The organism is Pseudoxanthomonas dokdonensis, from assembly GCF_001431405.1.
GTDB lineage: Bacteria > Pseudomonadota > Gammaproteobacteria > Xanthomonadales > Xanthomonadaceae > Pseudoxanthomonas_A > Pseudoxanthomonas_A dokdonensis.
Genome location: NZ_LDJL01000004.1, coordinates 1 through 115,343 on the forward strand (window position 1 = coordinate 1; position 115,343 = coordinate 115,343).

General features: G+C 65.3%; 101 protein-coding genes, 3 tRNA genes, 1 other RNA gene and 2 pseudogenes (1 of these 107 running past the window's edge). 71 read left to right on the forward strand and 36 right to left on the reverse strand.

Annotation, left to right across the window (positions count from 1 at the left end; all coding sequences use genetic code 11):
* Window positions 1–13: 13 nt before the first annotated feature.
* Together ffs and ABB29_RS03070 are read right to left on the reverse strand one after the other, a co-directional pair.
* Window positions 14–110: signal recognition particle sRNA small type (gene ffs, locus ABB29_RS16020), an RNA gene on the reverse strand.
* A 412-nt stretch (window positions 111–522) separates the two neighbouring features.
* A tRNA-Ser gene (locus ABB29_RS03070) sits at window positions 523–615 on the reverse strand.
* Between the two features lie 182 nt (window positions 616–797).
* Between ABB29_RS03070 and dnaX the strand changes: the two genes are divergently transcribed.
* Genes dnaX through ABB29_RS03095 form a run of 5 tightly spaced genes read left to right on the forward strand, consistent with a single transcriptional unit; the run spans window position 798 to window position 4,542 of the window.
* Window positions 798–2,657: a DNA polymerase III subunit gamma/tau gene (gene dnaX, locus ABB29_RS03075; RefSeq protein WP_057657161.1), complete on the forward strand. Its 1,860-nt coding sequence runs from the start codon at window positions 798–800 to the stop codon at window positions 2,655–2,657.
* Window positions 2,658–2,676: 19 nt separating this feature from the next.
* Entirely contained in the window at window positions 2,677–2,997 is a 321-nt protein-coding gene (locus ABB29_RS03080; protein ID WP_057657162.1) for a YbaB/EbfC family nucleoid-associated protein, read from the forward strand.
* Between the two features lie 40 nt (window positions 2,998–3,037).
* Entirely contained in the window at window positions 3,038–3,631 is a 594-nt protein-coding gene (gene recR / locus ABB29_RS03085; RefSeq protein WP_057657163.1) for a recombination mediator RecR, read from the forward strand.
* Window positions 3,632–4,186 carry a M23 family metallopeptidase gene (locus tag ABB29_RS03090; protein WP_083487422.1) on the forward strand — a complete coding sequence of 185 codons (555 nt, stop codon included), beginning with the start codon at window positions 3,632–3,634 and terminating at the stop codon, window positions 4,184–4,186. It begins immediately after the preceding gene.
* A complete protein-coding gene (locus ABB29_RS03095; protein ID WP_057657164.1) occupies window positions 4,183–4,542 on the forward strand; it encodes a histidine triad nucleotide-binding protein in 360 nt (119 codons plus the stop codon). The genes ABB29_RS03090 and ABB29_RS03095 overlap by 4 nt, the downstream gene beginning before the upstream one ends.
* A 92-nt stretch (window positions 4,543–4,634) precedes the next feature.
* Here ABB29_RS03095 and ABB29_RS03100 read toward each other — a convergent pair whose 3' ends face one another.
* The 4 genes from ABB29_RS03100 to ABB29_RS03115 are packed head-to-tail and all read right to left on the reverse strand — an operon-like array spanning window position 4,635 to window position 9,025.
* A complete protein-coding gene (locus tag ABB29_RS03100) occupies window positions 4,635–5,171 on the reverse strand; it encodes a Slp family lipoprotein (protein ID WP_057657165.1) in 537 nt (178 codons plus the stop codon).
* Entirely contained in the window at window positions 5,168–7,138 is a 1,971-nt protein-coding gene (locus tag ABB29_RS03105; protein WP_057657166.1) for a transglutaminase TgpA family protein, read from the reverse strand. The genes ABB29_RS03100 and ABB29_RS03105 overlap by 4 nt, the downstream gene beginning before the upstream one ends.
* Window positions 7,131–8,093 carry a DUF58 domain-containing protein gene (locus ABB29_RS03110; protein WP_057657520.1) on the reverse strand — a complete coding sequence of 321 codons (963 nt, stop codon included), beginning with the start codon at window positions 8,091–8,093 and terminating at the stop codon, window positions 7,131–7,133. Before ABB29_RS03110 ends, ABB29_RS03105 begins: the two co-directional genes overlap by 8 nt.
* Before the next feature lie 5 nt (window positions 8,094–8,098).
* A complete protein-coding gene (locus tag ABB29_RS03115) occupies window positions 8,099–9,025 on the reverse strand; it encodes an AAA family ATPase (RefSeq protein ID WP_157062475.1) in 927 nt (308 codons plus the stop codon).
* Window positions 9,026–9,093: 68 nt separating this feature from the next.
* Between ABB29_RS03115 and ABB29_RS03120 the strand changes: the two genes are divergently transcribed.
* Window positions 9,094–10,962, forward strand: coding sequence for an ArnT family glycosyltransferase (locus ABB29_RS03120; RefSeq protein WP_057657168.1), 1,869 nt, complete (start codon window positions 9,094–9,096; stop codon window positions 10,960–10,962).
* Between the two features lie 43 nt (window positions 10,963–11,005).
* Here the strand turns inward: ABB29_RS03120 and ABB29_RS03125 are convergent, their stop codons facing one another.
* Window positions 11,006–11,575 carry a Maf family protein gene (locus ABB29_RS03125; protein WP_057657169.1) on the reverse strand — a complete coding sequence of 190 codons (570 nt, stop codon included), beginning with the start codon at window positions 11,573–11,575 and terminating at the stop codon, window positions 11,006–11,008.
* A 125-nt stretch (window positions 11,576–11,700) separates the two neighbouring features.
* On the opposite strand from ABB29_RS03125, the gene ABB29_RS03130 reads away from it, so the two are divergent.
* From ABB29_RS03130 to ABB29_RS03190, 13 genes are all read left to right on the forward strand, one after another.
* Window positions 11,701–12,207, forward strand: a complete 507-nt coding sequence (locus ABB29_RS03130) for a YceD family protein (protein WP_057657170.1) — start codon at window positions 11,701–11,703, stop codon at window positions 12,205–12,207.
* A 65-nt stretch (window positions 12,208–12,272) separates the two neighbouring features.
* The gene (rpmF, locus tag ABB29_RS03135; protein ID WP_057657171.1) at window positions 12,273–12,467 is read left to right on the forward strand and encodes a 50S ribosomal protein L32; all 195 of its coding nucleotides are present in this window, start codon (window positions 12,273–12,275) and stop codon (window positions 12,465–12,467) included.
* 87 nt (window positions 12,468–12,554) lie between these two features.
* Entirely contained in the window at window positions 12,555–13,550 is a 996-nt protein-coding gene (locus tag ABB29_RS03140) for a beta-ketoacyl-ACP synthase III (RefSeq protein WP_057657172.1), read from the forward strand.
* A gap of 215 nt (window positions 13,551–13,765) precedes the next feature.
* Complete coding sequence (locus tag ABB29_RS03145) at window positions 13,766–14,542, forward strand: outer membrane beta-barrel protein (RefSeq protein ID WP_057657173.1); 777 nt, start codon at window positions 13,766–13,768, stop codon at window positions 14,540–14,542.
* Between the two features lie 151 nt (window positions 14,543–14,693).
* Window positions 14,694–15,644, forward strand: coding sequence for an ACP S-malonyltransferase (gene fabD / locus ABB29_RS03150; protein ID WP_057657174.1), 951 nt, complete (start codon window positions 14,694–14,696; stop codon window positions 15,642–15,644).
* Window positions 15,645–15,723: 79 nt separating this feature from the next.
* Window positions 15,724–16,467, forward strand: coding sequence for a 3-oxoacyl-ACP reductase FabG (gene fabG / locus ABB29_RS03155; protein ID WP_057657175.1), 744 nt, complete (start codon window positions 15,724–15,726; stop codon window positions 16,465–16,467).
* Between the two features lie 114 nt (window positions 16,468–16,581).
* On the forward strand, window positions 16,582–16,821 hold the full coding sequence (gene acpP, locus ABB29_RS03160) for an acyl carrier protein (RefSeq protein ID WP_057657176.1): 240 nt from the start codon (window positions 16,582–16,584) through the stop codon (window positions 16,819–16,821).
* Between the two features lie 103 nt (window positions 16,822–16,924).
* Entirely contained in the window at window positions 16,925–18,163 is a 1,239-nt protein-coding gene (gene fabF / locus ABB29_RS03165) for a beta-ketoacyl-ACP synthase II (RefSeq protein ID WP_083487424.1), read from the forward strand.
* 178 nt (window positions 18,164–18,341) lie between these two features.
* Window positions 18,342–19,709, forward strand: coding sequence for an aminodeoxychorismate synthase component I (locus ABB29_RS03170; RefSeq protein WP_057657178.1), 1,368 nt, complete (start codon window positions 18,342–18,344; stop codon window positions 19,707–19,709).
* 108 nt (window positions 19,710–19,817) lie between these two features.
* The gene (mltG, locus tag ABB29_RS03175; RefSeq protein ID WP_057657179.1) at window positions 19,818–20,939 is read left to right on the forward strand and encodes an endolytic transglycosylase MltG; all 1,122 of its coding nucleotides are present in this window, start codon (window positions 19,818–19,820) and stop codon (window positions 20,937–20,939) included.
* Window positions 20,936–21,583 carry a dTMP kinase gene (gene tmk, locus ABB29_RS03180; RefSeq protein ID WP_057657180.1) on the forward strand — a complete coding sequence of 216 codons (648 nt, stop codon included), beginning with the start codon at window positions 20,936–20,938 and terminating at the stop codon, window positions 21,581–21,583. The genes mltG and tmk overlap by 4 nt, the downstream gene beginning before the upstream one ends.
* Window positions 21,580–22,548 (forward strand): DNA polymerase III subunit delta', encoded by a 969-nt coding sequence (locus ABB29_RS03185; protein WP_057657181.1) that lies wholly within the window; start codon window positions 21,580–21,582, stop codon window positions 22,546–22,548. The genes tmk and ABB29_RS03185 overlap by 4 nt, the downstream gene beginning before the upstream one ends.
* A 5-nt stretch (window positions 22,549–22,553) precedes the next feature.
* Window positions 22,554–22,907: a PilZ domain-containing protein gene (locus tag ABB29_RS03190; protein WP_057657182.1), complete on the forward strand. Its 354-nt coding sequence runs from the start codon at window positions 22,554–22,556 to the stop codon at window positions 22,905–22,907.
* 101 nt (window positions 22,908–23,008) lie between these two features.
* Here ABB29_RS03190 and ABB29_RS03195 read toward each other — a convergent pair whose 3' ends face one another.
* A complete protein-coding gene (locus ABB29_RS03195; RefSeq protein ID WP_057657183.1) occupies window positions 23,009–25,060 on the reverse strand; it encodes a 3-hydroxyacyl-CoA dehydrogenase NAD-binding domain-containing protein in 2,052 nt (683 codons plus the stop codon).
* 224 nt (window positions 25,061–25,284) lie between these two features.
* Here ABB29_RS03195 and rpoE point away from each other — a divergent pair, with 224 nt between their 5' ends.
* From rpoE to recO, 9 genes are all read left to right on the forward strand, one after another.
* Complete coding sequence (rpoE, locus tag ABB29_RS03200; protein ID WP_057657184.1) at window positions 25,285–25,920, forward strand: RNA polymerase sigma factor RpoE; 636 nt, start codon at window positions 25,285–25,287, stop codon at window positions 25,918–25,920.
* Window positions 25,917–26,864 (forward strand): sigma-E factor negative regulatory protein, encoded by a 948-nt coding sequence (locus ABB29_RS03205; RefSeq protein ID WP_057657185.1) that lies wholly within the window; start codon window positions 25,917–25,919, stop codon window positions 26,862–26,864. The genes rpoE and ABB29_RS03205 overlap by 4 nt, the downstream gene beginning before the upstream one ends.
* Before the next feature lie 85 nt (window positions 26,865–26,949).
* Complete coding sequence (locus ABB29_RS03210; protein ID WP_057657521.1) at window positions 26,950–28,494, forward strand: DegQ family serine endoprotease; 1,545 nt, start codon at window positions 26,950–26,952, stop codon at window positions 28,492–28,494.
* Between the two features lie 156 nt (window positions 28,495–28,650).
* Entirely contained in the window at window positions 28,651–30,444 is a 1,794-nt protein-coding gene (gene lepA / locus ABB29_RS03215; RefSeq protein ID WP_057657186.1) for a translation elongation factor 4, read from the forward strand.
* A 131-nt stretch (window positions 30,445–30,575) separates the two neighbouring features.
* Window positions 30,576–31,370, forward strand: coding sequence for a signal peptidase I (gene lepB / locus ABB29_RS03220; RefSeq protein ID WP_057657187.1), 795 nt, complete (start codon window positions 30,576–30,578; stop codon window positions 31,368–31,370).
* Between the two features lie 70 nt (window positions 31,371–31,440).
* Window positions 31,441–31,824: a DUF4845 domain-containing protein gene (locus ABB29_RS03225; RefSeq protein WP_057657188.1), complete on the forward strand. Its 384-nt coding sequence runs from the start codon at window positions 31,441–31,443 to the stop codon at window positions 31,822–31,824.
* Window positions 31,825–31,826: 2 nt separating this feature from the next.
* On the forward strand, window positions 31,827–32,495 hold the full coding sequence (gene rnc / locus ABB29_RS03230; protein ID WP_425414722.1) for a ribonuclease III: 669 nt from the start codon (window positions 31,827–31,829) through the stop codon (window positions 32,493–32,495).
* 18 nt (window positions 32,496–32,513) lie between these two features.
* Window positions 32,514–33,422: a GTPase Era gene (gene era / locus ABB29_RS03235; protein WP_057657190.1), complete on the forward strand. Its 909-nt coding sequence runs from the start codon at window positions 32,514–32,516 to the stop codon at window positions 33,420–33,422.
* A gap of 84 nt (window positions 33,423–33,506) precedes the next feature.
* On the forward strand, window positions 33,507–34,253 hold the full coding sequence (gene recO, locus ABB29_RS03240; protein ID WP_057657191.1) for a DNA repair protein RecO: 747 nt from the start codon (window positions 33,507–33,509) through the stop codon (window positions 34,251–34,253).
* A gap of 22 nt (window positions 34,254–34,275) precedes the next feature.
* Here the strand turns inward: recO and ABB29_RS03245 are convergent, their stop codons facing one another.
* Window positions 34,276–35,091, reverse strand: coding sequence for a response regulator (locus tag ABB29_RS03245; protein WP_157062478.1), 816 nt, complete (start codon window positions 35,089–35,091; stop codon window positions 34,276–34,278).
* 130 nt (window positions 35,092–35,221) lie between these two features.
* Between ABB29_RS03245 and rlmD the strand changes: the two genes are divergently transcribed.
* From rlmD to ABB29_RS03285, 8 genes are all read left to right on the forward strand, one after another.
* Window positions 35,222–36,571, forward strand: coding sequence for a 23S rRNA (uracil(1939)-C(5))-methyltransferase RlmD (rlmD, locus tag ABB29_RS03250; protein ID WP_057657193.1), 1,350 nt, complete (start codon window positions 35,222–35,224; stop codon window positions 36,569–36,571).
* Window positions 36,571–37,071 carry a CYTH domain-containing protein gene (locus ABB29_RS03255; protein ID WP_057657194.1) on the forward strand — a complete coding sequence of 167 codons (501 nt, stop codon included), beginning with the start codon at window positions 36,571–36,573 and terminating at the stop codon, window positions 37,069–37,071. The genes rlmD and ABB29_RS03255 overlap by 1 nt, the downstream gene beginning before the upstream one ends.
* A 79-nt stretch (window positions 37,072–37,150) precedes the next feature.
* The gene (nagZ, locus tag ABB29_RS03260) at window positions 37,151–38,158 is read left to right on the forward strand and encodes a beta-N-acetylhexosaminidase (RefSeq protein ID WP_057657195.1); all 1,008 of its coding nucleotides are present in this window, start codon (window positions 37,151–37,153) and stop codon (window positions 38,156–38,158) included.
* Window positions 38,158–38,727, forward strand: coding sequence for a hypoxanthine-guanine phosphoribosyltransferase (locus ABB29_RS03265; protein ID WP_057657196.1), 570 nt, complete (start codon window positions 38,158–38,160; stop codon window positions 38,725–38,727). Before nagZ ends, ABB29_RS03265 begins: the two co-directional genes overlap by 1 nt.
* Complete coding sequence (locus tag ABB29_RS03270) at window positions 38,724–39,491, forward strand: S-methyl-5'-thioinosine phosphorylase (protein ID WP_211260678.1); 768 nt, start codon at window positions 38,724–38,726, stop codon at window positions 39,489–39,491. Before ABB29_RS03265 ends, ABB29_RS03270 begins: the two co-directional genes overlap by 4 nt.
* Window positions 39,492–39,580: 89 nt before the next feature.
* Window positions 39,581–39,787 carry a cold-shock protein gene (locus ABB29_RS03275; RefSeq protein ID WP_057657198.1) on the forward strand — a complete coding sequence of 69 codons (207 nt, stop codon included), beginning with the start codon at window positions 39,581–39,583 and terminating at the stop codon, window positions 39,785–39,787.
* Window positions 39,788–39,890: 103 nt separating this feature from the next.
* The gene (locus ABB29_RS03280; protein WP_057657199.1) at window positions 39,891–41,123 is read left to right on the forward strand and encodes an FAD-dependent oxidoreductase; all 1,233 of its coding nucleotides are present in this window, start codon (window positions 39,891–39,893) and stop codon (window positions 41,121–41,123) included.
* A gap of 73 nt (window positions 41,124–41,196) precedes the next feature.
* Window positions 41,197–42,846 carry an acyl-CoA dehydrogenase family protein gene (locus ABB29_RS03285; protein ID WP_057657200.1) on the forward strand — a complete coding sequence of 550 codons (1,650 nt, stop codon included), beginning with the start codon at window positions 41,197–41,199 and terminating at the stop codon, window positions 42,844–42,846.
* Between the two features lie 394 nt (window positions 42,847–43,240).
* Here the strand turns inward: ABB29_RS03285 and fabR are convergent, their stop codons facing one another.
* Window positions 43,241–43,927 carry an HTH-type transcriptional repressor FabR gene (fabR, locus tag ABB29_RS03290; protein WP_057657201.1) on the reverse strand — a complete coding sequence of 229 codons (687 nt, stop codon included), beginning with the start codon at window positions 43,925–43,927 and terminating at the stop codon, window positions 43,241–43,243.
* A gap of 97 nt (window positions 43,928–44,024) precedes the next feature.
* Here fabR and ABB29_RS03295 point away from each other — a divergent pair, with 97 nt between their 5' ends.
* The 3 genes from ABB29_RS03295 (at window position 44,025) to ABB29_RS03305 (ending at window position 46,690) form a co-directional block, all read left to right on the forward strand.
* Window positions 44,025–45,131, forward strand: a complete 1,107-nt coding sequence (locus tag ABB29_RS03295) for a ferredoxin reductase (protein WP_057657202.1) — start codon at window positions 44,025–44,027, stop codon at window positions 45,129–45,131.
* Window positions 45,131–46,300, forward strand: coding sequence for a fatty acid desaturase family protein (locus ABB29_RS03300; protein WP_057657203.1), 1,170 nt, complete (start codon window positions 45,131–45,133; stop codon window positions 46,298–46,300). The genes ABB29_RS03295 and ABB29_RS03300 overlap by 1 nt, the downstream gene beginning before the upstream one ends.
* A 72-nt stretch (window positions 46,301–46,372) precedes the next feature.
* A complete protein-coding gene (locus ABB29_RS03305; RefSeq protein WP_057657204.1) occupies window positions 46,373–46,690 on the forward strand; it encodes a hypothetical protein in 318 nt (105 codons plus the stop codon).
* 109 nt (window positions 46,691–46,799) lie between these two features.
* Here the strand turns inward: ABB29_RS03305 and ABB29_RS03310 are convergent, their stop codons facing one another.
* From ABB29_RS03310 to ABB29_RS03325, 4 genes and pseudogenes are all read right to left on the reverse strand, one after another.
* Window positions 46,800–48,644, reverse strand: a complete 1,845-nt coding sequence (locus tag ABB29_RS03310; RefSeq protein WP_083487433.1) for an ABC transporter transmembrane domain-containing protein — start codon at window positions 48,642–48,644, stop codon at window positions 46,800–46,802.
* Window positions 48,637–49,233, reverse strand: a pseudogene (locus ABB29_RS03315) (IMPACT family protein). Before ABB29_RS03315 ends, ABB29_RS03310 begins: the two are co-directional and overlap by 8 nt.
* Window positions 49,230–50,333, reverse strand: coding sequence for a hypothetical protein (locus tag ABB29_RS03320; protein ID WP_057657205.1), 1,104 nt, complete (start codon window positions 50,331–50,333; stop codon window positions 49,230–49,232). The pseudogene ABB29_RS03315 and the gene ABB29_RS03320 overlap by 4 nt, the downstream one beginning before the upstream one ends.
* Complete coding sequence (locus ABB29_RS03325) at window positions 50,330–50,884, reverse strand: RNA polymerase sigma factor (RefSeq protein WP_057657206.1); 555 nt, start codon at window positions 50,882–50,884, stop codon at window positions 50,330–50,332. The genes ABB29_RS03320 and ABB29_RS03325 overlap by 4 nt, the downstream gene beginning before the upstream one ends.
* 265 nt (window positions 50,885–51,149) lie before the next feature.
* Here ABB29_RS03325 and ABB29_RS03330 point away from each other — a divergent pair, with 265 nt between their 5' ends.
* Complete coding sequence (locus ABB29_RS03330) at window positions 51,150–54,011, forward strand: bifunctional diguanylate cyclase/phosphodiesterase (RefSeq protein ID WP_157062479.1); 2,862 nt, start codon at window positions 51,150–51,152, stop codon at window positions 54,009–54,011.
* A 96-nt stretch (window positions 54,012–54,107) separates the two neighbouring features.
* On the opposite strand, the gene ABB29_RS03335 is transcribed toward ABB29_RS03330, so the two are convergent.
* Together ABB29_RS03335 and xseA are read right to left on the reverse strand one after the other, a co-directional pair.
* Entirely contained in the window at window positions 54,108–55,817 is a 1,710-nt protein-coding gene (locus ABB29_RS03335) for a vWA domain-containing protein (protein WP_057657208.1), read from the reverse strand.
* Between the two features lie 83 nt (window positions 55,818–55,900).
* Window positions 55,901–57,229, reverse strand: coding sequence for an exodeoxyribonuclease VII large subunit (xseA, locus tag ABB29_RS03340; protein WP_057657523.1), 1,329 nt, complete (start codon window positions 57,227–57,229; stop codon window positions 55,901–55,903).
* Between the two features lie 98 nt (window positions 57,230–57,327).
* Here xseA and ABB29_RS03345 point away from each other — a divergent pair, with 98 nt between their 5' ends.
* Complete coding sequence (locus ABB29_RS03345; protein WP_057657209.1) at window positions 57,328–58,641, forward strand: sialidase family protein; 1,314 nt, start codon at window positions 57,328–57,330, stop codon at window positions 58,639–58,641.
* Window positions 58,642–58,830: 189 nt separating this feature from the next.
* Complete coding sequence (locus tag ABB29_RS03350; RefSeq protein ID WP_170185840.1) at window positions 58,831–61,041, forward strand: TonB-dependent receptor; 2,211 nt, start codon at window positions 58,831–58,833, stop codon at window positions 61,039–61,041.
* Window positions 61,042–61,067: 26 nt separating this feature from the next.
* On the opposite strand, the gene ABB29_RS03355 is transcribed toward ABB29_RS03350, so the two are convergent.
* Both ABB29_RS03355 and ABB29_RS03360 read right to left on the reverse strand, forming a co-directional pair.
* Window positions 61,068–61,673 carry a response regulator transcription factor gene (locus ABB29_RS03355; RefSeq protein ID WP_057657211.1) on the reverse strand — a complete coding sequence of 202 codons (606 nt, stop codon included), beginning with the start codon at window positions 61,671–61,673 and terminating at the stop codon, window positions 61,068–61,070.
* A gap of 10 nt (window positions 61,674–61,683) precedes the next feature.
* Window positions 61,684–62,907 carry an ATP-binding protein gene (locus tag ABB29_RS03360; RefSeq protein ID WP_057657212.1) on the reverse strand — a complete coding sequence of 408 codons (1,224 nt, stop codon included), beginning with the start codon at window positions 62,905–62,907 and terminating at the stop codon, window positions 61,684–61,686.
* 112 nt (window positions 62,908–63,019) lie between these two features.
* Between ABB29_RS03360 and ispG the strand changes: the two genes are divergently transcribed.
* The gene (gene ispG / locus ABB29_RS03365; RefSeq protein WP_057657213.1) at window positions 63,020–64,285 is read left to right on the forward strand and encodes a flavodoxin-dependent (E)-4-hydroxy-3-methylbut-2-enyl-diphosphate synthase; all 1,266 of its coding nucleotides are present in this window, start codon (window positions 63,020–63,022) and stop codon (window positions 64,283–64,285) included.
* Window positions 64,286–64,289: 4 nt separating this feature from the next.
* Window positions 64,290–64,961, forward strand: coding sequence for a phosphatase PAP2 family protein (locus ABB29_RS03370; protein WP_057657524.1), 672 nt, complete (start codon window positions 64,290–64,292; stop codon window positions 64,959–64,961).
* Between the two features lie 494 nt (window positions 64,962–65,455).
* Here ABB29_RS03370 and ABB29_RS03375 read toward each other — a convergent pair whose 3' ends face one another.
* From ABB29_RS03375 to ABB29_RS03400, 6 genes and pseudogenes are all read right to left on the reverse strand, one after another.
* On the reverse strand, window positions 65,456–66,343 hold the full coding sequence (locus ABB29_RS03375; RefSeq protein ID WP_057657525.1) for a DMT family transporter: 888 nt from the start codon (window positions 66,341–66,343) through the stop codon (window positions 65,456–65,458).
* A gap of 23 nt (window positions 66,344–66,366) precedes the next feature.
* Window positions 66,367–67,410, reverse strand: coding sequence for a UDP-N-acetylmuramate dehydrogenase (murB, locus tag ABB29_RS03380; RefSeq protein ID WP_057657214.1), 1,044 nt, complete (start codon window positions 67,408–67,410; stop codon window positions 66,367–66,369).
* Complete coding sequence (locus ABB29_RS03385) at window positions 67,407–68,462, reverse strand: quinone-dependent dihydroorotate dehydrogenase (RefSeq protein ID WP_057657215.1); 1,056 nt, start codon at window positions 68,460–68,462, stop codon at window positions 67,407–67,409. Before ABB29_RS03385 ends, murB begins: the two co-directional genes overlap by 4 nt.
* Window position 68,463: 1 nt before the next feature.
* A pseudogene (locus ABB29_RS03390) lies at window positions 68,464–69,235 on the reverse strand (class I SAM-dependent methyltransferase).
* Between the two features lie 158 nt (window positions 69,236–69,393).
* On the reverse strand, window positions 69,394–70,926 hold the full coding sequence (gene amaB, locus ABB29_RS03395; protein WP_057657216.1) for an L-piperidine-6-carboxylate dehydrogenase: 1,533 nt from the start codon (window positions 70,924–70,926) through the stop codon (window positions 69,394–69,396).
* Between the two features lie 222 nt (window positions 70,927–71,148).
* A tRNA-Arg gene (locus ABB29_RS03400) sits at window positions 71,149–71,225 on the reverse strand.
* A 303-nt stretch (window positions 71,226–71,528) separates the two neighbouring features.
* Here ABB29_RS03400 and ABB29_RS03405 point away from each other — a divergent pair.
* The 11 genes from ABB29_RS03405 (at window position 71,529) to ABB29_RS03460 (ending at window position 84,662) form a co-directional block, all read left to right on the forward strand.
* Window positions 71,529–72,452, forward strand: coding sequence for an alpha/beta hydrolase (locus ABB29_RS03405; protein ID WP_057657217.1), 924 nt, complete (start codon window positions 71,529–71,531; stop codon window positions 72,450–72,452).
* Between the two features lie 62 nt (window positions 72,453–72,514).
* Window positions 72,515–73,150, forward strand: coding sequence for a hypothetical protein (locus ABB29_RS03410; protein WP_057657218.1), 636 nt, complete (start codon window positions 72,515–72,517; stop codon window positions 73,148–73,150).
* Between the two features lie 644 nt (window positions 73,151–73,794).
* On the forward strand, window positions 73,795–76,287 hold the full coding sequence (gene thrA / locus ABB29_RS03420; RefSeq protein ID WP_057657220.1) for a bifunctional aspartate kinase/homoserine dehydrogenase I: 2,493 nt from the start codon (window positions 73,795–73,797) through the stop codon (window positions 76,285–76,287).
* A gap of 5 nt (window positions 76,288–76,292) precedes the next feature.
* Window positions 76,293–77,222 (forward strand): homoserine kinase, encoded by a 930-nt coding sequence (locus tag ABB29_RS03425; protein WP_057657526.1) that lies wholly within the window; start codon window positions 76,293–76,295, stop codon window positions 77,220–77,222.
* Complete coding sequence (gene thrC / locus ABB29_RS03430) at window positions 77,222–78,511, forward strand: threonine synthase (protein WP_057657221.1); 1,290 nt, start codon at window positions 77,222–77,224, stop codon at window positions 78,509–78,511. The genes ABB29_RS03425 and thrC overlap by 1 nt, the downstream gene beginning before the upstream one ends.
* Window positions 78,512–78,589: 78 nt before the next feature.
* Window positions 78,590–79,057 carry an OsmC family protein gene (locus ABB29_RS03435; protein ID WP_057657222.1) on the forward strand — a complete coding sequence of 156 codons (468 nt, stop codon included), beginning with the start codon at window positions 78,590–78,592 and terminating at the stop codon, window positions 79,055–79,057.
* A gap of 103 nt (window positions 79,058–79,160) precedes the next feature.
* Window positions 79,161–80,195 (forward strand): LacI family DNA-binding transcriptional regulator, encoded by a 1,035-nt coding sequence (locus tag ABB29_RS03440; RefSeq protein ID WP_245622532.1) that lies wholly within the window; start codon window positions 79,161–79,163, stop codon window positions 80,193–80,195.
* A gap of 173 nt (window positions 80,196–80,368) precedes the next feature.
* The gene (locus ABB29_RS03445) at window positions 80,369–82,522 is read left to right on the forward strand and encodes a TonB-dependent siderophore receptor (RefSeq protein ID WP_057657223.1); all 2,154 of its coding nucleotides are present in this window, start codon (window positions 80,369–80,371) and stop codon (window positions 82,520–82,522) included.
* Window positions 82,523–82,535: 13 nt separating this feature from the next.
* On the forward strand, window positions 82,536–82,817 hold the full coding sequence (locus tag ABB29_RS03450) for a hypothetical protein (RefSeq protein ID WP_057657224.1): 282 nt from the start codon (window positions 82,536–82,538) through the stop codon (window positions 82,815–82,817).
* Window positions 82,817–83,080, forward strand: a complete 264-nt coding sequence (locus tag ABB29_RS03455; protein WP_057657225.1) for a hypothetical protein — start codon at window positions 82,817–82,819, stop codon at window positions 83,078–83,080. The genes ABB29_RS03450 and ABB29_RS03455 overlap by 1 nt, the downstream gene beginning before the upstream one ends.
* Window positions 83,081–83,087: 7 nt before the next feature.
* Complete coding sequence (locus ABB29_RS03460) at window positions 83,088–84,662, forward strand: PepSY-associated TM helix domain-containing protein (protein ID WP_057657226.1); 1,575 nt, start codon at window positions 83,088–83,090, stop codon at window positions 84,660–84,662.
* Between the two features lie 171 nt (window positions 84,663–84,833).
* Here the strand turns inward: ABB29_RS03460 and ABB29_RS03465 are convergent, their stop codons facing one another.
* The gene (locus ABB29_RS03465; RefSeq protein ID WP_057657227.1) at window positions 84,834–86,507 is read right to left on the reverse strand and encodes an alpha-amylase family glycosyl hydrolase; all 1,674 of its coding nucleotides are present in this window, start codon (window positions 86,505–86,507) and stop codon (window positions 84,834–84,836) included.
* 11 nt (window positions 86,508–86,518) lie between these two features.
* Entirely contained in the window at window positions 86,519–87,883 is a 1,365-nt protein-coding gene (locus ABB29_RS03470; RefSeq protein ID WP_057657528.1) for an MFS transporter, read from the reverse strand.
* 360 nt (window positions 87,884–88,243) lie between these two features.
* On the opposite strand from ABB29_RS03470, the gene ABB29_RS03475 reads away from it, so the two are divergent.
* The 4 genes from ABB29_RS03475 to ABB29_RS03485 all read left to right on the forward strand — a co-directional run bounded on the left by ABB29_RS03475 (window position 88,244) and on the right by ABB29_RS03485 (window position 94,606).
* A complete protein-coding gene (locus ABB29_RS03475; RefSeq protein WP_057657228.1) occupies window positions 88,244–89,863 on the forward strand; it encodes an alpha-glucosidase family protein in 1,620 nt (539 codons plus the stop codon).
* 15 nt (window positions 89,864–89,878) lie between these two features.
* On the forward strand, window positions 89,879–90,106 hold the full coding sequence (locus ABB29_RS16260; RefSeq protein WP_157062480.1) for a hypothetical protein: 228 nt from the start codon (window positions 89,879–89,881) through the stop codon (window positions 90,104–90,106).
* Between the two features lie 134 nt (window positions 90,107–90,240).
* A complete protein-coding gene (locus ABB29_RS03480; protein WP_057657229.1) occupies window positions 90,241–93,015 on the forward strand; it encodes a TonB-dependent receptor in 2,775 nt (924 codons plus the stop codon).
* Between the two features lie 340 nt (window positions 93,016–93,355).
* Window positions 93,356–94,606, forward strand: a complete 1,251-nt coding sequence (locus tag ABB29_RS03485; RefSeq protein ID WP_083487443.1) for a S1 family peptidase — start codon at window positions 93,356–93,358, stop codon at window positions 94,604–94,606.
* A 128-nt stretch (window positions 94,607–94,734) separates the two neighbouring features.
* Here ABB29_RS03485 and ABB29_RS03490 read toward each other — a convergent pair.
* Together ABB29_RS03490 and rnd are read right to left on the reverse strand one after the other, a co-directional pair.
* Window positions 94,735–94,810, reverse strand: a tRNA-Ala gene (locus ABB29_RS03490).
* 63 nt (window positions 94,811–94,873) lie between these two features.
* Entirely contained in the window at window positions 94,874–95,971 is a 1,098-nt protein-coding gene (gene rnd / locus ABB29_RS03495; RefSeq protein WP_057657231.1) for a ribonuclease D, read from the reverse strand.
* A 143-nt stretch (window positions 95,972–96,114) separates the two neighbouring features.
* On the opposite strand from rnd, the gene ABB29_RS03500 reads away from it, so the two are divergent.
* Both ABB29_RS03500 and ABB29_RS03505 read left to right on the forward strand, forming a co-directional pair.
* Window positions 96,115–98,019: a formylglycine-generating enzyme family protein gene (locus tag ABB29_RS03500; protein WP_425414723.1), complete on the forward strand. Its 1,905-nt coding sequence runs from the start codon at window positions 96,115–96,117 to the stop codon at window positions 98,017–98,019.
* Between the two features lie 98 nt (window positions 98,020–98,117).
* On the forward strand, window positions 98,118–99,038 hold the full coding sequence (locus ABB29_RS03505; RefSeq protein WP_057657233.1) for a M48 family metallopeptidase: 921 nt from the start codon (window positions 98,118–98,120) through the stop codon (window positions 99,036–99,038).
* A gap of 19 nt (window positions 99,039–99,057) precedes the next feature.
* Here ABB29_RS03505 and ABB29_RS16265 read toward each other — a convergent pair whose 3' ends face one another.
* The 5 genes from ABB29_RS16265 to gluQRS form a co-directional block, all read right to left on the reverse strand.
* On the reverse strand, window positions 99,058–99,228 hold the full coding sequence (locus ABB29_RS16265; protein ID WP_157062481.1) for a hypothetical protein: 171 nt from the start codon (window positions 99,226–99,228) through the stop codon (window positions 99,058–99,060).
* A 166-nt stretch (window positions 99,229–99,394) separates the two neighbouring features.
* Window positions 99,395–99,520, reverse strand: a complete 126-nt coding sequence (locus ABB29_RS16735) for a hypothetical protein (RefSeq protein WP_281177424.1) — start codon at window positions 99,518–99,520, stop codon at window positions 99,395–99,397.
* A gap of 9 nt (window positions 99,521–99,529) precedes the next feature.
* The gene (phaR, locus tag ABB29_RS03510) at window positions 99,530–100,051 is read right to left on the reverse strand and encodes a polyhydroxyalkanoate synthesis repressor PhaR (protein WP_057657234.1); all 522 of its coding nucleotides are present in this window, start codon (window positions 100,049–100,051) and stop codon (window positions 99,530–99,532) included.
* 207 nt (window positions 100,052–100,258) lie between these two features.
* Window positions 100,259–100,999: an acetoacetyl-CoA reductase gene (phbB, locus tag ABB29_RS03515; protein ID WP_057657235.1), complete on the reverse strand. Its 741-nt coding sequence runs from the start codon at window positions 100,997–100,999 to the stop codon at window positions 100,259–100,261.
* A gap of 46 nt (window positions 101,000–101,045) precedes the next feature.
* Complete coding sequence (gene gluQRS / locus ABB29_RS03520; protein ID WP_057657529.1) at window positions 101,046–101,969, reverse strand: tRNA glutamyl-Q(34) synthetase GluQRS; 924 nt, start codon at window positions 101,967–101,969, stop codon at window positions 101,046–101,048.
* A gap of 92 nt (window positions 101,970–102,061) precedes the next feature.
* Here gluQRS and htpX point away from each other — a divergent pair, with 92 nt between their 5' ends.
* Window positions 102,062–102,943 (forward strand): protease HtpX, encoded by an 882-nt coding sequence (htpX, locus tag ABB29_RS03525; protein ID WP_057657530.1) that lies wholly within the window; start codon window positions 102,062–102,064, stop codon window positions 102,941–102,943.
* A gap of 100 nt (window positions 102,944–103,043) precedes the next feature.
* Here the strand turns inward: htpX and ABB29_RS03530 are convergent, their stop codons facing one another.
* Both ABB29_RS03530 and epmB read right to left on the reverse strand, forming a co-directional pair.
* The gene (locus tag ABB29_RS03530) at window positions 103,044–105,119 is read right to left on the reverse strand and encodes an EAL domain-containing response regulator (protein WP_057657236.1); all 2,076 of its coding nucleotides are present in this window, start codon (window positions 105,117–105,119) and stop codon (window positions 103,044–103,046) included.
* A 141-nt stretch (window positions 105,120–105,260) separates the two neighbouring features.
* A complete protein-coding gene (gene epmB, locus ABB29_RS03535) occupies window positions 105,261–106,280 on the reverse strand; it encodes an EF-P beta-lysylation protein EpmB (RefSeq protein WP_057657237.1) in 1,020 nt (339 codons plus the stop codon).
* A 102-nt stretch (window positions 106,281–106,382) separates the two neighbouring features.
* Here epmB and efp point away from each other — a divergent pair, with 102 nt between their 5' ends.
* From efp to ABB29_RS03575, 9 genes are all read left to right on the forward strand, one after another.
* Window positions 106,383–106,949: an elongation factor P gene (efp, locus tag ABB29_RS03540; RefSeq protein ID WP_057657238.1), complete on the forward strand. Its 567-nt coding sequence runs from the start codon at window positions 106,383–106,385 to the stop codon at window positions 106,947–106,949.
* Window positions 106,950–107,049: 100 nt separating this feature from the next.
* On the forward strand, window positions 107,050–107,493 hold the full coding sequence (locus ABB29_RS16270) for a hypothetical protein (RefSeq protein ID WP_157062482.1): 444 nt from the start codon (window positions 107,050–107,052) through the stop codon (window positions 107,491–107,493).
* The gene (locus ABB29_RS03545) at window positions 107,483–108,829 is read left to right on the forward strand and encodes a TRZ/ATZ family hydrolase (protein WP_057657239.1); all 1,347 of its coding nucleotides are present in this window, start codon (window positions 107,483–107,485) and stop codon (window positions 108,827–108,829) included. The genes ABB29_RS16270 and ABB29_RS03545 overlap by 11 nt, the downstream gene beginning before the upstream one ends.
* Window positions 108,830–108,863: 34 nt before the next feature.
* Window positions 108,864–109,613 carry a bifunctional 2-polyprenyl-6-hydroxyphenol methylase/3-demethylubiquinol 3-O-methyltransferase UbiG gene (gene ubiG, locus ABB29_RS03550; protein WP_057657240.1) on the forward strand — a complete coding sequence of 250 codons (750 nt, stop codon included), beginning with the start codon at window positions 108,864–108,866 and terminating at the stop codon, window positions 109,611–109,613.
* Window positions 109,600–110,334, forward strand: a complete 735-nt coding sequence (locus ABB29_RS03555; protein ID WP_057657241.1) for a phosphoglycolate phosphatase — start codon at window positions 109,600–109,602, stop codon at window positions 110,332–110,334. Before ubiG ends, ABB29_RS03555 begins: the two co-directional genes overlap by 14 nt.
* Window positions 110,327–111,013, forward strand: coding sequence for a hypothetical protein (locus tag ABB29_RS03560; RefSeq protein ID WP_057657531.1), 687 nt, complete (start codon window positions 110,327–110,329; stop codon window positions 111,011–111,013). Before ABB29_RS03555 ends, ABB29_RS03560 begins: the two co-directional genes overlap by 8 nt.
* 109 nt (window positions 111,014–111,122) lie before the next feature.
* The gene (folE2, locus tag ABB29_RS03565; protein WP_057657242.1) at window positions 111,123–112,040 is read left to right on the forward strand and encodes a GTP cyclohydrolase FolE2; all 918 of its coding nucleotides are present in this window, start codon (window positions 111,123–111,125) and stop codon (window positions 112,038–112,040) included.
* A 137-nt stretch (window positions 112,041–112,177) separates the two neighbouring features.
* The gene (locus ABB29_RS03570) at window positions 112,178–113,857 is read left to right on the forward strand and encodes a GGDEF domain-containing protein (RefSeq protein ID WP_057657243.1); all 1,680 of its coding nucleotides are present in this window, start codon (window positions 112,178–112,180) and stop codon (window positions 113,855–113,857) included.
* Window positions 113,854–114,813, forward strand: a complete 960-nt coding sequence (locus ABB29_RS03575) for a hypothetical protein (RefSeq protein WP_245622526.1) — start codon at window positions 113,854–113,856, stop codon at window positions 114,811–114,813. The genes ABB29_RS03570 and ABB29_RS03575 overlap by 4 nt, the downstream gene beginning before the upstream one ends.
* A 51-nt stretch (window positions 114,814–114,864) precedes the next feature.
* On the opposite strand, the gene ABB29_RS03580 is transcribed toward ABB29_RS03575, so the two are convergent.
* A protein-coding gene (locus ABB29_RS03580) for a M23 family metallopeptidase (protein WP_057657244.1) crosses the window boundary here: on the reverse strand, window positions 114,865–115,343 show its 3' portion. It continues 370 nt past the right edge of the window; only the last 479 of its 849 coding nucleotides appear in the window; its start codon lies off the right edge, out of view — the gene reads right to left on this strand; its stop codon occupies window positions 114,865–114,867.

The window sequence follows — 115,343 nt, forward strand, 5'->3', positions numbered from 1 at the left end:
GGAAAAGGTGGCGGCCCCGCCAACTTGCCTCGGCGCCCGCGTCAGTCAATACCGTTGCTGCCTTCCGGCCCTGGCGGAGTTTTCAACCTAGCGTCGCGAGGGGCCGACGGGGCCACCATAGACACAGGCCGCGCAAGGCGCGGCCTTTTGATTCCGGCGAAGCGGTGCGGACAAAGCCGAACCCATCGCAGGGGCGCTATTGTCGGTCACGCCGAGGATTCCGGCAAGCGCGTTCATTGATGATGTGCGGTCGATGACTCTGGCAGTCCTGCCGTCTTGTTCTCTCGAGGTCCATCCCTCTCCGCCAGATACGCAAAAGCCCGCTTGCGCGGGGTTGCGTGTTTCAGAATTGGCTTCAGCGCCGGCGGGGATTCACTCGGGCCATCCGTGGCCCTCGCCCTGCGGGCAGCCTGCGGCTGTGCAGAACGGCAATCCTGCCGTTCTGTCGAACCGGGGTTCTCTCGAGGTCCATCCCTCTCCGCCAGATACGCAAAAGCCCGCTTGCGCGGGCTCATGCGTATCTGGCGGAGAGAGGGGGATTCGAACCCCCGAAGCGCGGTTTAGACGCTTACACACTTTCCAGGCGTGCTCCTTCAACCACTCGGACACCTCTCCGTGACCTGGACCGGCGCGGAGCCGGTGCGGGGCCGCAGATTCTAGCGGTCGCGGGCGCTGAATGCGAGTGTTTTGTGTGAACGCGCCGCCAGCGCCGGTCCGCGGGCAGGGCCGTCCGGGACGGTTGGATGATGACGGCTGCGGCATGCGGGGGACTTGACCAGCCGTGGCACAATGTCGGCATGTCCTATCTCGTCCTTGCCCGTAAGTGGCGCCCCCGGCGGTTTTCCGAGCTGGTGGGGCAGGAGCACGTGGTCCGTGCGCTCAGCAATGCGCTGGATACCGGTCGCGTGCACCATGCGTTCCTGTTCACCGGCACCCGCGGGGTCGGCAAGACCACCATCGCCCGCATCTTTGCCAAGTCGCTCAACTGCGAGCAGGGCACCAGCGCCGACCCGTGCGGGCAGTGCGCGGCCTGCCTGGACATTGATGCCGGCCGCTATATCGACCTGCTGGAAATCGACGCCGCCTCCAATACCGGTGTCGACGATGTGCGCGAAGTCATCGAGAACGCCCAGTACATGCCATCGCGTGGCAAGTTCAAGGTCTATCTGATCGACGAAGTGCACATGCTGTCGAAGGCGGCGTTCAATGCGCTGCTGAAGACCCTGGAAGAGCCGCCGGAGCACGTCAAGTTCCTGTTGGCGACCACCGACCCGCAGAAACTGCCGGTCACCGTGTTGTCGCGCTGCCTGCAGTTCAACCTCAAGCGCCTGGATGAAGACCAGATTGCCGGCCAGGTCGGCAAGATCCTGCAGGCCGAACAGATCGAAACCGAACCCGGCGCGATCCGGATGATCGCCAAGGCCGCCGACGGCAGCCTGCGTGATGGCCTGTCGCTGCTCGACCAGGCCATCGCCTACGCTGGCGGCGCGCTCAAGGATGACGGCGTGCGCAACATGCTTGGCACGGTTGACCGCGCCCAGGTCGCGGCCATGCTGGCGGCGCTGGCTGACGGCGATGGCGATCGTCTGCTGCAGGTAGTCAGCGGGCTGGCCGAATTCTCGCCGGACTGGAGCGGGGTGCTGGATGCGCTGGCCGAAGCGCTGCACCGGATCCAGGTCCGCCAGCTGGTGCCCAGCGCCGCGATCGACAGTGATGCCTTGGATACCCAGCCGTTTGCCGACCAGCTGCGCCCGGAAGTGGTGCAGCTGTGGTATCAGATGGCGATCAACGGTCGCCGCGATCTGCATCTGGCGCCGAGCCCGCGCGCCGGCTTCGAAATGAGCCTATTGCGGATGCTGGCATTCCGGCCGGCGAGCGCCGATGAGGCGCCGGCGGCTGGTAGTGCCGGTAGTTGCTCCAGCCGCCAGACCGGTCAAGGCAAGCCGTCCACGGCAAATGCCGCGACCACCCCCGCGGAAGCCAGTGCGGGACGGGATGCAAGCGCAACTGGCGCTGCCGCGGTGGCTGCACCGATGGCACCGTCAACTGCCACTGAGGCTGATGCCGTCATCTCCACGCCAGCGCCGAGCCCTGCTGACACCCGACTCGCCAACGCTGATCCCGCGACTGACAGCGCGCCGCCCTGGGACGAGCCGGAGCCGCCGGTCGTCCGCGCCACGCCACCAGCTCAGGTAACCGTAGCCGCGCCGGCACCGGCCAGGCCGCTGACGCCGATACAACGGGAGGCAACGTCATCCGATATCGGCATCACCAACGCCGACGTCTGGCTGCATTTCGCCAGCCATAGCGACATCAAGGGTGCGACCCGGCAACTGATCGAGAATGCCGCGTTCTGCGCCTACGCCGACGGCACCCTGACCCTGACCCTGGACCCGGGCTTCGACTACCTGCGCTCGGATCGCTCGATTGCCGAACTCGGCAAGGCCATCGCCGACCGTTATGGCAGCGCGCCGCGGATTGTTTTCCAGGCCGCCGCCCCCAGCTCTGAGACGTTGCAGCAGCGCAATCATCGCCAGCGCAACGAACAGCAGAGCGCCGCCGAGCAGGCGTTCATGCAGCATCCCGATGTACAGCGGTTGATCGAACAACACGGCGCGACCGTGGTGCCCGATTCCATCCGACCTTTCGAAGACTAGACAACACGAGTAACCGAACATGCGTGGAAATATCGCCCAACTCATGCAACAGGCGCAGAAGATGCAGGAAAACCTGCAGAAGGCGCAGGCTGAACTGGCCCAGCTCGAAGTCACCGGCAGCGCCGGTGGCGGCATGGTCAGCGTGACCCTGACCGGCAACAAGGAATGCCGCAAGGTGCGCATCGATCCTTCGATCCTGTCGGATCAGGAAATGGCTGAGGATCTGATTGCCGCTGCCTTCAACGACGCTTCCAACAAGGTCGATGCCGAGTCGAAGGAGCGGATGGGTTCGGCCACCGCCGGCATGCCGATGCCGCCCGGCATGAAGCTGCCGTTCTGATCACGCTTTCGTGCACGCAAGACGCCGGTGACCCGCGCGGATGAGCGTTTCGCTGCTTGAACAATTGATTGAAGCCCTGCGGGTGCTGCCAGGCGTCGGCCAGAAGTCGGCGCAGCGGATGGCCTACCACCTGCTGGAGCGCGAGCGCAGCGGTGGCAAGCGGCTGGGCCAGGCCCTGGCCGAGGCGATGGAAGGCATTGGCCATTGCGGGCAATGCCGCGATTTCACCGAAGGCGAAATCTGCGCGACCTGCGCCAGTGGCAGCCGCGACCGGCAGCTGTTGTGCGCGGTGGAATCGCCGGCGGATCGGTTGGCGATAGAACAGGCTACCGGCTATCGCGGGGTGTACTTCGTGTTGCAGGGGCGGTTGTCGCCGCTGGATGGCATTGGTCCGCACGAGCTTGGCCTGGACCAGCTGGGGCAACGCCTTGCACAGGGCGAAGTCAGCGAACTGATCATCGCCACCAACCCCACCGTTGAAGGCGAGGCCACCGCGCATTACCTGGCCCAGCTGGCGCGCCAGCATGGCGTGCGTCCCAGCCGGCTGGCCCATGGCGTTCCATTGGGCGGTGAGCTGGAATACGTCGATCGCGGCACCCTGTCGCACGCCTTCGGCTCGCGTCTGGACATGTAGATGCGGATCCTGCGCGGATTGCTGTGGATCGCGATCCTGGCCGCGCTGCTGCTGTGGCTGATGAGCGCAGTGCCGGCATTGCAGCGGCCCGGCCTGCTGTGGGAACTGTGGCGCTCGGCGCCCCCGCAAACCGTGCTGGTGCCGGTCGACAACGTGCGCGCACAGGATATCGCCGATACCTGGGGCGGCGCGCGCAGTGGCGGGCGAGGTCATCAAGGGGTCGATATCTTTGCGCCACGCGGCACACCGGTGCGCTCGGTCGGCCCGGGCATCGTGCTGCAGGTCGGCCACAACACCCTCGGCGGCAACGTGGTGTGGGTGCTCGGCCGTGGCCGCCAGCGGCATTACTATGCGCATCTGGACAGTTTTGGTCCGGTCAGCCGTGGCGATCTGATCGAGAGTGGGCAACTGCTCGGCCATGTCGGTGATTCCGGCAATGCCAAGGGCACGCCGACCCACCTGCATTACGGTATCTATGTGCCTGGCCAGGGTGCGATCAATCCATGGCCGATGCTGCGCGACCTTCCTGAACCATCCAGCGAGACAAAGCGATGACTGAAAACGACACCCTGTTCGGCAAGATCATCCGCCGCGAGATCCCGGCGACCATCGTCTACGAGGACGAGCACGTGCTCGGCTTCAAGGACATCGCCCCGCAGGCGCCGGTGCATATCCTCTTCATACCCAAGCAGGTGCTGATCCCGACGCTGGATGACCTGCAGCCCGAACACGCCGAACTGGTCGGGCGGCTGGTGCTGGCCGCCGCCCACTATGCCCGCGAGCAGGGGTTTGCCGAAGACGGCTACCGGGTGGTGATGAACTGCCGCGAACACGCCGGCCAGACGGTCTTCCATATCCACCTGCACCTGTTGGCCGGTACCCAGCTCGGGCGCTTCGGTGCGCCGGTCTGAGCGCCGGTCGCCAATCAGCGTGCAACAGAAAACGCCGCCCATGAGGGCGGCGTTTTCATTCGATGATGGAGATCGAAGGTGGTGGTGGTGGCTTACCACCAACCGCCGCGGTAACCCCAGCCCCAGCCCGGGCCCCAGTACGGGCCTGGACCCCAGAACGGGTCATAGAACGGCGAGGCGATGACGTCCACTTCGCGCACTTCCGGCCACAGGTAGACGACATTGGCGGCCAGTCGCGGCAGTTTGTAGTCGTACTCACCGATGCGGGTGCTCTCGTAACCGTCGATGGTGCCGGCGAAGGTCACCTCGCGGCCGGGTGCGAATACCGCCGGGTCGTAGAAACCATCACGGCAGGCGACGAAGCGGCCGTCATCGGCATCCGGCGAGGAACTGAGCGGGCGGCCAGTGCTGCCGAGCGGGCGCGACACCAGCTGGAAGCAGGTCTGCTGCGGGCCGGGCGTGGTCTGGATGATCCGGCCACCCCAGCGGACCTGGGAGCCGACCTGGGCGCCGACGACCGCTTCGCGCGCGGTGATCGGAGCAAACGTGCCTTGCAGCGGCTGCGGCGCGCTGGCACACGCACCCAGCAGCGCAGCGGAGGCGGCGAGCATCAAAAAGCGAAACTTCATGACTGTTCTCCATGGTTCCGGGGGCGATGGCGGTGCAGATCCGCGATCAACGCGGACCGATCCCCCACCTCGGCAGCGTAGCGGAGTTCGCTGAAACGCTGGCTGAGTAATGCTACTAACTTTGCCTCTGCTGGCCGCGCTTTGCCGATCCGTTCGGCCCATGCCAATGCAGGTTCGTGGGGCTCGCGGGCCAGGCCCAGGCGGGCGTAGCGCGCATTCATCCGGTGCCAGGCACGCAGCAACGGGTCGCGTTCACGCTCGCCGCGGGCCAGCCAAAAGGCCATGCCGCCCAGCGCTGCCAGCGCCAGCACGGCGAACAGCAGCGCCAGCGAGCGTCCATGCAACCGTGGAAGGCCCAGGCCGGTCAACATGCGTTGCTGGCGGCTGGCATCGAACCCCAGTACCAGGTCGTTCCAGCCTCGGCGCAGCCAGTCGCCGACATCCCCCATCCGCGGGATCCCGCCGAGGCCACCGGCGGCGACATCGGCGCGATCGTCGAGCGTGTCGTAAATCCGTTCCGGCGCGACCGCGGCGGTAGGGTCCACGCGGACCCAGCCGCGTTGCGGCAACCAGACTTCGGCCCAGGCGTGGGCATCCTGCTGGCGCACGATCCAGTAGTCACCAAATGGATTGCGGTAGCCGCCGGCGTAACCGGTGACCACCCGCGCCGGAATACCGGCAGCACGCATCAGCACCACGAACGCCGAGCTGAAATGTTCGCAGTAGCCCTGCTTCTGGTCGAACAGGAATTCATCCACTGCATGCCGTCCCGGCAGTGGCGTGGTCAGGGTGTAGGCAAACGAGCCGGTAATCATCTCGAGCGCGCGTTTGACGATCGCGTCGTCGTCGTCGCCGAGTTCGGCGCGCCATTGGCGGGCCAGGGCATGGGTGCGCGGGTTGAAACCGTCGGGCAATGCCAGTGCGCGACGGCGCCAGCTGGGCGGCAGCTCCGGTTCGAACGTGCGCGGTGGCGACGACTGCATGCGCCAACGGGTCAGCGAGGTCAGCGGCTGCGCGGCATACAGACCGTGGTCACGGCCCAGGGTGCTGCCTGCTGGCGCGGCGTCGGGTAGATCCAGGGCGACCAGTTGCCGGCGCTCGGTGGGTTCCATCTCGATCTGGTAGTCCCAGTGCACGCTTCCGGGCGATGTGGCCGCCGCGGGCAATGCCTGGGTCCAACGTGGCCGGGTCCAGCTGCGGCCATCGAAATCCCACAGTACCGGTCCACGCCAGTAACGCTGCGCAGGAGCGGGCACGGCGCCGAAGAACTGCACGCGCAACGCCGGGCTGTCATCGGACATCAGGTCAAGCCAACCACCCGGCGACATTTCATCGGACAGGCCAAGACGCGCCAATGCGCGTTCGGGCACGCCCCAAAGCGGGCTGGCAAAGCGCGGGAAAAACCAGAATGCGGACAGCATCAGCGGCAGCCCGATCAGCACCAGCCTGCCGATGGCGAGCAGGCGCTGGCGCATCGACAGGTTGGTCAACTGTGGCTTGTTTGCGGCGTCGGCTTCGTTGTCGGCCAGCTGCGCCAGTGTCAGCAGGCCGGCCACGGTGCCGAGCAGGCCCAACGCCATGCTCAGCGGACCTTGATCCAGCAGGAACGCAGCGAAGGGTGCGAACAGGCTGAAGCCGACCAGGCTGCGCGCATCACGCAGGGAATGGGTTTCGGCTGGTTTGATCGCCAACATGGCCGCCAGCAAAGCGCAGCCGGTGTCGCGGCCGAAGTGCCGGCCCATCAGCATGAACACCGCCGCCAGCATCGCCAGCGCCAGCAGCACTCGCAGCAGGGCGGGCATGCGCTGTCGCCATGACAGCATCATCACCAGCAGCGTTGCGATGCCGATGCCCATCGCCAGCAGCGGTGGCAGCTGCAACAACAGGCACAGCAGGCACAACGCATTGGTGAGCATTGCCCACAAGCGGCTGCGCGCGGACAGCGTAGGCGGCGAAGATTCAGCCATCGGCGTGCGGCATCAGGGCGAGGGCGCGCAGGCAGGCGTGCCGGTGCGCATCACCCTGGCCGGCCTGCATCGGCGGATGGCCCGGCAGGCTGAGGCGATAGCGATGGCCCTGGCGTTCGGCCAGGTCCACCCACCAGGCCAACCGCTGGATGCGTGCCTCGCCGGCCAGGCCGCGGGTGTCGGCCCAGCCCAGCTCCAGATCCTTGCTGGATGACTGTTCGTATTCGCGCACCATCAGCTGGTCACGCCGGGCCGATGGTTTCCAGGCGATGGCACGGCGCGCATCGCCGGCGCGGTAGGCACGCAACTGGTGGACGTCGTCGCCGGCCGGATGCCGGCGTGCGCGGACGCCGTCACCGTGGGCCTGTGGCAACGGTGGCCCGTGGGTTTCCGGCGCCGGGTACACCAGCGCCGGCAGGTCCGGCCAGATCCACGCCCATGCCAGCGCCAGCCCCAACGGCTGGGTGGTGGCGATGCGGATGCGGTCCAGATCCAGCCAGCCGCGATGATGGGTGGGCACTACCAGCGCGGCCACCGCCGGCTCCTGCGCATCGATGTTGGCACTGCCGCGTGCGTCCAGGCAGATCAATTGCAGACCGCGGCGCGGGCGCTGATCGCGGTGCGACAGCGCCAGTTGCAGGTGCAGTGGTTTGCCGGCAGCGACCGGGTCGGCGGATATGGCTTCGATACGCAGGCCCGATAGCTGCAGATGGGCGCTTATCAGGCTGGCCAGGCCGGTCGCGGCCAGCAACAGCGCCAGCAGCAATGCCGGGTTGTTGTTGTAGTTCAAGGCCCCCAACGCCATGGTGAAGACCAGCACGCCGTAGAACAGGCCAAAGCGGGTCGGCAACACGTAGATCCGCTTGCGATCCAGTATCGCCGGCAGCGCTTCCGGGTGTCGCGGCCTGGCCAGCAGCGACAACCGGCGTTGCCATGGCTGAAACACTTCGGCCAGCGCTTTCAATCGACCGGTACCGCGAGCAGGATCGACTTGGCCAGCGAAGCGGTCGAGGCCGACTCGGCCTCGGCGCTCAGCCGGTGCGCGGCCACCGCCGGGAACAGGGCCTGGATGTCTTCGGGGATGACGTGGTTGCGCCCCAGCAACAATGCGTAGGCACGCGCCGCGCGCAGCAGGGCGATGCCGGCCCGTGGCGACAGGCCCACCCGCACGCCGGGGTGCTGGCGGCTGCGTGCCAGCAATGCCTGCACGTAGTGGATCAATGCTTCGCTGGCATGCACCCGGTCGACCGCCGCGCGCAATGCCAGCACGTCATCGGCCGACAGCAACGCCGCGGTCTGCGAGATCAGCTGGCGACGGTCGCTGCCGGCCAGCAACGCGCGTTCGGCATCGGCATTCGGGTAGCCCAGGTTGAGCCGCAACAGGAACCGATCCAACTGCGAATCCGGCAGCGGGTAGGTCCCGGACAGATCGACCGGATTCTGGGTGGCGATGACGAAGAACGGTTCCGAAAGCGGGTGGGTCACCCCGTCCAGGGTCACCTGATGCTCGGCCATGGCTTCAAGCAAAGCGCTCTGGGTACGCGGAGGGGCGCGGTTGATCTCGTCGGCCAACAGCACGTCGGTGAAGACCGGACCCGGGTGGAACTGGAACTGCCGCGATTGCGCGTCATACACCGACACGCCCAGGACATCGGCCGGCAACAGGTCGGAGGTGAACTGGACCCGCTGGAACCGCAGTCCCAGCGTCGCCGCCAGGGCATGCGCCAGTGTGGTCTTGCCCAGCCCGGGCAGGTCCTCGATCAGCAGATGGCCGTCGGACAGCAGCGCCACGAACGCCAGCCGCACCTCATGGGTCTTGCCCAGCAACAATCCGTTGACTTGCTGTTGGGCATTCTTCAATGCGTTTTGCAGGGCTTCGGATAGCATAGGGCGCGCGCTGGGGATGGCTGACATGGCTCTCGGGCAATCTCGTAATTGTGAGGAAGTGTAGCGGCATGCAGGCACCACCACGTGGCAAACAGGTTTTCCTAGCACTCTGGATCGCGGTAACGGTGATCAAGGTCATCATCGCGGCGCGGTTGCCACTGTTCGTGGACGAGGCTTTCTACTGGCAGGAGGGCCAGCATCTGGCCGCTGCCTACTCGGATCTGCCGGGGCTGACTGCGTGGCTGATTCGGCTGGGGGTGGAGATGTTCGGCCCGCACGTGCTGTCGGTGCGGCTGCCATTCCTGCTGATGGCGGCGTTGCTGCCGTGGCTCATCGCCCACATCAGCGCGCGCTGGTTTGGCGAAGCGATCGGCTGGCAGGCCGGCACCGTGGTGCTGGTGATGCCGCTGTCGGGCACGCTGGGCATCCTGGCATTGCCGGACGTGCCAATGGCATTCGCGACGGTGTTGTGCCTGGATGCCGGCGCCCGCCTGCTGCGCAGCGTGGATGCCAGCTCGGCCGCGGAACTGGCATTGGGGCTGGCGATCGGCGCGCTCAGTCATTACCGCTTCGTCGGGGTCATCGGGGTCGGCCTGATCGCGCTGTTGCTGTTGCCGGAAGGGCGCCGGTTGCTGGCCGATGCACGGGTGTGGGTCGCGCTGGCGGTCGGCATCGTTGCCTGGGCACCGCTGGTGGCCTGGAATCTGGAATACGCCGACGCCGGGTTGCGCTTCCAACTGGTCGACCGCCATCCGTGGTCATTCCAGGCCAGTGGCGCGTGGTTCGTGCTGGTGCAGGCGCTGCTGGTCACGCCGCTGCTTTTCGTGGCGCTGGTGCAGGTGTTCATGCGCGCCTTCGATCGCAACAGCCAGATGCCGGCGCAGTGGCGCTACTTCGGCATCCTTGGCGGGGTCTCGACCGTGGGCTTCTTCGTGCTCGGCTTCTTCGCCGACGTCGAGCGGGTCAGCTTCCACTGGACCTTGCCCGGTTACCTGGCCCTGATCGTGGCGCTGCCTCTGCTGCTGCAGCAATGGCACAGGGGCTGGCGGATCGCGGCGTGGACGATGGCCGCCGTCGGCCTGGTCCTGGCCCTCGGCTTCTACGCCATGACGGCCAGCTCCAGCGCGCGCGAACATCTGTCCGGCAGCAAATACTATCCATACAACTTTGCCGGCTGGGAGCAGTTGGCAGCGGCGGTGCGTGCGGAGCAGGCCAGACTGGGTCCTGACAGCAAGCTGATTGCCGGCAGTTTCAAGATCGGTGCCGAGCTGGGATTCATGCTCGACGATGCCGACATCCCGGTGCTGGACCATCCACTCAACCACAAGCATGGCCGCGCACCGCAGCTGGATTTGTGGAAGCTGCATGTCAGCTCGGCCCCCGCCACCCCGGCCCTGATCGTGCTGGGCCCGGACGAAGTGAAGCTGCGTCAGCTGCTGCCTTACTACCAGCAGCTGTGCCAGACGCTCGGCACGCTGAAGTTGCTGCGCACGGTCGATGTCGACCACGGGTCCAGCCGTTTCCTGCTGCTGTCCTACACGCCGGCGGCCGAGCGCACCCCGGCTGCCGGCGATGACGGTGCCTGCATCACCCCGGCGGTGGCCTACATGGATCATGCATTGCAACGTGAGGGCGGCTCGCCAACGCTCCGGGTCAACGGCTGGGCGGCCAAGGACGGGGCCGGCATCGACAAGGTGGAAATCCTGTTGAATGGCAACAGCGCCGGTACGATCACGTACGGCATCAATGCGCAAAGTACGTTGCAGGACTTCCTGCAACGGCGCTCACGCGATCCCCATCAGCCATCGATTGGTTTCAGCGGCCAGCTACCCGCCGACAAGCTGAAACCAGGCGTCAACTGGCTGGGCCTGCGCCTGCACGGCGCCGATGGTTCGGTCGAGGACTGGAACGAGCAACGCCTGATCGTCGAGCCCTAGTGCTGTCGCCGCCGTGAACCGAGGTTGCGGATGACGGGAGCGTTCACGGTACGTTGAAACCTGCTTCGCGCAGCATCCGGCACAGGGCGATCAGCGGCAGCCCGATCAGGGCGGTGGGATCGTGCGAATCGATCGCCTCGAACAAGCTGATGCCCAGCCCTTCGCATTTGAAGCTGCCGGCACAGTCCAGGGGCAGCTCGGCGTCGATGTAGCGTTCGATCTCATCGCCGGTCAACCTGCGGAAGCGGACGACCGTGGTGTCGAGCGCCGCCCAGGACTGATCCTGGTGGAGCAGGCAGACGGCGGTGTGGAACACCACCTGCTGTCCCGACATCGCGCTCAACTGGGCGACCGCGGCTTCACGCTGGCCGGGCTTGCCGATGACTGCGCCGTTCAGCTCCGCGGTCTGGTCCGAACCGATCACGAAATGACCGGGCTGGCTGGCGGCGATTGCCGCGGCCTTGGCCTGCGCCAGCCGGGTGGCCAGCGCCGCCGGTGTCTCGCCAGCCAGCGGCGATTCATCTACTTCCGGACGGGCGACCCGGAACGGCAGCCGCAGCCGTTCCAGCAGTTCGCGCCGGTAACGGGAGGTGGAAGCAAGTAAAAGCGGCATAATGGCGTTCCTTGGCCGGGGCGGGGGACTCCAGTCTGACCGGGCCGGGGCGGGTCGGGCAAGGGTGGCGACCGGCGTGAAGGTGTTTGACACTTGCGGCGGCAATCCTTAACATTCTGCGGCTTATGTCCGCGAATACGCCCGAGATGTTGGATGCTTGGCGCATGGTCGCGGCCAGGCGCAGTTTTGAAGGCCGCCTGCCGCTGTCGTCCATGAAGCGTCTGCAGGGGCTTTTGGTTGATACCGAAGGCGAAGCGCGTTTTGCGATCGAGTTCGATCGCGATTCGTTGCAGGTGCCGTACGTGGAATTGCGAATCGATGCCGCGTTGCCGCTGGTTTGCCAGCGCAGCCTGGAGCGTTTCCTGTTGCCGGTGAGTATCGTGCAGCGCCTGGGACTGGTGAACGACGAAGCCGATGAGGCGGCGTTGCCACCGGATTACGAGGCATTGCTGGTGCCCGAGGACGGCATGCTGCATACCGCTGACATCGTCGAGGACGAACTGGTCCTGGCGGTACCGGCGCTGCCGCTGTCCCCCGATTCGGACGCAGTGGATCGCGACTGGCCGGCACAGGAAGAAGAACTGGCAAAAGCCAACCCGTTCGCGGCGCTGGCCTCGCTGAAAAAGAACTAGCCGCTTCGGCGGTCTGGCAACACGAATCTGACGATTCATTACAAGTTTAGAGCTGGAGCAATCCCATGGCTGTGCAGAAATCCCGAGTCACCCCGTCCCGCCGCGGTCAGCGTCGTTCGCATGACGCCCTGAGCGCCAAGCAGCTGTCCACCGACCCGACCAGTGGCGAAATCCACGTGCGTCACCACGTGACCGCCGACGGTTACTACCGTGGCAAGAAGGTCATCGCGACCAAGACGTCGGTCGCCGACGAAGATTGATGTTGCCGGCGTGCCACCATGGCACGCCAGCGCTCGTCTTGCTGGGTGGAAATCAGGGCCCGTTGCGGGCCAGCAACGGGAGAGGACATGAGTCAAACTCGGTCTAACGGGCGCATTTATTCGCGCATCGCCGGCACGGGCAGTTATCTGCCCGAGAAAGTCCTGACCAACGACGACCTCAGCAAGATGGTCGATACCAGTGACGAGTGGATCCGCACCCGTACCGGTATCGAAGAAAGGCACATCGCCGCTGATGGCCAGACCACCAGCGATCTGGCCTACCAGGCCGCCCTGCGCGCCATGGAAGCGGCCGGCATCGGCGCCGCCGACCTCGACATGATCGTGGTCGGCACCACCACCCCGGATTTGATTTTCCCGTCCACCGCCTGCCTGCTGCAGGCGCGGTTGGGTGCCAATGGCTGCGCGGCGATGGACGTCAACGCGGCCTGTTCCGGGTTTGTCTACGCCCTCAGCGTGGCCGACAAATTCATCCGTAGCGGCGACGCCAGGCATGTGCTGGTGGTCGGTGCCGAGACCCTGAGCCGGATCGTCGACTGGACCGAGCGCACCACCTGCGTGCTGTTTGGCGATGGCGCCGGCGCGGTGGTGCTGAAGGCCGACGACCAGACCGGCATCCTCAGCACCCACCTGCATGCCGATGGCAGCAAGAAAGAACTGCTGTGGAACCCGGTCGGGGTATCGGCCGGTTTCCAGCATGACCAGTACAACAGCGGCAGCAGCATCCAGATGAAGGGCAACGACGTGTTCAAGTACGCCGTCAAGGCGTTGGACTCGGTCGTTGACGAAACCCTGGAAGCCAACGGTCTGGGCAAGCATGACCTGGACTGGCTGATCCCGCACCAGGCCAACCTGCGCATCATCGAAGCCACCGCCAAGCGCCTGGACATGTCGATGGATCAGGTAGTAGTAACCGTCAACCGCCACGGCAACACCTCGGCCGCGTCGGTACCGCTGGCCCTGGACGAAGCGGTCCGCTCCGGACGGGTCGAGCGCGGCCAGTTACTGCTGCTGGAGGCCTTCGGCGGCGGCTTCACCTGGGGCTCGGCGCTGCTGCGCTACTAATCATTTGGCGTTCCCGTAGAGCGGAGCTTGCTCCGCTATCGCTCGGGAGCCAGCCATTTTGCGTTCCTGTAGAGCGGAGCTTGCTCCGCTGTTGCCTATGCAGCGGAGCAAGCTCCGCTCTACGGGGATTGTGTTGACGTCGCTGCGATTCGGCCTGTGGTAGATTCCACGCGCGCGCCAGCGGGCGCCACATTCCCCATGCAAGGAGCTCCAGAATGAAAGCCATCCGGTTCGCGGCCAATGCCGCGCTGTTGCTGTCCCTCCTGCCGGCATTCGCCTGGGCGCAATCCAGCACGGACGCGCCGGGGGCTTCGTCGGACCAGTGGCAGTTCCGCATCGCCCCCAACCTGTGGGCGGCCGGGCTTGACGGTACCAGCCGCGTCGGCGGCGCCAGTGAAACCCGGGTCGATGCGTCTTTCAGCGACATCACCGAGGTCCTGGACATGGGCTTCATGACCGCGCTGGAAGCACGCCGTGGCCCTTGGGGCATCGTCGGTGACGTGTTCTACGTCAATCTGGGCGAAAAGACCCAGCCGCTGCAGAACGACCTGGGCCGGGTCGATGCCTCTATCAAGAACACCATCTTCCATCTTGCCGTCGCCTATCGCGTCGCTGAAAGCGCCAGCGGCCATGTCGATGTGCTCGGCGGCGCGCGCTATAGCGAAGTCGAGAGCGAGCTGAAGCTGCCAAGCAGCACCACTTATCCCGATGGCGTGCGGGTCAAGGGCAGCGATGACTGGGTCGATGCCATCGTCGGCCTGCGCGGCGTGCATCGCTTCAATGACAAGTGGGCCGCCAATGGCTACGTCGACGTTGGCCTGGGCGGTGATGATTCGTCATGGCAGGCGATGGCCGGCATCGAGTACGTGATCTCGCACACCACCCAGGTGGAGTTCGGTTATCGCTACCTGTCGCAGGACTACGACAGTGCCAAGTTCGCCTATGAGATGGATACCGCCGGCCCGTTCCTGGGCATGAGCTTCTGGTTCTGACGCAGCGGCGCACAGCGCACGCGGTCGCCATTGAATGCGGGCAGCGCATCCGCGTCGGCGCGTCGCGTCCGCGTTGCGACATACGCCGTCGTACAGACAAACTGGCGCTTTCGCCCGTATCATCCCCGCTCGCTTTTTGAAGGGGTCCTGAGTGACTGATACCCAATTGGCTTTCGTATTCCCCGGACAGGGTTCCCAATCGCTGGGAATGCTGGCCGAGCTTGCGCAGGCGCATCCGATCATCGGTGAGACCTTCGCCGAAGCCTCCGCCGGTGCCGACGTGGATCTGTGGACGCTGTCACAGGACGGACCGGAAGAAACCCTCAATCGCACCGAATACACCCAGCCTGCGCTGCTGGCGGCCAGCGTCGCCGTCTGGCGTTTGTGGAACAGCCAGCGTGGCCAGCGGCCATTGGTATTGGCCGGCCATAGCCTGGGCGAATACAGCGCCCTGGTCGCGGCTGGCGTCATCAGCCTGCATGACGCGGCGCGCCTGGTCCGCACGCGTGGCCAGCTGATGCAACAAGCCGCGCCGGAAGGCGTCGGCTCGATGGCCGCGGTGCTCGGCGCCGAGGACGCGCTGGTACTGGAAATCTGCCAGCAGGCGTCGGATGAGCAGGTGGTGGTGCCGGCCAATTTCAACTCGCCGGGCCAGATCGTCATCGGCGGTCACAGTGCGGCCGTTGATCGCGCGATTGCGCTGCTTGGCGAGCGTGGCGTGCGCAAGGTGGTCAAACTGGCGGTCAGCGTGCCTTCGCACACCCCGCTGATGCGTGACGCCGCCGATCGCCTGGCCGACGCCATGCAATCGGTGAGCTGGCAGATGCCGGAAGCGGCATTGCCAGTGGTGCAGAACGTCGACGCGCGCGTCCACCAGGGCGTGGATGCGATCCGTGACGCGCTGGTGCGGCAGCTTTACCTGCCGGTGCAGTGGACCGGCTGCGTGCAGGCACTGGCGGCGATGGGCGTCAGCCAAGTACTGGAATGCGGCCCGGGCAAAGTGCTGAGCGGCTTGATCAAGCGTATCGACAAATCATTGCCGGCCGCCTCGCTGGCAACGCCGGCGGATTATTCGGCGGCACTGGAACAGTGGGTACACTGATATCCCGGTACTGGCCGCGCCGGCAGGCGCGACGTCCCCGGGCATCGGTTTTTTGCCATAAGCAAACAAGGAAATACGGATGAACAAGCCTTTACAGGGCGAAGTCGCGCTGGTCACCGGCGCCAGCCGCGGCATCGGCGCGGCCATTGCCGATCAACTGGCAGAGCAGGGCGCGACCGTCATCGGCACCGCCACCAGCGAAAGCGGCGCCCAGGCGATCGCGGATCGGCTGGCGGCACATGGCGGCCATGGCCGTGCACTCGACGTCACCGACGCCGCCGCGGTCGAAGCGCTGATCGATGCGGTCGGCAAGGACATCGGCGCCATCAGCATCCTGGTCAACAACGCCGGCATCACCCGTGACAACCTGTTGATGCGGATGAAGGAAGAAGACTGGCAGGCGATCATCGACACCAACCTGACCAGCGTCTACCGCACCTCCAAGGCGGTGATGCGCGGGATGATGAAGGCACGCAAGGGCCGCATCATCAACATCGCTTCGGTCATTGGCCTGACCGGCAACCCTGGCCAGGCCAACTACGCGGCGGCCAAGGCCGGCATCATCGCGTTCTCGAAATCGCTGGCCAAGGAAATCGGCAGCCGCGGGGTGACCGTCAACGTGGTCGCGCCCGGCTTCATCGACACCGACATGACCAAGTCGCTGCCGGAGGAATCGCGCACCGCGCTGATCCAGCAGATCGCGCTGGCGCGACTGGGCGATCCGGCCGACATTGCCAACGCCGTGGCCTTCCTCGCCGGCCCCTGTGCCAGCTACATCACCGGCGAAACCCTGCATGTGAATGGCGGCATGTACATGCCGTGAGGCTTGTATGTGGCGTAAGTATTTGATTCACTGGTGATTGCGCGGGCCTGCCCGTCATCGCCGCTTTCCACTAAACTATCCCTTGTTTACCAATCTCCGTCTGGAGCGAAATCCATGAGCACTATTGAAGAACGCGTCAAGAAAATCGTTGTTGAACAGCTTGGCGTCAAAGAAGATGAAGTCACCACCAGCGCATCGTTCGTCGATGACCTCGGCGCCGACTCGCTCGACACCGTTGAACTGGTGATGGCACTGGAAGAAGAGTTCGAGTGCGAAATCCCGGACGAAGAAGCCGAGAAGATCACCTCGGTGCAGCAGGCCATCGACTACGTCAAGGCGCACGTCAAGGCCTGATCGACAGGTTCTGCTGTTCCGTGTCGGGGCCGCGCATGCGGCCCCGCGCGTATCCAGAGATACATGCGCCCGCGTAGGGTGTTTTTTTGATGAGGAATTGCATATGAGCCAGCGTCGCGTTGTTGTCACCGGCATGGGCATGTTGTCGCCGCTGGGCAATGATCTGGCCAGCAGCTGGGATGGCATCGTCAATGGCCGCTCCGGTCTTGGCCCGATCACCCATTTCGATGCTTCGGCCTATACCACCCGCATCGCGGGCGAGATTCGCGATTTCGATCCCACCACCTTCGTGTCGCCGAAAGACGCCAAGAAGATGGACTCGTTCATTCATTACGGCATCGCCGCCTCGCTGATGGCGATGGACGATTCCGGCCTGGAAGTCACCGAAGCCAACGCCGAGCGCGTTGGTGCGCTGATCGGTGCCGGCATCGGCGGCATCCTCGGTATCGAGGAGCAGTCGATCAAGCTGGCCGAAGGCGGCCCGCGCAAGGTGTCGCCGTTCTACATCCCCAGCACCATCATCAACATGCTGCCCGGCCAGCTGAGCATCATGAAAGGCCTGAAAGGCCCCAATTTCTCGGCGGTGTCGGCCTGCGCCACCTCCAACCATTCAATCGGCATGGCCATGCGCATGATCCAGTACGGCGATGCCGACGTGATGGTCGCCGGCGGTGCCGAACGCGGCTCGTCGCCGAGCTCGGTGGCCGGCTTCTGCGCGATGAAGGCGATGTCGACCCGCAACGACGATCCGCAGCGCGCCTCGCGTCCGTGGGACAAGGACCGCGACGGTTTCGTGCTCGGCGATGGCGCCGGCATCCTGGTGCTCGAGGAATACGAACACGCCAAGGCCCGTGGCGCACGCATCTACTGCGAGCTGGCCGGCTTCGGTGCCAGCTCCGACGCGTACCACATGACCGCACCCAGCGAGAACGGTGAAGGCCCGGCCCGCTGCATGGCCTCGGCGATGAAAGACGCCGGCGTCAACCCGCAACAGATCCAGTACCTCAACGCGCACGGCACCTCGACCCCGCTCGGCGACCTGGCCGAAACCCTGGCGATGAAGCGGGTGCTGGGCGATCACGCCTATAAGACCATGGTCAGCTCGACCAAGTCGATGACCGGCCATCTGCTGGGTGCCGCCGGTGGCGTGGAGGCGATCTTCTCGGTGCTGGCGCTGCACCACGGCATCATCCCGCCGACCATCAACCTGGATGAACCGGGTGAAGGCTGCGATCTGGATTACGTGCCCAACGTCGCCCGCGAAGCCAAGGTCGACGTGGTGATGTCGAACGGCTTCGGCTTCGGCGGAACCAACGGCACGCTGGTGTTCAAGCGCATCTGATCGCGACGTGGTGCATGGTCATCGGACCATGCACCAGCCACGCGCGACCGCCGCGCTGCCTTGCCAGTGGACGTTGGCGACAGCCTGTGGATGGATCTGTTCCCCGGCTACCAGCCCTGTTGTCTGCTGGCGCTCCTCGCAAAGTCATTGATCCCCGGCCCGTGCCGGGCTGGCGAACATGATCGAAACCCGCGCACTGCACGATTCAACCGATCTGCTGGCATTGCATCGGCTGGCCCCGACACGTTATCCGGTGTTGCTGGAATCAGCCGCCTCCGGTACCGCCCAGGGCCGCTGGGACATGCTGCTGCTGGCCGACGGCGACGGCCTGCAGTTGTCCACCGATGGGATCACCCGTTCGCTCGACGGCATTGCCGAGACAGGCGATTTCCTGTCATTGCTGGATGCACGCTGGCAGTCGCTGCGGTTGCCGAAGGAAGAGCCGCGCTGGCCGTTCCGCGGCGGCTGGGCGCTGTTGCTCAATTACGAACTGGCCGCCCAGGTCGAACCGATCCTGAGCCTGCCCGGCGCCGATGACGGCAGTCCGGTGGCGCTGGCGTTGCGCTGCCCGGCGGCGATCCTGCGTGACCATGCCAGCGGCACCTGCATCGCGCTGGCCGAAGCCGGGCAGGGCCATTGGCTGGATGCCATCCAGGCCGACGCATTGGCCGCCGCCGATCTGCCGCCGCTGCCGTCATGGCAACCGCCGGCAACCCTGGAAGAAGATCCGCCGCGGCAGTTCATCGACGGCATCGGCCGGATTCTCGAATACCTGCGTGCCGGTGACATCTTCCAGGTCAATCTGTCGCGCGGCTGGCGCGCTGGTTTCCCGCAGGGACTTGAGCCGGCGCTGCTGTACCAGCGCCTGCGCAGCGCCAATCCTGCGCCGTTTGCCGGCCTGTTCGCGCAATCGCCGTGGGCGGTGGTGAGTTCTTCGCCCGAGCGCCTGGTCTCGGTGCGCGGCGAGGTGGTCGAGACCCGGCCCATCGCCGGCACCCGTCCACGCTTCGAGGGCGACGATGACGGCGAACGCATCCGCGAACTGGTCGGCCACCCCAAGGAACGCGCCGAACACGTGATGCTGATCGACCTGGAGCGCAACGACCTCGGCCGGGTCTGCGAAGCCGGCAGCGTGCAGGTCGACGAGCTGATGACGGTGGAAAGCTATGCCCACGTCCACCACATCGTCAGCAACGTGCGTGGCCGCTTGCGCGACGATGCGACGCCGGGCGAGGTGATCCGCGCCACGTTCCCGGGCGGCACCATCACCGGCTGTCCCAAGGTCCGCTGCATGCAGATCATCGCCGAGCTGGAGCAGGTGCCACGCGGTGCCTATACCGGCGCCTTTGGCTGGCTAAACCGTGATGGCGACATGGATCTGAACATCCTGATCCGCACGCTGCAGATGCGCCGTGCCGATGACGGTGGCAGCGCGCTGTGGTTCCGTACCGGGGCTGGCATCGTCGCCGATTCGGATGCCGACAGGGAGCTGGATGAAACCCGGGCCAAGGCCCGCGGCATGCTGCGCGCACTGGGTGCCGAATGAAGCGGCCGTGGCCGCTGGCGGCGTGCTCAAGGTATCCTGCACGACTGTTCCTCTCATCCAGGGTTTTCCGTGGCGTCAGGCTGTAAACGTGGTTGTCGCGCGCTGCTCATGGCAGCGCTGCTGGTACTGCTGGTGGTCGCGATCGTGGCGGCCTGGGGCTGGCACCGCTACGCGGCCTTCAGCCGCGGCCCGCTGGCCACGGTGGCGCCGCACAGCCGGGTCACGGTCGCCCCGGGCGACTCGTTCCGCGGCATGCTCGCGCGCATGCGCGGCCAGGGCGTCAGCCAGGGCTCGGATCTGGAATGGCTGTTGCTGGGCCGGCAACTGGATGCGGCCGGCAAGCTCAAGGTCGGCGAGTACGCACTGGAACCAGACGACAGCCCGCGTGAGCTGCTGTTGCGGATGCGCAATGGCAAGACCATCCAGTACCGCTTCACCATCGTCGAAGGCTGGAACATCCGTCAGCTGCGCGCCGCCATCAACCGCGCCAGCCCGCTCAAGCACCTGAGCGCGGAGATGGACGATGCTGCCCTGATGACGGCGCTGGGCCATGCCGGCGAGCATCCGGAAGGCCGGTTCCTGCCAGAGACTTACCTATACACCAGCAGCGACAGCGACCTGGATGTGCTCAAGCGCGCGCATGCGGCGATGCAGAAGGCCTTGGCAGCGGCGTGGAAAGCACGGCAGCCGGGCCTGCCCCTGGTCAACGCCGACGAAGCATTGGTGCTGGCCTCGATCATCGAGAAGGAAACCGGCCTGGCCAGTGAGCGGCCTGCCATCGCCGGCGTGTTCGTCCGGCGGCTCGAACAAGGCATGAAACTGCAGACCGACCCGACCGTCATCTACGGCATCGGCAGCGGCTACGACGGCAACATCCGCCGTCGCGATCTGGTCACCGACACGCCTTACAACACCTATACCCGCTTCGGCCTGCCACCGACGCCGATTGCGATGCCCGGCGTCGATGCGTTGCAGGCCGCGGTGCGGCCACAGCCCGGCAAGGCGCTGTACTTCGTCGCCGTCGGCGATGGCAGTGGCCGGCACGTGTTCTCCGACAGCCTGTCCGCGCACAACACGGCGGTCAGCACCTACCTGCGTACCCGCCGGCAGACCTTGCAGCAGGCAGGCGGGGCCGCCGCGCCGCAGCTCGACGCCGCCCCTGCCGAGGGGGCCCAGGACGCCGACGCCGATAGCGACAAGCCGGCCGACGGCAGCGAGCCCGGCCGATGAGTGCGGCCCTGTTGACCCATCCACGTCTGGTGACCCTGGAAGGTGGCGAGGGCGCCGGCAAGACCAGTGCGATCACCGCCATCCGCGAACAGCTGCAGGCACGTGGGCACGAAGTGGTGCTGACCCGCGAACCCGGTGGTACACCGCTGGCCGAGCGCATCCGCGAACTGCTGCTGCATCCACAGGAAGAAACCCTGCAGCCGGAAACCGAATTACTGCTGATGTTCGCCGCACGCGCCCAGCACGTGCAGCAGGTGGTCCGACCGGCACTGCAACGCGGCGCATTCGTGGTCAGCGATCGCTTCACCGATTCCAGCTATGCCTACCAGGGCAACGGCCGCGGACTGGACGTCGACTGGATCCAGGATCTGGAACGCCGCGCAGTGGGCCTGCGCCCGGGGCTGACCCTGTTGCTGGATCTGGACGTGCGCGCCGGTCGTGCGCGTACCGTCGGCCGCGACCTGTGGCCGGACCGGATCGAGCGCGAACAGGATGATTTCTTCGAACGCGTGCGCGAGGGTTTCCGCCAGCGGGCGGCCGCCGAGCCGCAGCGGTTCCGGCTGATCGATGCCGCGCAGACGCCGACCGAGGTCGCGGCTTCGGTCACGCGCGCGCTCGGCGACTGGCTGGATGGTCTGGCATGAACGAGTTCTCGCCCTGGCAGCAGCGCGCCTACGACCACGCGGTCGCGGCACTGGACAGCGGCCGCATGGGCCATGCGTTGCTGGTCTGCGGCCCGGCCGGGCTAGGCCAGCAGGAAGTGGTGGCGCGGCTGGCGCTGCACGTGCTGGCCAAGGGCGACCGGGGCGACCGCGCACGCGCGCAGCAGTTGATCGCCGCCGGTACTCACCCGGACCTGCAGCTGGTCTCGTTCATCCCGAACAAGGAAGGCACCCGCCTGCGCAGCGAGATCGTGATCGAGCAGATCCGCGGCTTGTCGCAGAAGCTTGCGTTGACGCCGCAATATGGCGAAGCCCAGGTCGCCATCGTCGATCCTGCCGATGCCATCAACAACGCTGCCAGCAACGCCCTGCTGAAAACGCTGGAAGAGCCGGCACCGGGGCGCTACCTGTGGCTGCTCAGCGCGCAGCCGGCACGGCTGTCGGCGACCATCCGCAGTCGTTGCCAGAAGCTGGAGTTCCGGCTGCCGCCGCACGCCGAAGCACTGGCCTGGCTGCAGGCGCAGGGCCATGCACCTGCGCTGGCCAGCGAAGCACTCGAGGCCGCGCGTGGCCATCCGGGGATCGCCCTGGACTGGCTGCAGAATGACGGCCTGGCCCTGCGTCGGCAGGTCGCCGAGGACTTGCAGAAGCTCGAGCGTGGCGAAATGGGCGCCAACGAAACCGCGCAGCGCTGGGCTGCCGACGAGCAACTTCACGCACGCTTGAGCCATGCCGCCGATATCGTACTGGCGTGGGCCGGCGAAACCGGCTTGACCAACCCGTCGCGATTGAACAAGCTCAGCGCATGGTTCGACGCGGCCAACCGCACCCGCGACCTGTTGCGGACCACCATCCGCGCGGATCTGGCGGTGGCGGATCTGCTGCTTGGCTGGGTCATGGCCGACCGGACCGCCAGCCGCGGCCGCGCACGCAAACAAGGGGAATGATTGGAATGAATGCAGCAGCAGGTCGTCAGGGCATCCTTTCGTTGGCGGTCAAGGACAAGGCCGCGTTGTACAACGCCTACATGCCGTACATGAAACAGGGCGGCATCTTCGTGCCCACGCCGAAGCGCTATTTCCTGGGCGACGAGGTGTTCCTGCTGTTGACTTTGCCTGACTCCAGCGAACGCCTGCCGGTGGCTGGCAAGGTCGTATGGGTGACGCCAATCGGCGCGCAGGGCAATCGCACCGCCGGCATCGGCGTGCAGTTTGCCGAAGGTGCCGAAGGCGAAGCGGTCAAGAACCGCATCGAAACCCAACTGGCGGGCACCCTCGGCGCGGACAAGCCGACGCACACCATGTAACCCGGGATGCTGCAATCCGCCGCGCTGCGGCGGGCGCTGATCCAGCGAAAAAAAAAGCAGGCCTCAGCCTGCTTTTTTCTTGCCCGCTATGGCGCGGCGGCTCAGCGCAGCGCCGGCGAGTCCCAGCCTGGACGCGGAGCGAAGCGATCACCATGGCGCGCCTGCAGCGCCTTCAGTTTTTCCAGCAGGGCGTCCGGGCCCGCGCTCCTGACGTACTGGATCGGACCGCCGCGGAACGGCGCGAAGCCGGTACCGAAGATCACACCGGCATCCAGCAGATCCGCGTCGGCGACCACGCCATCATGGAGACAGGCGACCGCTTCGTTGAGCAGCGGCAGGATCAGGCGATCCTCCAGATCGCTGGGCGCCTGGTAGCCCTCGGCCACTTCCGGCTTGACCGGCTTGCCGGCTTCCCACTTGTACAGGCCCTGGCCATCCTTCTTGCCGCGCTTGCCTTGTTCGACGTTGCCCAGCGCCGCCGGCAGGGTCAGGCCGAGGAACGGTGACAGCTCCTTGCCGACGCCGGCGGCGACATCCAGTCCGACCGTGTCGATCAGTTCAATCGGCCCCATCGGCATGCCGAAGCGGACCGCCGCCTTGTCGATGACCGCGCCGGGAATCCCTTCGGCATACGCGTGCGCCGCTTCCAGCATGTACGGGAACAACACCCGGTTGACCAGGAACCCCGGCGTGCCGGCGACCGGCACCGGCAACTTGTCCAGCGCCTTGCAGAATGCCGCCAGGCGCTTCTGGGTGGTCCCGGCCATCTGATCGTGGTGGACGATCTCCACCAGCGGCATCAGGGCGACCGGATTGAAGTAGTGCAGGCCGGCAAACTGCGCCGGGCGCTGGATATGTTCGCGCAGTTCCACCAGAGGTATCGACGAGGTATTGCTGGTCAGCAATGCATCGGCCTTCAGTTGCGGCTCGACGCTCTGGTAGAGCTCGCGCTTGGCTTCCGGGTTCTCGATGATCGCCTCGATCACCAGATCCGCGCTGGCGATGCCGGCCCCGGCCAGATCGCTTTTCAGGCGTGCGGCAACCGCGGGCCGCTTGCTGTCGTCCTTGACCCGCTTGGCAAACAGCTCCTCGGCCCGGCTGATGGCGCCATCGATGAAACGTTGCTCGCGGTCCTGCAGGGTGACGTTGAAGCCCTTGTAGGCCGACCAGGCGGCAATGTCGCCGCCCATCACCCCGGCACCGACCACGTGCACATGCTCGATGCCGTGATCCTTGCCGGCCAGGCCCTTGAGCCGTTCGGTCAGGAAGAACACCCGGATGAGATTGCGCGCGGTCGGCGTACCGGCCAGCTTGACCACGGCCTTGCGCTCGGCGTCCAGCCGCGCCTGGATGCTGCTGCCGCCGGTGCGCTGCCAGACATTGATCAGCGCGTAAGGCGCCGGATAGTGTTCCTTGCGCGCCTTGCGCGCGACCTGCTTGGTCATCTGCGGCGCCAGCAGCTGGCGCGCAGGCCAGGTGTTGGTGACCCAGCCCAGCAGGCGCTGCTTGAACGGGCGCTGGGTGCCTTTCAGCGCCAGCGAGGCGGCCGAATCGATCAGCACCGCCTTGTCCACCACCTTGTCGACCAGGCCGATGCCACGCGCGGCACTCGCCGACAGCGTGCGGCCGGTCAGCATCATGTCCATCGCCGCCGGTGCGCCGACCAGCGACGGCAGGCGCGCGCTGCCGCCCCAGCCGGGGAAGATGCCGAGCTTGGTTTCCGGCAAGCCGATACGGGTCGAGGGATCATTGCTGGCGACCCGATAGCGGCAGGCCAGCGATATCTCGGTACCACCGCCCATGCAGAAGCCATGGATCGCCGACACCGTCGGGCAGGGCAGCTCGGCCAGTTTCTGGAACACTGCCTGGCCGCGGCGGATGGCATCGTTGACCGTGCCCTTGCGGTCGAACTCCTGGAATTCCTTGAGGTCGGCGCCGGCGATGAAGCCAGAGGCCTTGGCCGAACGGATCACCACGCCCTTGGGCGGATCGATGGCCAGCCGTTCCAGCAGGTCGTCCAGCTCGATCAGCACATCCTGCGAGAACGCATTGACCGATGCGTCCTGGCGATCGAACGCCAGCACCACCACGCCGTCGTCGCGCAGCTCGGTTTGCCAATGGCTGAATCGCAGCCCATCAAAGTTTGCGGTCATCAGAAGACCATCCGTTCACGTATGGATAAGGTCGCTATCATCCCGATCTTGTTTAACCGGCGTCAAATCCTCATATCCCTGTCAGGATGAGCAGCTGGGCGGATGGTCTCGCCTTGCAGGTTAAATTCTCGATATTTCGGCTGGCGGCCCAGGCCGCTGAACTTTTTTCCGCTTAGGCGGTCACAGTGCCCGGTCATGACGGGCGGACAGGAGTGCGGCCCGGCATGGCCGATGCAGAGACCATACAGGAGTCAACCAACCCGGAACTGGATCTGGATCTGGTCAAGCGCGTGCAGCGTGGCGAGAGCGCGGCATTCGATCTGCTGGTGCGCAAATACCAGCATCGTGTCGTCGCCCTGATCGGCCGCTACATCCATGACTGGAGCGAATGCCAGGATGTGGCCCAGGAAGCATTCCTGCGCGCTTACCGCGCGTTGGGGAACTTCCGCGGCGATGCCCAGTTCTATACATGGCTTCACCGTATCGCCGTGAACACCGCCAAGAACCATCTTGTCGCGCAGAACCGCCGTCCGCCGCTGGCTGACGTCGATGCCGCGGACGCGGAGCAGTACGACAGCGGCGTGCGCCTGCGCGATACCGATACACCGGAACGCGAAATGATGCGACAGGAGCTGGAACAAACAGTGATGAAAGCTGTCCAAGCGTTGCCGGAGGAATTGCGGACCGCCATTACCCTGCGTGAAGTGGATGGTCTGAGTTACGACGAAATCGCGCAGAAGATGGATTGTCCGATCGGTACCGTGCGTTCGCGCATATTCCGTGCCCGCGAAGCGATCGACAGCCAGTTGCAACCCTTGCTTGATACCCCTAGTGCCACCCGGGAGCGAACCCGCCCATGACTGCACAAACAGACAAACTCGACAGCCATCATCAGCAGCAGTTGTCAGCGCTGATGGACGGTGACCTGGTCATTGACCAGGCACGGTTCCTGTTGCGACGCCTGCAACACGATGGCGAATTGCTGGCCAGCTGGGAACGTTGGCATCTATGTGGCGACGCGCTGCGTGGCCAGGCCCAGGCGCCGGCACCGGCCGGTTTCGCCGAGCGCGTGGCGCAGGCCATTGCCGACGAATCCGCCGACAGGCGCGACTCCGCGCCACCGGCTGCCGTGGCCCGCCACTCACGGTTGTCACGCTGGGGCGGTGGTGCGCTGGCCGCATCGGTCGCGCTGGTTGCCCTGTTGATGGTCCGGCAATCCAACCCGCCGCAGGAGATAGCGCCGGCTGGCCCGGTGGTGGCAGCCCAGAGCACCCAGGCCGACAGCGTGGATACCACGGTGGCCGATGCCGCCAACGCGGCTCCAGTCACCCCCACGGTCCCGGCCGACCCGGCCGGTGATCCGCTGACCGACACCCTGGCCGGTGCCGCTGCCGCCAGTGTCGCCGTCGCCAGCGTGCCGCGCCGGCAGGATGGCAACAACCGTGGCAGTGCGACCCGCACCCAGCAGGCCGCGCGCCGCGCTGCCCGCGCCAACCTGCCGCAGACCGCGGTCGCTGCCGCCAGCGTGGCACCGCGCATGCAGGCTGACAGCGCGGTGGCGGCTACCGTCGCCGCACCGACCTCGATCCTGCCGGTGTCGCCGTTTGCCGGCGCCCACCTGGCCGATCCGCAATCGCGTCCCTGGCCGCGTACCAGCCTGTCGCAGAGCAGTGGCGGCGCGTTTACCGCCTCCTACGACAGCGATGGCGGCGCACGCACCTTCTATCCGTTCGAACCACGCCTGTCGCAGGTCGAGGCCACCGCTGGCAGCGATACCGACAGCGGGCAAGGGCCAGGCGACTGAGCATCGCTGGCCGCAAGGCCAGCTCCCGGTGCCCAGCGGGCGCCGGGACAACATCCACTGAAACCATAATCGAGGCATGCATTCGATGAAGCATCGCGCCAGATCCCAAGAGCACTCCCACGTGCACTCCCGTCTGCTGGTTCTTTTGATGTCGGCCACCTCGCTGGTGGCCTGCGCCCAGCAGCCGTCACCGGCGGCCAGCAGCGCCGCAGCGGTCCCCGCCGTGGCCCAGTCCAGCGCCCCGCAACTGGTAACCGGGCTGCCGGATTTCACCGGTCTGGTCGAACAGGTCGGCCCGGCGGTGGTCAATGTCGAAGCCACCATCGGCGGCAAGCGCAGCGCTTCCACCCAGACGGCCCAGGACGATGCGATTCCGGAAATCTTCCGCCGCATGCTGCCGCCCGGTTTTGAGTTCCCCGACGGCCAGGGCGATCCACGCCAGCAACGCCGCGGCACCTCGCTCGGCTCCGGTTTCGTCATTTCCGCCGACGGTTACGTGCTGACCAATCACCACGTCATCGACGGCGCCGACACGGTCAAGGTCAAGCTGCCGGATCGCCGCGAATTCACCGCCAAGGTGGTCGGCAGCGACGAGCAATACGACGTGGCCCTGCTCAAGATCGACGCCAAGGGGCTGCCGACCGTGCGCCTGGGCGATTCCAAGCTGCTCAAGTCCGGGCAGTGGGTGGTCGCCATCGGTTCGCCGCTGGGACTGGACCATTCGGTCACCGCTGGCATCGTCAGCGCGGTCGGCCGCACCGGCAACGGTGAACAGCGCTATGTGCCCTTCATCCAGACCGACGTCGCCATCAACCAGGGCAACTCCGGCGGTCCGCTGCTGAACACCCGCGGCGAAGTGGTCGGCATCAACTCGCAGATTTTCTCGATGTCCGGCGGCTACATGGGCATCAGCTTCGCCATCCCGATTGATCTGGCGATGAGCGCGGTCGATCAGCTGAAGAAGAATGGTCGGGTCAGCCGTGGCCAGCTCGGCGTGATCGTGCAGGCGATGAGTGCCGAGGAAGCCAAGGGCCTGGGCCTGCCTGACGCCAATGGCGCGCTGGTCAACCAGGTGCTGGAAGACAGTCCGGCCGGCAAGGCCGATTTGCGCCCGGGTGACGTGATCCGGACCGTCGACGGTCGTCCGATCAACGATTCCAGCGAACTGCCGCCGATCATCGGCTCGATGGCGCCAGGCTCCAAGGTCAGGCTGGGCGTCTGGAGTGGCGGCAAGACCCGTGACGTCACCCTGACCCTGACCGAGCTGGAAACCGATCAACTGGCAGCCGACGAGGACGGCCAGGGACCGGCTGCCAAGCCGGCGATCAGCAGCGGCAGCAATGCGCTGGGCATCGTCGTCGAAGCACTCGACGCAGCCAGCCGCAAGCGCCTTGGCCTGAAGGCGGGCGAGGGCGTGATGATCACCAATGTGACCAATGGCGCCACCCGTGACGCCGGCATCGGCCGCGGCATGGTGGTGCTGCAGGTCGGCCGCGAAGCCGTCGGCAGCGTCGCCGCTTTCAACGCCCAGGTCGCCGATGTCGAAGACGGCGACACGGTGATGCTGCTGGTACGGCAGGGCAGCATCACCCGCTTCCTGGCGGTGCCGGTCGAAGCAGACGAACGCTGAACCGCTGCGCTCCCCGTTTTGCAGCTTGGACCCGCCATGGCTTGTCGTGGCGGGTTCTTTTTGCAGGGGCTACAGGGCGGGGCGCCGTCCATGCGATAATCGGCCGTTATCCTGACGACGGCCGTGGCCGCCGCCCCCATCATGTCCTCTGATTCAATGCGGAACATCCGCAACTTCTCCATCATTGCCCATGTCGATCACGGCAAGTCCACCTTGGCCGATCGGATCATCCAGCTCTGTGGCGGCCTGCAGGCGCGCGAGATGGAAGCGCAGGTGCTGGATTCCAATCCGATCGAGCGCGAGCGTGGCATCACCATCAAGGCGCAGTCGGTGTCGCTGCCGTATACCGCCAAGGATGGGCAGGTCTACCAGCTGAACTTCATCGATACCCCCGGCCATGTCGACTTCAGCTACGAAGTCAGCCGTTCGCTGGCCGCCTGCGAAGGCGCGCTGCTGGTGGTCGACGCCGCCCAGGGCGTGGAAGCGCAATCGGTCGCCAACTGCTACACCGCCGTCGAGCAGGGCCTGGAAGTAGTGCCGGTGCTGAACAAGATTGACCTGCCGACCGCCGACATCGAGCGTGCCAAGGGTGAAATCGAAGCAGTGATCGGCATCGACGCCGCCGACGCGGTCGCGGTCAGCGCCAAGACCGGGCTCAACGTCGGCGACGTGCTGGAGGCCATCGTCCAGCGGATTCCGCCGCCGACCCCGCGTGATACCGACAAGCTGCAGGCCTTGATCATCGATTCCTGGTTCGACAACTATCTCGGCGTGGTTTCGCTGGTGCGGGTGATGCAGGGCGAAATCAGCCCCGGCAGCAAGATCCTGGTGATGTCGACCGGTCGTACCCATCAGGTCGACAAGGTCGGCGTGTTCACCCCCAAGCGCAAGGAGCTGAAGAAGCTCGGCGCCGGCGAGGTGGGCTGGATCAATGCGTCGATCAAGGACGTGCATGGCGCGCCGGTCGGCGACACCCTGACCCTGGCCGGCGACCCGGCGGACAAGCCGCTGCCCGGTTTCCAGGAAATGCAGCCACGAGTGTTCGCCGGCCTGTTCCCGGTCGATGCCGAGGATTACCCGGACCTGCGCGAAGCGCTCGACAAGCTGCGCCTGAACGATGCCGCGCTGCGCTTCGAGCCGGAAAGCTCGGAGGCGATGGGCTTCGGCTTCCGCTGCGGCTTCCTTGGCATGCTGCACATGGAAATCGTGCAGGAGCGCCTGGAGCGCGAATACAACCTCAACCTGATCAGCACCGCACCGACCGTGGTCTATGAAGTGCTGAAGACCGACGGCGAAGTGGTCAGCCTGGACAACCCGGCCAAGCTGCCGCAAAGCAACCTGATCGACGAAATCCGCGAACCGATCATCCGCGCCAACATCCTGACTCCGCCGGACTATGTCGGCAACGTCATCACCCTGTGTGAGGAAAAGCGCGGCCGCCAGATCGGCATCAACTACATGGGCAGCCAGGTGCAGATCAGCTACGAGCTGCCAATGGCCGAAGTAGTGCTGGATTTCTTCGACCGCCTCAAGTCGGTGTCACGTGGCTATGCTTCGCTGGACTACCACTTCCTGCGTTTCGAGGCTGGCCCGTTCGTGCGCGTGGATACGTTGATCAACGGTGACAAGGTCGACGCGTTGTCGTTGATCGTGCATCGCCAGTACGCGGATCGCCGCGGTCGCGAGTTGACCGAGAAGATGCGCGAACTGATTCCGCGACAGATGTTCGACGTCGCCATCCAGGCCGCGGTGGGCTCGCAGATCATCGCCCGCAGCACGGTCAAGGCGATGCGCAAGAACGTGCTGGCCAAGTGCTACGGTGGCGACATCACGCGCAAGAAGAAGCTGTTGGAAAAGCAGAAGGAAGGCAAGAAGCGCATGAAGCAGGTAGGCCGGGTGGAAATTCCACAGGAAGCCTTCCTGGCCGTGCTGCAGGTGGACAACAAGTAAGTTTGGACAAATTGGACTGGACAACGGGGCTCAACATCGCCATCCCATGCCGGGCACAAGCTGCCTGCATGGACGCGTGCGAACCGACTCCCGGCGCCCGGTTCCCGGTTACGGCTCTATAGGAAATTCCCATGGTCTGGTTTGAAACAATCCTGGTGGTGCTGACCCTGCTGACAGGGGTCATCTGGCTGCTCGACAAGCTGTTCTTCGCCAAGCGTCGTGCCGCCCGTGACGGCCTGCTGGACGAAGAGCCGGTACTGGTCGATTACTCGCGCGCGTTCTTCCCGGTGCTGGCGCTGGTGCTGGTGCTGCGCAGCTTCGTCGCCGAGCCGTACAAGATTCCGTCCAGCTCGATGATGCCCAACCTGCTGATCGGTGATTTCATCCTGGTCAACAAGTTCGCCTACGGCCTGCGCCTGCCGATCAACAACCAGAAGTTCATCGCGGTGGGCGAGCCCAAGCGCGGCGACGTGGTCGTGTTCAAGCCGCCGTTCGACCCCAACAACAACTGGATCAAGCGCATCATCGGCCTGCCCGGTGATCGCATCACCTTCCAGGGCAATACCGTCTACATCAATGGCCAGGCGCTGGCCTACCAGACCCTGGGTACCTACAGCGGACGCGGCCTGCCGTACGGCGTGGACCAGGCCAGCGAACTGGAAGAGCAGCTGCCCGGACGGCCGCACAAGGTGCTGGAAGCGCTGGACCGGTTTTCCGGTGAAGGCGAATGGGTGGTCCCGGCCGGGCACTACTTCGTGATGGGTGACAACCGTGACAACAGTGAGGACAGCCGGCTGTGGCCGACCACCCACTTCCTGCCGGAGGAAAACCTGCGCGGCAAGGCGTTCCTGATCTGGTTGAATTGCGAAGGCTGGTTCTGCAAGGATGGCTTCGATGCTTCGCGCATCGGCCATGGCATCCAGTGATCGGTCCGGCCCGCCGGGCCGGTGTGGACAACGGTTTTAGGGGGTTTCAATGCTTACCAAGGGGAATGAAATGAATCGCAGGCAGCAACGCGGAATTACCTTGACCAGCTTCCTGGTGGTGTTGGCGGTGCTGGGCTTTGCCGCATTCATCGCCATGAAGCTGTTCCCGATGTACCAGGAGTACTACGCCGTGCGCTCGGCGATGAAGGGCCTGTCCGGCGAGCCGGGCGTGGGCGATATGGACCCGGCCAAGATCCAGGATCTGTTCTTCCGCCGCCTGTACATCAACTACTCGGAAAACGTGAAGCCGGCCGACGTCAAGTTCGAGCGCATCGACAACGGCTGGCAGATGCGGGTGAACTACGAGGTCCGTCGTGACCTGGTCGGCAATCTGGACGTGGTCGGCAAGTTCGACACCACCCAGGACCTGACCCGCCAGGGTTCGGCGGAATAAGCTTGCCCGCGGATCGCATCGGCCATGTATTTGCCAATCCGGACCTGCTGGCGCAGGCCCTGACCCATCGCAGTGCCGGGGTTCCGCACAATGAAAGGCTGGAATTCCTCGGCGACAGCATCGTCAACCTGCTGGTCGCCGAGGCGCTGTACGTCCGCTGGCCCAAGGCCGACGAAGGCGCGCTGACCCGCGCCCGGGCCGAGCTGGTCCGCGAGGCATCGCTGGCCAGCATCGCCCGTGAACTGGAGCTGGGCGCGCGACTGACGATGGGGCCGGGGGAAATGAAATCCGGGGGCCACCGCCGCGATTCGATCCTGGCCGACGCGCTGGAAGCCGTGGTGGCGGCGATCTACCACGATGTCGGCTTCCAGCGCTGCCGCGAGGTGGTGCTGCCCTGGTTCGAGCCGGCGCTGGCGGCGCTGCCGGTCGGCAAGCCGGAAAAAGACCCCAAGACCCGGCTGCAGGAATGGCTGCAGGCGCGCCAGCGGGCGCTGCCGGTTTATGATCTGGTCGCCGAAAGCGGTGACGATCATGCCAAAGTATTCACGGTCACCTGCACCATCCGCGACCCCTCGCTCAGCGGCTCCGGCGAAGGCAGCTCGCGCCGCAACGCCGAGCAGGCCGCCGCCGCCGCCGTCATCGAACGCCTGGACCTGAATCCGGGCAAGTAACCCTAGAGAGCCGTACCGTTGAACCAGACACCTGACCATCGCGCGGGGAGCGTCGCCGTCATTGGCCGCCCCAACGTGGGTAAATCGACGCTGACCAATGCATTGGTCGGCGCCAAGATCAGCATTGTTTCCAGCCGCCCGCAGACCACCCGCCACCGCCTGCTGGGCATCGCCACCTTCCCGCAGGGCCAGATCGTGCTGGTCGATACCCCTGGCCTGCATCGCCAGCAGGGCAAGTTTTCCGCCTCGGCGATGAGCCGGGTGATGAACCGGGCCGCGCGCGGCGCGCTGGAAGGCGTGGACGTGGGCCTGCTGGTGATCGAGGCCGGGCGCTGGGACGAAGAAGACACGCTGGCCTACAACGTGCTCAGCGATGCCGGCATCCCGGTCGTGCTGGTGGTCAACAAGGTTGATCGTTTGCGCGAGAAATCGGCGCTGCTGCCGTTCCTGGCCGAAATCACCCAGAACCGCGAATTCGCCGCCGTGCACCCGATTTCCGCGCTCAAGCGCAATGGCCTGGATGGGCTGGTCAAGGACCTGCTGCGCCAGCTGCCGCAAGCACCGGCGATGTTTGGCGAAGACGAGATCACCGATCGCAGCGAACGCTTCCTCGCCGGTGAGCTAATCCGCGAACAGCTGATGCGCCAGCTCGGCGCGGAACTGCCTTATGCGACGACGGTCGAGATCGAGCACTTCACCGAAGATGGCGCGATGTTGCGTATCGGTGCGGTGATCTGGGTCGAGCGCGAAAGCCAGAAGGCGATCGTCATCGGCAAGGGCGGCGCCCGGCTGAAGGACATCGGCAGCAAGGCGCGCCAGCAGATGGAGCGCCTGTTCGATCGCAAGATCTTCCTGGAAACCTGGGTCCGCGTGCGCGAGGGCTGGTCGGATGACGAAACCGCGCTCAAAGCCTTTGGCTACGAATGACCCCGACCTGAGCCGCAGCCGGGTGCGCCTGCGCCTGGCGATGGCCGCTGTCTTCACCGCTGGCCGGCGCCAGCCAGCCTGAGCATGCGCATCGTCGGCGAGACGGCATTCGTCCTGCACGCGCGACCCTGGCGCGAAACCAGCCTGTTGCTGGAAGTATTGAGTCAGGAGCATGGCCGCATCGGACTGGTCGCGCGCGGGGTGCAGAGCCCCAGGCGGCATGTGCTGCGCGCCGCGTTGCAGCCGCTGCAACACATCCGCCTGCACGCGGTGGCCAAGGGCGAACTGGCGCAATTGACCAGCGCCGAGGCCCTCGACGCTGCTCCGCGGCTGGACGGCGAGGCGATGCTGGCGGCGTTCTACCTGCATGAGTTGATCCTGCGCCTGCTGCCACGTGGCGACGCCTGTCCGGAGCTCTATCGCGCATACGCCGACACCCGCCAGCGGCTGGCCAGCGATACCGCCCTGGGCTGGACCCTGCGCCGCTTTGAACGCGATCTGCTGGATGTCATCGGCATGGGGCTGGCCTGGGATCACGATGGCGACGGCGAGCCGATTGATCCGGCGGCCCGCTATCAGCTGGACCCCGAGCACGGCGCCCGCCGTCTGCTCAGCGACCGCGGCCAGGGCCAGCGGTCGCAGGCTGCCACCGGTGCCGGCTTGCTGGCCCTGGCCGGCGACCGGCAGCCATCCGCGGCCGATGTCGCCAGCCTGCGCCTGCCGATGCGTGGCGTACTGGCCCATCACCTGGGCCCGCGCGGTCTGAAATCCTGGGAAATGCTCGGCCAGCTCGGGCGCCTCAAGCCAGTGGCAACCGGTCCCGGCCAGTGAACCGGGTCGCGGCAGCGGCCACTCAGGCGCTCAACAGATTGGCCACCGCGTCCTGGAAGCCGGCCAGTGCCTCGGCCGAAGCCGGCTGCTGGCGCAGGCCTTCGACCGCCGCGGCCAGGCGCGCCGCGCCGACATAGCCACAACTGGCCTTGAGCCGGTGCAGATGATCGCGCAGCCGCTGATCGGCGGCGACGGTGTGGTTGCCGGCGGCCATGGCCGCGGCATTGGAAGACGCCATCGGCGGTCGTGCGGCCGGGCCCGGCTCGCCGGTTTTCGACTCGGCGACAGCCTGCTCGACCGCAGCGGCGGTAACCCTAAGTTCGCCAAGAAACAACCCGCGCAGCGCCTTGAGGTTGTCCAGTTGGCCACCGAGTGCGCGCAATGCGGCGTCGTCATCCCAGTCCGGAAGCGAGCTCGGCAGGGCCGCCGGCACCTCGACCGGCGCGCTCTGCCGGAAGCTGGCGAACAACGCCTGGCGCGCCGCGTTGCGCAGCTGGGTGGCCGCCATCGGCTTGACCAGCACCTCATTGAAGCCCGCCGCCAGCATCCGTTCACGCATGTCGGCGGAGGCATCGGCGGTATGGGCGATGGCTGGCGTATCAGCGGCATTGACGCGCAGTGCGGCCAGTAGTTCGTCACCACGGCCATCCGGCAGGTTGACGTCGATCAGCCACAGGTCATGGCCAGTCCCCTGCAACAGCGCCTCGGTATAGCTGCCGGCGATGCTGACCCGCGCCGGTATGGCCTCGAGCACCGTGGCCATGAAACGCTGGCTGGTGGGGTCGTCCTCAATCAATAGCAAATGTGGCCTGGCATCCGCTGCGTGCGTCATGGTCAAGTCGCCTTCCTTAGGTCGGCGGCATAGTAGCGTAGCCATGCGCCGGCCGCCTCAACACGCCTGAACAAGCCGACCACCGGCGCCATCTGCGACAATGGCGCCCCCTGTTCCGACCCGCAGCCTTCGCCACGTGGCCCGTACCCGTTCCCCGCGCATCGACAAAACCCCGTTTGAAGTCCTCATCACCGACCTGAGCCACGACGGCCGCGGCGTGGCAAGGCGTCCGTCCGAGCAGGCCGATCAGGCCGGCAAGGCGGTGTTCGTGGCCGGCGCGCTGCCCGGCGAGCGGGTGCTGGTCGAGCAGACCGCCAAGAACCGCCATTTCGATGAGGCCCGCACCCTGGAAGTGCTGGAAGCGGCCGCCGACCGGGTCACTCCGCGCTGCGCCCATTTCGGCACCTGCGCCGGTTGCGTGCTGCAGCACCTGGACGAGGAAAAACAGATCCTGGCCAAACAACGGGTGCTGCTGGAGAACCTGGAGCGGATCGGCCACGTGCGTCCGCAATCGGTGCTGCAGCCGCTGGTCGATGCCAGTTGGGGCTACCGGCGCAAAGGGCGCTTTTCGGTGCGCAGGGTCAACAAGAAAGACAAGACGCTGGTGGGCTTCCGCGAGACTGATCCGCGCTTCGTCGCCGATCTGGCCCAGTGCCATACCGTGATCCCGGAAATCGGCCTGAAGATTTCTGCGCTGGCCGAACTGATCGAATCGTTGCAGGCACGCGCCGACATCCCACAGGTCGAGTTCATCGCTGGCGATGACACCATCGCGCTGGTGTTCCGCCACCTGCAACCCTTGTCCGAAGCCGATCGCGCGGCACTGGTCGGCTTTGCCCAGGCGCATGGCTTTGCCATCTACCTGCAACCCGGTGGCGTCGACAGCGTGCATCCGCTGTGGCCGGAGCATCCGGCGCTGTCGTTCCGGCTGCCGGGCTGGGACATCAGCCTCGACTTCAAGCCGCTGGATTTCATCCAGGTCAATGCCGGTCTCAACGAAAAAATGATCGCGCGGACGTTCGAACTGCTGGACCCGCAGCCGACCGACCGGGTGCTGGATCTGTTCTGCGGACTTGGCAATTTCACCCTGCCGATGGCACGCCTGGCCGGTAGCGTGGTCGGCGTCGAAGGCGAAGCCGGACTGGTTGCCCGGGCACGCGACAATGCGCTGCGCAACGGCCTGGACAACGCCCGGTTCCATGCCGCCGACCTGACCCAGGACCAGCGTGGCGCCAGCTGGATGCGACAGGGCTTTGACAAATTGTTGCTGGACCCGCCGCGCTCTGGTGCCATCGACGTGTTGCAGCAGTTGCCGCTCAAGCAGTTCAAGCGCATCGTCTATGTCAGCTGCCATCCGGGCTCGCTGGCGCGTGACGCTGGTTATCTGGTCAACCAGGCCGGCTACCGGCTGGTCTCGGCCGGGGTCATGGACATGTTCCCGCATACCGCGCATGTGGAAAGCATCGCCCTGTTCGAGGCCAAGTGATGGGTATCGAGATCGAACGCAAGTTCCTGGTCGTCGACGACAGCTGGCGCGCGGGTGCGCAGCAGGTGGTGCCGATGGCACAGGGTTACATCAACGACATGGGTGCGATGGATCGCGGTGAACAGCGGGCATCGGTGCGGGTTCGCATCCAGGGCGAGCAGGCATTCCTCAACCTCAAGTCGCGCGAGCTCGGCCATACCCGGCAGGAGTTCGACTACCCGATTCCGGTCGCCGATGCACGGGCGCTGCTGGCGCTGTGCGTGGGCGGCGTGATCGACAAGCGCCGTCACTACGTCAACCACCGGGGCCACCTGTGGGAGGTTGACGAGTTCCTCGGCGACAATGCCGGGCTGGTGGTTGCCGAGATTGAACTTGGCAGCGCCGACGAGGTCTTCGAGCGGCCGGCCTGGGCCGGCGCCGAGGTCACCGACCAGGTGCGCTACTACAACTTGGCGCTGGCCTCGCGGCCGTATTCGCAGTGGTCGCCGCAGGAACGATGAGGTGGCCGTTGTCTGACGGGCAAGGCCGCATCTGCGACAATGCCGGCGGCGCACGTGCGCCGCATACGGAGAGCCAACCATGCTCGTGATCGGCATTGCCGGCACCGAACTCACCGCACAGGAGCGGCAATGGCTGCAGCATGATGCGGTGGCCGGGGTCATCCTGTTCACCCGCAATTTTGCTTCGCGCCAGCAGGTTGGCGAGTTGTGCGAGAGCATCCGCCAGGCGGCGCCGCGACCGCAGCTCATCTGCGTCGATCAGGAAGGCGGTCGGGTACAGCGTTTTCGCGAAGGCTACAGTGCGTTGACCTCGCTGGAAGGTTTTGGCAGGCAGTACGCCAGCGATCCCGAAGGCGCGTTGCAGGCGGCGCAGGAACATGCCTGGCTGATGGCCAGCGAAATCCGCGCCAGCGGCATCGACCTGAGCTTCGCCCCGGTGGTGGATCTGGCGCGTGGCAACCGCGCCATCGGTGATCGCGCGTTCGACGCCGATCCGCAGGTGGTCGCCGCGTTCACCCGCGCCTACGTGCAGGGCATGCACAGCGTCGGCATGGCCGCCACGCTCAAGCACTTCCCCGGCCATGGCACGGTGCTGGAAGACACCCATTTCGATGATGCGGTCGACCCGCGTCCATTGCAGGAACTGCAGGCGCAGGATCTGCTGCCGTTCGTCGCCGGTATCGAGGCCGGTGCCGACGCGGTGATGATGGCGCACGTCGTCTACCCGGCGGTGGCACCGGAGCCGGCCGGCTATTCGCGACGCTGGATCCAGCAGATCCTGCGTGAGCAGATGGGTTTCGGCGGGGTGGTGTTTTCCGACGACATCGGCATGGCGGCCGCGTTCTCGGCCGGTGGGGTCAAGGCCCGTATCGATGATCACCTGGACGCCGGCTGCGACGTGGTGCTGGTGTGTGCGCCGAAACTGGTGGAAGAATCATTGCGCGCGGTCGCCGACCGTCGCTCGAACACCGCCGCATTGCTTGGCCTGCTGGGCCGCGGTGCGCTCGGCTGGGACGGCCTGCTGGCCGACCAGCGTTATGGCGATGCGCAGTCGCGCATGGCCCGACCTGATCATGGAGTTGCCTGATGGCTGTACAGATTTCGAAACGCCCGCCGCTGGCGCAAGCGCTGGCCAATGCCGAATTGCTGGTGGACAAGACCACCATCGACCAGGCCATCGCCGGCATGGCCGCGCCTATCGCACGCGATTACGCCGGTGAAGTGCCGGTCTACCTGACCATCATGCACGGCGCGTTGCCGTTTGCCGGACAACTGGCACTGGAGCTGGGCGCGCTGGGGCTGGACCTGGAATTCGATTACCTGCATGCCACCCGCTATCGCGGCGAGAACACCGGCGGCGAACTGGTCTGGAAACACCGCCCGGCCACCGCGCTGTATGGCCGCCGGGTATTGCTGGTCGACGACATTCTCGACGAAGGCTATACCCTGGCCGCGGTCAAGCAGTGGTGCCTGGAGCAGGGCGCCACCGACATCCGCATCGCCGCGCTGACCACCAAGCAGCATGACCGCTGCCTGCCGGACATCTGTGCCGATTACGTCGGCCTGCAGGTGCCGGATCGCTATGTGTTCGGTTATGGCATGGATTACTACGAGCAGGGTCGCAACCTGCCGGGCATCTACGCACTGAAGGACTGAGCATGCTGCCCATTGCCCTGGCCGTCATCGGTGGCACCGGTGTCTATTCGCTGGCCGATCTGCATGACGTCGAGAGTCATCATCCCGACACCCGCTTCGGCAAGCCGTCCGGACCGATCCGGGTCGGTCGCCTGCTGGGCCAGCGGGTGGCGTTCCTGGCCCGGCATGGCGAAGGCCACTCGGTACCGCCGCACAGGATCAACTACCGCGCCAACCTGGCCGCGTTGCAGCAGCTGGGCGTGTCGCAGGTGCTGGCACTCAATACCGTCGGTGGCATCACCGATCACTACGGTCCGCGCGTGCTCGGTTGCCCGGATCAATTGATCGACTACACCTGGGGCCGGGTCTCGACCATCTGCGAAGGTGACAGCCAGGACAGCGCCGATCACCAGGTCCTGCACGTGGACTTCGGCGACCCTTACACACCGCTGTTGCGCCAGCGGGTGCTGGCCGCGGCGCGGGTCACCGGCAAGGCCATCGTCGACGGTGGCTGCTACGGCGCGACCCAGGGCCCACGACTGGAAACACGCGCCGAAATCGCCCGTCTCAAGCGTGATGGCTGCGATCTGGTCGGCATGACCGGCATGCCCGAAGCGGGTCTGGCGCGCGAACTGGGGCTGCAGTACGCCTGCTTGGCGATTGTCGCCAACTGGGCCGCCGGTTGCGGTGACGACGAGGAAATCACCATGGCCGAGGTCCTGGCCAATGTGCAGGCGGCATCCGCCGGATTGGCGGAACTGATTGCCGAAATTGCGCGCGGGTGATTGTCAACTGCGGTTCAGGTTCTGCATACTCGGCATGTGCGACGTGAGTGGCACATCATCTGAATCCATACAAAGGAAATGCAAGCGCTATGCCGTACGGTACCGTGAAGTGGTTTAATGACGCCAAGGGTTTCGGATTTATCGCGCCAGAAGATGGCAGCGCCGATGTCTTCGTACATCATTCGGCGATCAACTCCTCGGGCTTCCGCAGCCTGCAGGAAGGTCAGCGCGTCGAGTATGAAGTGACCCAAGGTCCGAAGGGTGCGCAGGCGGGCAACGTCACTGCCGCGGCCTGATCCGTAAACAGAATCTTGAACCCCGCCGGTGGCGGGGTTTTTTTATGCGCGAACCAGTACCACAGGCTGGGGCCGCGGTTACCGCGCGGGCCAGGAGGCATGCTTGAACAAGCGGGACATCGCCATCGTCGGTTACGGCACCGCTGGCCAGGCGTTGGCGATACTGCTGTCGGCCGATGGCCACCGTGTGCAGGTATTCGAACGCGCGCCCGAGCCGGGGCCGGTTGGTGCCGGCTTCCTGTTGCAGCCAACCGGTCTGCAGGTGCTGTGGCAGATGGGATTGCTGGATCAGGCGCTGGCGCATGGACGTCCTGTCCGTCGACTGTATGGCGAGACCCCATGCGGCCGCGCGGTGATGGACATGCGCTATCAGGCACTGGATGCGCGCCTGTTTGGACTGGGCATGCAGCGTGGTGCCTTGTTCACCCTGATGGCGCGGGCGTGGCCGGGCCTGGTCGACATCCACAAGGGCGTGCAGATCGACGCTATCGATGAAGACACCCGCCACCTGCGCGATGCGCACGGACGCCGCCACGGGCCGTTCGATCTGATCATCGCTGCCGATGGCGCGGCCTCGCGCCTGCGCCAGCATACCGCCGGCGTACGCAGGCAATCGGTTTATCCGTGGGGCGCATTGTGGTGCCTGGTGGCGCAGGACGATTGGCCCTGGCAGGACGAATTGCGCCAGCGCTACGTGGCCGCGCGAAGGATGATTGGCATGTTGCCGGTCGGTACCCGCCCCGGCGACGACACTCCGCGACTGAGCTTTTTCTGGAGCCTGCCGACGGCGCAGTTCGAACAATCGACGTCGCGGGGGCTGCCAGCCCTGTCCGCTGAAATCGGCGAAATCTGGCCGCAGGCGCAGATGCGTCTTGCCGGCATCACCGACATGTCGCAGCTGGCCCATGCCAGCTACCGCGACGTGGTGATGCAGCGCTGGTATCGGGATCGATTGGTGCTGGCCGGTGATGCCGGTCATGCGATGAGTCCGCAGCTGGGGCAGGGCGTCAACATGGCGCTGATGGATGCGATGGCATTGCGCGACGCGTTGCGCGCCGGTGTGGATATCGACGCCGCGCTGGCCCTGTATCAACAGCAGCGGCAGGCGCACGTGGCGATTTACCAGTTCTGGAGCCGCTGGCTGACGCCGCTGTTCCAGTCCGATCGCGACAACGTGGCGCGTGTGCGGGATCTGGCCTTCCTGCCGCTGGGCAGGCTGCCGGGCGGACGCGGCCACATGCTGCGCGTGCTCAGCGGCACCCAGCACGGACTGTTTGGCAAGCTCAAGCTGGAACCGGGGTTCATGCAGGTGCTCGCCGAGCTCGCCGACAGCTGAGCCTGGCTGCGCGCTTTGCGATCGACTGCCCGCCGGTGCAGGATGGCGGTCGACGCCGCTTGCAGCCATGGCAATGAGTACTCCCAATCGTTTCGACACCCATCAGGTCAGCAACCAGCCGCCACCGTTCGAGCCCCGCGATCTGTGGGCCGACGATGTCGTGTTGCGGCAAGCGGTCGCCGCTGGCGGCGCGGGTGCTTTCGTCGCGCAACTGGGCGACTACGCGCGGCTGGCCGGCAGCGAGTTGTACGCGTTGGGTTTTGACGCCAATCGCGACAAGCCACGCCTGCGCAGCCACGATCGCTTCGGCCATCGCATTGATGGCGTCGAATTCCACCCGGCCTATCACCGCCTGATGCAGGCCGCCAAGCACGCCGGCGTCGCTGGTCTGTCCTGGCAGCAGCCAAGGGCGGGCGCGCAGGTCGCGCGGGCGGCGTTGAGCTATCTCCATCACCAGGTTGAAGCCGGTACCAGCTGTCCGCTGACGATGACCCATGCGGCGGTACCGGTATTGCGCCGACAGCCGCAGCTGCGGCAGTGGGCGGAGAAATGCGCCGCGCCTGTCTACGACCCGCGGGATCTGCCGATTGCCGACAAGCAGGGTGTCACTGTCGGCATGGGCATGACCGAGAAGCAGGGTGGTTCCGATGTGCGCACCAACACCACCATCGCCACGCCGGTTGACGACAACGGCGGCTACACCCTGGTTGGGCACAAGTGGTTCTTCTCGGCGCCGATGTCCGATGGCTGGCTGGTATTGGCGCAGGCGCCGGCAGGATTGAGCTGTTTCCTGCTGCCGCGACGGCTGGATGATGGCAGCAGGAATGCCTTCCAGCTGATGCGCCTGAAAGACAAGCTGGGTGACTGGTCGAATGCTTCCAGTGAAGTCGAGTTCCGCGATGCGTTCGCCTGGCGGGTCGGCGAGGAAGGGCGGGGCGTGGCGACGATCATCGAAATGGTGATGTTCACCCGGCTTGACTGCATGCTCGGTTCGGCGGCGGAGATGCGCATGGCATTGGCCCAGGCCATCCATCATGCGCGCCATCGGCAGGCGTTCGGCAAAGCGCTTGTCGAGCAGCCATTGATGCAGAACGTGCTGGCTGATCTTGCGCTGGAATCGGAAGCGGCGCTGGCATTCGCGCTGCGGGTGGCCGAAGCGATCGACCGCGCCGGAACCGAACCGGCACAGGCGGCATTCGCCCGGGTCGCCACCGGCGTTGGCAAATACTGGATCTGCAAACGCGCGGCGGTGTTTGTCAACGAAGCGCAGGAATGCCTGGGCGGCGCCGGTTATGTCGAAGAGTCGATGTTGCCGCGCCTGTACCGGCAGGCGCCGCTCAACTCGATCTGGGAAGGCAGCGGCAACATCCAGTGCCTGGACGTATTGCGTGCGTTGGCGAAGGAACCGGACAGCTGGGCGGCGGTGCAGGCGGAATTGCAGGCCGCCAGCGGTCGCGAGCCGGTTTATGACGCGCATCTGCGCAGCTTGCTGACAGCCTTCGGCGAAGGCCGGGTCACTGCCTGGAACGCACGCGCCTGGGTCGAGCAGCTGGCATTGGGTCTGCAGGCGGCGGTGTTGCTGCGCGCCGACAGTCCGGCGGCAGCAATGTTCATACGCAGCCGGTTGGGCGGCGAACATGGCCTGGCTTTCGGCACCTTGCCGGAGTATTTGCACGCGGCGGAGCTGATTGAACGTGCGTTGCCAGCGGCCGTCAGTAGCTGACGGGAGCAGTACCCGGTATCCCAGCGCAGCAAGCTGCGCTCTACAACAGCACACCGGGTAGAACGCAGCTTGCTGCGCTGCTCACGGAGCCCAGTCCGGGCGGTTCCAGCGGAGCAAGCTCCGCTCTACAACAGCACACCGGGTAGAACGCAGCTTGCTGCGCTGCTCACGGAGCCCGGACCGGGCGGTTGCAGCGGAGCAAGCTCCGCTCTACAACAGCACACCGGGTAGAACGCAGCTTGCTGCGCTGCTCACGGAGCCCGGACCGGGCGGTTGCAGCGGAGCAAGCTCCGCTCTACACAGCACACCGGGTAGAGCGCAGCTTGCTGCGCTGCTCACGGAGCCTGGACCGGGCGGTTACAGCGGAGCAAGCTCCGCTCTACGTGCACGCTGGCTAGTGGCCGGGGTCGGGGGCGGCCAGTGCACGTGATCCGGTAATGATCATGCGCACCATCTGCGAGATTTCATCGACCAGTTCCGGGTCTTTTTCCGGCGGCAGGTCCATCGCCGTGGCGCCCATGGCGAACACCAGCCGGGTGATCGCGCGGGCGACCAGTGCCGGTTCGTGCAGCGGCGCCTTGTTGAGTTTGGCCAGACGGATGAGGTCGATGCACAGCTCTTCTTCGAAGAACTCCAGCTCGCGATCGACGGCATGCTTGAAGGCATCCGAGCCAACCGTGCCTTCACGCAGCAGCACGTGCAGCAGCTTGTCATCCGCGCGCAGCTGTTCGATGAAGGTTTCCACCGAATTGCGGACCACGCTGCGTTCGCTGTGGGTGGCGCGCAGGCGTGCCTCGCCGATGATCTTGCGCAGCGAGCTGCCGGACAGATCGATCAGCGCGACGGCAAGTTCATCCATGTCGCGGAACTGGCGGTAGAAGCTGTTGGGGGCGATCCCGGCTTCGCGGGCGACCTCGCGCAGGCTCAGGGTCGACACGCTGCGGTGGGGGCCGAGCAGCTTGAGCGCCGCCGCCAGCAGATCCGCCCGCGAAATCGATGCCTTGCGACCGTGGCCGTGCTCCTCCGGCGCCGTGGCGGCGTCGGCAAGGGTCTGGGCGACCTGGGTGGGCAGATTGGGCATGGATCCGTCGCGGTTTCGAGGCTGAGGATGAATCATAGCCTTGTTCGATAATATACAGTTGTATACACGGCTGTCTCTATGCCCGTACAATGCCCCCATGAGTGCCGTCGTCCGTCCCCGCAAACGTATCCGCCAGCCCGCCTTCAAGCGGTTGCTGGCGCCCGTCGTCGCCCCGGATGTATTTGATTTCTGGGCGTCCAGGCTCAATCGCAGCTGGTCCTGGGAGCGCCCGCTGGCGCGCCTGGTCAGCCGCCAGCGCGCTTCGCGCGACGCCATGACCCTGCTGTTCAAGCCCAATCGCAACTGGCAGCAGGGCTTCCGCGCCGGCCAGCATGTCTCGCTGACCGCCGAAGTCGACGGCGTGCGGATCACCCGCAGTTACAGCCTGGTTGAACCGCCGCGCGCGGACGGTTGCCTGGCGATCACCGTCAAGGCCATCGAAGGTGGCCGCCTCAGCCAGGCCTTGTGCCGGGCCGAACCGGGGCTGGTGGTGGAGCTGGGCAGCGTGTTCGGCGACATGCGGGTGGCCTCCAAGCCGCATGGCGACTATCTGTTGCTGGCCGCCGGCAGCGGCATCACGCCGTTGATGGCGATGACCCGGGCGCTGGCCGCCAAGGGCATGCCGGTGCCGGTAACGCTGGTGTACTGGGCGCGCCAGCGTGACGAACTGTGTTTTGTCGACGAACTGCGGACACTGGCCGCGCAGCATGCCAATTTCACGCTGCGCCTGATGTTGACCGGTGAAGCCGCCCAGGCGGCCGATGAAGCTGAAGGCCGCATCGACGCCGCGCTGGTGTCGGCGCTGGCGCTGGACCGCGAACAGACCCGGGTGATGGCCTGCGGCCCCGGTGGTTTCGTCGAAGCCGCGCGCGCCTTGCTGGACGGCCAGGTCAAATCGTTCCAGGCTGAAGCATTCACCCTGCCGCCGGTGAGCAATGTCGACAGCGGCAGCGTGCAGGTGCATCTGCGCCGTCGCGGCGTGCGGCTCGAGCTGCCGCGCGGCAGCTCGCTGCTGTCGGCACTGGAAGCGCAGGGCATCAAGCCGCCGTCGGGCTGCCGGATGGGCATCTGCAATACCTGCGCCTGCGGCAAGGCCTCGGGCAGCGTGCGCCACCTGCCCAGTGGTGATCTGCAACACGAACCGCAACAGGCATTGAAGCTGTGCATCCACAGCGCTGCCACCGATCTGGAACTGGATCTGTAATGTCGAAAACCGAACTCAGCGCCCGTCACAGGAACCGCGTACTCAGCCCGGCCGAGCTGGACGCCTTTGGCCAGGAGCTGGACGCCTTGCGCGCCCGTACCGTGGCCACTCTGGGCCAGCGCGATGCGCGCTACATCCGCAACATCGTCAAGGCGGTGCGCTACACCGAAGTCGCCGGACGCGGTCTGCTGTTCCTCGGCGCGTTCGTCCATAGCGTGCTGTTGCCGGCATGGATTGCCGGTGTGCTGCTGCTCGGCCTGTCCAAGATCCTGGAGAACATGGAGCTGGGTCACAACGTCATCCATGGCCAGTACGACTGGATGGGCGACCCGCAACTGCAGGGTTCGACCTACGAATGGGATATTGCCGGCACCGCTGAAAACTGGCGCAAGACCCACAACTTCCGTCACCACACCTACACCAACGTGCGCGGGCTGGATGACGACATCGGCTACGGCCTGCTGCGGATCTTCCCGGAGCAGAAGTGGCGTCCGTTCTATCTGCTGCAGGCACCGATAGCGGTGGTGTTCGCGCTGCTGTTCGAATGGGGCGTGGCGATCCAGGACGTCAAGATTGGTCGCCTGTTCGCCGGCAAGATGAGCTTCAAGCAGTTCCGCGCCAAGTTCCGTCCGGTTGGACGCAAGATCAGCCGCCAGCTGATCAAGGATTACCTGGTGTTCCCGCTGCTGGCCGGTCCGTTCTTCCTGCCGGTGCTGCTGGGCAACGTGGTCGCCAACGTGATCCGCAACGTCTGGACCTTCACCATCATCTTCTGCGGCCACTTCACTGCCAACGCGGAAACCTTCCCCAAGGAAGTGATCAAGAACGAATCGCGTGGCCACTGGTACATGCGCCAGCTGCGGGGTTCCTCGAACATCGGTGGCGGCAAGGTGATCGACGTGCTGTCAGGCAACCTGAGCCACCAGATCGAACATCATTTCTACCCCGACATCCCGGCCAACCGCTATGCGGAAATGGCAGTCGATGTGCGCGACATCTGTGCGCGCTACGGCCAGCACTACAACACCGGTTCCTTGCCGCGGCAGTGCTGGCAGGTGACCTGGCGGATCCTGCGCCACTCGCTGCCCAGCCGCGCCCCGCGCGCGCTGCCGCTGATGCGGGCCCAGGCCGCGGCGGCCAGCCTGATCTCCTCCGACCTGCGTAGCTGAGCCGCCCGTCGCAAGCGCTGAGATGGGGCCGCGCCATGCTGGCGTCCGCCCCATCAACCAGCAGGTAAGCGCGTGCAGTGGACGATCTTGCGGAAATTCTTGCCTTCATTCGCCTGCCTTGGGCTGGCGTTGCTGTGTACCTGGCTGCCTGCTGACGGCCAGGGCGCGCCGATCACCGGTGCCGCGACGTTGGCAGCGTGGCAGGGCTGGATCATCGCTGCGTGCCTGCTGCTTGCCGTCGTCTCCGCTGCCTGGGCATGGCGGCAGCGGCGTTATCTGCTCCACGCCGATCCCTATCTCTGCCGCTGTGGCGGACTGCTGGCCCCAGTGATGCAGGGGCGCACCAGCCGTCGTTGCCGTAGCTGCGGGCGCGCTTACCTGCTGCGCTGAGCCGGGGCCGCGAATTGATTAGCGGCCTTGCCCAGTCGCGATCCGGCTCGCCCGGAAGCCTGCTTGGTCAGAGCCTGCCCAATAGACAGCCCGCTCAATCCAGGCCCGTTCAATCCAGGAACTGCAGCTTGGCCAGTTCCGCATACAGGCCGCCTTCGGCCAGCAGTTGCTCGTGGGTGCCCTGGGCGACGATGCGACCGCGGTCCATGACCACGATGCGATCGGCCTGCAGGATGGTGGCCAGGCGATGGGCGATGACCAGCGTGGTCCGGCCCTGCATCAGCCGTTGCAGCGCATGCTGTACCGCGCGCTCGCTCTGTGCATCCAAGGCGCTGGTGGCTTCATCCAGCAACAGCACCGGCGCGTCTTTCAGCAACGCGCGGGCGATGGCGATGCGTTGCTGCTGGCCACCGGACAGGCGTGCACCGCGTTCGCCCAGCTGGCTGTCGAAACCTTCCGGCAATTCGTCGATGAAATCGAGCGCTTCGGCATCCGCTGCGGCCTGTCGTACCTGTGCGTCGGTGGCCTGCAGGCGGCCATAGCGGATGTTGTCGGCGGCACTGGCGGCAAAGATGGTCGGATGTTGCGGCACCAGACCGACTTGTTCGCGCAATTGCGCCGGGTCCAGCTGGCGTAGATCGACGCCATCGAAACGTATGCGTCCGCTCTGGGCGTCATGGAAGCGCAGCAGCATGGCCAGCACGGTGCTCTTGCCGGCGCCGGAAGGGCCGACCAGGGCAACCGTCTCGCCCGGCACGACATGCAGGTTGAAGCCATCCAGCGCCGGCATTTCCGGCCGCGACGGGTAATGGAACACCACGTCCTCGAAGCGGATTTCACCGCGCACCGGTTGCGCCAATGCATGCTGTTGCCCATCGCCCGGCGCGGTGATCCGCGGGGTTTCCTGCAGCAGCTCGGCGATCCGGCCCATGCCGCCGGCAGCACGTTGCAGCTCGTTCCACACTTCCGCCAGGGCACCGACCGAACCGCCGCCAATCAGCGCGTACAGCACGAACTGGCCGAGCGTGCCGGCACTCATCTTGCCGCTGATCACGTCATGCGCGCCGGACCACAGCACCAGGGTGATGGCGCCGAAGATCAGGGTGATCGCCGCCGCAGTCACCCAGGCCTGCGCGCGGATCCGCTTGCGCGCGGTTTCCACCGCAATCGCGATGGCTTCGCCAAAGCGGCCGCGTTCGTAGGGTTCGCGCGCGTGCGCCTGCACCGTGCGCACCGCGCCCAGGGTTTCATTGGCCAACGCATTGGCATCGGCGACCCGGTCCTGGCTGGCGCGCGAGGCCTTGCCCAGGCGCCGCGAGCCGAGCACGATCGGCAACACCGCCAGCGGGATGCCAATCAGCGCGAACGCCGCCAGCCGCGGGCTGGTGACGAACAACATCGCCAGGCTGCCGATCACGGTGACCGTGCTGCGCAGGGCCACCGACATGCTGGTGGCGACCACGCTGCGCAGCAGTTCGCTGTCGGTGGTCAGGCGCGAGACCAGTTCGCCGCTGCGGCTGCGGTCATGGAATTCGGCGTCCAGCCCGATCAGGTGTCCGTACAGTTGCTGGCGCAGATCGGCAACGACTTTTTCGCCGAGCAGCGAGACAAAGTAGAAACGTGCCGCGCTGGCCAAGGCCAGTACCACCGCGACCGCGAACAGGAACAGGAACGCACGATTGACGTTGCTGCCGTCGCTGAAGCCATGATCAATCATCTGCTTGAACGCCGGCGGCAGGCTCAAGGTAGCGGCCGAGGCCAGGCCCAATGCCAGCAGCCACGCGCTGAACAGGCCCATGTGGCGGCGGATGAACGGCCACAGCGCCCGCAAGGTTCCGAGTCTGGCCTTGGCCGGCGGCGCGGCGGTGGTGCTCTGCGCCGCCAGCGGCGACGGATCGTCGAGCTGGGAGGCGGCGGTGGTCGGCGTGGCCGGGGCGGGAGACAACTCAGTCATGGGATTCCAGTGGCGACAGCCGTACCCGGTCACGGGTGGCGTCGCGAAGACGGGTTTTCAAGGTGTCGACATCGGTTTGCGCCACGCTGACCTGCAATACCGCGCCATGTTCGTCGAAATCCTCGCGTTGCTTCAACGCCTCCAGCGAGGCCAGTTGCGCGTGGACATGGCCCAGTTCATCGAATGGACAACTGATCCGCAGCATCTGCATGGCAATCAGCTCGCGGCGTTCGGCGCTGCGCAGGCATTCGGCAGCGCTGCCGCCATACGCACGCACAAGCCCACCGGCACCCAGTTTGATACCGCCGTACCAGCGGGTCACCACGGCCATCACCTGGTCGTAGCCCTAGCCATCGATGGCGGCCAGAATCGGGCGACCTGCGGTGCCGGCCGGCTCGCCATCGTCACTGGAGCGGTATTCATCGCCGATCCGGTAGGCCCAGCAGTTGTGGGTAGCAGCGGGGTCGGCAATCTGCTGCAGCCACGCCATCGCCTGCTCGGCCGAGGTCACCGGCGCGGCCTGGGCCAGGAAGCGGCTGTGCTTGACCTCCAGCAGATGCGAGGCGGTGGCGACCAGGGTGTGGCTCATTGTTGCGCGGGTGAATCAGCCAGGGTGCGCAGATCATCGGGCAACGGGTGCTGCGGATGCGCCTGCAGGAACAGCCGCAGGCTCTCGCGCGCGCCGACCTCGTCCTGCAGCTTGAGTCGGAGCCGGATCTGCTGCAGCCAATGCTCGGCGGACAGCCGTGTGTCATCGGCCACGCTGGCGCCGGCTACCTGTGATGGCGCGATCGCGGACTCCGGCACGACTGCAGCGGGTGCCGCATACGCCTGCGCTGCCTGCGCGCGCGTGCGTTCGACATCGACGGTGGCCGCATCCGATTGCCGCTTGGTAGCGGCGGCATCGGCACGGGCGGCGGCTGCCTGGATGGGCTCGGCCGGCGATTCGGCGAGATCGGCATCGGCTTCGATGGCCATCGCCGTGGCCGGCGCTGGCGGTGCATGGACATCGACAGGGCGTGATTCGGTCGCGGCAATGGCTGGCGCGGGCGGTGCAGGCGGTGGTGGGGGCGGCGGAGCCTTTTCCGCCAGTTCACGGCCAGTGCTGTTGCGCTCGGCATCCGCTGCTGGTGGTGCGGCCGGTGCGGTTGCCCGCGCGCTGGCCGGTGCAGGCGCTTCCTTTGCTGCCGACGGCTCCGGCACGGCGCCAGTGAGCGCTTTCAAGGGCGGCGGGGCACCGGGATCGGATGCGGCGGTGCCGGCTGCCGGTTCCGGTGGGGCGACCGTGGCCGGTGCTGCAGTGTTGCCGGCGACTGTCCCGGCAGCGCTGTCGTCGTCCGGCTTGCCAGCGGCTTCAACCGGCGCGTCGGCAACCGCTGCGGGCGGCGGCGCGGCCGGCGATGCTTCAGCGGCCTGCCGTGCCATTGCCGCTTCGCTGGTCGTTGCCGGTCTGTCGACCGGACGCAGTTGCCAGGCCAGGCCAACCGCCAGCAGCGCCGAGGCCGCTATACCCAGTCCGATCGGCCAGCGGCGGCGGACCGGTGACCGCGCGGCGACGGCGTCGTGGGCGGCGGCGAGGATGCGGTGGTCCAGTTGCGGCGATGGCGAGCCATGCGGGCCCAACCGAGCCAGTTGCTCGGCCAGTTCGCGCTCCTCGGCGTTCAGCGGTTCGGGCGGCAGCCGGTTCATTCGCTCAACCTCGCACGCAGTTTGTCCATCGCATAGCGCAATCTCGATTTGACCGTCTCGCGGCCGGTCGCGGTGATCTCGGCAATCTGCTCCAGGCTCAGTTCCTGCTCCAGCCGCAGCTGCAGCACCAGCCGCTGGTCTTCCGGCAGTGCTTCGATGGCCAGCTGCAGCCGCCGCCGTTGTTCGAAGGCCGACAGCTGTCGTTCCGGCGTATCCGGGTCCGGCACCTGCGCGGTGCGCTGATCGGCATCGGCCGGAGCGGGTGGACGATGCCGTGCGGCACGCCAGTGGTCGTTCAGTCGATTGTGGGCAATGCGGTACATCCAGGTGCTGAAGGCAGCCTCGGGTTTCCAGCTGGCACGTGCGCTGATGACGCGCTGCCAGACATCCTGGAACAGCTCGTCGGCGAGCGCCGGTTGCCGGCACTGGCGCAGCAGGAAGCGGTACAGCGGGCCACGATGGCGGCTGTACAGTTGTTCGAAGGCCGCGGCGTCGCCGCCGGCATAGGCCAGCATCAGGTCTTCGTCGGTGGGGTCGGCAAGTGCGTCCAAGACAGGCAGGGTAAGCGTTGCCGGCGCTGGCGGGAAGCTCGGCCAGGCGGCTGGCGGGTCCGGGCCGGTTGGCCGGAGCACACTGTGCGAAGCGGTCTGCATCGAAGTCACAACGGCTGGCGGCCGCCGGCGGGGTTATCGTTCCATCTCACATTTGTCTCCGCTCGCGTTATTCTGGGGCCGAATGTCCTTGCAACGCGGGAAGCGGATGCCAATCCAACCAGTCCTGACTGACGACAGCGCAGCCAGCCGGTGCCCGGTGGGCATGGACGCGGTCCTGCAGCTGCTGCTGGAATCGCTGCCGGCCGGTGCTGCGTTGGCGCTGTGCTGGCGCGACTGGGCGCTGGGCAGCGGCAGCTGCGCCAGTGACCCGCGCGCGCCGCAGTTGCGGCGACTGGCCGAACGCGCGCTGGCCAACGACGGCGGCGCCAACAGTCATGCCGACGAGCCTGCGCATCCGCGGATGCAGGCGCATGTCTGGGACAGCGTCGATGGCAGTGCGCGGATCGCCCTGGCCGTGCATCGTGGCGATCCCGATGAGGCGGTGTGGCCGGGCTGGTTGCCGCTGGCGCAGGCCCTGATCAACAGCCAGTTGCAGGCCAGCCGCGCCGATGCGCGGGTGGTGAGCCTGGAGAAATCCAAGCGGCTGCAGCAGGCTCTGTACGAAATCGCCGATGTCGCCGGTGCCGACATGGAGATGCAGGACATGCTGCGCCGCGTGCACGCGGTGGTCGGATCGCTGATGTACGCGGAGAACTGCTACATCGTGCAGTACGACGACCAGCGACGCACGGTCCGCTTCCTGTATTTCGCCGATCAGAATGACCCATGGAATGCCGGGCCGGAACACGAGTTCGGCGCCGAGGAAATGGTCAACAGCATGACCTTTGCGCTGTTGCGCCATGGCCAGCCGCTGCGTGGGCCATCCAGCGTGATCCGGCAGAAGCTGGGGGTGGTCCGCGACGCCAGCCACGGCCCCGACAGCCTCGACTGGCTGGGCGTGCCGATGCGCCGTGACGATCGGGTCTGCGGTGCCATCGTCGTGCAGAGTTACGACCGCCCCGGCTGCTACGCCGACGAGGACCGCGCGTTGCTGGGCTACGTCGCCCAGCACATCCTGACCGCACTGGACCGCAAGCACGCCCATGTCGAACTGGAAAACCGGGTCGAGTCGCGTACCCACGAACTGCAGCGCGCCAACCGCGAACTGCAGGCCGAGATCATGGAGCGCAAGCGTTCGGAAAAGCTGCAGAAGGCATTGTTCCGGATCACCGAGCTGGCCATCACCTCGGACACGCTGGAGCACTTCTACGCCGACGTGCACGTGGTCGTCGATGGCCTGCTGGACGCGCGCAACTTCTACATCGCGCTGCTCAGCGACGATGCGCAGATGCTGCAGTTCCCGTATTCGATCGACGAGCGCGACATGATGCGCAAGGCGCGACGGGTCAGCAACGGGTCCACCGAATACGTCATCGCCACCGGCAAGCCGCTGCTGGCCGATCGCGACGGCATCGATGCGCTGGGCCAGCAGGGCGTGATTGTCCAGCATGGTCCTCGCTCGACCAGTTGGCTGGGGGTGCCGTTGTTCCGCGGTGACGAAGTGGTCGGCGCGGTGGTGGTGCAGAGTTACGACGACGACGTCCGCTTCACCCTGCATGACCAGAGCCTGCTGACCTTCGTCGCCCACAACATCGGCATCGGCCTGGCCCGGCAGCGTGCGCAGGAAAACCTGCGCGCCGCCCATGCCGAGCTGGAGCAGCGGGTCGAAGAGCGCACCCGTGAACTGGCCCAGGCCAACACCCAGTTGATGGCGCAGATCAGCGAGCGCCTGCGTGCCGAACAACGGCTGACCCACCAGGCCACCCATGACGCGCTGACCGGCCTGCCCAACCGGCCGCGGCTGCTGGACGGACTGGCGGCGGCGATCGAACAGGCGCGGCAGCATGAAGGCGCATCGTTCGCGGTCATCTTCCTGGATCTGGATCGCTTCAAGCTGGTCAACGACAGCATGGGCCACGCCGCCGGCGATGAGCTGCTGGTGGAAGTGTCGCGGCGGATCACGACGACGGCGCCACCGACGGCACTGGTGTCGCGACTGGGCGGGGACGAATTCGCGATCCTGCTGCCCTGCGGCGAAGGCAGCGAAGACGTCCGCGAGTTCGCCCAGCGTCTGTTGTTCGTGCTGGGCCAGCACATGTGGGTCGGCGGGCGCGAGCTGTTTCCGTCGGCCAGCATCGGCATCGCGCGGTGGCATGCGCGTTACCGCAATGGCGATGAACTGCTGCGCGATGCCGACGCGGCGATGTACCGGGCCAAGGAGGAAGGTCGCGATCGGTATGCAATGTTCGACGAGGAGATGCGCGAGGCGGCCGTGCAGAGCCTGGACCTGGAAGCGGATCTGCGTCGCGCCATCAACCATCGCGACTTCGTTCCGTATTTCCAGCCGATCACCCGCCTGGATGACGGCCAGGTCGTCGGCTACGAGGCACTGCTGCGCTGGCAGCACGAGCGGCGCGGGCTGCTGCTGCCGGCCGAGTTCATCAGCCTGGGCGAGAACAGCGGCCTGATCGAACAGGTCGACTGGCTGCTGTATGAACAGGTGATCGAGCAGGTTGCGCGTGGTGGCGAAGGCTATGTGTCGGTCAATGTATCGCCACGGCACTTCCGTTCGCCGGACTTCGCCGATCGCCTGCTCGGCCTGTGCGACAAGCACGGTGCCGACACCACCCGCTTGCGGGTCGAAATCACCGAAGTGGCATTGCTGGATGACGCGCCACGAACCCTGCGCATGCTGCGCACCCTGCGCCAGCATGGCGTGCTGGCACAGCTGGACGACTTTGGCACCGGTTTCTCGGCCTTGAGCTATCTGCACCGGTTCCCCATTTCGGCATTGAAGATTGACCGCAGCTTCATCGCTGGCATGGGCGAGGACGGCCGGCCGGAAAGCCTGGCACTGGTCCGCGCGATCCTTGCGCTGGCCAGTACCCTGGGCATCGATACGATTGCCGAAGGGGTTGAAACCGACGAGCAGCGCGCGGCCCTGCTGGAGCTTGGTTGCCGCTTTGGCCAGGGCTATCTGCTGGGTCGCCCCGCGGCGAGAATCGGCGGGCTGGTCACGGCCTGAACCACGATCTCTGCCGCATGTCAGCGCGAGGCGCGTGCTGGCTCAGCATCGCGCCGCGCTGTAGCCACCAGGGTCAAGCCCCGGCGTTGCCATGACTCATTCGTCGCCGAGCGTGGCAGTACGTCGCTCCGCCGGTCCGGCAATCGGGTCCGCCAGCGCATGCGCCTGATCAACCAACTGCAGCATCTCGGCGCGCAGGCCGAACGGGTCGCGCCCGCGCGCCGCCCGCGCGGCATCGGCGACATCATTCCAGCGCCACTGGTCGATGTGCGCGCCGCCACGCAGCAGATCCGCATAGGCGGCCACGGCACTGGCGAAGCGGAACGACTCGCTAGGCTGACGGGTCAGGGAGGCAGTGCTGATGGGGGTTTCGATCAGGCGACTGCGCGATTGATCCGGCAGCTTGTAGCGCAGCCGCAGGTGGGCCAGTTCGCTGGTGGAGCCCGTCGGTTCTGCATGGTTGGCGTAGCGCAGGGGCGGCAGGCGCATGGCGCTGGAACCGACCGGGGTTATTTCATAGAGCGCGGTGACCTCGTGGCCGGCACCGATATCGCCGGCATCGACCTTGTCGTTGGAAAAATCCTCATCAGCCAGCAGCCGGTTCTGATAGCCGATCAGGCGATATTCGGCGACCGTGGCCGGATTGAATTCGATCTGGATCTTGACGTCGCGGGCGATGGTCAACAAGGTCGACTGCATTTCGTCGACCAGCACTTTGCGCGCTTCCTGCAAGGTGTCGATATAGGCATGATTGCCATCGCCGACATCGGCCAGCTGTTCGGCCAGTTGATCGTTGTAGTTGCCCTGGCCGAAGCCCAGCGTGGTCAGCGCGATACCGGACTTGCGCTGGTCGGCGACCAGGGTTTCCAGTGCATCCTGCGACACGGTGCCGACATTGAAGTCGCCATCGGTGGCCAGGATGATCCGATTGCTGCCGCCGGCAATGAACGCCTGGCGGGCGGTGGCATAGGCCAGGGCAATGCCGTCGCCGCCATTGGTGCTGCCGCCGGCTTCAAGCCGATCCAGCGCAGCCAGGATGCGCCCGTGCTGGTCGCCTGGGGTTGGCGGCAACACCAGCCCGGCCGAACCGGCATAGACCACGATCGACACCCGGTCCTGCGCGCGCAGCTGCGGTACCAGCAGGGCCAGCGCCTGTTTCAGCAATGGCAGTTTGTCGGTTGCCTGCATCGAGCCGGAGGTGTCCAGCAGCAGGACCAGGTTGGAAGCCGGCAGTGTGCGCTTGTCGACGTCGTAACCCTTGATGCCGATCATCAGCAGTTGTCGTTGCCGGTTCCACGGTGCCGGTGCCAGCTCGGTGGTGACCCGGAACGGTTGTGCCGGCGACGCGGGCGCGGGATGGCCGTAGTCGAAATAGTTGATGAACTCTTCTGCTCGCACGGCATCGGACGGTGGCCGTTGTCCCTGCCGCAGCATCCGCCGGACATTGCTGTAGCTGCCGGTATCGACGTCAATAGAGAAGGTCGACAACGGCTGCTCGCGGGTGCGGTGTACCGGATTGTCCTGCTGTTCGGCGTAGTTTTCGCGATTGACCGCGGCCGGGCCGAGCCAGGTGATGGTCGGCGTCGGCGCATAGTCCGCGACCTTGGCGCGGGCCATGGCGTCGACCGGCCGGGGCTCACTCAACGCCGCCGGGGCCGGCGGTGCAGGCGGCGGTGCCAGCGGCTTGTTGCCTGCGCCGGTTTCAGCGCTGGCATCGACAAGGCTATCGGTGTTGGAGGGCGATGACTGGCAGGCGGCCAGCGTGATCACGAGGGCGGACAAGACACAGATGGGGCGAAGCTGCATGGTGATGCTCCCTGTTGGACAGGGGATCAAACGGACCATGTCCGGCAACGGGGTTGAACCCGTCGTGATTCATCCATGCCGGCTCATTCGACCCGCAGCGTGACCTCGCCATCGACCAGGCGCGCGCTGATCCGGTCGTCGGGCTGCAGCTGGCTGGTCGAACGCACGATGCTGCCGTCGGCGGCGGTGAGGATGGAATAACCGCGGGCAACGGTGGCCAGTGGGCTGACCGCTTCCAGCGAGCGTGCCAATGCCCGCAGGCGCAGGGTGTTGGCCTGCAGTTGCCGGGCGACGGCGGCCTGCGGACGCGGCGCCAGCGCGGCCAGCCGGACTTTCAAGCCATCGACGCGGCGCTGCGGCTGGCAGCTACGCAGCACGATGGCAGCATGGCGCAGACGGGCCAGGCGCTGCTGTTGCTGCTCGCGCCACAGCGCATGCATGCGTTGGCCGGCGGCGTGCTGGCGTTGCTTCAATGCATCCAGTCGGGCCTGTGGTCGCTGTGCGTTCAAGCGCAAGGCGCTGCGGTCGCTGCGTTGATGGTGTTGCTGCAGGCGTTGCCGCATCCACTGCCGCAGCCATTGCCCACGCGCGCGCAGGCGGCCGAGCAGCTCGCGCTGTTCGGGAACCAGCAACTCGGCAGCGGCCGATGGCGTGGGCGCGCGCAGGTCGGCGGCAAAGTCGCTGAGGCTGAAATCGGTCTCGTGGCCGACCGCGCTCACCACCGGCACCGGGCAGGCGGCGATGGCACGGGCCAGTTGCTCGTCGTTGAAGGCCCACAGATCCTCCAGCGAGCCGCCACCGCGGGTCAGCAGGATGGCATCGTAACGGCCACTGCGACCGGCGCGCTGGAGCATGCTGGTCAACTGCGCCGGCGCCGCCTCGCCCTGCACCTGCACCGGCAGGATCTCCACTTCCAGCAGCGGAAAGCGCCGTTGCAGCACGCTGATGACGTCACGCACGGCGGCGCCGGTCGGCGAGGTGATCACCGCCAGCCGCTGCAGGTGGACCGGCAGAGGGCGCTTGCGTTCGGCATCGAACAGGCCTTCGGCAGCCAGCCTGGCCTTGAGCTGGTCGAACGCACGCCGCAATGCGCCTTTGCCGGCTTCTTCCAGATGATCGATGACCAATTGATAGTCACCACGCGCGTCGTACAGGGTCAGGCGACCGCGCGCCATCACCTTCAGTCCTTCTCGCGGCACGAACTTCAGCCACTGGCTCTTCGGCTTGAACATCGCGCAGCGGACCTGCGCGCGCGCGTCCTTGAGGGTGAAGTAGAGATGGCCGGAAGCGGGGCGGGTGACGCCGCCCAGCTCACCTTCCACCCAGATCAGCGGAAACGCACTCTCCAGCAGATCACGGGCCAGAGTGTTGAGCTGGCTGGGGGTAAGGACATCACGATCCTGGTTGATCATCGGCAATCGGTCCGCGTGCGCATGGGCGCGACATTCGGTCGCTGGCGCGGCATCATCGGCAGTGGTTTCATGACCCATTGTATCGAGCCCGGACCGGCATGGCAGCGACACGTTCACCGCATTCCCCGTGGCTGCTGGCCAGCGCCGCGCTGGCCTGGCTGCTGGTCGGCTGCGGCCCGCGCACCGATCCGGCGGCATTCACCCGGGTGCAGCCGTTGCCGCTGTCTGCCGCGGCCGGTGCTGCGCAACCGGACCTGTCGGTCGATGCCGACAACGGATTGCTGCTGAGCTGGGTCGAGCCGGTCGCGGGCGTCGGCGCGGGCAAGCGCCATCGATTGCGCTTCAGTCGCGCCAGCGTCGCCGACGATCTGCAATGGAGCCAGCCACGGACCGTGGCCGAAGGCGATGACTGGTTCGTCAACTGGGCCGATACCCCGCACCTGATCGCCTTGGCGGACGGCACGCTGTGGGCGCACTGGCTGCGCAGTACTGGTCCGTCACCGATGGATTACGGCATTGCGCTGAGTCATTCCAACGATGCTGGCCAGCACTGGTCATCGCCGCAACAAGTGGAGTTGCCAGGCTCAGCCGGTGATCATGGTTTCGTGACCTTCTGGAGGCAGGGTCATCAGCAGCTGGGCATGGCTTGGCTCGACAGCCGGCAGAAGGCCGCTGCGCGCGCCGCCGAAGGCGAGCCGGCGCCAGCCGGCGAACATCATCACGCTACCGGCGCGGCGATGATGCTGCGGGCCGCGACATTCGACGCAGATGGCAGCCGCCAGCAGGAATGGGCGCTGGACGCATCGACCTGCGACTGCTGCACCACCGACTCGGCGACGACGCCAAGCGGCAACGTGGTGGTATATCGCGGCCGCGATGGCGACGAGGTCCGCGACATCCGCCTGCGCCGTTTCGATGGCCAGCGCTGGAGCCCACCGCACACGGTTCATGATGACGGCTGGCGGATCGCCGGGTGCCCGGTCAACGGCCCGGCAGTGGCCGCCGATGGCAATACCCTGTGGGTCGCCTGGTACACCGAGGCCGATGGAGAGCCGGAGGTGCGCATCGCCAGTTCGGACGATGCCGGCGACAGCTTCCAGCCCTTTGTCAGCGTCGCCAAGGGTACGCAGGTGCTGGGTCGAGTCAGCCTGGCTTACCAACAAGGCCATGTATTGCTGGCCTGGTTGCAAGAGGATGAACAAGGCCAGCAACTGCAGTTCACCCGTCTTGATCGGGATCTACAGCAGCCGGTCACGACGGTTGTCGCCAGCTTGGCGGCGCGCGGGCGCGCCAGCGGCATGCCGCGGTTACTGGCGCTGCCGGATATAGCCGTCCTGATCTGGACAGATGTCACATCCAACGCGGACCAGGAACAGGCTGAGCCAGTACTGCGCGCCGCCGTAATCCGCTGAACCAAAAGCGAGCCGTAGAGCGGAGCTTGCTCCGCTGTTGTTGGCACAACAGCCGTAATTTGTCTCTTGATGAATTTTCCAGCGGAGCAAGCTCCGCTCTACGCGAGACCGTGCTGCGACACTGGGTCGCATCGGCAATCCGGTCATACGTCACTACCATGCCGGCACCTGTTGATCCGGATTGCCCTGATGTCCCGTCGCCTGCGCGCCCGCTCACGTTCCCTGGCCACGTCGTTGCTGACCAGCGCTGTTGCGTCCTGCCTGACGCTGACGGCGCAGGCACAGAGCGCCCCGACTGATCAGCAGAAGCAGGCGGTGACCCTGGACCAGATCCAGGTCAGCGCGCAGCGCCTGCCGCTGCAATCACCGGCCAGCGGCGGCACCCGGCTCGATGCCAGCCTGCTGCAAACCCCGGCCTCGGTGATGGTCATCGACCGCCAGTTATTGGATGCACGCAGCGTACGCACCACCCAGGAAGCGCTGTATGCGGTGCCGGGGCTGGTGGTGGCGTCGCCACCAGGCCATGGCAACACGATCAGCTATCGTGGATTTTCCGGCTCGCAGATATCGCAGTTGTTCAATGGCATCGATGTGCAGTACGCGGCCATCGCCGCGCGTCCGGTCGATGCCTGGATGTACGAGCGGGTCGAGGCCATCGGCGGGCCGTCGACGTTCCTGTATGGCGCTGGCGCGATGGGCGGTTCGATCAACTACGTCACCCGGCTGGCACGGCTGGATCGCGACAGCCTCGATGGCATGGCCAGTGTTGCCAGCGACGACACCGTGGTCGTGGCGGCGGGTATCAACAAGCGCCTCGGTGGCGGCCAACGCGGCGGGCAGCAGGGCGACGCCCGCAACGCATTGCGCGCCGATATCAGCTACTCCAGCAGTGACGGCTGGGCGGACAACAATGATCGTGAATCGCTGACCACGGCGCTGTCGCTGGCCAGTGCCTTGTCCGACAACCTGACCCATACGCTGGCGGTGGAATACCAGCATGAAGACAGCGCCCGACCGTACTGGGGCACGCCGGCGCTGCTGTCCGACAGCGGCAAGCTGCAGGTGCTGCCAGGCACCGAGACCGACAACTACAATGTCGGCGATGGCTATTACAAGCAGGATGTGACCTGGTTGCGTTCGTTGCTGGAATGGCGGGCCAGTGAGCGTTCGACCGTGCGCAATACGGCGTACTACTATGACGCACTGCGCGATTACCGCAACGTCGAGAGCTATCGCTTCAACAGCGAGCTCAGCGCGGTGATCCGTTCCGATGCGCTGCTGCAGCGGCATGACCAGCAGCTGTTCGGCAACAAGCTGGAGTGGAGCTACCAGGGCCAGATCGCGGGCCGCTCCTCGCAATCGAATCTGGGCCTGGATCTCAGCTACAACCGGCAGACGCGCTTTCCGTTGTCGTTGCCCGACGATTTCGATGAAGTACCGATTGGCGCGGTCACCCCGGGCAGTTTCTTCGACGTGCCCGGCGCGGCGCAGGTGTTCAATCCACAGCGTACCAATCGCGTGCACACGCAGGCGTTGTTTGCCGAAAACCTGACCGAACTGGGCCAGCAATGGTCGCTGATGAGCGCACTGCGCCACGACTGGATCAGTCTGAACCTGGAAAACCACCAGACCGCCAGCGCCCGCAACCCGGCGCGCTACCAGCATGATTATTCGACCGCCACCGGCCGCATCGCCATCAACCGGATGCTGGCGCCGGGCTGGGCGATGTATCTGCAATACGCCACCGCCGCCGATCCACCTGCCGGCGTGCTCAGCACCGCCAGCTTCAGCAGCGTGCAGGATTTCGATCTGACCCGTGGCCGCCAGTTCGAGCTCGGCAGCAAATGGCAAAGTGCCGATGGGCGGGCCTGGTTGACACTGGCGCTGTACGACATCAGCCGCGAAAACCTGGCCATCTCCGATCCGGACAATCCGGGCCAGACATTGCCGGTCGGCAAGCAGTCCTCATGGGGCGCCGAAGCGGCATTTGCCTGGCAACCGCTGTCGCAGCTGTCGTTGCAGGGCAACCTGGCCTGGGTCGATGCCAGCCTCGACGAGTTCTACAGCGGCAACGTGTCGTATGCCGGCAATCAGCCGGCCAATACCCCGGATACGGTGGCCAACCTGTGGCTGGATTACCAGTGGCAGCCGCGCTGGTCGGCGGGGCTGGATCTGCGCTCGGTGGCGTCACGCTATGCCGACAATGCCAATACCCTGACCAGTGCCGGCTATACCGTCTGGGGCGCGAATCTGCGCTTCACCCCGCAGCCAGGCACCGAGCTGGCCCTGCGACTGCGCAACCTCGGCGACAAGACCTATGTCGCCTATGCGCTGAATGCCAACATGGTCTATCTGGGTGAACCGCGTACGCTGGAGCTGAGCTGGCGGCAATCGTTCTGAAATGGTTGCCGCCGGCGCCAGCGGACTCAATCATCCAGCGGTTTGCGCTCCGGCCCCGGGCGCTTGCCCAGCTTGCGCTGCAGTGAACGCCGGTGCATGCCGAGCAGGCGTGCGGCGGCCGAGATATTGCCATCGGTTTCGGCCAGCGCCTGCTGGATGTGTTCCCATTCCAGCCGGTGCAGGGGGATCATGGTTGCCGGCGTATCCGCCGCGACATCGGCTTGATCGCTGGCGTGATCGCTTGCCGACTCAAGCCCCAGTGCGCGCAGGATCATCTGTGCCGAGGCCGGCTTGGGTAGATAGTCGTCGGCGCCGCGCTTGATCGACTCCACTGCGGTGGCAACGCTGGCATAACCGGTCACCAGCAGGATCCGCATGTCCGCGCGCAGTTGTCGCAGCGGGGTGATCAGTTCCAGTCCCGAGTCTTCACCGAGCTTCAGGTCGATCAGGGCAAAGTCCGGTCGCAATTGGCGTGCCAGGTGCAGCGCACCTGGGCCGTCGCTGGCGATGTGCGTGGACAGCCACCTGCGCGCGAGTACCCGTTGCAGGGTGCTGGCGTACAGCGCGTCATCGTCGACCAGCAGGCCGACCAATCGCCGTCCGCTCGTCGTGGTGCTGGTGGTATCGGTCATGGATGTGCCTTCAAGCCAGCTGCCCGCTGGCGGCCAGCAACGGCAGGCGGAACAGGACCCGGGTACCGCCACTGGCCGCTGATTGCATCTGCATGTGTCCGCCCATCCGTTCGACGGTGGCGTTGGACAGTGCCAGGCCCACGCCCATGCCATCGGGCTTGCTGCTGCGGAACAGCGCGTCGGGCTGATAGGGCAGCGATTCACTGAAGCCGGCGCCGTAATCGCGGACCTCACCGAGCAGCCAGCGCTCCTCGACAGCGAGGGCCACGTCGACCTGGCGGCTGGCCGACTCCAGGCTGGCATCGGCGGCGTTGTTGAGCAGCGCCTGCAGCAGATGGCCGACCGCTGGCTGCACCCGCAACTGCGACGGCAACGCAATCGCGCGCTGCAGCTGGACCGTCGGCCGGATCAGTTGCCAACGGTCGATGACCTGCTGCGGATCGACTGCTGGCTCGGTACCCGGGTCGGCCGAACTGGCCAGGCCGCGAACGCGATCCCGGCAGACATCGATCAAGCCACGCAGGGTGATGGCGTCGCCACGCACCTGCGCACTGTCGCTGAGCTCGGCGATGTCGTCGACCAGCAGGGTCATGGTCGCCAATGGCGTGTTGAGTTCATGCGCCACCGCCGCGGCGTGGGTGGCCAGGGCGACAATGCCCTCGTTGCGGGCGAAACGCTCGCGCAGCATCGCCAGTTCGCGCTCACGCTGGCGCAGCGCGGCGACCAGCCGGGTCGAGAAATACAGCACCACCGCGGCCGACAGCACGAAGTTGACCGCCATTCCCCACAAATGCAGGTTGAAGCCATTGCCATGCGCGTGTGGCAGCGGGATGCCGTAGGCGGCGCTCAAACCGTAGCCCAGCAGGCAGGCGGCGGCGGTCGCCATCACCCAGCCGATCGGCAGGGCCAGGGCCGCGACCGCGATGATCAACAGGAACATCGAGCCGAACGGGTTGCTGATGCCGCCACTGCAGCCGACCAGCCACGCCAGTACCGCCACGTCGACCAGCATGTGCGCGAACGCCCAGCCAGGACGGTCGCCCTGCAGCCGTCGGCTCTGCCAGCCGGCAAACAGATTGAACGCCGCCAGCACCGCGATGCCGGCCCATAGCGGTGCCTGTCGCAGTGGCAGGCCCATCACATGGACCGCCACCAGCACGCTGATGGTCTGGCCGATGATGGCGACCCAGCGCAGGTTGCACAGGGTCCGCAGGAACGTGGGAGGCGCGGGCATGGGCGCGATCCTAGAGCATCGCCACGGCGATGGCCCGCGACAATCCGTCGCAGCAGGTGAACGGCGCCGCGACGGCCTGCTGCCTGGCCGCCAAGACGGTCTAAAATAGGGCATGCCTGACGCCATCACCCGCCCCACGCCTCCTGCCACTGCCGCCGCCTGGTCCCGTCGCGACACCCATCCCGTCAATATCGGCGGTATCTGGGTCGGTGGCGGCAAGCCGGTGGTGGTGCAGTCGATGACCAATACCGACACCGCCGATGTCGCCTCCAGCGTCAGGCAGGTCGCCGATTTGTGGCGCGCCGGCTCGGAGCTGGTGCGGCTGACGGTCAACAACCCGGAGTCGGCGGCGGCCATCCCGCGCATCCGTGAAAAGCTCGACATGATGGGCGTGCCGGTGCCGTTGATCGGTGACTTCCACTACAACGGCCACCAGTTGCTGGCCGCCGAGCCGGCCTGCGCCCAGGCGCTGTCCAAGTACCGCATCAATCCCGGCAATGTCGGTTTCGGCCGCAAGAAGGATCTGCAGTTCGGCCAGCTGATCGAATTCGCCATCCGCTACGACAAGCCGGTCCGCATCGGCGCCAACTGGGGCTCGCTGGATCAATCGCTGGCCGCGCAGCTGATGGATGAAAACTCGCAGCGCGCCGATCCCTGGGATGCCGGCCGGGTACTGCGCGAGGCGCTGATCCGTTCGGCGCTGGATTCGGCGGAAAAAGCCGTTGAAATCGGTTTACCACGTGACCGGATCGTGTTGTCGGCCAAGGTCAGCGGGGTCCAGGAACTGATTGCGGTGTACCGCGATCTGGCCCAGCGCTCGCAGTTCGCGTTGCATCTGGGCCTGACCGAGGCCGGCATCGGCAGCAAGGGCATCGTCGCCTCGTCGGCGGCGCTGGCGGTGCTGATGCAGGAAGGCATCGGTGACACCATCCGCATCTCGCTGACGCCGGAACCGGGCCAGCCACGAACCCAGGAAGTGATCGTCGCCCAGGAACTGCTGCAGACCACCGGTCAACGTGCGTTCACGCCCATGGTCACCGCCTGCCCGGGTTGCGGCCGGACCACGTCGGAATTCTTCCAGGAGCTGGCGAAAGTGGTGCAGAACCACGTGCGCGGCAAGATGCCGGAATGGAAGATCAGCCATCCGGGCGCGGAGAACATGACCCTGGCGGTGATGGGCTGCGTGGTCAACGGGCCCGGCGAGTCGCGCCACGCCAACATCGGTATTTCCCTGCCCGGTACCGGCGAGGCGCCGGCGGCACCGGTGTTCGTCGATGGCGAGAAAAAGCTGACCCTGCGCGGTGACAACATCGCCCAGGAATTCGTTGCCCTGATCGACGAGTACGTCGAAGCCAACTACTCGCGTGTCGCCAGCTGACACCTTGGCCCAGGGCGCGCGCGTCATCATTGCGCTGTTCCGTCGCCATCCGGCGCGGATCGCCCTGCTGTTCATCGGCCTGTTGCTGCCGCTGTGGCTGTTTGCAGAGCTGGCCGATGAAGTCCACGAGCTCGAGGATTTCTATTTCGACGCGCCATTGCTGCATGGTGCTCGTGCCATCGCTGGCCCGTGGCTGGACAGGTTGTTCGTCGGCATTTCCGCGCTGGGCTATCAGTACGGGGTGATTCCGGCCGACGTGCTGGTGGTGCTGGTGCTGCTGGCCAGACGCTACTGGCGCCGCGCCGGCTTCGCCGCGGCCGCGTTCATCGGTTCGGCGCTGCTGAACATCGCCAGCAAACAGTTTTTCCAGCGCGACCGGCCCAGCCTGTGGGAGTCGATCGCACCAGAGACCACCTACAGTTTTCCCAGCGGCCATGCGATGGGTTCAATGACGCTGGCGATGGTGTTGATCCTGCTGGCCTGGCCAACGCGCTGGCGCTGGTGGGTAATGATTGCCGCGCTTGGCTTTACCGTGCTGGTCGGCTTGTCGCGGGTCTACCTGGGCGTGCATTACCCGTCGGACATCCTCGCTGGCTGGGCTGCCGGCATGGCCTGGGTCGTCGGCTTGTACCTGGCGCTGTTCACGCCCAAGAGAAACACCCTCCCTTCATCGTAGAGCGCAGCTTGCTGCGCCGCTCTGCGTGCAGCGTCCAGCCGGTATCTCCCGCCGGGTTTCCAGCGCAGCAAGCTGCGCTCTACGGGCAGGGAGAGCCGCCATCCATGTTTCAGGTGCGATTGCTGTTGTAGAGCGCAGCTTGCTGCGCTGCTCTGCGTGCACCGTCCGCTCGGTATCGCCTGCCGGGTTTCCAGCGCAGCAAGCTGCGCTCTACGGGCAGGGAGAGCCGCCATCCATGTTTCAGGTGCGATTGCTGTTGTAGAGCGCAGCTTGCTGCGCTGCTCTGCGTGCACCGTCCAGCCGATATCGCCTGCCGGGTTTCCAGCGCAGCAAGCTGCGCTCTACGGGCAGGGAGTGCCGCCATCCATATTTCAGGTGTGATTGCTGTTGTAGAGCGCAGCTTGCTGCGCTGCTCTGCGTGCACCGTCCAGCCGATATCGCCTGCCGGGTTTCCAGCGCAGCAAGCTGCGCTCTACGGGGAAACGGGTAGCCGATTATTCGCCTGGTGTCGCCGCTTCACTGACCGCCCGCGATTGCGCGCGCCGTGCCAGCACTGCTTCGCGATGGGCGATATAGGCATTGGCGCCGAGGATGATTGCCGCACCAATCCAGGTCCACAGACCGACGTTTTCGCCAAACCACAGCCAGCCAGCGGTGGCGACCAGCGGCAGCTGCATGAAGCTGATCGGGGTCAATGCCGACACTTCGCCCGGCTTCAAGGCATGGGTCCAGAACACCTGGCCAGCGGTGCCGAACAGCCCGGCGCCCACCACCCACAGCCAGGCGATGCCTTGCGGCCATTGCCAGACCAGCAGCGCCGGCAACAGCGACATCGGCACCCAGAACAGGTAGGTGTACAGGACGATGGTGTTGGCGGCATCGACCCGCGACAGCTGCTTGATCTGGATCGCGACCACGCCACTGAGCACGGCCGCGGTCAGTGCGATCAGGGTACCGGCGGAAAATGACGAAGAACCCGGCTGGACGATGATCAACACACCGATGAAACCGACCGCCACCGCAACCCAGCGGCGCGTGCGCACATGTTCGCCAAGGAACACCGCCGCGGCGATGGTGACGAACACCGGGGTCGAATAGGAAATCGAAATCGCCTGCGCCAGCGGCAGGTGGCCGATCGCCCAGAAGCCACACAGCATCGAGCCGATGCCGATCGCGCAGCGCACGAAATAACGCGGCAGTTGCCGGCTGCGCAGCGACGCCGGGTCCATCCGCATCACCAGCGGCAGTACTGCCAGCAGGCCGAACAGATTGCGGAAGAAGGCGATTTCGAAGGTATGCAGTGATTGCGAGGCCAGGCGGATGGCGATAGCCATGATCCCGAACGACAAGGTGCTGGCCAGCATCAGGCCGGCCGCCTTCATCGGCATCGCCGGTGCCGCGGAATTCACCAGCGGGCGCCGATGATCCGTGGTTCGGGCTCTATTTCGACCCCGAATGCTTCTTCCACCGAGGTTGCGATGCGGCGGCCGATGGACAGCATCTGCGGGCCACTGGCATGACCGTGGTTGACCAGCACCAGGGCGTGGCTGTCGGCGACGCCACCATCGCCTTCGCGGAAGCCTTTCCAGCCGCAGGCGTCGATCATCCAGGCGGCGGAGATCTTGCGGCTGCCGGCATCGGGGCCGGCGAACACCGGCAACGACGGATGCCTGGCCAGCAAGGCGTCGGCCTGTTGCACATCGATGATCGGATTCTTGAAGAAGCTGCCGGCGTTGCCGATCAGCGCCGGGTCCGGCAGCTTGCGCTGGCGGATACGGATCACCGCCTGGGCCACGTCGCTGGCGTTGGGCTGCTGGATGCCCATCGCCTGCAGCTCTTCGCCGATGCCGGCATAGTCCAGTTGCAACGGTGCCTGCCGTGGCAACAGGAACTGCACGCTGGTAACGATGAAGCGGTCGACTTCGCGCTTGAACACGCTGTCGCGATAGGCAAACCCGCAGGCGGCGCGATCAAGTTGCACCCAGCGCTGCTGCTGGCGATCCCAGGCATCGACCTGATGGATGTAGTCGCCGACTTCGCGGCCGTAGGCACCGATGTTCTGGATCGGCGCGGCGCCGACGGTGCCGGGGATCAGGGCCAGGTTTTCCAGCCCGCACAAGCCTTGTTGCAGGCTCCACATCACCAGCTCATGCCAGCCGACGCCGGCATCGACATGGATGCGTACCTTGCCGTCGCGTTCGTCCAGTATCTGCCGCTGGCCACTGCTGAACTGCAGCACCGCGCCGGCTGGATTGCCGGCGAACAGCAGATTGCTGCCACCGCCCAGCACCAGCAGCGGTGCCATCACCGCCTGCGGCAATGACAGCACCCGCGGCAGGGCGGCGGCGTCATCGAGTTCGATCAGCCACGGCGCAACCGCGGCGACGCCGAGCGTGTTGCGGTCATCCAGCGCGACGTCCTGGCGCAGGCGATAGGGCGCCGCACTCATGCAGGTTCGACCGAACCACGGCTGGGCGCTTCGCGCCGACGGCGCATCGCCTCGACGCATTCGCCAATCAGTTCCGGGCCGCGGTAGACCAGCCCGCTGTAGCATTGCACCAGCGATGCACCGGCCGACATCTTGGCCACCGCATCGGCGCCGGACAGAATGCCGCCGACACCTATCAACGGCATGTTGTCGGGCAGGCGGGTGCGCAGGCGGCGCAGCACCGTGGTCGCCTGGCCCATCAACGGCGCGCCGGACAAACCGCCGGTTTCGTTGGCATGGCGATGGTCCTGCACGCTGATCCGCGAGACGGTGGTGTTGGTGGCGATGACGCCGTCCACCGACAGATCGGTCAGCACCCGGGCGACCGCGTCGATGTCTTCATCGGACAGGTCCGGTGCCACCTTGACCAGCATCGGCACCCGTTTGCCGTGTTGCGCGCCCAACGACTCCTGGCGTTCGCGCAGGCTGCCGATCAACTGTCGCAGTGCCTGTTCTTCCTGCAGCTCGCGCAGGCCGGCGGTATTGGGCGAGGAGATGTTGATGGTGATGTAGTCGGCCAGCGGATAGACCCGCTCCAGGCAGTAAAGGTAGTCATCGGCGGCGCGCTCGTTGGCGGTGTCCTTGTTCTTGCCGATGTTGATGCCCAGCAGGCCGCTCTTGCGTTGCGCACGCTCGACATTGCGCACCAGCGCGTCGACGCCCTGGTTGTTGAAGCCGAGCCGGTTGATGACCGCGCGATGGTGCGAGAGCCGGAACATCCGCGGGGTCGGATTACCCGCCTGCGGTCGCGGGGTGACCGTGCCGATTTCGACAAAGCCGAAACCCAGCGCCAGCAGCGCGTCGATATGTTCGCCGTTCTTGTCCAGGCCCGCGGCCAGCCCGACCGGATTGGGAAACTGCAGGCCAAGCACCCGGGTCGGCATCGGCGTCACTGCCGGTGCCAGCAACGGCAGGGCGCCGCTGCGGTAGGCCAGTTCGATGCCCTTGAGGCCAAGGCCATGGGCGCGCTCGGCATTGAAGGCGAACAACAGGGGACGTGCTAGCGAATACATGTCAGGCGGGGGTTCCGACAAAGATGCGGGTGTCGTATTTCAGGTCGACCAGGCCATCGACGGCGGTCTGCTCGTATAACCCGTGCAGGACGGCAAGCATGGCGTCGTGGCGCGGGTGGCCGGGCGGGCGGGGGAGCATAGGAGGATGACAGCAGGCGGCCACGCAGGCCATCGAAATCGAGCAGCTGGTGATTGTCGAAACTGGCCATGCCACGCAATCCATCACCGAGCCACTCGCACATGCTGACGTCATCGGGATAGCGCTCGGCGACCGAGGCGTAATCGCTGCCATAGTCGCGCAACAGCGCTTCGTAGCCTTCCAGGAAGGCGCTGCCGGTGACTGGGCGGCTGTTCCAGAACACCACCATCAGTCCGTCCGGTTTCAGGATGCGCTGCCATTCGCGCTTCACCGCCGCCTTGTCGAACCAGTGGAAAGCCTGTGCCGCACTAACCACGTCGACGCTGGCATCGGCCAGGGTGGTGGCCTCGGCGCTGCCATCAACGGCGCTGAAGCCGGGGTGGCCTGCCAGGGCCTCTACCGCCGCCGCGCGCATTGCCGCATTCGGCTCGACCGCGACCACCGGATGCCCGGCCTGCAGGAACAGCTGCGAGGAAATGCCGGTACCGGCGCCGATGTCGGCGACCACATCGCCTGCTTTCATGCCCTGGGTGGCATACAGCCACGGCAGCAACTGGGCCGGGTAACCGGGCCGGTAGCGCACGTAATCCGCTACCCGGTTACTGAAGCGTTCGGTGGGGGCATCCGCGCTCATGTCGTCGGCAGTTCCGGAAATATCCGTGCAAGTTTAAACAACCACGCCGCAGCATGTCAGTGCCGGCAGGCCGGCAAACGCATCCGGCCGCCCCGAAACGGAGCGGCCGGATGGGTCACTGGTGCGGGCAATACCCGCCGGAAGGCGGGAAAAAGCCGTTACAGGTCGAATTTGATGCCCTGCGCCAGCGGCAGCGAATCCGAATAGTTGATGGTGTTGGTCTGCCGGCGCATGTAGGCCTTCCAGGCGTCGGAGCCGGATTCGCGGCCACCGCCGGTTTCCTTTTCGCCACCAAACGCGCCGCCGATTTCGGCGCCGCTGGTGCCGATGTTGACGTTGGCGATGCCGCAGTCACTGCCGGCTGCCGACAGGAACTGCTCGGCGGCTTTCAGGTTCTGGGTGAAGATCGCCGACGACAGGCCTTGCGGCACCGCGTTCTGCATCTCGATCGCCTCATCCAGGGTCTTGTACTTCATCACGTACATGATCGGCGCAAAGGTCTCGTGCTGGACAATTTCGTCGGCATTGCTGAGGCCGCTGATGATGGTCGGCAGGACGAAATTGCCCGGCCGGTCGATGGCGGTGCCACCGGTTTCGACCTTGCCGCCGCTGGCCTTGGCCTTGGCCACCGAATCCAGGAACTGCTGTACCGCGGCCGGGCTGTTGAGCGGGCCCATCAGGTTGCTGGGGTCGGTCGGGTCGCCAATCTTGCCTTCGACCTGCTTGTAGGCTTTGACCAGCGTCGCCAGCACGTCGTCGTAAATCGCTTCATGGACCAGCAGGCGGCGGGTGCTGGTGCAGCGCTGGCCGCAGGTGCCGACGGCGCCGAACACGATTCCCGGCACCGCCAGTTTGAGGTCGGCCGATTCGTCGAGGATGATCGCGTTGTTGCCGCCCAGTTCCAGCAGGCTGCGGCCCATGCGGCGGGCCACGCGCTCACCGACGGTGCGGCCGACGGCGGTGGAACCGGTGAAGCTGATCAGCGGGATGCGCTTGTCATCGACAAACTTCTCGGCCAGCTCGGTGCCGGCGTCGTTGATCAGGAAGAAGATGTCCGGGAAGCCGGCGGCCTTCAGCGCTTCGTTGCAGATCTTGATGCTGGCGATGGCGGTCAGCGGGGTCTTGTTGGACGGCTTCCAGATGCAGATGTCGCCACAGACTGCGGCCAGGCAGGCATTCCACGCCCACACCGCGACCGGGAAGTTGAACGCACTGATGATGCCGACCAGGCCCAGCGGCTGGTACTGCTCGTACATGCGGTGGCCAGGGCGCTCCGAATGCATGGTGTAGCCATACAACATGCGCGACTGGCCGACGGCGAAATCGGCAATGTCGATCATTTCCTGCACTTCGCCATCGCCTTCGGGCTTGCTCTTGCCCATTTCCAGCGCTACCAGCGAACCCAGCGCGTCCTTGTGCTTGCGCAGTGCTTCGCCGCACAGGCGGATGGCCTCGCCACGGCGCGGGGCCGGGGTCGTGCGCCAGATCTTGAACGCTTCCTGCGCCCGCGCCACCACGGTTTCATAGTCAGCCGCACTGGTCGCATGGACTTCGGCGATGACCTCGTTGGTGGTCGGATTGATCGACTGCAGGGTGCCAGCCTCGGTGCTGGTGGACCATTCGTCCCGGCCCAGATAGGTGCCGGAATTGGTTTTGCCGAGGCCAAGAGCCTTGAAAATGTCTGCGGTCATGTATTACTCCAGAAAAACGGGTTCGGGCGCGGCTAGCCGGCGCCGGAGGAACCCCGATTTTAGCAGACCGGCCGGTCCAACCCGACCCCGCCCATGGCTGCGAGCCGGCAGCCGGGCACGCGGACGTGGGCTGCCGACAGTGATCGGCGCCGGCAGCGGGACTCGAACGGGATCTGCCGCACAAGCCAGCGTGGCCGGCCGCGTAGCGGGCAATGGCGCCGATGGTGACCCCGAGTGGATTCGAACCACTGACCTTCCCCTTAGGAGGGGGACGCTCTATCCAGCTGAGCTACGGGGCCGAGGGCGGGCATTCTCGCATGATTGGCTCGAACCGCGCAGCGGGCCGGGGCTGGGGCTGACGCCAGACGATTGCGGCGGCGTCCGAGGATGGCAGTGTTGGGAAAAGCCCGGTCCGACCGCGCGACCGCCGCGGCATGTGGCCGCAGCGCGAATGATGGACTGTCAATGTGACGCGGAGATGGCCTATCTTGCCATTGCCCGTCGACGTCGCTTGCTGCGCGGCTCAACGCATTCAATATCTGAACTATTACACCTCATTCGAGGACGAAAGCGTGCGGAAACCTGTCTCGTTTGCGGTCATATTGCTGGTTCTGGCCGCTTGCAGCGATCCACCGCCGGTCTCACCTGTCCAATCCGGGCTGACCCAGGCTGACTCGGTTGCCGCATCGGCAAAGGTCTCGGCGTCGACCGACCAGCGTGGCAATGGCTTGCCCTATGAAATCATCGGAAGCCAGGTCTGGGATGTACCGGACCCGGTATCGGGGCGGGACTACCAGGTGTTCGTGGCGTTGCCGGCATCGTATGCCGATGAGCCAGATCGTCGCTATCCGGTGATGTACGTTACCGATGCTGCCTATGCGTTTCCGCTGATCAAGCAGATCGCAAGGCGCTTGAATGGCGAGGGCCCGGCAATCGAGGAATTCATCCTGGTCGGACTGTCCTACGCCGTGGGCGAGGCGGGCATGCCGAGCCGGCGTCGGGACTACACGCCTACGCCAGCAGGCGCCAGCGGAGCGCCAGACGACGCGGTGCATGGACAGAGCGAGGCCTACATTGCCTATCTGCGCGACAACGTCCTGCCGTTCGTGGCGAAGCGATTCCGGACCGATGAGCAGCAACGCCTGTTGCTCGGCCACTCCTACGGCGGATTGCTCGCCACTCAGGTCCTGTTGACGCAACCACGATTGTTCACCGGCTATGTGCTGGGCAGCCCCTCCTACTGGTACGACCATCGTGTCATGGAGCAGTTTGAACAGCGCTATGCCGATGCGCATGACGATTTGCCCGCATCGGTCTATATCTATGTGGGCGAATACGAACAACGCAGGTTCGGCAAAACCTACGACATGGTGTCGGATGCCCGGCGCATGGCCAACAATCTGCGTTCACGCCGGTATCCATCGCTGCAGCTCCAGCTGGACGTGCTCGCTGACGAAGACCATCTCAGCGTGGCCCCCCGTGGTTTCACCCACGGGCTGAAGTACCTGCTGGGGGTCAAGCAGTAACACCCATGCGCCGGCAGCCACGATCAGGTATGTCGTCGTGAGGCAAAAGATGGAGAGACGTCATGGAAGTCAGGAAGATTGCTTTGTTGTGGGTTGCCGCGATGGCTTCAAGTGCTTTTGGAATGCAACCGCAACGTTCAGCTTTTCTCGAGTCGGTGCAGGACATTGACTTGGAAATAAAGTCGTATCAGAAAATGACCGGTGCGCCAGCGGATGTGGCAAGGATCGAGCTGGCGAAACAGGATCTATTGCCAGAGGCGGAACTGGATGCCATCAGGGCCGAGTTCGATAGCAGATTCGCGGGTCTCTACTGGAGTGACTATCCGAACCAGGCAATCAATGTTCGATTGACCGGACAGCAAAGCGTGGTTCCCAGAACGCTGACAACGGCAGCTGGGCCGGTGAAAGTAATCTTTTACACGGGTGCGGCAGAAACGCTACAGCAAACGCGGCAGCGAATAGATGCGGCGATGGACGGGCTGGCTCAAGCATTGCCGGGGATGGAGGGTTATGGGATAGATCAAAGGACGGGCGTGGTCAATATCGACATCATTTCAGTCGATGGTGATGCTGTTGTCTATGAAGCTGAGAGGGCTGCCGTGGAAAAACTCCTGGGCGCGCCGGTGAAATTTACAGTTTCAGAGCGCTCGACAGAGCGAGAGTCGGGCATGATGGGTGGGGATGCACCTTCTGGTTGAAGCGTGGCCTTGTGGTGGGGTTCAACAGAATTATGGAGGTGGGGGTTTAGCGGCTGCACAGCAGGGTTACTGTCAAAGCCATTGCCGGGGACTGTGCGAGAGCGATTGTCATGCCCATCGATCGGGTCACCAGGGTCGGGCTGCAAATACTCCAGGGCAGCTGCGATGCACGACGGCAGCATCCATGCAGATTCAACGAGTTGGAGCGCGCCCGGGAATAGCCGGCGACGCGGTTGTTTATCTGCCGCCGGAAGGAGACGTTTCGTTCGGGCAGTATCGACGCATGCTGGCTGCGGGTTCCGATGCTTGTGGGCATGAGGGTCGGTAATACCGGGTGGTTTCCCCTGCAACCATCCATTGCCGCATCGCAGCACTTGACAGGGCTGGCCGTCATCGTGTCATCTACGGGCATGCATACCACCGCCTACCAGCGAGCAGACCATTGCCAGCCGACGATTGCGTCGGCCGCTGCTGTGCGGGCAGGTTGCATGACCACCATCATTACCACCATTACCCGGACTTCCCGGGTGCGGCTGGTTGTGTTCGCGTAACCACGCAGACCACGGCCCCGCACCCGAATCAGGATGCGGGGCGACCCCACCTGATGACGCGCGCGGGGCCTCACCCATGAGGCTCAAGGTTCCATGTCGTCCAGCGCAGCAGAAGTCGAAAAACCGGTAGCAGTCACCGTCGTCCACAAGTTCGGCGGCACTTCGGTCGCCGATGCCGAACGCTATCGCCACGTCGCCCAGCTGCTGCTGGCGCGCGACGAGCAGACCCAGGTCACGGTGGTGTCGGCGATGAAAGGCGTTACCGATGCCTTGATCGAGGTCGCGCGCGGTGCCGCCGCCGACGATCAGGACTGGCGCGAGCGCTGGCATGCGCTGCGTGGCCGCCATCGTGGCGCCGCGGTCGCCCTGCTTGGCGAGCACGCCGGCCCGACCCTGGAATGGCTGGAGGAACGCTTCCAGAACCTGTCCGAGGTACTCACCGCGCTGTCGGTGATTGGCGAACTGCCGCGCGAGGTACTGGACCGGGTGCAGGGCATGGGCGAGGTGTTTTCAGCGCAATTACTGGGCAATCACCTGAGCGTGCTTGGCGAGGATTGCGCGGTGCTGGACGCGCGCGAGGTGCTGGTGGTCGGCAGCAGTGACCTGGGTGTCGATGTCGATTGGCAGGCCAGCGCCGAGCGCCTGGCCCGTTGGCGCCAGCAGCATCCGCAGCAGCGCATCGTCGCCACCGGCTTTGTTGCCCGTGACCGCAACGACCGCATCACCACCCTGGGCCGCAATGGCAGCGATTACAGCGGGGCGATTTTCGCGGCGCTGTTCAATGCCCAGGAACTGCATATCTGGACCGACGTCGATGGGGTGTTGTCGGCGGATCCACGGGTGGTGTCCGAAGCGGTGCAGTTGCAGACCCTGAGCTACGACGAAGCCTGCGAGCTGGCTTATTTCGGCGCCAAGGTGGTACACCCGCAGACGATGTCGCCGGCGATCGAGCGTGGCCTGCCGATCATCATCCGCAATACGTTCCAGCCGGATCATCCCGGCACCCGGATCAGCGCCGACAGCCAGGCCTCGGGGCCGGTCAAAGGTTTGACCCTGAGTCCGGATCTGGCGGTGCTCAATCTGGAAGGCACCGGCCTGATGGGTGTGCCGGGTACTGCCGAACGGGTATTTGCCGCCTTGCGCGATGCGAGGGTGTCGGTGGTGATGATCTCGCAGGGTTCGTCCGAACACTCGATCTGCTGCGTGGTCCGCCAGGCTGAAGCGTCGCGCGCCCGTGATGCACTGCTGCATGCGTTCGCCCACGAATTGTCGATGGGCCAGATCCAGCGCGTGCAGCTGACCTCCGATGTCAGCGTGCTGGCGGCGGTCGGTGACGGCATGGCCGGGCAACCGGGCGTGGCCGCACGCTTGTTCGAGTCACTGGGGCGGGCGCGGGTCAATATCCTGGCCATCGCCCAGGGCTCTTCCGAGCGCAATATCTCGGTGGCGATCGACAGTGCCGACGCGACCAAGGCATTGCGTGCCGCGCATGCCGGTTTCTGGTTGTCGCCGCAGACGTTCTCGATCGGGGTGATTGGCCCGGGCAATGTCGGTGCGGCCTTCATTGAACAGTTGCGCGCCGCCCAGCCGCAGTTGCTGGACAAGGCCAATCTGGATCTGCGCCTGCGCGGCATTGCCTCCAGCACCCGCATGCTGCTGCGCGACCGCAACATCGGCGCCGACTGGAAGCAGGAGATGGCCAGCAGCAACAGCCAGGTCGATCTGGATGCATTTGCCGCGCACCTGCTGTCGGCGCACCTGCCGCATGCGGTAATCGTCGATTGCAGCGCCAGTCCGGCGGTGGCCGACCGCTACGCCGACTGGCTGGCAGCCGGCATCCACGTGGTCACTCCCAACAAGCAGGCCGGTGCCGGCGATCAACAGCGCTATGACGCGATCCGCGCGGCGGCGACCAGCAGCGGTGCGCGCTTCCGTTACGAGGCCACCGTATGTGCCGGCCTGCCGGTGATATCGACACTGCGTGACCTGTGCGATACCGGTGACCGCATCACCTCGATACAGGGCATTTTTTCCGGCACGCTGGCCTGGTTGTTCAATCGCTTCGACGGCAGCGTGCCGTTCTCGCGGCTAGTCACCGATGCGCGTGGCATGGGCTATACCGAGCCGGATCCGCGTGATGATCTGTCCGGCACCGACGTTGCCCGCAAACTGGTGATCCTGGCCCGTGAGGCAGGGCGCGAGCTGACCCTGGACCAGGTCAAGGTCGAAAGCCTGGTCCCGGCCAGCCTGCAACAGGCCAGCGTCGATGATTTCATGGCCCGCCTGGATGAGGTCGATGCCGCGTTCGGCGAGCGGCTGGCCAACGCCAATGACAATGGACAAGTGCTGCGTTACGTCGCCCAACTCGACGCCGATGGCAATGCCAGCGTCGGCCTGGTGGCGATGGCGCGCAGCCATGCGTTCGCCAATCTGCGCGAAACCGACAATATCGTCCAGTTCACCACCCGCCGCTACTGCGATAATCCGCTGATCGTGCAAGGGCCGGGCGCCGGTCCTGAAGTCACCGCGGCAGGCGTGTTCGCGGATCTATTGCGAGTCGCCGCGGGGCGGGGGGCAAAGTTGTGAGTGGAATGGAAGGAAAGCAGCAGGCGACCGCGTTCGCACCGGCCTCGGTCGGTAACGTCGGGGTCGGTTTCGATATCCTCGGCCATGTCATTGCGGGCGTGGGTGATCGGGTCAGCGTCAGCCGCAACAACAGCGGTCAGGTACGCATCACCGCCATTCGCGGCGCGACCGTGGATCTGCCGATGGATGCACCTGGCAATACCGCTGGCGCCGCCTTGATCGCGATGCGCGATGCGCTGGATCTGCCGTTCGGTTTTGACATCGAGATCGACAAGGGCATTCCGCTGGGATCTGGCATGGGCGGTTCGGCGGCTTCGTGCGTGGCCGCGCTGGTCGCCGCCAACGCGTTGCTGGACCAGCCGCTGTCACGCCAGGCGCTGTATCCGTTTGCACTGGTGGGCGAGGCCGTCGCCAGTGGCGGCCGCCACGGCGACAATCTGGGACCGATGCTGCTGGGTGGACTGGTGCTGGCCACCGCCGAGCAGCTGGTCAGCGTGCCGGTGCCGGACGCGTGGCACTGCGTGCTGGTGCACCCGGATGCGATCCTGGAGACCCGTCGCGCGCGCGCCGCACTGCAGGGCAGCTACGAGCTGAAGGAATTCGTCGCCCAGAGCGGCAACCTGGCGCTGGTGCTGGCCGGCTGTTATCGCGGTGATGCGGCGCTGGTACGTGCTGGCTTGAAAGATGTGCTGGTCGAGCCACGACGCTCGCCGCTGATCGCCGGCTTTGCCGCCACCCAGCAGGCGGCGCTGCAGGCCGGAGCGATGGGTTCGAGTATTTCCGGCGCCGGTCCCAGCCTGTTTGCCTGGTTCGAAACCCGCGCCCAGGCCGGGCACGCCGCGCCGTTGATGCAGGCCGCGTTCCAGCAGGCCGGTCTTGCCAGCCAGGCCTGGGTATCGCCGATCAATGCCGCCGCGGCGGAGGTGGTCTCGTGATGCAGTTCATCAGTACCCGCGATTCGTCGCCGGCGGTTGGCCTGGGTCAGGCGATCGCTGCCGGGCTGGCGCCCGACGGCGGCCTGTACGTGCCACGGCAGCTGCCGGCAAAGCGCCAGTTGCAGGCAGGCGACAGCCTGGCCGAGACCGCCAGCATGTTGCTGGCACCGTTCTTCGAAGGCGACAGTCTGGCGCCGCAGCTGGCGGAAATCTGCCGGCAGGCGTTCGATTTCCCGGTGCCGTTGCGGGTCTTGGCAACCCCGGATGATCACGTGCTGGAGTTGTTCCACGGGCCGACCGCGGCGTTCAAGGATGTCGGCGCGCGCTTTCTCGCCAACGCGCTCAGCCGCCTGCGCGCGCAGGACACCACGCCGCTGACGATTGTCGTCGCCACCTCCGGCGACACCGGTGCCGCGGTGGCAGCGGCATTCCATCGCCAACCGGGATTGCGGGTAGTGGTGATGTATCCCGATGGCCGGGTATCGCCACGGCAGGCACACCAGTTGGGCTGTTTTGGTGACAACGTGGTGGCCTTGCGGGTTGCCGGCTCTTTCGACGACTGCCAGGCGATGGCCAAACAGGCCCTGGCCGACCGCGCGTTGCAGGCGACGGTGCCATTGAGTTCGGCCAACAGCATCAGCCTCGGCCGGTTGCTGCCGCAGATGACCTATTACGCGCATGCCGGCTTGCAGCATCATGCCAGCAGCGGCAACCTGCTCAATCTGGTGATTCCGACCGGCAACCTCGGCAACGCGCTGGCGGCGATCCTGGCCCGCGAGCTGGGTGTGCCGCTGGGGCAGATCGTACTGGCGACCAACGCCAACGATGTGCTGCCGCGATTTTTTGACGGCGGCGATTATTCGCCCGCCGCCAGCGTTGCCACCATCGCCAATGCGATGGATGTCGGCGCGCCGAGCAATTTCGAGCGCCTGCGCTGGCTGTACCGGGGCAACGACATGGCATTGCGCAAGGCGTTCCGCGCTTTCAGCGTCGATGATGCCACGATCCGGCAGACCATCGCCCGCCGCCATGCCGGGCATGGCGAAATGTTCTGCCCGCATACCGCCACCGCCGTGCAGGTGCTGGAGCAGTTGCGCGAGCAAGGGCAAGACGGCGACTGGGCAGTGGTTGCCACGGCCCACCCGGCCAAGTTTGAAAGCGTGGTCGAACCACTGATCGGAATGCCGCTGCAGGTGCCGACGGCACTCGCCGAACTGTTGGCACGTCCGGCACATGCGACCCCGGTGCCTGCCGACTACCAGGCGTTGAAGGAGCAACTGCTGGCCTGATCGCTTGCGACTCCATCTGCTGTCGGCGGAGTAGCATGGCAACTACGCTTGCCGCTTGTCCCATCGGAGATCAGCACCATGACCGCTGCCACGCAGACAGTTTCCATCAGCCTTGAACAGCAGCAGGATTACGCCTTCCTGGTGCGCTTCGACGGCACCACCATCGCCAACCTGATGACTGATGAGCCGGCGCCGCTGGGCGCCGGCGCCGGCCCCAATCCGACCCGGATGCTGGCGGTGGCGGTGGCCAACTGCCTCAGCGCCAGCCTGCTGTTCGCCATGCGCAAGTACAAGAACCAGCCCGGGCCGCTGAAAACCCATGCCACCGCCACCCTGCAGGCCAATGATCACGGCCGGCTGCGGGTGGCGCATATCCAGGTCGACATCAACCTTGCCGAGCCGGCGCAGTCGCACCAGACCCTGGAGCGGCTGCTCGGCCAGTTCGAGAATTTCTGCGTGGTGACCGAAAGCGTGCGCCAGGGGGTTGATGTGAGCGTCAGCATCCGCGACTCGCAGGGCACCCTGCTGCACGGCAGCAGCGGCTGAGTCCAGTCACGCCGGTGACGGCGATGCCTGCGCTGCGCAGCTGCCGGGCAGGGCGCGGGCATGGCATTATCGTCGCCAGCAGGTACACAAGACCGAAGACGTGATAGCGCCCATCAAAGGCAAGGCCACTTCCCTGGACATCGCCCATCTGGCGGGGGTGTCACAACCAACGGTGTCGCGCGCGCTGCGCGGCAGCCCGATGGTCAACGAGGAGACCCGCAAGCGGATCCAGGCCATCGCCGCCGAGCTCAACTACAAGGTCGACAAGAACGCCTCCAATCTGCGCCGCCAGCATTCGGGCACGATTGCCTTGCTGTTCTTCGAGGACCCGACCCCGGATGACTCGCAGATCAATCCGTTTTTCCTGTCGATGCTGGGCTCGATTACCCGCGCCTGTGCGCTGCAGGGCTACGATCTGCTGATTTCTTTCCAGCAGCTGTCGACCAACTGGCAAGCCGATTACGAAGACAGCAACAAGGCCGATGGTCTGATCCTGCTTGGCTACGGCGACTATCTGGAAGCCCAGCAACGGCTGCAGAAACTGGTCCGGCAGGGTACCCATTTCGTGCGTTGGGGCGCGGTGCTGCCGGACCAGCCGGGGGTGTCGATTGGCTGCGACAACCGCCAGGGCGGGGCCGACATCACCCGTCACCTGCTGGAGCAGGGACGCCGCCGCATCGCCTTCATCGGCGATGCATCCAACCACTATCCGGAGTTCCTCGAGCGCTACCGCGGCTATGGCCAGGCGTTGCAGGAAGCCGGTATGCAGATCGACCCGCGGTTGCAGGTCGATGCCATCACCACCGAGCAGGCCGGTTACGACGCGGTCCTGCATCTGCTGGATCAGCAAATCACATTCGACGCGCTGTTTGCCGCAAGTGACCTGATCGCGATCGGGGCGATGAAAGCCCTGCACGAGCGCGGTCTGGTGGTCCCGCAGCAGGTCGCGGTCGCCGGCTTCGATGACATCCCGATGGCCGGTTTCATCAGCCCGGGTCTGTCGACGGTGCAGCAGGACACCAAGCTGGCCGGCACGATGCTGGTCGAAACACTGCTGCGGCAGATCAACGGCGAGCCGGTCGAAAGCCGGGTATTGCCAGCCCGTCTGGTGCTGCGACGCTCCACCGGCATGGCCTGAAGGCTGGCATCGCGTAACGGCAGTACGGCGAGGTATTGCTAGCTTCAGTGGCCGTCCGTAAAATAGGAATGATTCTTATTTTCACGGTTGGCCGCGTTGCGTGGGCTGTCCCGGCATCGCCCGGCAGGCCTGCCGGCGAGCGGCGCAGTCGCTCACCAGAAGGTTTCCACCGCATGTCCTTGTTCGCACGTCCTCGTTCCTCCCACCTGCCGCTGGCGATCCGCAGCGTGTTGCTAGGCCTGGCCGCCCTGCACGCCATGCCGGCGCTGGCACAACCGGCCGAGGACTCGGCAGTGGAGTTGGACGCGGTCCAGGTGCAGGCGCCGATTGCCACCCGCAGCGGCACCGCGACCAAGACCGGCACCCCGATTGCCGAGATCCCGCAGTCGGTGTCGGTGATCACCGACCGGCAAATGCAGGACCGCGCCGTGCATGGTGTCGAAGAAGCGCTGTGGTTCACCGCCGGCGCCCAGGGCGGGCAGTACGGTGACGACTCGCGCAGCGACTGGATGATCGTGCGCGGCTTCGAACCGGCGCGCTATCTGGATGGGCTGGCCGTGGTCAGTGGTACCTGGACCGGCGATTCGCGGATCGAGCCGTATGGCCTGGAACGCATCGACGTGTTGAAGGGCCCGAGCTCGGTCAACTACGGCGCGATGCCCCCCGGCGGCCTGGTCAACTATGTCAGCAAGCGCCCGACCGAACAGAGCCTGCATGAAGTCGAACTGCAGGTGGGTAGCGAAAACCTGCTCCAGGCCGGCTTCGACCTGGGTGGCAAATTGAACGACAGCGGGACCTGGCTGTATCGCCTCACCGGCATGGCCCGCAACAGCGACAGCGTCATCGACCAGGTGCACGACGACCGCTATTTCCTGGCCCCGGCGGTGACCTGGCGTCCGGATCAGTCGACCCGCCTGACCATTCTGGCGCGCTGGCAGAAGGCGGAGACGGTTGAAGCCGGCGGTTTCCTGCCGCTGGAGGGCACGCTGGAACCGGGTGCCGATGGCCGGCGGATTTCACCGAGCTTCTTCGCCGGTGAACCGGGTGCCAATGATTTCGACAAGGACAGCCAGTCACTGGGCTACGAGTTCGAGCATGATTTCGCCGCTGGCTCCAGCTTTCACCAGAGCGCGCGTTACATGAGTTCGGAAGTCGATGCCAGCAACGCCAACTTCGGCCTGTTCGGCCTGCAGGATGATTTCATTCCCGGCAGTGATCCCGGCCGCACGCTGCTGACCCGCTATTACTATCCGCGCCTGGAAAAATCCAAAAGCTTCGCGCTGGACAACAACCTGCAATTCAAATTCCGCACCGGCCGCGCCGAGCATACCTTGCTTGCCGGCCTGGACTACCGCCGTTCGCGCGACGACTACGCGTCGGCATTCGCTTTTGGCGCACCGCCGATCGATGCCTACAACCCGGTCTACGGCGCTGATTACCAGGTCCCGGATTTCACCGCGCACACCTTGCAGGTGCAGACCCAGACCGGCCTGTACCTGCAGGATCAGATCAAGCTGGATCGCTGGGTGTTCACCCTCGGTGGCCGCCAGGATGCGGTCAACACCCGCACCGAAGACAAGTTGAACGGCGGCAGCAGCGACCAGAGCGATCAGGAGTTTTCCGGCCGGGTCGGCATCAACTATCTGTTCGACAACGGCATCACGCCCTATATCGGTTACTCGCAGTCGTTCCAGCCAACAATCGGTACTGCCTTCGACGGACAGGCGTTCGTGCCAACCACCGGTGAGCAGACCGAAGTCGGGATCAAGTACCAGCCTGCCGGTGGCCGCCTGCTGGCCACTCTGGCTGCCTACGAAATCACCCAGCAGAACACCCTCACCGTCGACCCCGACAATGCGCTGTATTCGGTACAGCAAGGCGAAACCCGGGTCCGCGGCGTCGAGCTGGAAGGACGCTGGAACCTGGGTAGCGGCCTGAGCATCCATGGCGCCTACACCTATACCGATTCGGAAGTCACCGAATCGACCGCGGTCGACACCATCGGCAAGGAAATCGCCCTGCAGCCGGGCAGCCAGGGTTCGCTGGGTGCCGACTACACCATCACCCAGGGAGTGCTGGCCGGGCTCGGCTTTGGTGGCGCGGTGCGTTACACCGGCAGCCAGTACGGCGACATCTACAACGTGTTCGAGACCGGCTCGTACACCGTGTTCGATGCCAGTGTGCACTACGACGTCGCTGCCTGGCGCTTCCAGCTCAATGCCAACAACGTGACCGACAAGGAATACGTCGCGGTCTGCAACAGCGCGGCGTGGTGCTATTACGGCTATCCGCGCACAGTCACCGCCACCGCCCGCTTCCAGTGGTAAGGCGCGGTTGCTGATGGGGACCACCATCGCCGCCGTGGTGACCGTGTTGTCGGCGCTGGCGTTGTACCTGGGCTCGCCCAACTGCGTGTGGAATCGAACCGCGCGGCCGCGGCCAGCGTGGTCGCTGGCTGGTGGCGTTGCTGCGGTGGCCGGGCTGCTGCTGTGGATATGGCTGCTCGGGGCGGGGGCGGGGATCAGCGTGGCGTTGGCGACCTGGATGCTGGCGCTGGTGCTGCTGCCTTACCTGGCCTGCTGGCTGGTCTCGGCGCGCGGCAATGTCCGGAACATGCGCTGATGTGGGCGCGCGCGCTGGCGGGAGTGGTTCCCGGTTTTTTCCTCTCGGCTGCGGTGTTGGGGCTGTTCTGCTGGGGGCTGCCCGGTCCCTGGCAAAGTACCCTGGTGCCGGGTCTGGTCGCTTTCTTCCCGATCTGGACGATCGTCATCGCCGCCAGTTTCAAGTTTGCCGATGGCCGCCGTGCGTGGGCGTGGCTGAGCGCGCTGGCAGTTCTCGCGCAGTCGCTGTTGTGGGCGCTGCAGGCATCGCAATGGCTGCGATAGACCCCGCATGAAAATCAAATCCGCCACTCTTCGCACGTTCACTACACTGCATACCTGGGTCGGGCTGGTAGCTGGCTTCGCCCTGTTCGTCGCCTTCTACGCCGGTGCCATCACCGTGTTCCATCACGATCTGATGCTGTGGCAGTCACCGCCGGCGGCGACGATGGCGGTCGAAAGCATCGACGACGCGCAGCGTTTGCTGGATGACACCCTGCGTGAACACCCCGAAGCGCGCGCTCATGTCGGCATGCTGTTCCCCGGTGCCGAATCGCCGCAGGCGCTGATTTACTGGCAAGACACGGCGGGCAGCTGGTGGTACGACACCAACACCGGCGCGCCCAGCGAAACCCCGCCCGGCGGCGGCTTGTCAGAGCTGATCAACCGCCTGCACTTTTCATTGGGTATACCGCTGGCAGGCACCTACCTGATGGGCATTGTCAGCCTGCTGTATGGGCTGGCACTGATCTCGGGCGTGGTCATCCATCTGCCCAGATTGTTGCCGGACCTGTTTGCGCTGCGACCGGGACGCAATCTCAAGCGTTTCTGGCAGGACGCGCACAATGTCATCGGCGTGCTCGGCCTGCCGATGCATATCATGTTCGCGGTCACCGGGGCGATGCTGTGCCTGTTGATGATCGCGGCGATGGCACTCAATCCGCTGATCTATGACGGCAAGCTGATGCAGGCGATGCCGGCGGCGCTGGATACCGCGCCGGTAGTGCAGCCTGCCGGTACCCGCGTCGAAGATCAGCGCCTGCGAGGGTGGTTGCAGCGCGCCACCGATACCGCGCTGGAGCAGGGCGTGGCATCGTTCGAACCGGCCTACATGAAGCTGGCCAACGCCGGTGACGCCAATGCCACCATCGAAATCACCGGCGCCTCGCCCGGCACACTCGGGCCATTGGGGGCGGTGGCCTTGAACGCCCACAGCGGACAGGTACTGGCCACCCAGCTGCCGGGCCGGCGCGATGCCAACCACGCCACGCTGGCAGCGGCCTACGCGCTGCATTTCGGCGAATACGGCAACCGCTGGGTGGCATGGTTGTATTTCCTGCTGGGGCTGGGCGGGGCGTTCCTGTTCTATTCGGGCAACCTGTTGTGGGTGGAGTCACGGCGCAAGCGCCGGCAGCCCGCGCAATCGCGCGCCTCGCTCAACATGGCGCGGGCAACGGTCGGTGTCTGCATCGGCTTCTGCGTGGCGGTATCGGCGGCGTTCCTGGCCTCGCAGCTGGCGTGGCTGGTGGGGATTCGCGATGACGCGGTCTCGAGCCGGGTCATCGAATGGGCCTGCTTCACCAGTTGGGCTGGGTGCGCGGCATGGGCGGCATTGCGGCCGCCGGTGCGTGCGGCGATCGAACTGCTGTGGCTGGCAGCGCTGGTGTCGGCGCTGGTGCCGGTCGCTCATGGCCTGGCTTCCGGTGACTGGTTATGGACCAGCGCCAGCCAAGGCCATTGGGCGCTGTTCTGCATCGACGCTGGCGCATTGGCATTGGCCGCGGGCTTTGTCGCTCTGGCGCGCGCCAGCACGCGCCGCGCCCGTGATGGTGATCCCAACAGCGTATGGGCGCAGCGTCTCCCGTAGAGCGGAGCTCGCTCCGCTGCTTTGAATTCGTGGAGATTGCAAGCAAGCAGCGGGGCAGGTGCCAGTCCGGGTAATCAGCGGAGCAGGCTCCATTCGAGGTAATCAGCGGAGCAAGCTCCAGTCCGCGTAATCAGCGGAGCAAGCTCCGCTCTACGGGGCAAGCGGGGATTGCTAGTCGGCTTTTGGTACCTTGCGCGCCATCAACTGCTGAAGGCGTTGCTTCAGGTCTGGACGGGTGACGGCTTGATCCAGCAGCAACACCCGCACGTCATGGCCCGGCACCTCGACCTGCAGCTTGCCATCGACCTGCACCCTCTTGCCGCTGAAACCATCGCGCCAGCTGCCACTTTGCAGCCACTGTTCGACTTCGAACCGGTGCGAAGCATCGCCTTTGTTCAGCAGCACCAGCGCGATCTGGTGCTGATCGTCTTGCTGGTAGACACGGTAGAAAACCGCCTGGTCGCCTTCCAGGCTGACATCCAGCTGCAACCCGCGCTGCAAGGCGATGTTGTCGCGACGCAGATTGGCGATGCGCTTCAGCGGTGCGTAGATCGGGCTCCGCGCTGCGTCGTCGATGCGTTGCTGGCCATAGTAGTTGCGGTTGCCGGCGTGTTCGCCACGGCCACGCATGAAGCCTGTCTCCGAGCCGTAATACAGCGCCGGGATGCCGCGCGCGGTGAACAGCCAGTTGTTGGCATCGATGAAGCCCTGGTCACTCGCGTTGAGCCGGGCCATGTCGTGATTGTCGTAGAACGTCACCAGGTCATACGGATTGGCGTAGGGGCCGTCTTCCAGGTACAGCGAGGCGGCCAGCCTGGCGTAATCGCTGCCCGGGCTTTCAAAGACCTCGGCCATCGCCTTTTTCATCGGGAAATCGAGCACGCTGATGTGGCCGTTACGGGCCCAGGTATGCGGCGCGATGGTGGCGGCGTCGTAATCGAAATTCTCGCCGAACATGAAGAAGTCCGGGTGCCTGGCGCGGATGCGGTCGGCGAACTGCTTCCAGAAATCATGTGGCATCCAGCGGATCGTATCGACCCGGAAAGCGGCCGCGCCCTGATCTATCCACTGCTCGTAGGCACCGACGAAATAATCCAGCACATCCGGATTGTTTTCATTGGTGTCCGACAGCTCGGCCAGACCCGGGCGGGTGTTGTAGAAGCGGTGCAGTGGTTGCCGGGCCGGGTCCAGCTGCCCGGGACGCAGGTTCTGATGGTCGGCGACCAGCTTGCCGTCGGCATCGTAGATCTGGCCAAACATCGGCTGTGCCACCGGCATGCTGTAGGCCGGCGATCCGTGGTTGGCGACGATGTCGAGCACCACTTTCAGATCCTGCGCCTGCATGGCGCGGGTGAAGCCGGCAAAATCCAGTCCCGGGCTGGGCAGGTGTTCGTCCAGTTTGTAGAAATTGACGCCCCAGTAGCCGTGGTAACCGGTCTTGCCCTGATCGGTACCGATGCTGCCGCTGGCGATTGGCTTGCTGCCGGTGAACGCCTGGTCCGGGTTGTCGACGATGGGAGTGATCCAGACCGCGTTGAAACCCAGATCGTGGATATAGCCGGCGTTGTCGAGCACGCCCTTGAAGTCGCCGCCAAGGTAGCCGATGTTGGCAAGCTCGCCGGGCTTCAGTTCCACTGGCCGATCAAACGTGGGATGGTCGCCACCCTGATCGCGCTGGTCATTACCGGGGTCGCCGTTGACGAAGCGGTCGGTCATCACGAAGTAGATGGCATCGCTGGCGAAGGCTTCCCGGGTGCCGTAGAACGCCTCGCCGTCGCTGGCCTGCGCGCCCAGGCACGCGCCCAGGCTCACCGGCAACAGCCATGGCCGCAGCCGAATTTTCATGGACACTCGTTTCATGCATGCACCTGCGCTTTCGGCTCTTCGACCCGGACCAGCAACAGTGCGGCCAGTACCAGGCTGAGACCGCTGATTACCAGCGCGTAGATTGACTGGTTGTCGAACAGCAGCCGCAAGGCCGGGCCGAGCAGGGTGGAGGCGACTATCTGCGGAATCACGATGAACATGTTGAAGATGCCCATGCTGATACCCATCTTGCGCGGGTCGACCGAACTGGACAGCAGCGCGTACGGCATCGACAGGATGCTGGCCCAGGCCACGCCGACCAGGGCGAAGGAACCAATCAGCCAGGCCGGCTCGGGCACCCACATCATCGACAGGAAGCCGATGCCGCCCAGCATCAGCGACACGAAATGCACCCGTCGACGATTGATCACGTGGCGTGACGCATACAGGCTCAGCAGCAACGCCACCAGCATCGAGGACAGGCCGTAGTAGCCGGTGTAGGAACCCACCAGATCGGCCGCGCTCTGGTAGGCGCCATTGGCGAGCGCGAAGGCCTGTGCCTGGGCAGGCACGGTCACGTCGAAGGCAGCAGGGTCCGGCGCGGGCGCCTTGAACACATGTTCGGTCAGCGCCGGCGTCGACAGGCTCCACATGCTGAAGAATGCCAGCCAGCTGAAGAACTGGACGAAGCCGAGATTGAGCATCTGCCTGGGCATATGCACGATGTTGTGCAGGATCTCGGCCGGCAACGAGGCTTTCTCGCTGGTATCCACCGGTTCCGGCCATACTGCCGGCGGATCCTCGCGGGTGGTCACCACGGTGACCAGGATGCTGACCAGGAACACCGCCGCACCAATCGCGAAAGCCAGCTTGACCGACGGTGGCACCACTCCCGGCGCGGCCTGGTTGCTGACCCCCAACTGGTTGACCAGCCATGGCAGGTTGCTGGCGACCCAGGTGCCGATGCCGATGATCAGGGTCTGCAGCACGAATCCGTAGGAGCGCTGCTGTTCGGACAACTTGTCGGCAACCAGCGCCCGGAACGGCTCCATGCTGATGTTGATGCTGGCATCCAGGATCCACAGAAAGCCGACCGCGACCCACAAGGTCGGCGAGTACGGCACGAAGAACAGGGCGATGGAACTGAGCACCGCGCCGATCAGGAAATACGGGCGGCGCCGGCCCAGCCATGGGTGCCAGGTGCGATCACTCAGGTAACCAATCACCGGTTGCACCAGCAGCCCGGTCAATGGCGCGGCGATCCAAAGCAGCGGCAGCGAATCCTTGTCGGCACCCAGGGTCTGGAAAATGCGCGACATGAAGCCGCCCTGCAAGGCGAAGCCGAACTGGATGCCCAGGAAGCCGAACGACATGTTCCAGATTTGCCAGAACGACAGATGAGGCTTTTGCGACATGGGTGATTCCAGCAGGACGGGGGCGAGGGCAGGCACGGCGGCCAGACCGCTGTGCATCTTGCCGTCAGCGCCTGGCAAAGCCATGCTGCACTGCGGTGAAAAAAGTCAGCGGCGCTTGATCGTTGAAATTCGCCATCCAGGCGCGTCAATGGCAGCAGGAAGCTGTTTTCAAGCTGTTTCCGGCAACTGCGCTGGCGGCCTGCGGTGTCGTGGTGGTTTGCGCGCGCGAATGCGACCGCCGTGGCTGCATACGTATTCATGCCCCGCCATGCCGAATCACATCTGACAGGATTGGCGCGGCATGAAATAGTTTGCCGCGGCCCATCGCGGGCGCGATGTTCCATACGATTCGGGAAGGCAATGAACAACAGCAACTGGTGGCGCGGTGCGGTGATCTACCAGATCTATCCGCGCAGCTTCCTGGACACCAATGGTGACGGCGTCGGCGATCTGCCCGGCATTGTCGAAAAACTCGACTATGTCGCCAGCCTCGGCGTGGATGCGATCTGGATATCGCCTTTCTTCAAGTCGCCGATGGCCGATTTCGGCTACGACATCGCCGACTACCGCGATGTCGATCCCCTGTTCGGCACCCTGGACGATTTCGACCGCCTGCTGGCCAAGGCGCATGCGCTGGGCATCAAGGTGATGATTGATCAGGTGTTGAGCCATTGCTCCAGCGAGCATGCATGGTTCAAGGAAAGCCGCGAGAGCCGCGACAATCCCAAGGCCGACTGGTATGTGTGGGCCGACCCGCGCGAGGACGGCACTCCCCCCAACAACTGGATGTCGTTGTTTGGTGGCGTGGCCTGGCGCTGGGAGCCACGTCGCGAGCAGTACTACCTGCACAACTTCCTGTCGGCACAACCGGATCTCAACTTCCACAATCCGCAGGTCCAGCAGGCCACCCTCGACAACGTCCGCTTCTGGCTGGACAAGGGCGTCGACGGGCTGCGGCTGGATGCGATCAATTTCTGCTTCCATGATGCGCAGTTGCGCGACAACCCGCCCAAGCCGAAGGAAAAACGGGTCGGCCGCGGTTTCAGCCCGGACAATCCGTACGCCTACCAGTACCACTATTACAACAATACCCAACCGCAGAACGTAGCCTTCCTGGAACGCCTGCGCGGTCTTTTGGATCAGTATCCGGATGCGGCCGCGCTGGGCGAGATTTCCTCCGAGGATTCGCTGGCGACCACTGCCGAATACACCGGCCAGGGGCGCCTGCACATGGGTTACAGCTTCGAACTGTTGACCGATGATTTCAGTGCGCGCTACATCCGCGACACCGTGCAGACGCTGGAATCGACGATGGTCGACGGCTGGCCGTGCTGGGCGGTGTCCAACCACGACGTACAGCGCGCTGTTACCCGCTGGGGCGGGGGCGACATGACTGCGGCATTGCGCGTGCAACTGGTGGCGCTGGTCTGTTCACTACGGGGTTCGGTCTGTCTGTACCAGGGCGAGGAGCTGGGCCTGCCGGAGGCCGAGGTGCCCTTCGAAGCCTTGCAGGATCCGTATGGCAAGACCTTCTGGCCCAACTTCAAGGGCCGCGATGGTTGCCGCACGCCGATGCCCTGGACCAGTGCTGGCGATGCCGGTTTCAGCGGCGGCCAGGCCTGGCTGCCGGTGCCGCCGGAACACCTTGCCATCAGCGTGCAGCAACAGGAAGCCGATGCCGGCTCGGTGCTGCAGCAGGTGCGCCGTTTCCTGGCCTGGCGACGCACGCAACCGGCGTTGCGTTACGGCAGCATCAGTTTCATCGATGCGCCGGAGCCATTGCTGGCGTTTGTCCGCGAACACGATGGGCAACGCATGCTGGTCGTCTTCAATCTGTCGGCGGATGCTCAACACTGGTCGCTGCCGGCCGGTATTGATGCGATCGAGGTGATGGCCGGACCCTCGTCGCCGGATAGCAGACTGGTAACAGGCGTTCTGCAGTTGCCGGCGCGGGGATACTGTTTCGCCGGCCTGGCCTGAAGCGCCGCGGAGCCGGTGACCGACGTTACTGACCTGGTGCACGCACGACCGATCAAGCAGCCGCAGCAGAGCAATGAGAGTCGCTTGCGCCAAACGCCTACTGCGATGCAACAAACCTGGGGTTTTCACGTTTGCCTGATGGGTGAATCGTCGAACGGTGCGCGTCAGCTGGCCGTGCATGCGCTGTCCAGCCGCCAACCAACCGCGTTTTTCAGTGCCGCCGGCATGAATACGTATGCATGAAAGCGTGCACCGACTTGCCCGCGACTACCATTGCCGCTCGATGGAGACGGCTGTTTCCACGTATCGAATGCAGGGCGACTGGCAACCGCCGACGACCCTGCATCACGACAAACAACATTTCTGGAGAGGGGAAGATGTTGCAACTTGAACGTAATCTTTTGAGCATGGCGCTGCTGTCGGCGCTGGCCTTGTCGGCAACGACCGCGCGTGCGCAGGACACGGCCCGCACCGACGCCACCGACACCGCCGACGTGACCACCGCCGACGCGACCAACCTGGACGTGGTCCAGGTCACCGGCATCCGCGCCGGCATCGAGCGCGCCATCGACACCAAGCGCGACTCCACCTCGATTGTCGAAGCAGTCAGCGCCGAGGACATCGGCAAGCTGCCCGACATCAGCATCGCCGAATCGCTGGCGCGCCTGCCCGGCCTGAGCGCCCAGCGCGTGGCCGGTCGTGCCCAGGTGATCAGCGTGCGCGGCCTGTCCCCCGATTTCGCCACCACGCTGTTGAACGGCCGCGAAGTGGTCAGTACCGGTGACAACCGCAGCGTCGAGTTCGATCAGTACCCATCCGAGCTGATGAGCGGTGCCACGGTCTACAAGACCCCCGACGCCGGCCTGATCGGCCAGGGCCTGTCAGGCACCATCGACATGCAGACGGTGCGTCCGCTCAACTTCGCCGATCGGGTGGTGTCGATCAGCGGTCGCTACCAGGAGAATTCACTGGACTCGGCCGCCAATGCCGATGCCGATGGCAACCGTTTCAATGTCAGTTACATCGATCAGTTCGCCGACAACACGATCGGCCTGTCGCTGGGCTATTCGCATATCGAACTGCCAACGCAGGAGAACCAGGTCGGGCTGTATGAGCCATGGCAGGCGGTCGGTGATGGCTGGCGTCCGGGCGTACCGGCCGGCACTTTCTATTCCGACGGTATCAAGGCCCTGCGTCGTACCGGCGAATCCAAGCGCGATGCCTACATGGCAACGCTCCAGTTCAGGCCGTCCAACACGTGGACCAGCACCCTGGATCTGTTCCACACCGAAGCCTCACAGACCGATACCGCCAATCAGTTCGAAGTCAATCTGAGCGGCTACAACGGCGGATATACCCCCGGCCTCAACATCACTGACCTGGTGGTCAACGACAACGACAGCATGACCGGCGGCGTGGCCAGTGGCGTGTATCCGTTGGTCCGCGGGATGTATAACGACCGCGAAGACACCATCGATGCATTTGGCTGGAACAACGAGTTCAATGTCGGATTCGCCCGCATCGTCGCCGATGTCAGCTACTCCAAGGCCGACCGCGCGGAAACCAACCTGGAGAACAACCTGCAGCTGGCTCCGATGCCGCAGCTGGACAGCGTGGGCTTGGAGTATCGCAACAACGGTTTCTCGCAGATCCGACCGGGGCTGGATTACTCCAACCCCGACGCGCTGTTCCTCACCAACACCATCTATGGCTCGGGTTACGGCAAGACGCCGCGGGTTGAAGACGAACTGAAGAGCGCCAAGCTGGTGCTGTCGTTGCCCGCACCCGAAAAGCTGGGCTGGCTGTCGAACATCGACGTTGGCTTCAATTACGCTGATCGGCAGAAAGACAAGCGCCAGCCGGAAGGCAATATCCTGCTTGGTGCGCAGGGTGACAGCACGGTGGCGTCCGATTTGCAGTACGACCCTGTCAATCTCGGCTTCGCCGGTATCGGTTATATCCCGGCCTGGAACGTGCCGGCAGCGGTTGCCCGTTACATGGTGTTCGAACCGACCGAAGACCTGTCCTATCTGGTGCCGAAGAAATGGACGGTCGACGAGGAAATCATCACCGGCTACATCCGTGCCGACATCGATACCGAATGGGGATCGGTGCCGGTGCGCGGCAACTTCGGCGTGCAGTTCCAGAATGTCGACCAGCGTTCGTCTTCAGCGTACTGGGATCCTTCGCAGCCGGCTGGCAGCAATGCCATTCCGTTCGAGGACGGCAAGAACTACACAGATGTGTTGCCGAGCATGAACCTGGCGTTCCTGTTCGCCCATGACCAGACTCTGCGCGTGGCCGCGGCCAAGCAGGTCGCGCGTCCGCGCGTGGATCAAATGCGCGCCTCGTTTGAATTCGGGGTCGACAGCGCTACCGGCAAGCCCGGTGCCAGTGGTGGCAACCCACAGCTGGATCCCTGGGAAGCCAACGCGTTCGACATTTCCTATGAAAAGTATTTCGGTGGCAAGGGCTATGTCGCTGCAGCCTACTTTTACAAGGATCTGAAAACCTACATCTACACGCAGACCCGTGATGGCTACGATTTCAGCGACGTGCTGGGTGACTATGTGCCACAACCCGGTCCCGACGGTGTCATTCTTCCGGTCCAGCCAACCGGCAACTTCACCGCGCCATACAATGGTGAAGGCGGTACCTTGCAGGGACTGGAGCTGAGTGCCTCGATTCCGTTCGATCTTTTCAGTGATGCGCTGGAAGGCTTCGGTATCCAGGCCAGCGCCAGCTTCACCGACAGCGACATCGAGATCCTCGATCCCGAAAGCGCGTCCAGCGTCGGTAGCGGCCCGATCAGCCTGCCAGGCCTGTCCGACGAGGTCTACAACCTGACCGCGTATTTCGAACGTGGTGGTTTCGAGGCCCGGGTCAGCCAGCGCAAGCGCTCGGACTTCATCGGTGAGATTGGCAACTTCAACGGCAACCGCACGCTGCGCTATGTGGTAGGCGAAGACGTGACCGATGCGCAGGTCAGCTACACCTTCGGCTCCGGCGCATTGGAAGGGCTGGGGCTGATTGCGCAGGTCAGCAACCTGACGAATTCGCCGTACCAGACCTATGCCGAAAGCAAGGATCGGCCGCTGGAATACATCGAGTGGGGTCGCACCTGGCTGGTTGGATTCAGCTACAAGTTCTGATCGCTTGAGCAAGTGGTATCGAATGGCTCCCGCTGGCTATGCTGGCGGGAGCTTTTTGTGCCGAAAACGGCGCAGACGTTGTCGGCCGAAGGTCGCGAAGCAGATGGCGCAAGATGGCGAACAGGCCAGGGCCATTTGGCGCTGGCCGCTGATTTGAATCACATTTAGGCTCGGCGCGACGGCCCGCAAATGCTTGTTTTCAGGGGGTAATGGATCAAATTGCAACCGGGTTCTCAGCCGTTCACAGCTCAGCGCCAATGTGCCGTGCTAGCTTCCGTTCACCGTCCATTGTGGACGGCTTGCTGTTCGCATTCCCTTTTTCCAGAAGGATTCCAAGATTATGCGTAAGCCCGGAATATCTGCCATTGCCACTGCCATCCTGATGGCGTTCTCAACCAGCGCATGGGCCGCGGACGACGTTGCCCCCGCGTTGAAGAATGCCATGCAGCGCGATCTGGGCCTTTCAGGTCCACAACTGGCGCAGTACATCAAGGCCGAGCGACTGGCCAACAAGCAGCAGAAGACGATTGAAAAACAACTGGGCAGGAATTTCGCCGGCACCTGGCTTGAACGCAAGGCCGATGGTTCCTACAGCCTGGTGGCTGCCACTACCGCGATCCAGCAGGCTGTGCCTGCCGGTGTGGAATCGCGCCAGGTACGCAACAGCCTGGCAGCGCTCAAGGCCGCCAAGCAGCAGTTGGATTCCGAACTCGAACACGGTGTCAGGGCGCCCAAGGGGGTTTACGGTTGGGCAGTGGACTTGCCGGATAACAGCGTGACGCTGAGCATCGCCCCGGGTGCCGAAGATGCCGGCATCGACTTCATTGCACGCAGTGGCATTGATGCTTCGGTGGTGCGCTTCGAGACGATGCAGGACGCGCCAAAACTGCACAAGGGCAAGCCGACACCACCACCGCCGCCGGTCGCCAACGTCAATGTCCAGGGTGGTATCGGTTACCTGCGCCAGCCAGGTGACGGCTACCTGTATGCATGCTCGGTGGGCTTCTCGGTGACCCAGGGCAGCACCCCTGGATTCGCCACCGCCGGCCATTGCGGTGATGCCGGGGAAGTGGTCTACCACGAACTCTCGCAGTGGGTGCCAGGGGTCAAGCTGGGCGCGTTCGCGGCATCGGAGATGCCCGGTGATTTTGAGACCGGCGTTGACCAGGGCTGGGTGAAGCTTGATGCAGCGCATTCGCTGTCCGCCAGCGTCTACGGCTATGGCAGTGGCGACGTGACGGTCCATGGCAGTACCGAGGGCGTCGTCGGCACCGCTATCTGCCGTTCCGGCCGTACCAGTGGCTGGCGCTGCGGCGCGATTGTCGCCAAGGATGTCACCATCTCCTACGTCGATGACAATAACCAGCCTGATGGCACGGTTACTGGCTTGACCCGGACCAGTGCCTGTTCAGAGGGCGGTGACTCCGGCGGCTCCTTCATCACCGGCGTCGGCCAGGCCCAAGGCGTACTGTCTGGTGGCAGCGGCAGCTGCTCGGGTAGGAGCGGCAAAACTGGCGGTGGCAACAGCTACTTCAGTCCAATCAATCCGCTGCTGGCGGACTACTCGCTGACCCTGAAGACCAGCCCGTAAACACGGCTGACCGCATCCGGGCAGGTGCCCCGCAGATTGGGGCGCCTGCCTGGCGGATGCAGTGGCGATGAGCATCTGCCCGCCATTCGGGCACAAAAAAACCGGACATTGTCCGGTTTTTCCTTGACTGGTGGAGTGAGGGGGGATCGAACCCCCGACCTCGTCATTGCGAACGACGCGCTCTCCCATCTGAGCTACCACCCCGTTGACGACAGAGTGTAGCGCCGAGCAGGCGGCGCTGCCAAGTCATTGATGGGCAACGACCCGTCAGGGCGAAGCCTCATTGGCCTTGGTCAACAGCGGCTTCAGCAGCGGAGCCAGCTCGGCGTGGCGCCAGCCGGACAATGCAGGCGGCCACTGTCCGCTCTCCAGCAGTTGCTCGAGCAGCTTGCGTGAAGCCAGCACGCCATCGGGCAGGCCGAGTTCAGCGGTGCGGGTGGCGACCACTTCCTGCATGCGCTTCAGCAATGTCTTGTCGCGGTCGCTGGCGGCGCGTGCCACCGGTGCCTGTGATTCATCGTCCAAGGGTGTCTGCAGCGCCTGCCACAACGCACCGGACAGTTTGCGCGGCGCCTTCGGGTGGGTATCCAGCACCTGCTGCAGCGCCGGTGCATCGTCGGGGACGTTGCGGGCCAGATTGGCGGCCAGTTCGTTGTCCAGGATCCAGCTGCGAGGCTTGTCGCTGCTGCGGGCCAGAGCGTCGCGCCAGCGCAGCAGCCGCAACAGCCGTACCTGTGCGGCGCCATCGAGGAACTGCGCGCTGCGCATCGACAGGTGCGGCCACGGATCGCCGTCATCGGCGGCGGCATTGGTGACAAAACGCGCGCAATCCTCCTGCAGCCATGCCAGCCGACCGGCGGCCTGCAGTTGCGCACCCAGCACGTCATGCAGTTCGAACAGGTGCAGCACGTCATCGGCGGCATATTTGAGCTGCGAGTCGCTGAGCGGGCGTCGCAACCAGTCCGAACGGGTTTCACCCTTGGGCAGGTTGTCGCCGGTGATGCTTTCGACCAGGCGCTGGTAACTCATGCCACCACCGACGCCGGCCAGTGCGGCGGCGATCTGGGTGTCGAACAACGGCGTCGGCACCACGCCGCAGGTGTGCTTGAAGGCGACCATGTCCTCGCTGGCACTGTGCATGATCTTGAGGATCGCGGTATTCGCCAGAATCGGCGCCAGGGCCGCGGGCATGCCGGGGGCCAGCGGGTCGACCAGCAGGATTTCACCGTTGACGGCAATCTGCACCAGCGCAAGCTGCGGCCAGTAGGTGCGTTCGCGGACGAATTCGGTGTCCAGGCCAATCCGGTCCGGGACCTGGGTGAAAAAAGAGGCGAGGGCGTCGGGGGTGGTAATCCAATGAGGCACGAAATCTCCGCTGAATGCGTTGTTTGCCGAGGCAGGACACAATAGCCTAACGTCAGCCGGCCGGATTGCGGCGTTTTCGAGCTGACCGAAGCCGATTGCGCCAGCCGCCTGCGTCCGTCGCACCACATTCGAAGGGAAGAGATTTGCGTTTGAAGCGCCCATCCGTCGGTATTGCCTTGTCGCTGTTGGCGGCCTTGTCCGGCTGCACGCCGGAGGCCAGCCAGGGCAATGACAAAGGGCCGGCACAGATGGCCCCGGTGCGCATGCCCAGCGTGACCATTTCCGGCGATGACAGCGCGATGCAGGCGTTGACCTGGCAGGTGCCGCGGGTCGACATCGCCAGCTTTGCCGAAGAGACGGACCAGGCCGCAGGGCAGGACCCGGCCGCGTTGGCCGGACAGGCACGCAAGGCGGCGCTGGAACAGGCGCGGCAGGCGCTGGCCGATGGCCATCTGTACGAGGATGGCCAGGCCGCGATTCCCATTTACCTGGCGCTGGCGACGGAACAGCCGCAGGACCCGCGCGTGCAGGCCGGGCTGGACCGGGCGGTCAGCGCACTGCTCAAGCGTGGCGAACCGCTGCTGCGCAGCGCACCGGATCTGGATGCCTCGCTGGACGAGGCCTCGCGGATAGCGGCGGTAGCGCGCAGCGTGCGTCCTGACGACGAAGCGGTGCTGGCGTATCTGGCCCGGCTGGACGAGATTGAACAGATGGTGCGGCTCAATCGCGCCAGTGAGCGGGCCTTGCGCAACGGCCAGCTGGGCGAGCAGGGCGGCGGCGCGCTGGCCGGCTTCCGCGAAGTATTGAAGTGGCAACCGGGCCAGGCACGGGCCATGCAGGGCATGGCCGCGGTTGAAAGCGCCTTGATCCGACGCGCCGAGAGCAGCGCCAATGCCGGTGATTTCGAGGCTGCCGGCAAGTGGCTCGACTATGCCGCGCAGGTGCGCGAGCAGTCACCCACCATCGCTGACGCCCGTCAGCGGGTGGCCGGCATCCGCACCGCGCGCATCATCGAACTGCGCGATCAAGGCGTCAAGGACATGGTCAGTCCGCGCGGCCTGGACGCGGCGCGCGAGAAACTGGCCGAAGTCCTGCGTATTGCCGAGCCGGGCAATGCGGTGGCCGCCGATTTCCGCAAGCGCATCGATCTGGCGACCTATTACGGACTGTTCAAGCCGGGGCAGGCATTCACCGATGCATTGAGCAACGGCGGTCGCGGCCCGGAAATGGTGGTGGTACCGCATGGCGGCTTCACGATGGGCGCCGCGGCCGAGGAACTGGGCGCCAGCGATGCCGAAAAGCCGGCCCATTACGTCCGCTTCAACCGTGGCTTCGCAATGTCGCGCACGCCGGTGACGGTGGCCGAGTTCCGCCGCTTCGTGCAGGCCAGTGGCTATCGTCCGCGTGCCAGCCGGCGCGGGCTTTCGATTGTCTACGACGAGGCCAGTGGCAATTTCGTCCGCCATACCGGGGTTGACTGGCAGAGCGACTACAGTGGTGGCAAGGCCAGTGATGACATGCCGGTGCTGCATGTCAGCGTGTATGACGCCGAGGCCTACGCGCAGTGGCTGGCGCAGCAGACCGGCCACAGCTACCGCCTGCCCAGCGAGGCCGAATTCGAATACGTGCTGCGTGCCGGCACCCAGGCGCGCTATCCGTGGGGCAACGGCCAGCCGCCGGAACGCTTCGGCAATCTCACCGGTGGCAACGACGTCTCGCCCAGCGGCCGCAACTGGAAGAATGCATTCGTCGGCTATGGCGATGGCTACTGGGGGCCGGCGCCGGTGGCCAGCTTCAAGCCCAATCGCTGGGGCCTGCATGGCCTGGGCGGCAACGTCAGCGAGTGGGTGGCCGACTGCTGGCACGCCAGCTATCGACGGGCGCCGGCCGACGGCGCGGCCTGGTTCAACCCCGGCTGCCGCTCGCGGGTGGTGCGTGGGGGATCGTGGGCCAGCGCGCCGGTGCAGAGCCGCGCGGCGTGGCGGGTGGCATCGGATTCGGACATCACCAATGCGCGGGTAGGGTTCCGGGTCGTGCGCGGGATCTGACATCAGCGGCGGGCCATGGCCAGCACGTGGCCGCTGCTGTCACTCACCCAAATCCAACCGGTACGCTCTAGAATCGCGGGGCCAGCAAGGAGAAGCCCATGAGCAACAACCCGTTCGGAAATTCCGGTTACCGCCGCAGCAGTGCGCCGCGGCGGCGTGGCGGTTTCAATCCGCGCTGGATCATCCTGCTGGGGTTTGCCGGCTATGCCGCGTTCTACTGGTTTTCCAACCGGGTCGAAGATCCGTATACCGGCGAGAAGGTGCTGATCGACAGTTCCATCGACCTGGAACAGGAAAAAGCCCTCGGCCTGCAGGCCTACGAGGAAATCCTCAGCCAGGAACCGCCACTGGATCCCAACTCCGAGGTGGCCCGCCAGATCCGCGGCATCGCCCAGCGACTGGTCAACAAGGTCGATGTGGTCGAGGAGGCGCTGGCGGCCGAGCATGGCCTGCCGGCCAATCATTTTTCCCGCAGCTTCGACTGGGACGTCAATGTCATCCAGTCGGAGCAGGCCAATGCATTCTGCCTGCCCGGCGGCAAGATGGCGGTCTATACCGGGCTGATCCCGGTCGCCCAGAATGCCGATGCGATGGCGGTGGTGATGGGCCACGAAATCGCCCACGCACTGCTGCGCCATGGCGCGCAACGGATGTCGCAGCAGAAGCTGACCCAGATCGGGCAGATGGCCGGGGCGATGAGCGGGATGGACCCGCAACAGCAGCAGATGGTGATGGCGGCGATGGGTTATGGCTATCTGTTGCCATACGCGCGCGCGCATGAAACCCAGGCCGATGAAGTGGGGCTGATGCTGGCCGCCGCCGCCTGTTTTGATCCGCAGCAGGCGGTTCCGCTGTGGCAGCGGATGGGCGAGGCCTCGGGCGGCCAGGCGCCGCCGGAATTCTCCTCCACCCATCCCAACCCTGGCACGCGCATCCAGAACCTCACCAATCTGATGCCCAAGGCGATGCAATACCGGCAGAAGTTCTGTAGCGACGCCCCGGCCAGCGGCGCGCCCTGAGCGTCAGGCCCGGCCTTGATCAGAAGCGCGCGAAAAGCGTCGACAGCACCAGCAGGATGAAACCGGCCACCACCAGCCAGAATGCGTGCGCGGCCAACGCTGGTATATAGCCAAAGCGCGCGGCGATGCCGGCGCCGCCAACCAGGACCGCAATCAACCAGACGCCGAAGGTGGGTGGGGTGAGCTTCATCCATTTCTCCTGTTGCAGATGGCACGGTGCGGGCGCATCCGTGTGGCCGGCAGCGGCCAGCCGACGATCTTAGAACGAGCGCTGCCTGTTGTGTTGGCGGGACGTGATGCGCCTCATCCGTAGCGGCGTCAGGCCGGCACGCGAAGGTTGAAGCTGGGCCTTGCCGTCACTCGAACGGCGCCGGGGGCAGGCCATCGATCGCAATCGCCGCTGCCGAGCGGGTCAACGGGTTGCCCAAAACGGCGGGCAACAAAAAGCCCGCGCCGGTCGCCGGCGCGGGCTGGGATTCCATTTGCCTGTATCAGCGGCTGCGGGTCTTGCCGCCCACGTCGCGCGGCGCGTCCTTGGGCTTGTTGGCAGTCGGGCCCACGGTGGGACGTCCGAGTCCGCCGCCGGTCAGGCTGCGCTGGAACTCCTGCCACATCTCCATGTTGCGTTCGGTCAGCTGGTTCATCATGGTCCACGGGGTCTGGCCCAGCAGGTTGCCCATCTGGCTGCGGAACTGGTGCTGCTGGTCCATGAACATCTGCATGCTGCGCTCCAGGTAGTTGCCCATGAAGCCCTGCATGGAATCGCCATAGAAACGGATGATGTGGCTCAGCAACTGGGTCGACAGCACCGGTTCGCCGTCCTGCTCCTGCTCGCTGATGATCTGCAGCAGCACGATGCGGGTCAGGTCCTCGCCGGACTTGGCATCGCGTACCTCGAAATCCTCGCCGTCGACGATCAGCTGGCGGACGTCTTCGATGGTGATGTAGCTGGAAATCTCGGTGTCGTACAAACGACGGTTGGGATACTTCTTGATAATGCGTGTCGCAGCCATGAAGCCATCACTCTGAAAAACCATTTGAAGGCCAGCATGACGCAGCGCAACAGCTGTTGCAACAGGCGGAAGTCAGGCTCGCCCTGTTCAGCTTTGGGCATGCGATGTTTGTGATTGTGCGGGGGCCGGCGCCGCAAAAAAAAGCATCCGCCAGTGGCGGATGCTTGGTCTGCGTCAACCGGCCGGGTGACGGGCCGGGGTGGCGGCTTACCAGCCCATGTGGTGGCCGCCGTTGATGTCCAGGTTGGAACCGGTGATCCAGCTGGCTTGGTCGTCGACCAGGAACGCCACCGCGTAGGCGATTTCCTCCGGTTTGCCGAGCCGGCCAGTGGGGATGTCGGCGGCAATCTTGGCGCGCACTTCCTCCGGTACTGCCATCACCATGTCGGTGGCCACGTAGCCGGGTGAGACCGTGTTGACGGTGATGCCGAGCTTGGCGTTCTCGCGCGCCAGCGAAATGGTGAAGCCGTGCATGCCGGCCTTGGCCGCCGCATAGTTGGCCTGGCCATATTGGCCTTTCAGGCCGTTGATCGAGCTGATCTGGATGATCCGGCCCCATTTGCGCTCACGCATGCCTTCGATCACCGGCCGGGTCATGTTGAACACCGAATTGAGGTTGGTGCTGATCACATCGGTCCACTGCAGCGTGGACATGCGATGGAACGTGGTGTCGCGGGTGATGCCGGCATTGTTGATGAGGATGTCGATCGGCCCGAGCTGCGACTCGACTTCCTTGATGACAGCCGCGGCCTGCTCCGGGTCGGTGACGTCACCGGCGGCCAGCGCTACATCGAAGCCTTCTGCCTTCATCTGCTGCTGCCAGGCTCTGGCTTTTTCCTCATTGCGGTAGTTGGTGGCGACCTTGTGGCCCATCTGGGCCAGTTTCTTGCAGATGGCCGTACCGATACCACCGGTACCACCGGTAACGAGTGCAACGCGAGTTGTCATGTGGGGAGCTCCAGGAACAGCGATGGAAGGGTGACGCGGTTTGATTCTAGACAGCGGATGCGTCGCCGATGTTGTGCGTCGCAGCGAACGTGATTGATGGCACGCCGGGCAAGCGTGACGGATCGAACTCGGCCTGTGCGCGCTGCAAGGTCGTGGCCACACTGAAGGCCGCGTCCAGCGCCGCAGGGGCCTGGCCAAGGCAGCGCCATGCAAGCCGCAGCATCGCCAACGGATCCTGCTGTTCGATGGGCGCCGAGGACAGCGATTTCGACAGTTTCTGGCCGTCGGCATCCAGCAGCAGCGGCAGGTGCAGGTAGCGTGGCGCTGCCCAGCCCAGTCGCTGTTGCAGGAACATCTGCCGCGGCGTCGAATCCAGCAGGTCGGCACCGCGGACCACATCGGTGATGCCCTGCAGGTGGTCATCGACCACCACCGCCAACTGATAGGCCCACAGGCCATCGGCGCGCCTGAGCACGACATCGCCGACCTGCGCATGCAAATCCTGGACGAAATGACCCTGCAGGCCGTCCTCGAATCCGATCACGGTGCCGGCCGGCACCCGCAGGCGGATCGCGGGTGTATCGCGCAGGCGTTGGCCCAGGCAGGCATGGTGGATGCCGCCCTGGTCGGCGAGGTCGCTGCGGCTGCAATGGCATTCAAAGGCCTCGCCACGCGCCATCAGTTGCTGCAGGACGGTCTGGTAGGAGGAGTGGCGCTGGCTTTGCCGGACGACCGCCAGATCCGATTCCAGCCCCAGCGCCTGCAGCGTGCGCAGCTGGCGCTCGACGGCGCCGGGAACTTCGCGCGGAGGGTCCAGATCCTCGACCCGGATCAGCCATTGACCGCCAGCGTGACGGGCCAGCAGCCAGCTGGCGAAGGCGGCCAGCAGCGAGCCCAGGTGCAGGTCGCCGGTCGGCGAGGGAGCGAAACGGCCACGGTAGGGAGGGGGAGGCGTCGGCGCGGTGGGCAAGCTGAATTTCCAGTCATTCAGTGTCTTGAATTTTGAGCACAATAACCGCAATTCGCAGTCATCGCAGCCCATCATGGGCGTTGGAGAAAACCGTGTTCAATCGCGTCTTCCTGTTCCTGGCCACCAACCTGGCGGTGCTGGTGCTGGCCGGCATCGTGATGCGCCTGTTCGGCATCAATCCGCAGCAGATGAGTGGCCTGCTGGTCATGGCGGCCCTGTTCGGTTTTGGTGGCTCGCTGATCTCGCTGATGTTGTCCAAGACCATGGCCAAGCGCGCCACTGGCGCGGTGGTCATCGAACAGCCGCGCAATGAGGCTGAGCAATGGCTGCTGGCCACGGTGCAGCGGCAGGCGCAGGCGGCCGGCATCGGCATGCCCGAAGTGGCGGTGTACGACGCCCCGGAAATCAACGCTTTCGCCACCGGCGCCAACCGCAACAAATCACTGGTGGCGGTATCGACCGGGCTGCTGCGGCAGATGAACCGCGACGAGGCCGAAGCGGTGCTGGCGCATGAAGTCAGCCACGTCGCCAACGGCGACATGATCACGATGGCCTTGCTGCAGGGTGTGCTGAACACCTTCGTCATCGTGCTGGCGCGGGTGGTCGGCGGCATCATCGACAATTACCTGTCCGGCAATCGCGACAGCCGCGGCCCCGGCTTTGCCTATTTCATCATCGTGATGGTGCTGGAAGTGGTGTTCGGCCTGTTCGCGACGATGATCGCGATGTGGTTCTCGCGTCGCCGCGAGTTCCGTGCCGACGCCGGCGGTGCGCAGCTGGCCGGTCGGAACAAAATGATTGCCGCACTGGAGCGGCTGTCAGCCAATCATTCGGCCAGCACCCTGCCATCGCAGGTGGAAGCGTTTGGCATCGCCGGTGGTGTCGGCCACGGTTTGAAGAAGCTGTTCCTGAGCCATCCGCCGCTGGAACAGCGCATCGCGACCCTGCGCAACAGCCAGACCAGCGTGATGTAAGTCCGCCGGCAATGGATTGTTCGCAGCCGTGGCGGATCGGTAACCGCCACGTCCGCAATGGTTCGACGCGCATGCGCTGCGCGTTGAAGCGCCGCCGCTCTCAGCCGAAGTCGTAGTTCATCACTGGCCCGGAGGTGGCCAGGAAGTTGCCTTCCACGTAATCCACCGCCGAGGTGAACAGGAAGCTCATCGTGCCGGCATCCTGCACGTGTTCGGCGATGGTGATGATGCCCTGTTCCTGGGCGCGCTCGGCGATTTCGCGGATCTTGGTCTGGTGTTCCGGGGTCTTGCTCAATTCCTGGGTGAATACCCGATCAATCTTCAGGAAGGCCGGCTGCACATGGGCCAGCAACTGGAACGAATCGAGCCCGGCACCAAACTGCTCCAGGCCCAGTTTGCAGCCCAGTCGCTGCAAGCCGGCCTGGAACGCCTGCGCCTGGCGCAGATGGGTGAAGACCTTGGCCTCGGCGGTTTCCAGCCACAGGCAGTCGCCGGCGACATCATGGGCGGCCAGTTGCTGGGCAATAACCTCGAGCAGGCGACCATCGGCGAATGAAGCCGGGTTGACCTTGACCAGCAGCCGTACCGGCTTGCCGCTGCGCTTGCGCTCGCCCATGACCTGGATGGCATGGCTGACGACCCAGCGGTCGATCGCATCCAGCAGCTTGTTGTCTTCGGCGATGCCCATGAACGCCTGCGGCATGACCAGCTCGCCATTGGCATCCAGCCGCAGCAGCACTTCGTAGACTTCGGTGGTGTCGCCCTGCAGGCTGACCACCGGCTGGTAATGCAGCACGAAGCCATCGTTGGCCAAGGCCGCCTGCAGCTGCTGCACCCAGCTCTGCACGCGTTCTTCCTCGGCGCGATCGGCGGCGCCGGGATCGAAAATCTCAATCCGGTTGCCGCCCAGGCCGACCGCGGTCTGCAGGCTTTCGGTGGCACGCGCCAGCACCTGGCCGACGCTGGCGATGCGCTCGCCAATCTGCACGCCACCGCTGCTGGCGGTGAACGACACCGAGCGGTTGGCGACGTTGAACACATGCGAGGCGAATGCCGCCTGCAGTTTTTCCGACAGGCTGGCGGTGTTGGCATGGTTGCCGGCCAGCAGGATGGCAAAAGTGCGCTCGCCAAAGCGGGCCACGCTGGCATCGGCCGGCACCCGCTCGCGGATGCGCGCGGCCATCGCCGCGATCAGTTCGTCGGCATGGCTGATGCCGATTTCCGGCAGCAGCCGCTGGAAATGATCCGGTTCCAGCAGCAGCAGTCCGTACTGCTGGTCGCCTTGTGCCACCTTGCTGACCGCGGCTTCCAGTTCGCGCAGGAACGCCGGGCGGTTGAGCAGGCCGGTGACCATGTCGCGCTGGCGCAGTTCCTCGACCTCGCGGGCCAGTTCCGGGTCCAGCTCCTCCCGGCGGCGGAATACCACCTGCACGCAGGATTCGCCTTCATAGGTGGCGGTGGTGAACTCCAGGGTGGCCGGGAAACTGTCGCCATCCAGGCTGCGTGCTTCCAGCTCGAACCGCGGCGGGCTCGCTTCGCCTTTACCGAGTTGCTTGAGCAGTTGCTTGAAATCGGCGACGTACTGCGGTGCGACCAGATCCAGCAGTGACAGGCCTTCGACATCCTCGAACGATTCAAAGCCGAACATTTCCAGGTAAGCCTCGTTGGCCCGGATATGCATGCCTTCGTGGATGTAGGCGATGGGATCGCGCGAAGAGGCGATCAATGCGTCGCAGCGGCGTTCGGTTTCGCGCAGGCTGCCTTCCAGCCGGCGCAGGGCCCGGCGCGCATCCAGATCCACCCATTCGCGGCGGATGATGTTGAGCAGGTGCTCGTCGCGGCCACGCAGGGCCTGGCCGCGCACACCGTGGGCGAGGTCGTCGATGATCTCGGCTTCGCCCAGGGTATCGCTGATGACGATGACCGGAATGTCCTTGCCACTGGCGTCGACCTGCTCCAGCACCTGCGCCAGCGGCACCCCGGTGGCCTTGCGTGCGGCCAATACCAGATCCATCGGCTGGCTGGCCAGCATGCGGGTCAGTTCGGCCAGGTCCAGCGGCCGCAACGGCCTGACCGCGATGCCGCCATTGCGCAGTGCGCTGACGATGGCTTCGGCTTCTTCGCCGCTGTCATCAATCAGGGTCAGGCGCAACGTTGTCTCTTTGCCAATCTGCATGCAAGGCATCCATCGGGGGAGCGGGTTTAATACACGATTGTGAGGGACGGCGTCCAATGCTGCCGTCGCAGTTCGCGGGTGCCTGGCGACCGGCGCGGGTTCGAACGGGCGTGACGCGCTGCAGCGCAGCGGTAATGGCCGCTACAGCGGACGCTTGCCGGTATCGCCGGCGATCTCGCGGACCAGCCGGGGCACCAGATAGCCGGACAGGCGCGTGGCCAGCTCGCGGTGCAGGGCCAGCGCGCGCTGATCATCGACCTCGAAATGGGCGACCCCGGCGACCCGGTCCAGTTGATGCAGGTAGTAGGGCAGCACGCCAGCGGCAAAGCTGCGCTCGCTGAGCGCGGCCAGCGCGTCGACGCTGTCGTTGACCCCACGCAGCAGCACCGACTGGTTGAGCACCTGCGCGCCACTGTCGCGGAGACCGGCGATGGCGGCATCGACATGGCCGTCGAACTCGTTGGCGTGATTGGCATGGACCACGAAGGCGACCGGCCATGGCAGGCTGGCCAGCCACTGGCGCAGGTCGTCGTCGACGCGCTCGGGCAGCACGATCGGCAACCGGCTGTGGATGCGCAGGCGCTTGATGTGCGGCAGCGGACGCAGGGCATCGGTCAGTCCGGCCAGCTTGGGCGTCGCCAGCGACAACGGATCGCCGCCGGACAGCAGCACTTCGTCGATGCCGGGGTCGGATTCAATCTGGGCGATGGCCTGGCGCCAGCCGTCGCGGGCGGCGGTCTGCTCGGCGTAGGGAAAATGGCGGCGGAAGCAATAGCGACAGTTGATCGCGCAGCTGCCGGTGGCCACCAGCAGGGCGCGTCCGCGGTATTTCTGCAGCACCCCGGTGGCGGTGGTGGCGGCACCATCGCCAACCGCGTCCAGGTCGAAACCCGGCACCCGGCGCATTTCATCGTCCAGTGGCAGCACCTGGCGCAGCAACGGATCGTCCGGATCGCCATGCGCCATGCGGGCGACAAAGCCACGCGGCACCCGCATGGCGAACTGCTGGCCGGCCGCCACCGACACCCGCGGCGCCATGCTCTGCAGCCCCAGCAGGGCCAGCAACTCGTGCGGATCGCGCACGGCGTCGCGCCAGAGCTGCTGCCAGCCTGGCTGGCGGGTGCGTGGAAGCTGCAAGGGGTGGGGGGCTGCGGTTATCATGGCGGGTCTGGAAACTGACGCCCGCCGGTTGCGGCGGGCTCCCCATTCTACCGGCCAGCTGCCCCACGCGCGGGGTTGGTCTTACCTCCGAGGAGTTTGCGCATGGCCAGTTATGGCATGAATGATGTCAAGAACGGGATGAAAATCCTGATCAACAACGACCCCGCCATCATTACCGACACCGAATACGTCAAGCCCGGCAAGGGCCAGGCCTTCACCCGCGTCAAGTACCGCCTGATCAAGTCCGGCCGGGTGCAGGAAGTGACGATGAAGAGTACCGACTCGGTGGAAGCGGCCGATGTGGTCGATACCGACATGCAGTACCTGTATTCGGATGGCGAATACTGGCACTTCATGCAGCAGGAGACTTTCGAGCAGGTACAGGCCGACAAGGCCGGCATGGCCGGCGCCGAAAAGTGGCTGAAAGGCGAGGAGGACTGCGTGGTGACCCTGTGGAACGGCACCCCGATCCAGGTCGTGCCGCCGAACTTCGTCGAACTCAAGATCACCGAAACCGATCCCGGCGTGCGCGGCGACACCTCCGGCGGCGGCGGCAAGCCAGCGACGCTGGAAACCGGCGCCGTGGTCCGGGTGCCGCTGTTCGTCAACCAGGATGAAGTGATCAAGGTCGACACCCGCACCGGCGACTACGTCAGCCGCGTCAAGTGACGCATTGGCCCGTGGCCGCGCCAGCGGCCACGGCTTTGCCAATGCGTCATCCCGGCGAACGCCGGGATCCAGCCTTTGCTGTTGCGACCCGTGAGCCATCATGCTCTGCCAATGCGTCATCCCGCCGAAAGCCGGGTTTTCAACCAACGAACGTTGGGTCATCCAGCCTTTGCTGTTGCGGCCGGTGAGCACCAAAGCTTTGCCAATGCGTCATCCCGGCGAAAGCCGGGATCCAGCCTTTGCTGTTGCAATCAACGATCGACCACGGCCTCATCCACACATCGTCATCCCAGTGAGAGCCGGGTTTTCAACCAACGAATGCTGGGTCCTCCAGCTTTTGCTGTTGCAATTCAACGATCAGGCACGGCCTCACCTAAACATCGTCATCCCGGCGAAAGCCGGGTTTTCAACCAACGAATGTTGGGTCATCCAGCTTCGCCGTTGCAGCCAACAAGCGCTATGGCCTCACCCGACCTTCACTCGCATCACTTACAAACGGCTATCTATCTACACCGCAATGACACCGAGCACGCATGAGCACTGATAAGCCACCCGTCACCTGCGATCTGCTGATCGAAGCCGGATTCGTCGTTCCCATCGTGCCGCATGGCGTGGTACTGGAAGATCATGCGGTCGCCGTCAGCGGCAGCCGCATCGTGGCGCTGTTGCCGATTGCCGAGGCGCGCGCACGCTATCAACCGCTGCGGACGGTGTCGCGGCCGGATGCGGTGCTGATGCCGGGCATGGTCAATGCACACACGCACAATCCGATGACCCTGCTGCGTGGCGTGGCCGATGATCTGCCGTTGATGGAATGGCTGAACCAGCATATCTGGCCGGTGGAAGCCGCCGTCATCGGCCCCGAATTTGTCGCCGACGGCATGACCCTGGCAATCGCCGAGATGCTGCGTGGTGGCACCACCTGCGCCAACGAGAACTATTTCTTTCCCGACGTGCAGGCGGCCGTCTACAAGCAGCACGGTTTCCGAGCGCTGGTCGGGCTGCCGGTGATCGATTTCCCGACCGCCTGGGCCAGGACCGCCGACGAATACTTCGACCGCGCCGGCGAGGTCCACGACCAATGGCGCGACGACGAGTTGATCGGCACCGCATTCGCGCCACACGCGCCTTACACCGTCAACGATGCCAACTTCGAACACATCCGCATGCTGTCGGATCAGCTGGACATCCCGGTGCACCTGCACACCCACGAGACGGCGCAGGAAATCAGCGACTCGCTGAAGCAGTACGGGCAACGTCCGTTGGCGCGGCTGGACCGGTTGGGACTGGTCAATGACCGCCTGATTGCCGTGCACATGACCCAGTTGACCGACGCCGAGATCCATCTGTGCGCCGAGCGCGGCGTCAATGTGGTGCATTGCCCGGAGTCGAACCTGAAACTCGCCTCCGGTTTCTGCCCGGCCTGCGCGCTGCAACGCGCAGGTGTCAATCTGGCGATAGGCACTGATGGCTGCGCCAGCAACAACGACCTGGACATGTTCAGCGAAACCCGCACCGCCGCCATCCTGGCCAAGGCCGTGGCCCAGGACCCGACTGCACTGGATGCGGCGACCACGCTGCGCGCCGCCACCCTGGGCGGTGCGATCGCGCTGGGCATGGGCGAGCGGATCGGTTCGATCGAAGCAGGCAAGCAGGCCGATCTGATCTGCGTGGATCTGTCGCAGCTTGAAACCCAGCCAATCCACCACGTGTTGTCGCAGCTGGTCTACGCCAGCGCCCGCCATCTGGTCAGCGATGTCTGGATTGCCGGCCAGCCGAAGCTGGTCCAGCGGCAACTGCTGGACATCGACGTCGAAGCACTGGTCGCCAATGCCCGCCACTGGCGTGAGCGCATCCGTACACTGCATCCGGCGACATGAAGCGCCGCATCCGCCAAGCAGGAGAAGAACAACGATGACCGAACACACTGCACAGAATCCCGGCGGCGCCACGGCTGACAACTTCCGCCAGGCCGAACTCGATAAATTTGGTGCTTTGGCGCAACGATGGTGGGATCCCAACGGCCCGCAGAAAGCGCTGCATGCGCTGAATCCGGCGCGCCTGCAATACGTGCGCGAGCGGGTTTCCCTGGCGGGCGCCAACGTGCTGGACGTCGGGTGTGGTGGCGGCCTGCTCAGCGAAGCGCTGGCCCGCGCCGGTGCGCGGGTGACCGCCATCGATCTGGCGCCGGAACTGATCAAGGTGGCGCGGCTGCATCGGCTGGAATCCAATGTCAGCGTCGATTACCGCGAACAGACGGTGGAGTCGCTGGCCGACCAGCAGGCCGGTGAATTCGATGCCATCACCTGCATGGAGATGCTCGAACACGTGCCGGATCCGGCCTCGGTCATCGCTGCCTGCGCGCGCCTGCTGAAGCCCGGCGGGCAACTGTTCGTGTCCACTCTCAACCGCACCCCGGCGGCCTTCGCGCTGGCGATTGTTGGCGCCGAATACATCGCCCGCCTGCTGCCCAGGGGCACCCATCATTACCGCGAGTTCATCAAGCCGGCAGAACTGGCGGCGTGGTTGCGGCAGGCAGGCCTGCGGACCGAAGACGTCAGCGGATTGATGTACGAGCCCTGGCGCAACCGCGCGCGGATCGTGTCGCGGACCGACGTCAACTATCTGGCGTGTGCATCCAAGCCAGCGCATGAAGGGCAATGACGTGGATGGCAGCAACGTGAGCAGGCCGGCACCGGTGGGTTTTCCCAGGGTGGTGTTGTTTGATCTGGACGGTACCTTGCTGGACAGCGCGCCGGACATGCTGGCCACCGCCAACCAGCTGCGGCAGGCGCACGGCGAAGCGGCAATGAGCCTGGAGCAGATTCGCCCGCATGTCTCCAAGGGCTCGCGGGCGATGCTGGCGGCCGCTTTCCCGGCGCTGGCCGTGGCCGAGCGCGATGCGCTGGTGCAGCCGTTCCTGGATGCCTACCAGGGTTTGTCGGGCCAGCACGCGCGCCTGTTCGACGGCGTCGAGCCGATGCTGGCCGCGCTGGAGGCCGCTGGCACCGCCTGGGGCATCGTCACCAACAAACCCGAATATCTGGCTCGCGAGATCCTGCCGATGCTGGGTTGGCAGCAGCGTTGCCAGGTGCTGATTGGCGGCGACAGCCTGGCCGAAAGAAAACCCCATCCGCTGCCGCTGCAGGTCGCCGCCGAGCGACTGGGCGTGGCACCGGCCGAATGCGTATACGTGGGCGATGACGAACGCGATATCGTCGCCGCGCGCGCCGCCGGCATGCCGTCGATCGCCGCGCTCTGGGGTTACCGCCAGGCCGATGAGCAGCCCGCGCAGTGGCAGGCCGACATGATGTGCGAACAGGCCAGCGAACTGCTGGACCCGGCGCGTTGGCCGTCAACCAGGAGTGAGCGCGGTGATGGCTGACTCGCCGGCGCTCGACAGCTTCCTCGACAAATGGCGGCAGCGCTGGCCGGAGTGGTCACTGGCCAGCGTGTTCGTGGCACCGACGCAGCGCGAGGTCGCGGTGGCGTGGTTCGCGTTGCTGCAGGAATTCGAGAATGTCCTGAACATCAGCGGTGACCCGTTGCCGGCCGACGCCAAGCTGGCGTGGTGGGGCGAAGAATTGCGCGACTGGTCGCGGCACCGTTCGCGGCATCCGCTGGGGCGCGTGCTGGAGCCGTGCAAGGCGCCGTGGGCGGCGCTGGCGGAAACGCTACCGCGACTGGTCGAGGCGCGTGGCATGGCAGCCGACGGCGGTCACGCGCTGGCGCTGCTGCAACCGCTGGGCGAGGCCATTGCCGCGGTCGAACAGGCGTTGTTTGGCGCTGCCGCCGATGCCCGCGTGGTGAACGTGGCGTCGGTACAACTGTTGGCCTCACGTTGGCTGGAAGGCGAGCATGCCGGCGCGTCGGAGCTGGCCGCGGCCAAAGCCCTGCTGGCGCAATGGTCATCCAGCCGGGTAGGCGGCCGGCCGCGGCGGCTGTGGTCAGCGTTCGCGCGTGCGCGGCTGGCGCGCTTTGTCGCCGCCGGCAAGCCGACGCCGCTGCCATCGCCGATGCGCCTGCTGTGGACGGCGTGGTGGGCGGCCGCCGGCGCCCGATAGGCCCTGGCAATGCCGGTGATAGGCCGCCGGTTTCTGCGTAACAGACTGTTTCATCAAAGGTTTGTGGCGAACGGTTACACTGGGCGCTGTTTTCAGTGACGACCTCCCCATGTCCACCCCACGCCCTGTTCTTGCCGACGTTGCCGATCAATCCGTGCCGCATGCGCGCGCGCTGGACTGGGTGGGCATGGAAGGCATCGCCCTGCCGATCCGACTGGCGGATGTGGATGGCCAGCCGGTGATGGTCCCGGCCAGCATCGATCTGTCGGTCAACCTGACCAATCCAGACGCCCGTGGCATCCACATGTCGCGGTTGTATCTGCAATTGCAGCAGGGCCTCGCCAGTGAGGTGATCACGCCCGCCGGCCTGCGCCACCTGTTGAGCAACAGCGTGGCCTCGCAGCAGGGACTGGCATCGCAGGCGCGGCTGGTCATCCGCTATGAAGCGCTGTTGCAGCGGCGCGCGCTGGAAAGCGAGTTCGCCGGCTGGAAGCGCTACCCGGTCGAAATCGAAGCGACCCTGGTCGATGAACACCTGCAGCTGGCCTTGTCGCTGGCGGTTGAATACTCCAGCACCTGTCCGGCTTCGGCGGCGTTGTCGCGCCAGGCCAATGCCGCCCGCTTCGATACCGACTTCGCCGACGCCACGCCGCTGTCGCCGCAGGTGGTCAGCGACTGGCTGGCATCCGAACGCGGCATGGCCGCCACCCCGCATGCGCAGCGCAGTCGCGCCAGCGTGCGCGTGCAACTGCGTCCGCAGTTCGACGAGCTGCCGCTGGTGGCCCTGATCGACGCACTGGAAGCGGTGCTGGCGACACCGGTACAGACTGCGGTCAAGCGTGTCGACGAACAGGCGTTTGCCCGCCTGAATGCGGAAAACCTGATGTTCTGCGAAGACGCCGCGCGGCGGGTGGCCTCGGTGCTGTCCACCGATCCGCGGGTCGAAGCGTTCGACGCCACGGTCGCCCATTTCGAAAGCCTGCACCCGCACGATGCCGTCGCCCGCGTCAGTGGGCGCGGTCCCTGAGCAGCCGTCATGACCGGTGCCGAGCGGTCCAGGGTGGCCGCCCCCGGTCGCTGTTGATGGCCGCGGTGCCCGGATTTACACGCCGGCCGCCGAAACTGGCTATTCTCACATTTGAGTCCGCATCCTAGAGCAGGGTCATGGGGAACCCTTGGGGTCGGGTGGTCGGCGTGCTGCTGTCGATGTGCACGGTTGCCGGCGCCAGTGCCCAGACGCTGACATTGCAACGTCTCGACGCCGAGGCCACGACGGCCGAGGTGGTCGCGGGCACGCGTCCGCTGCCATGGCAGGACAATCGCAACGGCGACGTCATCTTTGAAGGCTCGCATCACCCCCGCTGGTGGAAGCTGACCGCCACCCGGTCGTTTCCGGCCAGCCAGCAGCCGCGCCTGCTGCTGGAGTCGCCGTATCTGACCCGGGTCCAGGCCTGGGTGCCTGGTTCAACCAGTCCCAGCCGCCATGCGCTGTACGGTGCGGATGCCGACGACCGATATTCGACCCGTGCACTGGTCATCGATCTACCGTCCGGACTAGAGGCCGGTGACTCGGTGCTGTTGCGCGTCGAAGCACCCGCGGCGATACCGATGCGGGCTTCGCTGGTGCCGCTGGCGCAGGTGCATCGCGGTGATCTGCTGTTTGTCGGCTGGCGCAGTTTCATTCTCGGCAGCCTGAGCGTGCTGCCGTTGCTGGCGCTGACGTTGTGGCTGCGGCTGCGCGATCCGCAGTACCTGTATTTTGCCGCCAGCGTCTTGTTGGTGACGTTGTACCTGCTGGCGCTGGGCGGCGAGATGCGGGCCATTCCGTGGCTGGCCGGGATTGCCGGCAGCGGGGTCGGTTTCGCGCGGGTGACGGCGGGGCTGGCCACGGTTTGCATGATCCTTTTCCAGCGCCGCTACCTGCAGTTGCCGCAGTTCATGCCGCGGGTGTCGCGCTGGCTGGCCGGCTGCGTCGCCGCGATTCTGGCCATCAGCGTCTTCAACGTGTTTTCAGAGGCCTCGCTGGGCAGCCTGGCTGGCAACGTGTGCCTGTTGATTTCAGGCATGCTGCTGGTCGGCAGCGGCGTGGTGATGGCCTGGCGCGGTCAACGCCAGGCCTGGGCACTGCTGTTTTCGTGGCTGCCGTTCCTGCTGCTGGCGATGCTGCGCACCGCCGAACTGGCCGGCTGGCTGCTGGGGCCGCCCTGGCTCGGCCACGGCATCACCATCAGCGTCGCGCTGTCGGCGTTGCTGCTCAGCATCGGCATGGCCGACACCATGCTGCAGCTGCGCCGCGATCGCGACCACGCCAGCCGCCGCGCCAACGTCGACAGCCTGACCGGCATGTCCACCCGGCTGGCAGTGGACGAATATCTGGCCAAGGCCATCCAGGATGCGGCGGCCAATGCCACACCGCTGTCGATCGCCTTCATCGACGTCGATCACTTCAAGGCGGTCAATGATCGCCATGGCCATGCGATAGGCGATGAGTGCCTGCGCATCCTGGCCGCGCGCGTGCGCCGGCAACTGCGCGCCAGCGACATGCTTGGCCGTTATGGCGGTGACGAAATGCTGGCAGTGATGCCCGGCATGGATCTGGAGCAGGCCCGGGTGCGTGCCGAGGCCATGCGCAACACGGTCGACGTGCGACCCATCGATATCAATCACCTCAGCCTGGACGTATCGCTGAGCATCGGCGTGGCCCAGTGGCAACCCGGCGAGCTGCTGGAACAGCTGCTGCAACGCGCCGACATGGCGCTGTACGCCGGCAAGGCCGCCGGCCGCAACCGCACCTGCCTGGCGGCCGCCAGCCAGACATTTTCCCCATGCGAGACCATGCAATGACCGATGCAAACCCCGCCCTGGACTCCACCATCGACGCCAATCTGCTGCAGACCGCGGACATCCTGCTGATGCGCGGCACCGGACCACTGTCGACGCTGATCGCCTGGTGCGGCGACAGCATCTACAGCCATGCCGCGATTACCGCCGACAAGGATGACCTGATCGAAGCCTCCGCCGTCGGCGTGCGTCGCTATCCGTTGCAGAAGCGACTGCTGGACACCGACAACTACTACTTTGTCGACGGCTTCAGGCCGCAGGCCGGCGGTGAGCCGCTCAGTCCGCCGGATCGTGGCAGTGTGCTGGCGCATGCCGTGTCGTTGCTGGGCGTGCCGTATCCACTCGACAGCCTGGCCACGCTGGGCGTGGTGGTCGCCATCCGCGGCAAACTTCCGCAGCACTGGCTGGCGCGCATCGTGGTGCGCGAGGCGCTGGATCACCTGGTCAAGGACAATCCTTCGCACATGGTCTGCAGTGAAGTGGTGTACCGGGCGCTGGCCGAGTGCGACGTCACCCCGGAAGGACGTCTGGCACCGGTGATCGTGCTGACTCCGCCGACCCATATGCCGTTCCCACCGGTGGACTGGAAAGAACTGTGGGACGAAGTCTGGCCGTTGCTGCATCCACAGCGGCAGTCGCATCTGGCGACGCTGGCGGGACAGTTGCAGGACGGGCAGGGCAGCGTGCTGCAAGCCGGCAGCATCGACCCGGCGTTGCAGGTGGGCGATGACGAATTGCAGCAGCGCGCACGACAGGTACGCGAGCAGCTTGGCCTGGATGCTTCGCCGTTGCCGCAGCTGGGCGACATCGCCAGCGCGGGTGCGGAGCGTGTGGAGATGCCGGCGACGGTCATTCCGCATCCCAACCCCAAGCTGGTGATGCCGCTGGATCTGGCGGCATCGCCGAGTAATCACCTGCTGGGTCGATTGATGGATTCAGGCAAGCTGCCGCCAACCTGATCCGGTCACCTCGACGCCGGGCCGCGCAACGTGCATTTCGCGGTCAGACGGTTACTGGCTGCCGCGTTCCAGCACCAGCAGCGGATCAATGCGGATCGTGAACCAGCTCATGCCCCAATGCAGGTGTGGGCCGGTAGCGCGGCCGGTGGCGCCAACCGCGCCAATCACCTGGCCCTGCTGCACGCGATCACCGACCTTGACGTCGATGCGCGACAGATGCAGGAAATTGGAGCTGACGCCATGGCCGTGGTCGAGCAGCACGGTGCCACCGGTCAGGTATAGATCGGCATCGGCGAAGGTGATGATGCCGGCGGCGGGCGCCTTGACCGGGGTCCCGGTCGGCACCGCGATATCCATGCCCGAATGTCCGGACGGACTGGGCTGGCCGTTGTAGACGCGGGCATTGCCGAAGCGGCCGCTGATGCGACCCTGCACCGGCCAGATGAAGGTCTGGGCGAAGTCGGCACGATCATCGTCGCGTTCGCGCGCGGCGGTGACCTCGGCCTGTTCGCGCTTGATCCGCTCGGCGA

Bases quoted from the DNA above. Each gene is read 5' to 3' on its own strand.
- dnaX (WP_057657161.1), top strand. From the start codon at position 798: ATGTCCTATCTCGTCCTTGCCCGTAAGTGGCGCCCCCGGCGGTTTTCC.
- ABB29_RS03080 (WP_057657162.1), top strand. From the start codon at position 2,677: ATGCGTGGAAATATCGCCCAACTCATGCAACAGGCGCAGAAGATGCAG.
- recR (WP_057657163.1), top strand. From the start codon at position 3,038: ATGAGCGTTTCGCTGCTTGAACAATTGATTGAAGCCCTGCGGGTGCTG.
- ABB29_RS03090 (WP_083487422.1), top strand. From the start codon at position 3,632: ATGCGGATCCTGCGCGGATTGCTGTGGATCGCGATCCTGGCCGCGCTG.
- ABB29_RS03095 (WP_057657164.1), top strand. From the start codon at position 4,183: ATGACTGAAAACGACACCCTGTTCGGCAAGATCATCCGCCGCGAGATC.
- ABB29_RS03100 (WP_057657165.1), bottom strand. From the start codon at position 5,171: ATGAAGTTTCGCTTTTTGATGCTCGCCGCCTCCGCTGCGCTGCTGGGT.
- ABB29_RS03105 (WP_057657166.1), bottom strand. From the start codon at position 7,138: ATGGCTGAATCTTCGCCGCCTACGCTGTCCGCGCGCAGCCGCTTGTGG.
- ABB29_RS03115 (WP_157062475.1), bottom strand. From the start codon at position 9,025: ATGCTATCCGAAGCCCTGCAAAACGCATTGAAGAATGCCCAACAGCAA.
- ABB29_RS03120 (WP_057657168.1), top strand. From the start codon at position 9,094: ATGCAGGCACCACCACGTGGCAAACAGGTTTTCCTAGCACTCTGGATC.
- ABB29_RS03125 (WP_057657169.1), bottom strand. From the start codon at position 11,575: ATGCCGCTTTTACTTGCTTCCACCTCCCGTTACCGGCGCGAACTGCTG.
- ABB29_RS03130 (WP_057657170.1), top strand. From the start codon at position 11,701: ATGTCCGCGAATACGCCCGAGATGTTGGATGCTTGGCGCATGGTCGCG.
- rpmF (WP_057657171.1), top strand. From the start codon at position 12,273: ATGGCTGTGCAGAAATCCCGAGTCACCCCGTCCCGCCGCGGTCAGCGT.
- ABB29_RS03140 (WP_057657172.1), top strand. From the start codon at position 12,555: ATGAGTCAAACTCGGTCTAACGGGCGCATTTATTCGCGCATCGCCGGC.
- ABB29_RS03145 (WP_057657173.1), top strand. From the start codon at position 13,766: ATGAAAGCCATCCGGTTCGCGGCCAATGCCGCGCTGTTGCTGTCCCTC.
- fabG (WP_057657175.1), top strand. From the start codon at position 15,724: ATGAACAAGCCTTTACAGGGCGAAGTCGCGCTGGTCACCGGCGCCAGC.
- acpP (WP_057657176.1), top strand. From the start codon at position 16,582: ATGAGCACTATTGAAGAACGCGTCAAGAAAATCGTTGTTGAACAGCTT.
- fabF (WP_083487424.1), top strand. From the start codon at position 16,925: ATGAGCCAGCGTCGCGTTGTTGTCACCGGCATGGGCATGTTGTCGCCG.
- ABB29_RS03170 (WP_057657178.1), top strand. From the start codon at position 18,342: ATGATCGAAACCCGCGCACTGCACGATTCAACCGATCTGCTGGCATTG.
- mltG (WP_057657179.1), top strand. From the start codon at position 19,818: ATGGCAGCGCTGCTGGTACTGCTGGTGGTCGCGATCGTGGCGGCCTGG.
- tmk (WP_057657180.1), top strand. From the start codon at position 20,936: ATGAGTGCGGCCCTGTTGACCCATCCACGTCTGGTGACCCTGGAAGGT.
- ABB29_RS03185 (WP_057657181.1), top strand. From the start codon at position 21,580: ATGAACGAGTTCTCGCCCTGGCAGCAGCGCGCCTACGACCACGCGGTC.
- ABB29_RS03190 (WP_057657182.1), top strand. From the start codon at position 22,554: ATGAATGCAGCAGCAGGTCGTCAGGGCATCCTTTCGTTGGCGGTCAAG.
- ABB29_RS03195 (WP_057657183.1), bottom strand. From the start codon at position 25,060: ATGACCGCAAACTTTGATGGGCTGCGATTCAGCCATTGGCAAACCGAG.
- rpoE (WP_057657184.1), top strand. From the start codon at position 25,285: ATGGCCGATGCAGAGACCATACAGGAGTCAACCAACCCGGAACTGGAT.
- ABB29_RS03205 (WP_057657185.1), top strand. From the start codon at position 25,917: ATGACTGCACAAACAGACAAACTCGACAGCCATCATCAGCAGCAGTTG.
- ABB29_RS03210 (WP_057657521.1), top strand. From the start codon at position 26,950: ATGAAGCATCGCGCCAGATCCCAAGAGCACTCCCACGTGCACTCCCGT.
- lepA (WP_057657186.1), top strand. From the start codon at position 28,651: ATGCGGAACATCCGCAACTTCTCCATCATTGCCCATGTCGATCACGGC.
- lepB (WP_057657187.1), top strand. From the start codon at position 30,576: ATGGTCTGGTTTGAAACAATCCTGGTGGTGCTGACCCTGCTGACAGGG.
- ABB29_RS03225 (WP_057657188.1), top strand. From the start codon at position 31,441: ATGAATCGCAGGCAGCAACGCGGAATTACCTTGACCAGCTTCCTGGTG.
- recO (WP_057657191.1), top strand. From the start codon at position 33,507: ATGCGCATCGTCGGCGAGACGGCATTCGTCCTGCACGCGCGACCCTGG.
- ABB29_RS03255 (WP_057657194.1), top strand. From the start codon at position 36,571: ATGGGTATCGAGATCGAACGCAAGTTCCTGGTCGTCGACGACAGCTGG.
- nagZ (WP_057657195.1), top strand. From the start codon at position 37,151: ATGCTCGTGATCGGCATTGCCGGCACCGAACTCACCGCACAGGAGCGG.
- ABB29_RS03265 (WP_057657196.1), top strand. From the start codon at position 38,158: ATGGCTGTACAGATTTCGAAACGCCCGCCGCTGGCGCAAGCGCTGGCC.
- ABB29_RS03275 (WP_057657198.1), top strand. From the start codon at position 39,581: ATGCCGTACGGTACCGTGAAGTGGTTTAATGACGCCAAGGGTTTCGGA.
- ABB29_RS03285 (WP_057657200.1), top strand. From the start codon at position 41,197: ATGAGTACTCCCAATCGTTTCGACACCCATCAGGTCAGCAACCAGCCG.
- fabR (WP_057657201.1), bottom strand. From the start codon at position 43,927: ATGCCCAATCTGCCCACCCAGGTCGCCCAGACCCTTGCCGACGCCGCC.
- ABB29_RS03295 (WP_057657202.1), top strand. From the start codon at position 44,025: ATGAGTGCCGTCGTCCGTCCCCGCAAACGTATCCGCCAGCCCGCCTTC.
- ABB29_RS03300 (WP_057657203.1), top strand. From the start codon at position 45,131: ATGTCGAAAACCGAACTCAGCGCCCGTCACAGGAACCGCGTACTCAGC.
- ABB29_RS03310 (WP_083487433.1), bottom strand. From the start codon at position 48,644: ATGACTGAGTTGTCTCCCGCCCCGGCCACGCCGACCACCGCCGCCTCC.
- ABB29_RS03320 (WP_057657205.1), bottom strand. From the start codon at position 50,333: ATGAACCGGCTGCCGCCCGAACCGCTGAACGCCGAGGAGCGCGAACTG.
- ABB29_RS03330 (WP_157062479.1), top strand. From the start codon at position 51,150: ATGGACGCGGTCCTGCAGCTGCTGCTGGAATCGCTGCCGGCCGGTGCT.
- ABB29_RS03335 (WP_057657208.1), bottom strand. From the start codon at position 55,817: ATGCAGCTTCGCCCCATCTGTGTCTTGTCCGCCCTCGTGATCACGCTG.
- xseA (WP_057657523.1), bottom strand. From the start codon at position 57,229: ATGATCAACCAGGATCGTGATGTCCTTACCCCCAGCCAGCTCAACACT.
- ABB29_RS03345 (WP_057657209.1), top strand. From the start codon at position 57,328: ATGGCAGCGACACGTTCACCGCATTCCCCGTGGCTGCTGGCCAGCGCC.
- ABB29_RS03350 (WP_170185840.1), top strand. From the start codon at position 58,831: ATGTCCCGTCGCCTGCGCGCCCGCTCACGTTCCCTGGCCACGTCGTTG.
- ABB29_RS03355 (WP_057657211.1), bottom strand. From the start codon at position 61,673: ATGACCGATACCACCAGCACCACGACGAGCGGACGGCGATTGGTCGGC.
- ABB29_RS03360 (WP_057657212.1), bottom strand. From the start codon at position 62,907: ATGCCCGCGCCTCCCACGTTCCTGCGGACCCTGTGCAACCTGCGCTGG.
- ispG (WP_057657213.1), top strand. From the start codon at position 63,020: ATGCCTGACGCCATCACCCGCCCCACGCCTCCTGCCACTGCCGCCGCC.
- ABB29_RS03375 (WP_057657525.1), bottom strand. From the start codon at position 66,343: ATGAAGGCGGCCGGCCTGATGCTGGCCAGCACCTTGTCGTTCGGGATC.
- murB (WP_057657214.1), bottom strand. From the start codon at position 67,410: ATGAGTGCGGCGCCCTATCGCCTGCGCCAGGACGTCGCGCTGGATGAC.
- ABB29_RS03385 (WP_057657215.1), bottom strand. From the start codon at position 68,462: ATGTATTCGCTAGCACGTCCCCTGTTGTTCGCCTTCAATGCCGAGCGC.
- amaB (WP_057657216.1), bottom strand. From the start codon at position 70,926: ATGACCGCAGACATTTTCAAGGCTCTTGGCCTCGGCAAAACCAATTCC.
- ABB29_RS03410 (WP_057657218.1), top strand. From the start codon at position 72,515: ATGGAAGTCAGGAAGATTGCTTTGTTGTGGGTTGCCGCGATGGCTTCA.
- thrA (WP_057657220.1), top strand. From the start codon at position 73,795: ATGTCGTCCAGCGCAGCAGAAGTCGAAAAACCGGTAGCAGTCACCGTC.
- ABB29_RS03425 (WP_057657526.1), top strand. From the start codon at position 76,293: ATGGAAGGAAAGCAGCAGGCGACCGCGTTCGCACCGGCCTCGGTCGGT.
- thrC (WP_057657221.1), top strand. From the start codon at position 77,222: ATGCAGTTCATCAGTACCCGCGATTCGTCGCCGGCGGTTGGCCTGGGT.
- ABB29_RS03435 (WP_057657222.1), top strand. From the start codon at position 78,590: ATGACCGCTGCCACGCAGACAGTTTCCATCAGCCTTGAACAGCAGCAG.
- ABB29_RS03445 (WP_057657223.1), top strand. From the start codon at position 80,369: ATGTCCTTGTTCGCACGTCCTCGTTCCTCCCACCTGCCGCTGGCGATC.
- ABB29_RS03450 (WP_057657224.1), top strand. From the start codon at position 82,536: ATGGGGACCACCATCGCCGCCGTGGTGACCGTGTTGTCGGCGCTGGCG.
- ABB29_RS03455 (WP_057657225.1), top strand. From the start codon at position 82,817: ATGTGGGCGCGCGCGCTGGCGGGAGTGGTTCCCGGTTTTTTCCTCTCG.
- ABB29_RS03460 (WP_057657226.1), top strand. From the start codon at position 83,088: ATGAAAATCAAATCCGCCACTCTTCGCACGTTCACTACACTGCATACC.
- ABB29_RS03465 (WP_057657227.1), bottom strand. From the start codon at position 86,507: ATGAAAATTCGGCTGCGGCCATGGCTGTTGCCGGTGAGCCTGGGCGCG.
- ABB29_RS03470 (WP_057657528.1), bottom strand. From the start codon at position 87,883: ATGTCGCAAAAGCCTCATCTGTCGTTCTGGCAAATCTGGAACATGTCG.
- ABB29_RS03475 (WP_057657228.1), top strand. From the start codon at position 88,244: ATGAACAACAGCAACTGGTGGCGCGGTGCGGTGATCTACCAGATCTAT.
- ABB29_RS03480 (WP_057657229.1), top strand. From the start codon at position 90,241: ATGTTGCAACTTGAACGTAATCTTTTGAGCATGGCGCTGCTGTCGGCG.
- ABB29_RS03485 (WP_083487443.1), top strand. From the start codon at position 93,356: ATGCGTAAGCCCGGAATATCTGCCATTGCCACTGCCATCCTGATGGCG.
- ABB29_RS03505 (WP_057657233.1), top strand. From the start codon at position 98,118: ATGAGCAACAACCCGTTCGGAAATTCCGGTTACCGCCGCAGCAGTGCG.
- ABB29_RS16265 (WP_157062481.1), bottom strand. From the start codon at position 99,228: ATGAAGCTCACCCCACCCACCTTCGGCGTCTGGTTGATTGCGGTCCTG.
- ABB29_RS16735 (WP_281177424.1), bottom strand. From the start codon at position 99,520: ATGGAATCCCAGCCCGCGCCGGCGACCGGCGCGGGCTTTTTGTTGCCC.
- phaR (WP_057657234.1), bottom strand. From the start codon at position 100,051: ATGGCTGCGACACGCATTATCAAGAAGTATCCCAACCGTCGTTTGTAC.
- phbB (WP_057657235.1), bottom strand. From the start codon at position 100,999: ATGACAACTCGCGTTGCACTCGTTACCGGTGGTACCGGTGGTATCGGT.
- ABB29_RS03530 (WP_057657236.1), bottom strand. From the start codon at position 105,119: ATGCAGATTGGCAAAGAGACAACGTTGCGCCTGACCCTGATTGATGAC.
- epmB (WP_057657237.1), bottom strand. From the start codon at position 106,280: ATGATAACCGCAGCCCCCCACCCCTTGCAGCTTCCACGCACCCGCCAG.
- efp (WP_057657238.1), top strand. From the start codon at position 106,383: ATGGCCAGTTATGGCATGAATGATGTCAAGAACGGGATGAAAATCCTG.
- ABB29_RS16270 (WP_157062482.1), top strand. From the start codon at position 107,050: ATGCTCTGCCAATGCGTCATCCCGCCGAAAGCCGGGTTTTCAACCAAC.
- ABB29_RS03545 (WP_057657239.1), top strand. From the start codon at position 107,483: ATGAGCACTGATAAGCCACCCGTCACCTGCGATCTGCTGATCGAAGCC.
- ubiG (WP_057657240.1), top strand. From the start codon at position 108,864: ATGACCGAACACACTGCACAGAATCCCGGCGGCGCCACGGCTGACAAC.
- ABB29_RS03555 (WP_057657241.1), top strand. From the start codon at position 109,600: ATGAAGGGCAATGACGTGGATGGCAGCAACGTGAGCAGGCCGGCACCG.
- ABB29_RS03560 (WP_057657531.1), top strand. From the start codon at position 110,327: ATGGCTGACTCGCCGGCGCTCGACAGCTTCCTCGACAAATGGCGGCAG.
- folE2 (WP_057657242.1), top strand. From the start codon at position 111,123: ATGTCCACCCCACGCCCTGTTCTTGCCGACGTTGCCGATCAATCCGTG.
- ABB29_RS03570 (WP_057657243.1), top strand. From the start codon at position 112,178: ATGGGGAACCCTTGGGGTCGGGTGGTCGGCGTGCTGCTGTCGATGTGC.
- ABB29_RS03575 (WP_245622526.1), top strand. From the start codon at position 113,854: ATGACCGATGCAAACCCCGCCCTGGACTCCACCATCGACGCCAATCTG.